Annotated in this window: 113 protein-coding genes, 8 tRNA genes and 2 pseudogenes (1 of these 123 running past the window's edge); 62 read left to right on the top strand and 61 right to left on the bottom strand. The window is 52.4% G+C overall.

Annotated elements, in window-relative coordinates; all coding sequences use genetic code 11:
• From ABD035_RS12580 to nagE, 4 genes are all read right to left on the bottom strand, one after another.
• Nucleotides 1-45, bottom strand: partial view of a family 20 glycosylhydrolase gene (locus tag ABD035_RS12580; RefSeq protein WP_343870618.1) — the beginning only. The gene continues 2613 nt to the left of window position 1, outside the view; the window shows 45 of its 2658 coding nt (coding positions 1-45); it begins with the start codon at nt 43-45; its stop codon lies off the left edge, out of view.
• 247 nt (nt 46-292) lie between these two features.
• Entirely contained in the window at nt 293-1687 is a 1395-nt protein-coding gene (locus ABD035_RS12575) for an OprD family outer membrane porin (RefSeq protein ID WP_343870617.1), read from the bottom strand.
• Between the two features lie 317 nt (nt 1688-2004).
• Entirely contained in the window at nt 2005-3672 is a 1668-nt protein-coding gene (gene glnS, locus ABD035_RS12570) for a glutamine--tRNA ligase (protein WP_343870616.1), read from the bottom strand.
• A 151-nt stretch (nt 3673-3823) separates the two neighbouring features.
• Nucleotides 3824-5860, bottom strand: a complete 2037-nt coding sequence (gene nagE / locus ABD035_RS12565) for an N-acetylglucosamine-specific PTS transporter subunit IIBC (protein ID WP_343870690.1) — start codon at nt 5858-5860, stop codon at nt 3824-3826.
• 335 nt (nt 5861-6195) lie between these two features.
• Between nagE and nagB the strand changes: the two genes are divergently transcribed.
• From nagB to ABD035_RS12505, 12 genes are all read left to right on the top strand, one after another.
• Nucleotides 6196-6996 (top strand): glucosamine-6-phosphate deaminase, encoded by an 801-nt coding sequence (nagB, locus tag ABD035_RS12560; protein WP_343870615.1) that lies wholly within the window; start codon nt 6196-6198, stop codon nt 6994-6996.
• Between the two features lie 57 nt (nt 6997-7053).
• The gene (nagA, locus tag ABD035_RS12555; RefSeq protein WP_343870614.1) at nt 7054-8202 is read left to right on the top strand and encodes an N-acetylglucosamine-6-phosphate deacetylase; all 1149 of its coding nucleotides are present in this window, start codon (nt 7054-7056) and stop codon (nt 8200-8202) included.
• A 7-nt stretch (nt 8203-8209) separates the two neighbouring features.
• Nucleotides 8210-9430: a DNA-binding transcriptional regulator NagC gene (gene nagC, locus ABD035_RS12550; RefSeq protein WP_343870612.1), complete on the top strand. Its 1221-nt coding sequence runs from the start codon at nt 8210-8212 to the stop codon at nt 9428-9430.
• Nucleotides 9431-9464: 34 nt separating this feature from the next.
• On the top strand, nt 9465-10217 hold the full coding sequence (locus ABD035_RS12545) for an HAD-IIA family hydrolase (protein WP_212714875.1): 753 nt from the start codon (nt 9465-9467) through the stop codon (nt 10215-10217).
• A gap of 352 nt (nt 10218-10569) precedes the next feature.
• Complete coding sequence (gene asnB, locus ABD035_RS12540; RefSeq protein WP_343870611.1) at nt 10570-12234, top strand: asparagine synthase B; 1665 nt, start codon at nt 10570-10572, stop codon at nt 12232-12234.
• Nucleotides 12235-12565: 331 nt separating this feature from the next.
• Nucleotides 12566-12642 (top strand) — tRNA-Met (locus ABD035_RS12535).
• A 6-nt stretch (nt 12643-12648) separates the two neighbouring features.
• Nucleotides 12649-12733 (top strand) — tRNA-Leu (locus ABD035_RS12530).
• Nucleotides 12734-12760: 27 nt separating this feature from the next.
• Nucleotides 12761-12835 (top strand) — tRNA-Gln (locus ABD035_RS12525).
• Between the two features lie 22 nt (nt 12836-12857).
• A tRNA-Gln gene (locus ABD035_RS12520) sits at nt 12858-12932 on the top strand.
• An 18-nt stretch (nt 12933-12950) separates the two neighbouring features.
• Nucleotides 12951-13027 (top strand) — tRNA-Met (locus ABD035_RS12515).
• Between the two features lie 7 nt (nt 13028-13034).
• A tRNA-Gln gene (locus ABD035_RS12510) sits at nt 13035-13109 on the top strand.
• Between the two features lie 35 nt (nt 13110-13144).
• Nucleotides 13145-13219: transfer RNA gene (locus ABD035_RS12505), tRNA-Gln, on the top strand.
• Between the two features lie 388 nt (nt 13220-13607).
• Here ABD035_RS12505 and ubiF read toward each other — a convergent pair.
• Entirely contained in the window at nt 13608-14780 is a 1173-nt protein-coding gene (gene ubiF / locus ABD035_RS12500) for a 3-demethoxyubiquinol 3-hydroxylase (protein WP_343870609.1), read from the bottom strand.
• A 175-nt stretch (nt 14781-14955) separates the two neighbouring features.
• Here ubiF and miaB point away from each other — a divergent pair, with 175 nt between their 5' ends.
• From miaB to lipA, 18 genes are all read left to right on the top strand, one after another.
• On the top strand, nt 14956-16380 hold the full coding sequence (gene miaB, locus ABD035_RS12495) for a tRNA (N6-isopentenyl adenosine(37)-C2)-methylthiotransferase MiaB (protein WP_212714831.1): 1425 nt from the start codon (nt 14956-14958) through the stop codon (nt 16378-16380).
• Nucleotides 16381-16564: 184 nt separating this feature from the next.
• Nucleotides 16565-17617, top strand: coding sequence for a PhoH family protein (locus tag ABD035_RS12490; protein WP_025902151.1), 1053 nt, complete (start codon nt 16565-16567; stop codon nt 17615-17617).
• Entirely contained in the window at nt 17614-18096 is a 483-nt protein-coding gene (gene ybeY, locus ABD035_RS12485) for an rRNA maturation RNase YbeY (RefSeq protein WP_212714830.1), read from the top strand. Before ABD035_RS12490 ends, ybeY begins: the two co-directional genes overlap by 4 nt.
• Nucleotides 18097-18179: 83 nt before the next feature.
• Entirely contained in the window at nt 18180-19061 is an 882-nt protein-coding gene (gene corC / locus ABD035_RS12480; protein WP_212714829.1) for a CNNM family magnesium/cobalt transport protein CorC, read from the top strand.
• A 7-nt stretch (nt 19062-19068) separates the two neighbouring features.
• Complete coding sequence (gene lnt, locus ABD035_RS12475; protein WP_343870604.1) at nt 19069-20604, top strand: apolipoprotein N-acyltransferase; 1536 nt, start codon at nt 19069-19071, stop codon at nt 20602-20604.
• An 860-nt stretch (nt 20605-21464) separates the two neighbouring features.
• On the top strand, nt 21465-24047 hold the full coding sequence (gene leuS / locus ABD035_RS12470; RefSeq protein ID WP_343870602.1) for a leucine--tRNA ligase: 2583 nt from the start codon (nt 21465-21467) through the stop codon (nt 24045-24047).
• Nucleotides 24048-24061: 14 nt separating this feature from the next.
• Complete coding sequence (gene lptE, locus ABD035_RS12465) at nt 24062-24661, top strand: LPS assembly lipoprotein LptE (protein WP_343870599.1); 600 nt, start codon at nt 24062-24064, stop codon at nt 24659-24661.
• Nucleotides 24658-25689: a DNA polymerase III subunit delta gene (gene holA / locus ABD035_RS12460; protein WP_212714825.1), complete on the top strand. Its 1032-nt coding sequence runs from the start codon at nt 24658-24660 to the stop codon at nt 25687-25689. Before lptE ends, holA begins: the two co-directional genes overlap by 4 nt.
• Complete coding sequence (nadD, locus tag ABD035_RS12455) at nt 25682-26326, top strand: nicotinate-nucleotide adenylyltransferase (RefSeq protein WP_343870596.1); 645 nt, start codon at nt 25682-25684, stop codon at nt 26324-26326. Before holA ends, nadD begins: the two co-directional genes overlap by 8 nt.
• 93 nt (nt 26327-26419) lie before the next feature.
• A complete protein-coding gene (gene rsfS / locus ABD035_RS12450) occupies nt 26420-26737 on the top strand; it encodes a ribosome silencing factor (RefSeq protein WP_212714823.1) in 318 nt (105 codons plus the stop codon).
• A 3-nt stretch (nt 26738-26740) separates the two neighbouring features.
• Nucleotides 26741-27211, top strand: a complete 471-nt coding sequence (gene rlmH, locus ABD035_RS12445; protein WP_212714822.1) for a 23S rRNA (pseudouridine(1915)-N(3))-methyltransferase RlmH — start codon at nt 26741-26743, stop codon at nt 27209-27211.
• Between the two features lie 34 nt (nt 27212-27245).
• On the top strand, nt 27246-29150 hold the full coding sequence (gene mrdA, locus ABD035_RS12440) for a peptidoglycan DD-transpeptidase MrdA (RefSeq protein WP_212714821.1): 1905 nt from the start codon (nt 27246-27248) through the stop codon (nt 29148-29150).
• A 2-nt stretch (nt 29151-29152) separates the two neighbouring features.
• Nucleotides 29153-30271 (top strand): peptidoglycan glycosyltransferase MrdB, encoded by a 1119-nt coding sequence (gene mrdB / locus ABD035_RS12435; RefSeq protein ID WP_371813148.1) that lies wholly within the window; start codon nt 29153-29155, stop codon nt 30269-30271.
• Nucleotides 30272-30281: 10 nt separating this feature from the next.
• Nucleotides 30282-31475 (top strand): endolytic peptidoglycan transglycosylase RlpA, encoded by a 1194-nt coding sequence (gene rlpA / locus ABD035_RS12430; protein ID WP_343870592.1) that lies wholly within the window; start codon nt 30282-30284, stop codon nt 31473-31475.
• A 116-nt stretch (nt 31476-31591) separates the two neighbouring features.
• Nucleotides 31592-32800 carry a D-alanyl-D-alanine carboxypeptidase DacA gene (dacA, locus tag ABD035_RS12425; protein ID WP_343870590.1) on the top strand — a complete coding sequence of 403 codons (1209 nt, stop codon included), beginning with the start codon at nt 31592-31594 and terminating at the stop codon, nt 32798-32800.
• A 96-nt stretch (nt 32801-32896) separates the two neighbouring features.
• On the top strand, nt 32897-33160 hold the full coding sequence (gene ybeD, locus ABD035_RS12420) for a DUF493 family protein YbeD (protein ID WP_343870587.1): 264 nt from the start codon (nt 32897-32899) through the stop codon (nt 33158-33160).
• Between the two features lie 45 nt (nt 33161-33205).
• On the top strand, nt 33206-33871 hold the full coding sequence (gene lipB / locus ABD035_RS12415; RefSeq protein ID WP_425579724.1) for a lipoyl(octanoyl) transferase LipB: 666 nt from the start codon (nt 33206-33208) through the stop codon (nt 33869-33871).
• Between the two features lie 142 nt (nt 33872-34013).
• On the top strand, nt 34014-34979 hold the full coding sequence (gene lipA / locus ABD035_RS12410) for a lipoyl synthase (RefSeq protein WP_212714817.1): 966 nt from the start codon (nt 34014-34016) through the stop codon (nt 34977-34979).
• A gap of 158 nt (nt 34980-35137) precedes the next feature.
• Here lipA and tatE read toward each other — a convergent pair whose 3' ends face one another.
• The 9 genes from tatE to ABD035_RS12365 all read right to left on the bottom strand — a co-directional run bounded on the left by tatE (nt 35138) and on the right by ABD035_RS12365 (nt 42295).
• Nucleotides 35138-35341 (bottom strand): twin-arginine translocase subunit TatE, encoded by a 204-nt coding sequence (tatE, locus tag ABD035_RS12405; protein WP_212714816.1) that lies wholly within the window; start codon nt 35339-35341, stop codon nt 35138-35140.
• Nucleotides 35342-35551: 210 nt separating this feature from the next.
• On the bottom strand, nt 35552-35761 hold the full coding sequence (gene cspE, locus ABD035_RS12400; protein ID WP_006118399.1) for a transcription antiterminator/RNA stability regulator CspE: 210 nt from the start codon (nt 35759-35761) through the stop codon (nt 35552-35554).
• 150 nt (nt 35762-35911) lie between these two features.
• Entirely contained in the window at nt 35912-36448 is a 537-nt protein-coding gene (gene pagP, locus ABD035_RS12395; protein WP_343870689.1) for a lipid IV(A) palmitoyltransferase PagP, read from the bottom strand.
• A gap of 277 nt (nt 36449-36725) precedes the next feature.
• Nucleotides 36726-37826 (bottom strand): endonuclease/exonuclease/phosphatase family protein, encoded by a 1101-nt coding sequence (locus ABD035_RS12390; RefSeq protein ID WP_343870581.1) that lies wholly within the window; start codon nt 37824-37826, stop codon nt 36726-36728.
• A 256-nt stretch (nt 37827-38082) separates the two neighbouring features.
• Nucleotides 38083-38643 carry a YbhB/YbcL family Raf kinase inhibitor-like protein gene (locus tag ABD035_RS12385; RefSeq protein ID WP_343870579.1) on the bottom strand — a complete coding sequence of 187 codons (561 nt, stop codon included), beginning with the start codon at nt 38641-38643 and terminating at the stop codon, nt 38083-38085.
• Between the two features lie 164 nt (nt 38644-38807).
• Nucleotides 38808-39671, bottom strand: coding sequence for a phytanoyl-CoA dioxygenase family protein (locus tag ABD035_RS12380; protein ID WP_343870577.1), 864 nt, complete (start codon nt 39669-39671; stop codon nt 38808-38810).
• Nucleotides 39672-39783: 112 nt separating this feature from the next.
• The gene (locus ABD035_RS12375) at nt 39784-40620 is read right to left on the bottom strand and encodes an ABC transporter substrate-binding protein (RefSeq protein ID WP_385950584.1); all 837 of its coding nucleotides are present in this window, start codon (nt 40618-40620) and stop codon (nt 39784-39786) included.
• 434 nt (nt 40621-41054) lie between these two features.
• The gene (locus tag ABD035_RS12370) at nt 41055-41879 is read right to left on the bottom strand and encodes a shikimate dehydrogenase family protein (RefSeq protein WP_343870575.1); all 825 of its coding nucleotides are present in this window, start codon (nt 41877-41879) and stop codon (nt 41055-41057) included.
• Nucleotides 41880-41974: 95 nt separating this feature from the next.
• A complete protein-coding gene (locus tag ABD035_RS12365) occupies nt 41975-42295 on the bottom strand; it encodes a YnfA family protein (protein ID WP_212714834.1) in 321 nt (106 codons plus the stop codon).
• Between the two features lie 511 nt (nt 42296-42806).
• Here ABD035_RS12365 and ABD035_RS12360 point away from each other — a divergent pair.
• The gene (locus tag ABD035_RS12360; protein WP_343870573.1) at nt 42807-43226 is read left to right on the top strand and encodes a DoxX family protein; all 420 of its coding nucleotides are present in this window, start codon (nt 42807-42809) and stop codon (nt 43224-43226) included.
• Nucleotides 43227-43313: 87 nt separating this feature from the next.
• Here ABD035_RS12360 and ABD035_RS12355 read toward each other — a convergent pair whose 3' ends face one another.
• A complete protein-coding gene (locus ABD035_RS12355; protein WP_212714833.1) occupies nt 43314-43721 on the bottom strand; it encodes a winged helix-turn-helix transcriptional regulator in 408 nt (135 codons plus the stop codon).
• A 124-nt stretch (nt 43722-43845) separates the two neighbouring features.
• Here ABD035_RS12355 and ABD035_RS12350 point away from each other — a divergent pair, with 124 nt between their 5' ends.
• Nucleotides 43846-44910: an NAD(P)-dependent alcohol dehydrogenase gene (locus ABD035_RS12350; RefSeq protein WP_343870571.1), complete on the top strand. Its 1065-nt coding sequence runs from the start codon at nt 43846-43848 to the stop codon at nt 44908-44910.
• Between the two features lie 36 nt (nt 44911-44946).
• On the opposite strand, the gene ABD035_RS12345 is transcribed toward ABD035_RS12350, so the two are convergent.
• Nucleotides 44947-45981 (bottom strand): ABC transporter substrate-binding protein, encoded by a 1035-nt coding sequence (locus tag ABD035_RS12345; RefSeq protein WP_343870569.1) that lies wholly within the window; start codon nt 45979-45981, stop codon nt 44947-44949.
• Between the two features lie 293 nt (nt 45982-46274).
• Here ABD035_RS12345 and ABD035_RS12340 point away from each other — a divergent pair, with 293 nt between their 5' ends.
• Nucleotides 46275-46574, top strand: a complete 300-nt coding sequence (locus ABD035_RS12340) for a hypothetical protein (RefSeq protein WP_343870567.1) — start codon at nt 46275-46277, stop codon at nt 46572-46574.
• A 518-nt stretch (nt 46575-47092) separates the two neighbouring features.
• On the opposite strand, the gene ABD035_RS12335 is transcribed toward ABD035_RS12340, so the two are convergent.
• Together ABD035_RS12335 and ABD035_RS12330 are read right to left on the bottom strand one after the other, a co-directional pair.
• Nucleotides 47093-47518 (bottom strand): secondary thiamine-phosphate synthase enzyme YjbQ, encoded by a 426-nt coding sequence (locus tag ABD035_RS12335; protein WP_343870565.1) that lies wholly within the window; start codon nt 47516-47518, stop codon nt 47093-47095.
• Nucleotides 47519-47630: 112 nt separating this feature from the next.
• Nucleotides 47631-48443, bottom strand: a complete 813-nt coding sequence (locus tag ABD035_RS12330; protein WP_343870563.1) for a sugar phosphate isomerase/epimerase family protein — start codon at nt 48441-48443, stop codon at nt 47631-47633.
• A 237-nt stretch (nt 48444-48680) separates the two neighbouring features.
• Here ABD035_RS12330 and kdpF point away from each other — a divergent pair, with 237 nt between their 5' ends.
• The 6 genes from kdpF to kdpE are packed head-to-tail and all read left to right on the top strand — an operon-like array spanning nt 48681 to nt 56467.
• On the top strand, nt 48681-48770 hold the full coding sequence (kdpF, locus tag ABD035_RS12325) for a K(+)-transporting ATPase subunit F (RefSeq protein ID WP_212714803.1): 90 nt from the start codon (nt 48681-48683) through the stop codon (nt 48768-48770).
• A complete protein-coding gene (gene kdpA, locus ABD035_RS12320) occupies nt 48770-50449 on the top strand; it encodes a potassium-transporting ATPase subunit KdpA (RefSeq protein ID WP_343870557.1) in 1680 nt (559 codons plus the stop codon). Before kdpF ends, kdpA begins: the two co-directional genes overlap by 1 nt.
• Nucleotides 50450-50466: 17 nt before the next feature.
• Nucleotides 50467-52509, top strand: a complete 2043-nt coding sequence (kdpB, locus tag ABD035_RS12315; RefSeq protein WP_343870555.1) for a potassium-transporting ATPase subunit KdpB — start codon at nt 50467-50469, stop codon at nt 52507-52509.
• 10 nt (nt 52510-52519) lie between these two features.
• A complete protein-coding gene (gene kdpC / locus ABD035_RS12310) occupies nt 52520-53095 on the top strand; it encodes a potassium-transporting ATPase subunit KdpC (protein ID WP_343870553.1) in 576 nt (191 codons plus the stop codon).
• Nucleotides 53096-53104: 9 nt separating this feature from the next.
• Nucleotides 53105-55777 (top strand): two-component system sensor histidine kinase KdpD, encoded by a 2673-nt coding sequence (kdpD, locus tag ABD035_RS12305; protein ID WP_343870551.1) that lies wholly within the window; start codon nt 53105-53107, stop codon nt 55775-55777.
• 6 nt (nt 55778-55783) lie between these two features.
• Entirely contained in the window at nt 55784-56467 is a 684-nt protein-coding gene (gene kdpE / locus ABD035_RS12300) for a two-component system response regulator KdpE (protein ID WP_212714798.1), read from the top strand.
• A gap of 112 nt (nt 56468-56579) precedes the next feature.
• Here kdpE and ABD035_RS12295 read toward each other — a convergent pair whose 3' ends face one another.
• A complete protein-coding gene (locus ABD035_RS12295) occupies nt 56580-57128 on the bottom strand; it encodes a YagU family protein (protein WP_343870548.1) in 549 nt (182 codons plus the stop codon).
• A gap of 953 nt (nt 57129-58081) precedes the next feature.
• On the opposite strand from ABD035_RS12295, the gene ABD035_RS12290 reads away from it, so the two are divergent.
• A complete protein-coding gene (locus tag ABD035_RS12290; RefSeq protein ID WP_343870546.1) occupies nt 58082-58510 on the top strand; it encodes a GFA family protein in 429 nt (142 codons plus the stop codon).
• 39 nt (nt 58511-58549) lie between these two features.
• On the opposite strand, the gene ABD035_RS12285 is transcribed toward ABD035_RS12290, so the two are convergent.
• Nucleotides 58550-59566 carry a GlxA family transcriptional regulator gene (locus tag ABD035_RS12285; protein ID WP_343870544.1) on the bottom strand — a complete coding sequence of 339 codons (1017 nt, stop codon included), beginning with the start codon at nt 59564-59566 and terminating at the stop codon, nt 58550-58552.
• A 16-nt stretch (nt 59567-59582) separates the two neighbouring features.
• Entirely contained in the window at nt 59583-60188 is a 606-nt protein-coding gene (locus tag ABD035_RS12280) for a LysE family translocator (RefSeq protein ID WP_343870542.1), read from the bottom strand.
• Between the two features lie 392 nt (nt 60189-60580).
• Between ABD035_RS12280 and ABD035_RS12275 the strand changes: the two genes are divergently transcribed.
• Both ABD035_RS12275 and ABD035_RS12270 read left to right on the top strand, forming a co-directional pair.
• Nucleotides 60581-60943, top strand: coding sequence for a hypothetical protein (locus ABD035_RS12275; protein ID WP_343870540.1), 363 nt, complete (start codon nt 60581-60583; stop codon nt 60941-60943).
• A 1-nt stretch (nt 60944) separates the two neighbouring features.
• Nucleotides 60945-61511 carry a hypothetical protein gene (locus ABD035_RS12270; protein ID WP_343870538.1) on the top strand — a complete coding sequence of 189 codons (567 nt, stop codon included), beginning with the start codon at nt 60945-60947 and terminating at the stop codon, nt 61509-61511.
• 116 nt (nt 61512-61627) lie between these two features.
• On the opposite strand, the gene ABD035_RS12265 is transcribed toward ABD035_RS12270, so the two are convergent.
• The 6 genes and pseudogenes from ABD035_RS12265 to ABD035_RS12240 form a co-directional block, all read right to left on the bottom strand.
• The gene (locus ABD035_RS12265) at nt 61628-61975 is read right to left on the bottom strand and encodes a putative T6SS immunity periplasmic lipoprotein (protein WP_343870536.1); all 348 of its coding nucleotides are present in this window, start codon (nt 61973-61975) and stop codon (nt 61628-61630) included.
• 376 nt (nt 61976-62351) lie between these two features.
• A complete protein-coding gene (locus ABD035_RS12260) occupies nt 62352-62969 on the bottom strand; it encodes a histidine phosphatase family protein (RefSeq protein WP_343870534.1) in 618 nt (205 codons plus the stop codon).
• 222 nt (nt 62970-63191) lie between these two features.
• Nucleotides 63192-63821, bottom strand: a complete 630-nt coding sequence (locus ABD035_RS12255; RefSeq protein WP_212714791.1) for a DUF421 domain-containing protein — start codon at nt 63819-63821, stop codon at nt 63192-63194.
• A gap of 12 nt (nt 63822-63833) precedes the next feature.
• A complete protein-coding gene (locus ABD035_RS12250; protein WP_343870531.1) occupies nt 63834-64277 on the bottom strand; it encodes a DUF3290 domain-containing protein in 444 nt (147 codons plus the stop codon).
• A gap of 989 nt (nt 64278-65266) precedes the next feature.
• Nucleotides 65267-65956 carry a hypothetical protein gene (locus ABD035_RS12245; protein ID WP_343870529.1) on the bottom strand — a complete coding sequence of 230 codons (690 nt, stop codon included), beginning with the start codon at nt 65954-65956 and terminating at the stop codon, nt 65267-65269.
• Between the two features lie 445 nt (nt 65957-66401).
• Nucleotides 66402-66597, bottom strand: a pseudogene (locus ABD035_RS12240) (Arm DNA-binding domain-containing protein); the annotation flags it as partial.
• A 388-nt stretch (nt 66598-66985) separates the two neighbouring features.
• Here ABD035_RS12240 and ABD035_RS12235 point away from each other — a divergent pair.
• Nucleotides 66986-67342: a hypothetical protein gene (locus ABD035_RS12235; RefSeq protein WP_343870527.1), complete on the top strand. Its 357-nt coding sequence runs from the start codon at nt 66986-66988 to the stop codon at nt 67340-67342.
• 62 nt (nt 67343-67404) lie between these two features.
• Here ABD035_RS12235 and ABD035_RS12230 read toward each other — a convergent pair whose 3' ends face one another.
• On the bottom strand, nt 67405-68124 hold the full coding sequence (locus ABD035_RS12230; protein WP_343870525.1) for a hypothetical protein: 720 nt from the start codon (nt 68122-68124) through the stop codon (nt 67405-67407).
• Nucleotides 68125-68402: 278 nt separating this feature from the next.
• On the opposite strand from ABD035_RS12230, the gene ABD035_RS12225 reads away from it, so the two are divergent.
• Entirely contained in the window at nt 68403-68831 is a 429-nt protein-coding gene (locus ABD035_RS12225) for a hypothetical protein (RefSeq protein WP_343870523.1), read from the top strand.
• An 18-nt stretch (nt 68832-68849) separates the two neighbouring features.
• On the opposite strand, the gene ABD035_RS12220 is transcribed toward ABD035_RS12225, so the two are convergent.
• The 14 genes and pseudogenes from ABD035_RS12220 to ABD035_RS12155 all read right to left on the bottom strand — a co-directional run bounded on the left by ABD035_RS12220 (nt 68850) and on the right by ABD035_RS12155 (nt 77150).
• On the bottom strand, nt 68850-69038 hold the full coding sequence (locus tag ABD035_RS12220) for a hypothetical protein (RefSeq protein ID WP_343870521.1): 189 nt from the start codon (nt 69036-69038) through the stop codon (nt 68850-68852).
• Between the two features lie 12 nt (nt 69039-69050).
• Nucleotides 69051-69278, bottom strand: a complete 228-nt coding sequence (locus tag ABD035_RS12215; protein ID WP_343870519.1) for a ribbon-helix-helix domain-containing protein — start codon at nt 69276-69278, stop codon at nt 69051-69053.
• 158 nt (nt 69279-69436) lie between these two features.
• On the bottom strand, nt 69437-69679 hold the full coding sequence (locus ABD035_RS12210) for a hypothetical protein (protein WP_343870517.1): 243 nt from the start codon (nt 69677-69679) through the stop codon (nt 69437-69439).
• Entirely contained in the window at nt 69676-69903 is a 228-nt protein-coding gene (locus tag ABD035_RS12205; RefSeq protein WP_343870515.1) for a hypothetical protein, read from the bottom strand. Before ABD035_RS12205 ends, ABD035_RS12210 begins: the two co-directional genes overlap by 4 nt.
• Nucleotides 69890-70330 (bottom strand): hypothetical protein, encoded by a 441-nt coding sequence (locus ABD035_RS12200; RefSeq protein WP_343870513.1) that lies wholly within the window; start codon nt 70328-70330, stop codon nt 69890-69892. The genes ABD035_RS12205 and ABD035_RS12200 overlap by 14 nt, the downstream gene beginning before the upstream one ends.
• Nucleotides 70323-70499, bottom strand: a complete 177-nt coding sequence (locus ABD035_RS12195; RefSeq protein ID WP_343870511.1) for a hypothetical protein — start codon at nt 70497-70499, stop codon at nt 70323-70325. Before ABD035_RS12195 ends, ABD035_RS12200 begins: the two co-directional genes overlap by 8 nt.
• A 177-nt stretch (nt 70500-70676) precedes the next feature.
• Nucleotides 70677-71810, bottom strand: a complete 1134-nt coding sequence (locus ABD035_RS12190; protein ID WP_343870509.1) for a PIN domain-containing protein — start codon at nt 71808-71810, stop codon at nt 70677-70679.
• A gap of 81 nt (nt 71811-71891) precedes the next feature.
• Nucleotides 71892-72056 (bottom strand): annotated as a pseudogene (locus ABD035_RS12185) (single-stranded DNA-binding protein); the annotation flags it as partial.
• 330 nt (nt 72057-72386) lie between these two features.
• A complete protein-coding gene (locus ABD035_RS12180; RefSeq protein ID WP_343870507.1) occupies nt 72387-75143 on the bottom strand; it encodes a DUF927 domain-containing protein in 2757 nt (918 codons plus the stop codon).
• A gap of 12 nt (nt 75144-75155) precedes the next feature.
• Nucleotides 75156-75755 carry a hypothetical protein gene (locus ABD035_RS12175; protein ID WP_343870505.1) on the bottom strand — a complete coding sequence of 200 codons (600 nt, stop codon included), beginning with the start codon at nt 75753-75755 and terminating at the stop codon, nt 75156-75158.
• Between the two features lie 190 nt (nt 75756-75945).
• Entirely contained in the window at nt 75946-76113 is a 168-nt protein-coding gene (locus tag ABD035_RS12170) for a hypothetical protein (RefSeq protein WP_343870503.1), read from the bottom strand.
• Entirely contained in the window at nt 76113-76751 is a 639-nt protein-coding gene (locus ABD035_RS12165; RefSeq protein ID WP_343870501.1) for an ORF6N domain-containing protein, read from the bottom strand. The genes ABD035_RS12170 and ABD035_RS12165 overlap by 1 nt, the downstream gene beginning before the upstream one ends.
• Nucleotides 76748-76927, bottom strand: a complete 180-nt coding sequence (locus ABD035_RS12160) for a hypothetical protein (protein ID WP_343870499.1) — start codon at nt 76925-76927, stop codon at nt 76748-76750. Before ABD035_RS12160 ends, ABD035_RS12165 begins: the two co-directional genes overlap by 4 nt.
• Nucleotides 76920-77150, bottom strand: coding sequence for a host cell division inhibitor Icd-like protein (locus tag ABD035_RS12155; RefSeq protein WP_343870497.1), 231 nt, complete (start codon nt 77148-77150; stop codon nt 76920-76922). Before ABD035_RS12155 ends, ABD035_RS12160 begins: the two co-directional genes overlap by 8 nt.
• 151 nt (nt 77151-77301) lie before the next feature.
• Between ABD035_RS12155 and ABD035_RS12150 the strand changes: the two genes are divergently transcribed.
• Nucleotides 77302-77472, top strand: coding sequence for a hypothetical protein (locus ABD035_RS12150; protein WP_343870496.1), 171 nt, complete (start codon nt 77302-77304; stop codon nt 77470-77472).
• 300 nt (nt 77473-77772) lie between these two features.
• Here ABD035_RS12150 and ABD035_RS12145 read toward each other — a convergent pair whose 3' ends face one another.
• The 7 genes from ABD035_RS12145 to ABD035_RS12115 all read right to left on the bottom strand — a co-directional run bounded on the left by ABD035_RS12145 (nt 77773) and on the right by ABD035_RS12115 (nt 82079).
• Entirely contained in the window at nt 77773-77955 is a 183-nt protein-coding gene (locus ABD035_RS12145; RefSeq protein WP_343870494.1) for a DUF4222 domain-containing protein, read from the bottom strand.
• Nucleotides 77955-78536: a BRO-N domain-containing protein gene (locus tag ABD035_RS12140; RefSeq protein ID WP_343870492.1), complete on the bottom strand. Its 582-nt coding sequence runs from the start codon at nt 78534-78536 to the stop codon at nt 77955-77957. Before ABD035_RS12140 ends, ABD035_RS12145 begins: the two co-directional genes overlap by 1 nt.
• 13 nt (nt 78537-78549) lie before the next feature.
• Nucleotides 78550-79017, bottom strand: a complete 468-nt coding sequence (locus tag ABD035_RS12135; RefSeq protein ID WP_343870490.1) for a hypothetical protein — start codon at nt 79015-79017, stop codon at nt 78550-78552.
• Nucleotides 79017-79217, bottom strand: coding sequence for a helix-turn-helix transcriptional regulator (locus ABD035_RS12130; protein WP_343870488.1), 201 nt, complete (start codon nt 79215-79217; stop codon nt 79017-79019). The genes ABD035_RS12135 and ABD035_RS12130 overlap by 1 nt, the downstream gene beginning before the upstream one ends.
• 209 nt (nt 79218-79426) lie before the next feature.
• Entirely contained in the window at nt 79427-80110 is a 684-nt protein-coding gene (locus ABD035_RS12125) for a hypothetical protein (RefSeq protein ID WP_343870486.1), read from the bottom strand.
• A gap of 515 nt (nt 80111-80625) precedes the next feature.
• Nucleotides 80626-81837, bottom strand: a complete 1212-nt coding sequence (locus tag ABD035_RS12120; protein ID WP_343870484.1) for a tyrosine-type recombinase/integrase — start codon at nt 81835-81837, stop codon at nt 80626-80628.
• Between the two features lie 165 nt (nt 81838-82002).
• A tRNA-Arg gene (locus tag ABD035_RS12115) sits at nt 82003-82079 on the bottom strand.
• Between the two features lie 178 nt (nt 82080-82257).
• On the opposite strand from ABD035_RS12115, the gene folD reads away from it, so the two are divergent.
• Together folD and ybcJ are read left to right on the top strand one after the other, a co-directional pair.
• On the top strand, nt 82258-83124 hold the full coding sequence (folD, locus tag ABD035_RS12110) for a bifunctional methylenetetrahydrofolate dehydrogenase/methenyltetrahydrofolate cyclohydrolase FolD (RefSeq protein WP_343870482.1): 867 nt from the start codon (nt 82258-82260) through the stop codon (nt 83122-83124).
• The gene (ybcJ, locus tag ABD035_RS12105) at nt 83124-83336 is read left to right on the top strand and encodes a ribosome-associated protein YbcJ (RefSeq protein WP_212714787.1); all 213 of its coding nucleotides are present in this window, start codon (nt 83124-83126) and stop codon (nt 83334-83336) included. The genes folD and ybcJ overlap by 1 nt, the downstream gene beginning before the upstream one ends.
• Nucleotides 83337-84113: 777 nt before the next feature.
• Here the strand turns inward: ybcJ and cysS are convergent.
• The gene (cysS, locus tag ABD035_RS12100) at nt 84114-85499 is read right to left on the bottom strand and encodes a cysteine--tRNA ligase (RefSeq protein ID WP_343870479.1); all 1386 of its coding nucleotides are present in this window, start codon (nt 85497-85499) and stop codon (nt 84114-84116) included.
• A gap of 222 nt (nt 85500-85721) precedes the next feature.
• Between cysS and ppiB the strand changes: the two genes are divergently transcribed.
• The 6 genes from ppiB (at nt 85722) to ABD035_RS12070 (ending at nt 90515) form a co-directional block, all read left to right on the top strand.
• The gene (gene ppiB, locus ABD035_RS12095) at nt 85722-86216 is read left to right on the top strand and encodes a peptidylprolyl isomerase B (protein WP_212714333.1); all 495 of its coding nucleotides are present in this window, start codon (nt 85722-85724) and stop codon (nt 86214-86216) included.
• Nucleotides 86216-86932 (top strand): UDP-2,3-diacylglucosamine diphosphatase, encoded by a 717-nt coding sequence (lpxH, locus tag ABD035_RS12090; RefSeq protein ID WP_212714332.1) that lies wholly within the window; start codon nt 86216-86218, stop codon nt 86930-86932. The genes ppiB and lpxH overlap by 1 nt, the downstream gene beginning before the upstream one ends.
• Nucleotides 86933-87067: 135 nt before the next feature.
• Nucleotides 87068-87580, top strand: coding sequence for a 5-(carboxyamino)imidazole ribonucleotide mutase (gene purE, locus ABD035_RS12085; RefSeq protein ID WP_343870476.1), 513 nt, complete (start codon nt 87068-87070; stop codon nt 87578-87580).
• On the top strand, nt 87577-88641 hold the full coding sequence (gene purK, locus ABD035_RS12080) for a 5-(carboxyamino)imidazole ribonucleotide synthase (protein WP_343870474.1): 1065 nt from the start codon (nt 87577-87579) through the stop codon (nt 88639-88641). Before purE ends, purK begins: the two co-directional genes overlap by 4 nt.
• 151 nt (nt 88642-88792) lie before the next feature.
• The gene (locus ABD035_RS12075; RefSeq protein WP_343870472.1) at nt 88793-89581 is read left to right on the top strand and encodes an SDR family oxidoreductase; all 789 of its coding nucleotides are present in this window, start codon (nt 88793-88795) and stop codon (nt 89579-89581) included.
• A gap of 76 nt (nt 89582-89657) precedes the next feature.
• On the top strand, nt 89658-90515 hold the full coding sequence (locus ABD035_RS12070) for a co-chaperone YbbN (RefSeq protein WP_212714328.1): 858 nt from the start codon (nt 89658-89660) through the stop codon (nt 90513-90515).
• On the opposite strand, the gene cueR is transcribed toward ABD035_RS12070, so the two are convergent.
• Nucleotides 90509-90934: a Cu(I)-responsive transcriptional regulator gene (gene cueR / locus ABD035_RS12065; RefSeq protein WP_212714327.1), complete on the bottom strand. Its 426-nt coding sequence runs from the start codon at nt 90932-90934 to the stop codon at nt 90509-90511. The two genes, ABD035_RS12070 and cueR, sit on opposite strands and share 7 nt — an antisense overlap.
• Before the next feature lie 118 nt (nt 90935-91052).
• Between cueR and ABD035_RS12060 the strand changes: the two genes are divergently transcribed.
• The 3 genes from ABD035_RS12060 (at nt 91053) to ybaK (ending at nt 94980) form a co-directional block, all read left to right on the top strand.
• Nucleotides 91053-93599, top strand: a complete 2547-nt coding sequence (locus ABD035_RS12060; protein WP_343870469.1) for a copper-translocating P-type ATPase — start codon at nt 91053-91055, stop codon at nt 93597-93599.
• Nucleotides 93600-93635: 36 nt separating this feature from the next.
• Complete coding sequence (locus ABD035_RS12055) at nt 93636-94439, top strand: TraB/GumN family protein (protein WP_343870467.1); 804 nt, start codon at nt 93636-93638, stop codon at nt 94437-94439.
• Nucleotides 94440-94500: 61 nt separating this feature from the next.
• Nucleotides 94501-94980 carry a Cys-tRNA(Pro)/Cys-tRNA(Cys) deacylase YbaK gene (ybaK, locus tag ABD035_RS12050; protein ID WP_343870465.1) on the top strand — a complete coding sequence of 160 codons (480 nt, stop codon included), beginning with the start codon at nt 94501-94503 and terminating at the stop codon, nt 94978-94980.
• On the opposite strand, the gene ABD035_RS12045 is transcribed toward ybaK, so the two are convergent.
• A complete protein-coding gene (locus tag ABD035_RS12045; protein ID WP_343870463.1) occupies nt 94977-95843 on the bottom strand; it encodes a LysR family transcriptional regulator in 867 nt (288 codons plus the stop codon). The two genes, ybaK and ABD035_RS12045, sit on opposite strands and share 4 nt — an antisense overlap.
• A gap of 92 nt (nt 95844-95935) precedes the next feature.
• Between ABD035_RS12045 and ABD035_RS12040 the strand changes: the two genes are divergently transcribed.
• Together ABD035_RS12040 and ybaL are read left to right on the top strand one after the other, a co-directional pair.
• On the top strand, nt 95936-96370 hold the full coding sequence (locus tag ABD035_RS12040) for a PACE efflux transporter (RefSeq protein WP_343870461.1): 435 nt from the start codon (nt 95936-95938) through the stop codon (nt 96368-96370).
• A 931-nt stretch (nt 96371-97301) separates the two neighbouring features.
• Complete coding sequence (gene ybaL, locus ABD035_RS12035; RefSeq protein ID WP_343870457.1) at nt 97302-98981, top strand: YbaL family putative K(+) efflux transporter; 1680 nt, start codon at nt 97302-97304, stop codon at nt 98979-98981.
• Nucleotides 98982-99027: 46 nt separating this feature from the next.
• Here the strand turns inward: ybaL and ABD035_RS12030 are convergent, their stop codons facing one another.
• The 8 genes from ABD035_RS12030 to apt form a co-directional block, all read right to left on the bottom strand.
• Nucleotides 99028-100329, bottom strand: coding sequence for an inosine/guanosine kinase (locus ABD035_RS12030; RefSeq protein ID WP_343870455.1), 1302 nt, complete (start codon nt 100327-100329; stop codon nt 99028-99030).
• Nucleotides 100330-100394: 65 nt separating this feature from the next.
• Entirely contained in the window at nt 100395-101354 is a 960-nt protein-coding gene (gene hemH / locus ABD035_RS12025; RefSeq protein WP_343870453.1) for a ferrochelatase, read from the bottom strand.
• Nucleotides 101355-101466: 112 nt separating this feature from the next.
• Nucleotides 101467-102111, bottom strand: coding sequence for an adenylate kinase (gene adk, locus ABD035_RS12020; protein WP_212714319.1), 645 nt, complete (start codon nt 102109-102111; stop codon nt 101467-101469).
• 268 nt (nt 102112-102379) lie between these two features.
• Complete coding sequence (gene htpG / locus ABD035_RS12015; RefSeq protein ID WP_343870450.1) at nt 102380-104248, bottom strand: molecular chaperone HtpG; 1869 nt, start codon at nt 104246-104248, stop codon at nt 102380-102382.
• Nucleotides 104249-104354: 106 nt separating this feature from the next.
• Nucleotides 104355-104960 (bottom strand): recombination mediator RecR, encoded by a 606-nt coding sequence (gene recR, locus ABD035_RS12010; RefSeq protein WP_212714317.1) that lies wholly within the window; start codon nt 104958-104960, stop codon nt 104355-104357.
• Nucleotides 104960-105289 carry a YbaB/EbfC family nucleoid-associated protein gene (locus ABD035_RS12005; protein WP_212714316.1) on the bottom strand — a complete coding sequence of 110 codons (330 nt, stop codon included), beginning with the start codon at nt 105287-105289 and terminating at the stop codon, nt 104960-104962. Before ABD035_RS12005 ends, recR begins: the two co-directional genes overlap by 1 nt.
• A gap of 54 nt (nt 105290-105343) precedes the next feature.
• The gene (dnaX, locus tag ABD035_RS12000; RefSeq protein WP_343870447.1) at nt 105344-107278 is read right to left on the bottom strand and encodes a DNA polymerase III subunit gamma/tau; all 1935 of its coding nucleotides are present in this window, start codon (nt 107276-107278) and stop codon (nt 105344-105346) included.
• Nucleotides 107279-107469: 191 nt separating this feature from the next.
• Nucleotides 107470-108021, bottom strand: coding sequence for an adenine phosphoribosyltransferase (apt, locus tag ABD035_RS11995; protein WP_343870445.1), 552 nt, complete (start codon nt 108019-108021; stop codon nt 107470-107472).
• 349 nt (nt 108022-108370) lie between these two features.
• Between apt and priC the strand changes: the two genes are divergently transcribed.
• Entirely contained in the window at nt 108371-108889 is a 519-nt protein-coding gene (priC, locus tag ABD035_RS11990) for a primosomal replication protein PriC (RefSeq protein WP_343870443.1), read from the top strand.
• A 177-nt stretch (nt 108890-109066) separates the two neighbouring features.
• Complete coding sequence (gene rsmS / locus ABD035_RS11985) at nt 109067-109234, top strand: pleiotropic regulatory protein RsmS (RefSeq protein ID WP_343870441.1); 168 nt, start codon at nt 109067-109069, stop codon at nt 109232-109234.
• 22 nt (nt 109235-109256) lie between these two features.
• Here rsmS and acrR read toward each other — a convergent pair whose 3' ends face one another.
• Nucleotides 109257-109889 (bottom strand): multidrug efflux transporter transcriptional repressor AcrR, encoded by a 633-nt coding sequence (gene acrR, locus ABD035_RS11980; RefSeq protein ID WP_343870439.1) that lies wholly within the window; start codon nt 109887-109889, stop codon nt 109257-109259.
• A 170-nt stretch (nt 109890-110059) separates the two neighbouring features.
• On the opposite strand from acrR, the gene ABD035_RS11975 reads away from it, so the two are divergent.
• Complete coding sequence (locus ABD035_RS11975; protein WP_343870437.1) at nt 110060-111229, top strand: efflux RND transporter periplasmic adaptor subunit; 1170 nt, start codon at nt 110060-110062, stop codon at nt 111227-111229.
• 40 nt (nt 111230-111269) lie between these two features.
• Nucleotides 111270-114416: an efflux RND transporter permease subunit gene (locus tag ABD035_RS11970; RefSeq protein WP_212714309.1), complete on the top strand. Its 3147-nt coding sequence runs from the start codon at nt 111270-111272 to the stop codon at nt 114414-114416.
• Nucleotides 114417-114521 lie beyond the last annotated feature (105 nt).

Here is a 114521-nt window from a genome sequence, read left to right as displayed (position 1 = left end):
TATCGTGGTGATAACTGCGGATAAAACACATTTACGGGTTAACATCACTGATTATCCTTAATCGTTAACTGATAACACCGGGAGAGTCGGGTGAAAGTCCCGCGGAAGGCTTGCGTTCTCTTGTTGCCACCCCACCCGCGGGCTTACGGCCGGAACAGGCGCGCTATTCTCCGGCAGAGTGTCGCCTGCACTGACTGAAAACTGCCTGCCTCAGCCGTTGAAATAAATCCCTTTACTCTCATAATGATAGAAAACAGATACCCTCCTGAGCCGGTACATTCTCACCCCTTCACTATTTCAGTGTAAAAGGCACACCCATCAGAAATTTAATGTCTTTTTCATCCTGGAATATATTTCCGTAGCCTCCGGCCCCGGTGGGAATATCGGAATGATTGTGATAACGGGTAAAATGTAATTTAAAGAACGTGCCTTTTGCCCGTCCTTCCTGCACGGTATACATTCCGTCAAGACTCCACGCCGATTCCCGCAGGCGATTGCCGGCACGATACCAGCGGTCAGGCGAGTCATTGACCGAAGATGGTCTGGCATCCCAGCCATAGACGAAAGAGGCACCGACAGTCAGGCCGGGTAACTTAAGGTGCGCTAAATCATACATTCCGCTAATGAACACCGCTTTCTCACCGTGAGCATTAAAATCAGAACGGTTATCCCACCAGATATCCAGCCGGCCATTCGATGACGCATAAGTGGGTGTCATTCGCTGTAAGAAATAACCCTGCCGTCCCGCTGCACTGACCTGTGTCGCTTCAACCCGCCAGCTAACCGGCCCGCAGCGATACGCCAGGGTGATCGCCTGCAACCAGGCCATTCCCTGATACAACGGGTTAGCGGCATCCTGCGAATGCTGATGTTTTGCCCCGTAAAACTGGTAGGAAGCTGTCAGTTGTGACCCCGCCAGATCGACCGTATAACGGGTTTTAGCCATGTACTGATTAAGATAATCTTTTGCCTGTCCCATCGCGCTTTCAACGACCAGGCCATTGCTGAAATCATACTCCGCTCCCAGAGAGTGCAGATAAGCAATACGGCTATTCCTGTCATTTTTGTAAAAACGATCCATTTTCAGATGCCAGGGCGCCTTATAACGGTCCGTCCACATGTAGGATAATTTCAGAATCCCTGCCCCGGTATTCTGCGAAGAAAACAGGACCTCTGCCCCCCGGTAAGTACCAGGCAGCAGACTCCAGTGAGGGGCCAGTAAGCTTTGTCCTTGCGGCTGAAGGTAGCCTGCATGCAGCGTAAACGGACGATATTGCAGGGTGGCGAAAGCCTTATACAGGCTGATACCGCTTTTATCCCCTGCCCATGCTTCAGAATACGCCCGGTCAGAGGAGGAAAATGCAATTTCATTGGGATGTGCGCTGGCGGAGGATTCCAGCATTTCTATGGCCGTGAATGCCGCGATATCTGCGCTGAAAATCCCGGCCACCGTGCCGGAAGAAAAATTGAGCTGCCCGTTCCAGGTACCGTGCGAGAGGTTAGTCTGATAATGACCTTGCCCCGGTGCTTTACGGTCCCTTTCCCGTTGCCAGTAATAAATATCACCAGTCAGCGCGCTGTCTTCAAAAAAACCTCCGGCATAACTTTCCGGAGAGAGTGAAATAAAACTGCAGGACAGCAAAATACATAACCTGCGCGCCCTGTCACCCGGATATCCTTTATCCATAGGAGGGGTTCCTTCCTGATAATCACGTCCGTTTTATTATCTGATGCGTCTGCGGAACAGCAGCAATAATCTCAGCGTCTGCTGATCATTATTACTTCGGCGTCAATGCAGAGTATTTTTCGCGACGAAAATTATCAACAATTTTTAAAAGCAGAACAGTGTTCTATGATTAGCTTCACAAAAAGAAATTCAGGGAAGGAGTGGCGATAAACGGCAGGACCGGCAGATGATGCCAAAGCGGGATGCCGGAGGATGCGGTCTTATTTTCAGATAAAAAAAAACGCCACCGGGGTGGCGTTTTCCTGCGTGATGGCGACTCAGACCCCGGCTTTTTCCCAGGTATCCCGCAGCCCGACGGTGCGGTTGAAAACCAGCTTCTCCGGACCGGAATAAACGCTGTCGGCACAGAAGTAACCTTCACGTTCAAACTGATACGGGAAAGAGGCCTCTGCATTTTGCAGGCTCTGTTCCACGTAACCGTGACGGATATTCAGTGAGTCCGGGTTGATTGTCGACAGAAAATCCTCTTCGGCCCCCGGGTTAGGCACGCTGAACAGACGATCGTACAGACGGAATTCCGCCGGTAAACCGGCACTGACAGAGACCCAATGGATAACACCTTTTACTTTACGGCCATCGGCAGGGTCTTTGCTCAGCGTGTCTGTATCACACTGACAATAGATAGTGGTGATGTTACCGTCTTCGTCTTTCTCTGCACGTTCGGCTTTAATCACATACGCATTACGCAGACGTACTTCCTTACCGGTCACCAGACGTTTGTAGTGTTTATTCGCTTCTTCGCGGAAGTCAGCACGATCGATCCACACTTCACGGCTGAAGGTCACCTCACGGGTGCCCATTTCCGGACGGTTAGGATGATTCGGCATGGTAATGACTTCACTGTGACCTTCCGGCAGGTTCTCAATCACTACGCGGACCGGATCCAGCACCGCCATGGCACGCGGCGCATTTTCGTTCAGGTCATCACGAATACAGGATTCCAGTGAGGCCATCTCCACGATATTGTCCTGTTTGGTAACCCCGATACGACGGCAGAACTCACGAACAGACGCGGCCGTGTAACCCCGACGACGCAGACCTGACACGGTCAGCATACGCGGGTCATCCCAGCTTTCGACGATATTTTCTGCCACCAGCTGTGTCAGTTTACGCTTGGACATCACCGCGTATTCCAGATTCAGACGCGAGAACTCGTACTGACGCGGGTGGACCTCAATGGAAATATTATCCAGCACCCAGTCGTACAAACGACGGTTGTCCTGGAATTCCAGTGTACAGAGTGAATGCGTGATCCCTTCCAGCGCATCGGAAATGCAGTGAGTAAAGTCGTACATCGGGTAGATGCACCACTGATTACCGGTCTGATGGTGTTCGGCAAATTTGATCCGATACAGTACCGGGTCACGCATTACCATAAAGCTGGACGCCATATCGATTTTCGCACGCAGGCAGGCGGTGCCTTCGGCAAATCCGCCGTCACGCATTTTCCGGAACAGCGCCAGGTTTTCTTCCGGGCTGCGGTCACGGTATGGGCTGTTTTTACCCGCAGAAGTCAGCGAACCCCGATATTCACGGATTTGTTCCGGGGTCAGCTCATCAACGTAAGCCAGTCCCTTCTGAATCAGTTCAACGGCATACTGATACAGTTGTTCAAAATAATCTGACGAATAATGGATCTGGTCATCCCACTGGTATCCCAGCCATTGCACATCACGTTTGATTGACTCGACAAATTCAACATCTTCTTTGACCGGGTTAGTATCATCAAAACGTAAATTGCACTTTCCCTGATAATCCTGCGCGATGCCGAAATTCAGGCAGATAGATTTCGCATGGCCAATATGCAGGTAGCCGTTCGGCTCAGGTGGAAAACGCGTATGCACAGTGTTGTGCTTACCGCTCGCCAGGTCTTCGTCAATAATCTGACGAATAAAGTTAGTTGGGCGGGCTTCTGCCTCACTCATCTCAATATCCTCAGTACGTATATCAGGGCAGGTCACCCGTTAAGTTACCGGATATGATCCACAAAGCAGCGTCGGGAAACAACCGTTTGTTGATAAACAACAACAAAAAAAGGCAGGAATCACTTCCTGCCTTCGGTCTCCGGGAACGGGATTACCCTTTTATTTCATACAGCGGTGTTTCACCCGCCACCACCTGACCTGTCGCCAGGAGGTTCAGGCCCTGGTAATCCTCACTATTACTGACCACCACCGGGCTTATCATCGAACGGGCATGCTGTCGCAGATAGTCAATATCCATCTTCAATACCGGCTGACCGGCAGTGACCACATCGCCCTCATTGACCAACGCGGTAAATCCTTCGCCCTGCAACGACACCGTATCCAGCCCCATATGGACGATGATTTCCGCGCCTTCGGCAGATTCGAGGCAGAAAGCATGACGGGTTGCAAAAATTTTCACCAGAGTACCGGCCAGCGGAGCCACGACCGTGTCGCCGGTAGGATGAATCGCCACGCCCTCCCCGACCGTTCCGGAGGCAAATGCCTCATCCGGCACCGCGTCGAGCGCAATCACTTCACCGCTGACCGGAGCGACCAGTCTCGCTACCACAGAGGCGGCGGGTTTGTCCGTATTGCGTACCGCCATTTCCGGCCCGGCCACCTTAACGCGACGGCCGGGAGTCGCAGCCGCCGGTACCGGCCCTTTCGCCAGCACGGTTTTCATCGCACTGGCGATGCTTTCCGCACGGGTACCGACCACTATCTGAATGCTCTGCTTATTCAGACGGATGACCCCTGCCGCACCGAGTTGTTTTGCCAGTTGATCATTCACTTTACCGGCATCCCCGACCCCAAGGCGCAGGCGGGTAATACAGGCATCAATATTGGTCAGGTTCTCTGAGCCGCCGGCCGCACCGATATAGCGACGGGCCAGGGTCTGCGTTTCTGACTCATCGCCGGCAGAGAGATTAACATCCTCATCATAGCCGTCGGACTCATCACCGCTAACGGCCAGTTCCCGGCCGGGCGTTTTCAGGTCAAACTTCAGAATAGTGAACCGGAAGACCAGATAGTAAATAACAAAGAACACCAGCCCCTGCGGGATCAGCATATACCAGTGAGTGGCCAGCGGGTTACGGGTCGATAACACCAGGTCAACCAGCCCGGCACTGAAACCAAACCCGGCTATCCAGTGCATATGTGCCGCGATAAACACAGAGAGACCGGTTAATACCGCATGAATAACAAATAAGACCGGCGCCACGAACATAAAGGAGAATTCCAGCGGCTCCGTGATCCCGGTAAAGAACGCCGCAAAGGCTGCTGCCAGCATAATGCCGCCGACTTTGGCGCGGTTTTCCGGCCGGGCGCAACGCCATATTGCCAGTGCGGCTCCCGGCAGACCAAACATCATGACCGGGAAGAACCCGGCCTGGTAACGACCGGTGATGCCGACAATGCCGGTACCATCGGCGATAGACTGAGCGCCGCCGAGGAAGTTAGGGATATCGTTGATACCGGCAACATCAAACCAGAATACCGAATTCAGGGCATGATGCAGACCGACCGGAATCAACAGGCGGTTAAAGAAGGCATAAATCCCCGCCCCCACCGCGCCCATTTTCTGTATATGTTCGCCAAAGGAGACCAGGCCGCCAAAGATCACCGGCCAGACATACATCAGTATAAAAGCGACCAGAATCATCAGAAAAGAGACGAGGATCGGCACCAGTCGTCGGCCACTGAAGAAAGAAAGGGCCTTCGGGAGTTCCACATGGCTGAAGCGGTTATACACTTCGGCGGAAAGCACACCGACCAGAATACCGACGAACTGGTTGTTGATCTTGCCGAAGGCCGCGGGAACACTGGCGACCGGGATTTTCTGAATCAGCGCCACGGCCGCCGGTGAACACAGGGTCGTTACCACCAGGAAACCGACAAAACCGGTTAATGCGGCGGCCCCGTCTTTGTCTTTCGACATACCGTAGGCGACCCCGATCGCGAACAATACCGACATATTATCGATGATCGCCGAACCGGATTTTATCAGTAACGCCGCCAGGGCATTGCCGGCACCCCAGGCTTCAGGATCCAGCCAGTAACCCACCCCCATCAGGATGGCGGCCGCCGGGAGTGTCGCGACCGGCACCATCAGTGCCCGTCCCACCCGTTGCATATAACTTAATATATTCACTACTTCCCCCTAATAAACCGGCTGTTTATGTCGTATGCCTGCAGAGCGCACCGCCTGAACAGGCAGAAAAACATTCGCTCCGGGACCTGCAACTGAGTGTATGAAGATTTTAATTCGCTTCGCAAATTAATTCCTGGCAAAGCATGATACAAGTCAACATAAATTACTTTGCAATCGCCGTGCCACTGGCAGCCTGACGCGACTTATTTTATTATCCGAATTATCGTTACAGCCAGAGCGACCCGGTGCTATTGTGTCAGATGTTTGTCATCTCTTAACCGGCACCCGCGTATTGTTAACTGATTTCACTCACTTCATTGAGGCCATGCATGAGACTTATCCCGCTGGACACGTCTGCCGGAGTCGCACTCTGGGCAGCACGTTATATTACCCAAAGAATTAATGACTTTCAGCCGGACGCAGATCGCCCGTTTGTACTGGGGCTACCCACCGGAGGCACCCCCTTACAAACGTACAAGGCATTGATTGAAATGCACCAGCGCGGGGAGGTCAGTTTTAAGCATGTGGTCACCTTTAATATGGACGAATATGTCGGATTAGCCAGGCAACATCCGGAAAGTTATCATAGTTTTATGCACCGTAACTTCTTCGACCATATCGATATCCCGGCGGAAAACATCCATTTACTGGACGGTAATGCCCCCGATACTGAGGCAGAATGCCGCCGTTATGAAGAAAAAATCCGTCAGTACGGAAAAATACATCTCTTTATGGGCGGGGTCGGTAATGACGGGCATATTGCGTTTAACGAACCCGCCTCCTCTCTGGCGTCACGGACCCGTATCAAAACCCTGACCCTGGAAACCCGGATGGCGAATTCCCGCTTTTTTAATAATGATGTCAGCCAGGTCCCTAAATATGCCCTGACGGTAGGCGTCGGCACATTACTGGATGCGGAAGAGATCATGATTCTGGTCACCGGTCAGGTGAAAGCCTTAGCGCTGCAGGCCGCCGTAGAGGGGAATGTTAATCATCTCTGGACCATCAGTTGCCTGCAGTTACATGAAAGAGCCATCATCGTATGCGATGCTCCGTCCACGCAGGAACTGAAAGTGAAGACACTGAATTACTTCCGTGAAATGGAAGCCGAAAATATTCATAATATTTAACCTGATTTGTAACACAGGTAGCGCCGGAAGCGGTGGCGTTATCCCGGGAGACCTTGAATGTATGCTTTAGTGAACGGCCGGATTTATACCGGATTTCAGGTACTGGACAACCATGCCCTGGTGGTGAGCAACGGACGGATTGAACAGATCTGCCCGGCAGATGCCCTGCCCGATCATATCCCGCAAACCGATGTGGCGGGCGCGAATATTTCAGCCGGCTTTATCGATTTGCAACTGAATGGTTGCGGGGGAGTGCAGTTCAATGATCAGCTGTCGGCCCTGAGCCTCAGCACACTGGAAACGATGCAACGGGCAAATGAAAAATCCGGGTGTACCAGTTTTTTACCGACGCTTATCACCAGCAGCGATGAGATGATATTCAAAGCCGTCGACACCCTGAGAGAGTGGCTTTCACACCATCAGCATCAGGCCCTGGGGCTGCATATTGAAGGTCCGTGGCTCAATCCGGTGAAGAAAGGCACCCATGACGCCGCGCTGGTTCGCCCCTGTTCAGCCTCATTGCTGAAGTTTATCTGTGATAATGCCGACGTTATCTCACAGGTGACCCTGGCCCCGGAAAAAGTCAGTGCCGAAGATATTCAGGCATTATGTGAGGCCGGGATTGTCGTCTCTGCCGGCCATTCGGATGCCACCTATGACGAGGCGATGGCCGGCTTCGACGCGGGCATCAGCAGTGCTACCCACCTGTATAATGCCATGCCGGCGTTTTCCGGCCGCGGCCCCGGGCTTATCGGGGCAATTTTCGACTCACCGGAAATCTGGTGCGGTGTGATAGCCGATGGCCTGCATGTTCATTATGCCAATATCCGTAATGCGAAAAAAATAAAAGGCGAAAAACTGATCCTGGTGACGGATGCCACCGCACCGGCGGGGGCAGAGATCGAACAGTTCATTTTTGCCGGTAAAACAATATACTATCGTGACGGCTTATGTGTGGATGAAAACGGCACCCTGAGTGGGTCATCACTGACCATGATCGAAGCTGTGCGCAACAGTGTTGAGCACCTCGGGATTTCACTGGAGGAAACCCTGCGTATGGCAACACTTTATCCCGCCAGAGCGATAGGCGTCGAAAAGCAACTGGGATCACTGCAGCGAGGTAAAGTCGCTAATCTGACGGTTTTCACGCGTGACTTTAACATATTAAAAACTTACGTTAATGGTAACGAGGTTTTCAGCGGGTAAGCATTAAATGGGCACGGACAGACAGACGCAAATTGGCAATATTGATCTGGTAAAACAGTTAAACAGCGCGGCGGTTTACCGCCTGATCGATCAGGAGGGACCCATTTCCCGCATACAGATTGCGGAAATCAGTCAGCTTGCGCCTGCCAGTGTCACTAAAATCACCCGGCAACTGATTGAGCGCGGCCTGATCAAAGAAGTTGAACAACAGGCCTCCACCGGCGGACGCCGCGCCATCTCGATCGTGACCGAGAATCACGGTTTCCATACCATCGCTATCCGTCTTGGGCGCAAAGATACCACGCTGGCATTGTTCGACCTGGGCGGGACCCTGCTGACCGAAAAACATTACCCTATCCCCGATGACAGCGTTCCGGCGCTGGAACAGGCCCTGTTTGCTGTGACAGAGACCTTTATTGCGGAATGTGCGCCGGTTTTACAGGAACTGATTGCCATCTCTGTCATTTTACCCGGGCTGGTGGATCCGGTGCAGGGTATCGTCCGTTTTATGCCACACCTCGGTGATACCGCCTGGCCGCTGGTCAGAAACCTGAAGGCGCGTTTTAATACCGCCTGTTTTGTCGGCCATGATATCCGCAGCCTGGCCCTGGCTGAGCACTATTTTGGTGCAAGCCGCGACTGTGCGGACTCTGTTCTGGTGCGTATTCATCGCGGCACCGGGGCCGGGATCATCGTCAATGGCAGTATCTTCCTTGGCAGTAACGGTAACGTAGGTGAAATCGGCCACGTTCAGGTAGATCCGTTAGGGGACCGCTGTTATTGCGGTAATTTCGGTTGCCTGGAAACGATCGCGTCCAACACCGCTATCATTCAACGGGCAAAATCGTTACTGGCACAAGGCTATCAGAGTGAATTAACCGCCAGTACGTGCACGATAACGGAGATCTGCACTGCCGCTAACCAGGGCGACCTGCTGGCACAGCATCTGATAAAAGACGTCGGCTACCATCTGGGTAAAGCGCTGGCGATGATGATCAACTTATTTAATCCGCAAAAAATAGTGCTGGCCGGTGAAATAACCGCAGCAGAAAACATCCTGTTTCCGGTCATCCAGCGCTGTATTGATACGCAGGTATTAAATGATTTTCGCCGTAATTTACCTGTTGTACGATCACAACTGGACAATCGTTCCGCCATCGGTGCTTTTGCTCTGGCTAAACGCGCAATGCTGAACGGCCTTTTACTTCAGCACCTGCTGGGCGAGTGACCCGATTTTATTTTCATTGACCCGGACTGACCTGATGACCCTTAAAAATGTAATCTGCGATATTGATGGGGTATTGATGCACGATAATACCCCTGTCAAAGGTGCCAAAGAGTTTTTACATGGCCTGCTGGAAAAAGACGTACCGCTGGTGGTCCTGACCAACTATCCGTCCCAGACAGAGCAGGACCTGGCCAACCGCTTTTCGTCCGCTGGCATTACCCTGCCGGATTCGGTCTTTTATACCTCCGCCATGGCAACAGCCGATTTCCTGCGCCGGCAGGAAGGTAAGAAAGCCTATGTGATTGGCGAAGGTGCGCTGATCCATGAACTTTATAAAGCCGGTTTCACCATTACCGATATTAATCCTGACTTTGTTATCGTCGGGGAGACCCGCTCGTTCAACTGGGAGATGATGCATAAAGCGGCATTCTTTGTGGCTAACGGGGCCCGTTTTATCGCGACCAACCCGGACTCTCACGCCCGTGGCTATGTCCCGGCCTGCGGGGCTTTGTGTGCCGGCATTGAGAAGATCACCTCCCGGCGCCCGTTTGTGGTCGGCAAGCCAAGCCCTTACATTATGCGGGCGGCGCTGAATAAGATGCATGCCCATTCCGAAGAAACGGTCATCATCGGTGATAACCTGCGCACCGATATCCTGGCAGGCTTCCAGGCCGGTCTGAAAACCATCCTGGTACTTTCCGGCGTTTCCAGTGCCGATGATGTCGATGTGATGCCTTTCCGGCCTGACTGGATTTATCCGTCTGTCGCTGATATCGATCTCTTCTGACTCCGATCTTTTTCTGATGTTTCCGCCCGGCAGTGACGGGCAGAGGTGACTCCCCCTGCCCTTGCTGCTGCGGTGATCTGATGATTTCAGCCCGCCTTTTACCGCCTGCCGGAATGTCTTAAAAATAACCGGAAATGCAAATTCATTGAATATCATCTAAAATAATGCCTATTTTTTTAGATTATATTTAATATCTGAGCCTCAGAATCAACTATTTCCCCTTCAGGTACTAAATGACTTGCCAACAGGCTGTGAAATAGCGCATTTTCTTATACATCGCGCCGGAACAGGCTGCACTCAGATAATAAGTTTGTGTCAATAACATTACCGTATATGGACTCAGGAGTAGATTATGTGTTCGATTTTTGGTGTTCTGGATCTGAAAACGGATCCCGTTGAATTGCGTAAGAAAGCGCTGGAATTATCCCGTCTGATGCGTCACCGTGGTCCGGACTGGTCCGGAGTTTACGCCGACGATCATGCGATCCTGGCACACGAACGCTTATCAATTGTCGACGTCAATAACGGAGCACAGCCGCTGTACAATGCCGACAAAACTCACGTACTGGCGGTCAACGGTGAAATCTATAACCACCAGCAACTGCGCGAAGAATTAAGCGATCGTTACGCGTTCCAGACCGGTTCTGACTGTGAAGTGATCCTTGCGCTTTATCAGGAAAAAGGCGTGGATTTCCTGGATGACCTGCAGGGGATGTTTGCTTTTATTCTCTACGATAAAGAGAAGAACAACTGGCTGATTGGCCGTGACCATATCGGGATTATTCCTTTATATATCGGTTATGACGAACACGGTAACCTGTTTGCCGCCTCAGAGATGAAAGCACTGGTGCCGGTCTGCCGTACCATCAGCGAATTCCCGCCGGGCAGCTATATGTCCAGCCTCGACGGTGAAATCCGTCAGTATTACCAGCGCGACTGGATGGAATATGACAATGTTGCCGCTAACGTCACCGATGCCACAGCCCTGAAAGATGCGCTGGAAGAGTCCGTGAAAAGCCACCTGATGTCAGATGTCCCTTACGGGGTTCTGCTCTCCGGCGGTCTGGATTCCTCTGTTATCTCGGCAATCACTAAACGTTTTGCCGCGAAACGTATTGAAGATAAAGATAAAAGTGATGCCTGGTGGCCACAGCTGCACTCCTTTGCAGTCGGCCTGAAAGGTGCGCCGGACCTGAAAGCCGCAAAAGAAGTGGCTGACGCTCTCGGCACCGTGCACCACGAAATTAACTTTACGGTTCAGGAAGGTCTGGATGCTATCCGCGATGTGATTTATCACATCGAAACCTATGATGTCACCACTATCCGTGCCTCGACCCCGATGTATCTGATGTCCCGTAAAATTAAAGCGATGGGCATTAAAATGGTGCTGTCAGGCGAAGGCGCTGACGAAGTCTTTGGCGGATACCTGTATTTCCATAAAGCGCCAAACGCGAAAGAATTTCATGAAGAAAACGTGCGTAAGCTCGCCGCACTGCATATGTATGACTGCGCAAGGGCCAACAAAGCCATGTCAGCCTGGGGTGTGGAAGCACGCGTACCCTTCCTGGACAAAAAGTTCCTGGATGTAGCGATGCGTATCAACCCGGAAGATAAAATGTGTGGCAGCAACGGTAAAATGGAAAAACACATCCTGCGTGAATGTTTCTCCTCTTACCTGCCTCACAGTGTTGCATGGCGTCAGAAAGAGCAATTCTCTGACGGCGTCGGTTACAGCTGGATCGATAGTCTGAAAGAGGTGGCGGCGGCTCAGGTCACCGATCAGCAACTGGAAATGGCGCACTTCCGTTTCCCGCACAATACGCCGACCTCGAAAGAAGCGTATCTGTACCGTGAGATCTTTGAAGAGTTGTTCCCGGTACCGACCGCTGCCGAATGCGTTCCCGGTGGCCCGTCTGTTGCCTGTTCTTCAGCAAAAGCCATTGAATGGGATGAAGCTTTCAAAAGTATGGATGACCCGTCAGGCCGTGCCGTAGGCGTCCATCAGTCTGCCTATTAAGTTATCCCTCGTCCCCCTGAAAAAAGACCGTTTATTAACGGTCTTTTTTTTATCCGTGCATGTGTTTTTTTGCACTGTTCAGTGCTGCACGCTCTCCGTTGACTGGCTGCAACATATTGAATCATGGTGACGTTCCGGCCCGTACTGCTGTGCCGCCGGCCCTGATTGCATAAAGCGGCACCACAAAACGAACAACTATTAACCATAATGGTTATTCACCAGACAAACGGCCCTTTCACGGCAAAAAACGTCAAAAAATTTGTTGACGATCAGGGGCCAACTCCGCATAATGCGCCCCGCAACGCCGTTGAAGGTCACGCGAAAAAAACATGGCTACGTAGCTCAGTTGGTTAGAGCACATCACTCATAATGATGGGGTCACAGGTTCGAATCCCGTCGTAGCCACCATGTTTTGCGGGAGTGGCGAAATTGGTAGACGCACCAGATTTAGGTTCTGGCGCCGCAAGGTGTGCGAGTTCAAGTCTCGCCTCCCGCACCATTTCACGTTATCTTTAAGGCAGGCAACTGGGATATCGCCAAGCGGTAAGGCACCGGTTTTTGATACCGGCATTCCCTGGTTCGAATCCAGGTATCCCAGCCAATTTCAGTGTGCTCCCCGGAGATGGGATATCGCCAAGCGGTAAGGCACCGGTTTTTGATACCGGCATTCCCTGGTTCGAATCCAGGTATCCCAGCCACATTGAAAGCAGTACTCAGGCTACGTAGCTCAGTTGGTTAGAGCACATCACTCATAATGATGGGGTCACAGGTTCGAATCCCGTCGTAGCCACCAAACAAATTGGGGTGTCGCCAAGCGGTAAGGCACTGGTTTCTGATACCAGCATTCCGGGGTTCGAATCCCTGCACCCCAGCCAATTTGAAGAAGTTTTATAATTAAAAAAGCACCAATTGGGGTGTCGCCAAGCGGTAAGGCACTGGTTTCTGATACCAGCATTCCGGGGTTCGAATCCCTGCACCCCAGCCAATTTTGAAAGCTCACTTCGGTGGGCTTTTTTCTTTTCTGTATCCCGTTGCCCCTTCCTGATAGCGTCCTGACTCGTCCATGATCTTATTTCGCAGAACCTGATAACGGCCGGGTGTCAATACCGCCAACGGGGTCATCCCCTGTCCTTTCCGGTCGCGGGGGGTTGAGCCAGCTGAATAAGGCGCACTGACCGATGCGCATGCTCAGCAACGAAACCCTATGGCTGCCGGGGACGTATCAACGTTCTGGTCTGGTTGCGTCACTACGACCGGCCTGACCGGGACGCCGGTCTTTCAGAGAGAAGACTGCCCGGGTCTGTGCCCTATACCGATCATCCGTGCACAAAAAAACGACCCGCAGGTCGTTTAGTAGTCGCCGTCTGAGCCGGTTACAAACCCAGTGCGTAACTCAGTGCTTTTTTCTTCAGCCAGCCACCCCGTTGTGCGGCCATCAGCCCCAGATTGCGGATCACGGTCAACGGGCCGTTCCGGTTGCTGAATGCCAGATAAAACAGATCCATGCCATTCTGCATCAGCAAATTGTCCCGGTAGCGTTGATGCTGATATTTATTCAGGGTGGCGAGCTGCCACCAGTCGTGTCCTTCACGACGGGCTTCCGCCAGCACATCGATCAGCACATCCACGTCGCGGTAGCCCAGGTTAACGCCCTGCCCCGCCAGCGGATTAATCGTGTGGGCAGCATCCCCGACCAGAACCAATCCCGGACGCACATAACGGCTGGCATGACGACGGACCAGCGGGAACGAACCGGCGGTCAGCGCGCGAACCTTACCGCACCTGACCGGGAAATGGGTCGCAATTTCCTGTTCCAGCTGCGTCATGGAAAGTGCAGACAGCTGGCGGATACGGGCTGCGCTGTCGTACCAGACCAGAGAGGCATAGTGACCAAACAGAGGCAGAAAAGCGCGCGGGCCTTGAGGTGTAAATTGCTGCCAGGTGCTGTCTCCCGGAAGCTGCTCACACTCGACAGAGATCAGCATGCAGGACTGCGCGTATTCCCAGCCACTGACACCGATACCCGCCAGCCGGCGGACCTGCGAATTCGCACCATCGGCACCGGTCAGTAGCCGGGTCTCTATTTTTCGGCCATCATCCAGGGTCAGAGACCAGCCTCCGGGTTCGGGCTCAGCCGCCGCTAAGGTGGCGGGACAGAGCAGTGTCACACCCTGCGCCTGCATCTGCTCCCACAGCGCACGCTGCAGGACGCTGTTTTCCACCATATAGCCCAGCTCGGGTAATCCCAGGGAGGCCGCATCAAAAACGGCATGCGCATTTTCCCATTCCCAGGTTTCCAGCTGACGGTAAGGCGCGCAACGCATCGCCTGTACCCGCTCCCAGACCTCAAGTTCTTTCAGTAATGCCACTGACGATGCACCGATCGCCGAGATCCGCACATCGGGCTGGCTCTGCGGGGTAAATTCAGGAGCCGCCTGATGCTCGATCACGGCCACCCTGAAATGATGCCGGGCAAGGCCGCAAGCCAATGCCGCACCGACCATACCCCCGCCGGTAATCACCACATCAAATTGATCTTCCTGCATGCTATCATCCTTACCAACACTCAACTGCCCGTAAGATTTCGGGTTAATGTTAACTTGCGACAGTGTACCGGAAAATTCCGTCACAATCAGAAAAGCCGCTACACTGGTCACAACAGCAGCAAAGCATTACAATATGCCGCCTGCACATCCTTGCACTGAATCAATGGCCAGTTCGATGACGAAAAAATTACATATTAAAACCTGGGGCTGTCAGATGAACGAATATGATTCATCTAAAATGTCAGACCTGTTAAACAGTACTCATGGCTATACGCTGACCGAAAATGCCGAAGAGGCCGATGTACTGTTACTGAATACCTGTTCTATCCGGGAAAAAGCCCAGGAGAAGGTTTTCCACCAACTGGGGCGCTGGAAAAATCTCAAAGATAAGAATCCGGAACTGATTATCGGCGTCGGCGGCTGTGTCGCCTCTCAGGAAGGTGATCATATCCGTCAGAGGGCGCACTATGTGGATATCGTCTTCGGACCACAGACCCTGCATCGCCTGCCGGAAATGATCAATAGCGTCCGTGGTAACAAAAGCCCGGTCGTGGATATCAGTTTCCCGGAGATCGAAAAATTTGACCGTCTGCCGGAACCCCGTGCAGAAGGCCCGACCGCCTTTGTTTCTATCATGGAAGGCTGTAACAAGTACTGCACCTTCTGTGTTGTGCCCTATACCCGCGGTGAAGAAGTCAGCCGCCCAAGCGACGATATTCTGTTTGAAATCGCACAACTGGCAGCCCAGGGCGTCCGTGAGGTTAACCTGCTGGGTCAGAACGTTAACGCCTATCGTGGCGAGAACTATGACGGTTCGGTCTGCACCTTTGCCGATCTGCTGCGTCTGGTCGCCGCCATCGACGGTATTGACCGTATCCGTTTTACCACCAGCCATCCGATTGAATTTACCGATGACATTATTGATGTCTACCGTGATACGCCGGAACTGGTGAGCTTCCTGCACTTACCGGTGCAAAGTGGTGCCGACCGTATTCTGACACTGATGAAGCGTGCGCACACTGCCCTGGAATTCAAAGCCATTATCCGCAAATTGCGTGAAGCGCGTCCGGACATTCAGATAAGCTCGGACTTTATCATTGGCTTCCCGGGCGAAACTCAGGAAGACTTTGAAAAGACCATGAAACTGATTGCTGACGTTAACTTCGATATGAGCTTCAGCTTCATCTATTCCGCCCGTCCGGGAACACCGGCGGCAGACTTACCGGATGATGTGAGTGAAGAAGAGAAGAAACAGCGTCTTTACATCCTGCAGGAACGCATCAGCCAGCAGGCGATGGCCTGGAGCCGCCGGATGCACGGCACCGTTCAGCGTGTGCTGGTCGAAGGCACGTCGCGTAAAAATATCATGGAACTCTCCGGTCGTACCGAAAATAACCGTGTGGTGAATTTCGAAGGTCATCCGGAGATGATTGGAAAATTCGTTGACGTTGAAATCGTTGATGTCTATCCAAACTCACTGCGTGGTCGCGTCGTCCGTACCGAAAAAGATATGGGTCTGCGCGTAACAGAATCCCCCGCCTCCGTCATCGCCCGTACCCGGAAAGAAAATGAGTCCGGCGTCGGTCTCTGGCAGCCCTGATAGCGCTTAATCGTGGTGACAGATACTGACTGTCACCGCTTTGCTAAGCTAAAGGGGTGGAATTTACGAATTCCGCCCCGATATCCCTACAGATAACCCCGTTCTGTGACGACAGTCCCCGTGATTGTGATCGCCAGAATGATCTCTGCTGTACAACCGGCCCTTAGCGACCTGGAGGATGAGTTTGAATATCGAAACCCGTGAAATTGCACTGGAACCTGCAGATAACCAACGTTTGCTGAGTCTGACCGGCCCGTTTGACGATAATCTGAAGCACCTTGAGCGCCGGCTCGGCATTGAAATTAACCGGATCGATAATCGCTTTACCCTGACGGGAAAGGCGTTATGTGTGGATGCGGCCGAAAAAATCCTGAAAGATCTTTACGTGGATACCGCCCCGCTGCGCGGACAGAGTAAAGATATCGACCCTGAGGATATTCATCTGGCCATTAAAGAGAGCCGGGTGCTGGAGCAAACGGCGGAGAGTGTCCCTGATTATGGTAAAGCGGTGAATATCCAGACCCGCCGGGGCGTCATTAAACCCCGCACGCCAAATCAGGCCAGCTATATCGCCCATATTCTTGACCATGATATTACCTTCGGTATCGGCCCGGCCGGGACCGGGAAGACCTATCTGGCCGTGGCCGCGGCCGTTGATGCGCTGGAACGCCAGGAAGTTCGCCGTATACTGCTGACCCGTCCGGCGGTGGAAGCCGGTGAGAAACTGGGTTTTCTGCCAGGCGACCTGAGCCAGAAAGTCGACCCGTACCTGCGTCCGTTATATGACGCCCTGTTTGAAATGCTGGGCTTTGAACGGGTTGAAAAACTGATTGAACGTAACGTGATCGAAGTTGCCCCGCTGGCCTATATGCGCGGACGTACATTGAATGATGCGTTTATTATCCTGGATGAAAGTCAGAACACCACCATCGAACAGATGAAAATGTTTCTGACCCGTATCGGTTTTAACTCTAAAGCCGTGATCACCGGGGATATCACGCAGATAGACTTACCGCGCAATGCACGCTCAGGCCTGAAACATGCCATCGAAGTGCTTTCTGATGTCAGTGAACTGAGCTTTAACTTCTTCCATAGCGAAGACGTGGTGCGTCATCCGGTGGTTGCACGGATCGTCATCGCCTATGAAGCCTGGGAAGAAGCCGACCAAAAACGCCGGGCCGAGGTCGCGGAAGAGCGTAAACGCGCCGCCCTTGCTGCCGGCCAGGAGAATGTATGAGCAGTACCGTAATTCTGGATTTACAGAATGCCTGTGAAAATCCGCAAGGGCTTCCGGAAGAAGCCCTGTTTCTGCGCTGGTTAACGGCCGCGGTCGAACCTTTTCAGCCCGAAAGTGAAGTCACCATCCGCCTGGTGGACGAAGCCGAGAGCCACGAGCTGAACCTGGCGTATCGCGGCAAAGACAAACCGACCAACGTCCTGTCTTTTCCGTTTGAAGCGCCGCCCGGCATTGAAGACTTACCGCTGCTCGGGGACCTGATCATCTGTCGCCAGGTGGTCGAGCAGGAAGCCGCCGACCAGGGCAAGCCCGTCGACGCCCACTGGGCACATATGGTGGTCCACGGCACGCTTCATTTATTAGGCTATGATCATATTCAGGATGACGAAGCCGAAGAGATGGAAGGCATCGAAACTGAGATAATGCTTGCTATGGGTTATGCTGACCCGTACATTTCAGAGAAAGACGCCGCCGGATAACCGGCGCCTGTTATTTATTCCGCTGCCAGTGACCTGACCTGGCAGTTTTATTTCCCTGCAAGAGAGAACAAAAAAAAAACGCCATGAGCGATGACCATTCACAAAACAGCGATAACCCCGGCAGTAAAAAGGGATTCTTTTCCTTACTGATCAACCAGCTTTTCCACGGTGAGCCTCAGAACCGTGATGAATTACTGGAACTCATCCGTGATTCAGAACAGAAAGAACTGATTGATCAGGACACCCGTGACATGATGGAAGGCGTGATGGAAATCGCCGAACAACGGGTCCGGGATATTATGATCCCGCGTTCTCAAATGATCACCCTGAAACAGAACCAGAACCTCGAAGAGTGCCTCGATGTCATCATCGAGTCGGCCCACTCCCGTTTTCCGGTGATCAGCGAAGACAAAGATCATGTGGAAGGTATTCTGATGGCGAAAGATTTGCTGCCCTTTATGCGCAGTGATTCGGCCCCGTTCAGTATTGCTGATGTGCTTCGCCCTGTGGTGGTGGTTCCTGAAAGTAAGCGTGTCGACCGCATGCTGAAAGAGTTCCGCTCTCAGCGTTATCATATGGCGATTGTCATTGACGAGTTCGGCGGTGTTTCCGGACTGGTGACTATCGAAGATATTCTTGAACTTATCGTCGGGGAAATCGAAGACGAGTATGACGAAGAAGACAGCAGCGATATCCGCCAGCTTAGCCGTCATTCTTACTCGTTGCGGGCGCTGACGCCGATCGAAGATTTCAACGAAATGTTCGGCACCCGATTCAGCGATGAAGAAGTCGATACTATCGGGGGTCTGGTGATGCAAGGTTTCGGGCATCTGCCTGCCAGAGGTGAAAGTATCACTATCGATGGTTATCTGTTTAAGGTCGCGATGGCCGACAGACGTCGTATTCTGCAGGTCCATGTAAAAATACCGGATGATGCGGTTGCTCCTCAACTTGAAGACGAATAATGAGCCTATGACGGCACTGAACACTCTATTCCGGCAGCAGCGCATCCGCCTGTTGCTGGCTCTGCTGACGGGTGCCGTGGGCACCCTCGCCTTCTCTCCTTTCGATTTCTGGCCGGCCGCTCTGATTTCTCTGACCGGCTTGCAGGCTCTGACCCTGAACCGTAGCACCCGCCAGGCGACCGCCATCGGTTTTGTCTGGGGGATGGGGCTGTTTGGGTCCGGGGTTAACTGGGTCTATGTGAGTATCGCCACCTTCGGAGGGATGCCTGGTCCGGTCAATGTCATGCTGGTCGTGATGCTGGCGGCGTGGCTGTCGCTGTTCCCGATGCTGTTTTCGGGGTTGCTGAACCGTTTCTGGCCACGGGCGACGCTGCCGCGTCTGCTGCTGGCTGCTCCTGCACTCTGGCAGTTTACTGAGTTCCTGCGCGGCTGGATCCTGACCGGATTTCCGTGGTTACAGTTCGGCTATAGCCAGATTAACGGCCCGCTGAAAGGCATCGCACCGGTCGCCGGTGTGGAAACCATCACCTTTGTCCTGATGATGATCTCCGGGCTGATAAGCTATGCCCTGATACAGAGAAGCCTCCGGCCACTGCTGGCTGCCCTGGCTGTGATGGTCATCGCCTGGCCACTGCGTTACGTACACTGGTACCGGACCGAGTCCGGCCGCAGTGTGTCCGTTGCGCTGGTGCAGGGTAATATCGCTCAGTCGATGAAGTGGGACCCTGAGCAATTACAAAATACCTTAAATACCTACCTGCGGCTGACCCGCCCGGTGCTGGGTAAAGCAGGGATCATTATCTGGCCGGAGTCGGCCATCACCGACCTGGAAAGTAATGAACAGCCCTTTCTGACCGAACTGGATCGTATCCTGCGTGAGAATGGTAGTACTCTGGCAACCGGGATTGTCGATTCCCGACTGGAAGAAGATAACCATTATCATGACTACAACACGGTCGTGGTACTGGGGGGGCAGACCCCTTACAGCTATCTGAGCCGCAACCGTTATCAGAAAAACCACCTGGTGCCTTTCGGGGAGTTTGTCCCGATGGCCGACCTGTTGCGCCCGCTGGCACCGTTCTTCGATTTACCGATGTCAGCCTTCAGCCGGGGTCCCTATATTCAGCCTCCGCTGCAACTGGATGGTTATCGTCTGACGACGGCTATCTGTTATGAAATTGTGCTGGGTGAACATGTCCGGGATAACTTCCGCCCGGAGACTGATTTCCTGCTGACGGTATCGAATGATGCCTGGTTTGGTCATTCGATCGGCCCCTGGCAGCATCTGCAGATGGCCAGGATGCGGGCGCTGGAACTGGGCAGGCCGCTATTACGCGACACCAATAACGGAGTCACTGCGGTGGTGAATGCCAACGGCGATATCGAACAGCAACTTCCGCAGTTCCGTGAAGGGGTGCTGAGTGCCACACTGAGTCCGACCCGCGGGATGACACCTTATGCTCATACCGGTAATCTGACAGTGTGGATCCTTTCAGCATTGGCGGCGGTGGTATCAGTCATCCGGCGCCGGCGTCCTCAGTGAGCGTGACCGGGGCCTGACGGCTCCGGTCTCTTCCTCCTGACCATTAGCCCCCCCCTGCCGGGGGTTGTCGGCATAAAATACCCTCTGCCGTCAGGGCACATCTCCCGCTGTTTACGACTATTACGGGTCTGATCAGCACACGTTTACTCTGTCTCAGACGGCGGGTACTGTGCAGGTATTACGGCCAGGCCGTGATCGCTAGCCCCCCTGCCGGGGGTTGTCGGCATAAAATACCCTCTGCCGTCAGGGCACATCTCCCTCTGTTTGCGACTCTTACGGATGCTGATCAGCACACGTCTACTCTTTCTCAGACGGCGGGTACTGTGCAGGTATTACGGCCAGGCCGTGATCGCTGGCCCCCCCTGCCGGAGGTTGTCGGCATAAAATACCCTCTGCCGTCAGGGCACGTCTCCCGCTGTTTACGACTCTTACGGGTCTGATCAGCACACGTCTACTCTGTCTCAGACGGCGGGTACTGTGCAGGTATAACAGACTGACGCTGATCGTTAGTCCTGTCTGGCCGCCGTGATTTCAGTGAACACGACCCGATCTCAGGCCGCCTGACGTTTCTCCCCCCTTTAACCTGCGAAGCGCCGTATCAGACAGCTCTCTGCCGCTATCGGCACCGGCCATCCCGTCGGGAGTCAGGGGGCGTTAGCTGACGAAGAGCCTCTGCGGGAAGTGCCCTCCGCGTGGCCCGGAGAGAGAAAATCCATTCGCCACCACAGAGTTTCCGCCAGAAATCCTGCCACAGGGTGTTGCGGGAGTTGTTGCGCGCCAGGCTTATGGGTATGCTATGCGGATCATAGAAAAAACACTGCAGTATGCTTCGCGAAATTCAACAAGGACCACAGGCTGCCATGCAAGAGCAATATCGCCCGGAAGAGATAGAATCTAAAGTCCAGAAACACTGGCACGATCAGGATACTTTTAAAGTGACAGAGCAGGAAGGCAAAGAGAAATACTATTGCCTCTCAATGCTCCCCTATCCTTCTGGTCGCCTGCATATGGGCCATGTCCGTAACTATACCATCGGCGATGTGATCGCCCGTTACCAGCGACTGCAGGGTAAAAACGTTCTGCAGCCGATTGGCTGGGATGCGTTTGGTCTGCCGGCAGAAGGAGCAGCGGTTAAAAATAATACCGCGCCCGCGCCATGGACCTATGAAAATATCGATTACATGAAGAACCAGCTGAAACTGCTGGGCTTCGGGTATGACTGGAGCCGGGAACTGGCGACCTGTCAGCCTGAATATTACCGCTGGGAACAATGGTTCTTCACTCAGCTGTTCGAAAAAGGCCTGGTCTACAAAAAGACCTCGGCGGTGAACTGGTGCCCGAATGACCAGACAGTACTGGCGAATGAACAGGTCATCGAAGGCTGTTGCTGGCGTTGTGATACCAAAGTTGAACGGAAAGAGATCCCGCAGTGGTTTATCAAAATCACCGACTATGCCGAAGAACTGCTCAATGACCTGGATACCCTGGAAGGCTGGCCTGAACAGGTTAAGACCATGCAGCGTAACTGGATCGGTCGTTCTGAAGGGGTGGAAATCACCTTTAATGTCGCAGACAGCGATGACACGCTGACCGTCTACACGACCCGCCCTGATACCTTTATGGGGGCCACCTATGTGGCTGTCGCAGCCGGACACCCACTGGCACAGGAAGCTGCGGCCGGTAACCCGTCACTGCAGGCCTTTATCGAGGAGTGCCGTAACACCAAAGTGGCTGAAGCGGATATGGCAACCATGGAGAAAAAAGGCCAGCCCACCGGCCGTTTTGTGATCCATCCGCTGACCGGTGAACAGTTACCGGTCTGGGTCGCTAACTTTGTCCTGATGGAATACGGCACCGGTGCGGTGATGGCCGTACCTGCTCATGACCAGCGTGACCACGAATTCGCTCAGAAATATCAGTTACCGGTAAAAGCGGTGATCCTGAACGATGACGGGACCGCACCGGATGTCAGCGAAAATGCGATGACGGTGAAAGGCACCCTGTTCAATTCCGGCGCATTCGATGGCTTATCGCATCAGGACGGCTTTAATGCCATTGCGGATGCACTGACCGAAAAAGGCGTCGGTAAGCGTAAAGTTAATTATCGTCTGCGTGACTGGGGCGTTTCCCGTCAGCGTTACTGGGGTGCGCCGATCCCGATGGTGACTCTGGAAGACGGCAGCGTTATCCCGACGCCGGAAGACCAGTTACCGGTGATCCTGCCTGAAGATGTGGAAATGAACGGCATCACCAGCCCGCTGAAAGCGGATCCTGAGTGGGCGAAAACCACGGTTAACGGCCAGCCTGCGCTGCGTGAAACAGATACCTTTGACACCTTTATGGAGTCCTCCTGGTACTACGCACGTTATACCTGTGCGGACTACGATAAAGGTATGCTGGATCCGGCGGCGGCGAACTATTGGTTACCGGTCGATCAGTATGTGGGCGGTATCGAACACGCCATTATGCACCTGATGTACTTCCGTTTCTTCCACAAGCTGTTGCGCGATGCAGGGCTGGTCAATTCCGACGAACCGGCGAAACGTCTGCTGTGTCAGGGAATGGTACTTGCCGATGCGTTCTATTACACCGGCGTGAACGGCGAACGTAACTGGGTTTCTCCGGTGGATGTTTCTGTTGAGCGTGATGAGAAAGGACGCATTGTTAAAGCGACCGACAAAGATGGCCGTGAGGTTATCTATGCCGGGATGAGCAAGATGTCTAAGTCCAAAAATAACGGTATTGACCCGCAGCTGATGGTTGAACGTTATGGTGCGGATACCGTCCGTCTGTTTATGATGTTTGCCTCTCCGGCCGAAATGACGCTGGAATGGCAGGAATCCGGCGTTGAAGGGGCTAACCGCTTCCTGAAACGTGTCTGGAAACTGGTTTACGACCACAGCAGCAAAGGGCCGACTGACGCACTGAATGCCGATGCGCTGAATGATCCTCAGAAGGCGCTGCGCCGTGATGTGCATAAAACCATCGCGAAAGTGTCTGATGATATCGGTCGCCGCCAGACCTTCAATACCGCGATCGCGGCTATCATGGAACTGATGAACAAGTTGCAGAAAGCGCCGCAGGAAAGTGCTGAAGATCGTGCGCTGATGCAGGAAGCCTTAGACGCCGTGGTCCGCTTACTGTATCCGTTTACCCCGCATGCCTGTTTTGAACTGTGGCAGGCGCTGGGACACAGCGGATCGGTGGACGAAGCCGAATGGCCGGTGGCCGATGAGCGTGCTATGGTCGAAGAATCTGTGCTGGTTGTGGTACAGGTTAACGGCAAAGTGCGCGGGAAAATCACCGTCCCTGCGGACGCCACGCAGGAACAAGTCCGGACCCTGGCTGCTCAGGAACACCTGGTAGCAAAATATCTGGAAGGTGTCACTGTACGCAAAGTGATTTACGTTCCGGGCAAGCTGCTTAACCTGGTTGTAGGTTAAGTTCAGGAGGTAATGTGCGACACATTTTTTCAACCCTGATAGTTGCCGTGGCCGTTCTGGCCACGGCAGGTTGTGGTTTTCATCTGCGCGGGACGACTCAGATCCCGAAAGAGATGCGTACCATGATCTTAACCAGCGATGACCCCTACGGCCCGCTGGCCCGGACTGTACGCCAGCAATTGCGGTTAAATAATATCTCACTGGTTGAGGATAATGCCGACCAACGTAATACGGTTCCGACGCTTCGTCTGGAAAATGAACGTTCTGGTCGTGATACTGCGTCGATATTCCCTGACGGGACGGCGGCTGAATATCAGTTGCACCTCATCGTCACCGCACAGATCCTGATCCCCGGAAAAGGGATTTATCCGCTGAGCACCACGGTATACCGGACCTTCTTTGATAACTCAGGCGTTCCGCTGGCTAAAGACTCGGAACAGAGCATGATTTATCAGGAAATGCGGATCCGTGCCTCAGAGCAACTCGTTCGCCAGTTACTGGCGGTTCATGCGGCTCAGTTAAACAGTGGTGAAACGTTACCGGCCCCGGAAACCATCACCACCGGCTCAGGGCAGCAAAGTGACACCGCAGGTTTATCGACAAGTCACGAATGATACGGATATACCCTGAACAACTCGCCGCACAGCTCACCGAAGGGCTGCGCGGCAGTTACTTTTTATCCGGCAACGATCCGCTGCTGCGTCAGGAAAGCCACACGGCGATTATTGCGGTGGCCAGACAGCAGCAGTTTCTGGAACATCTGAGTGTCACTGTCGACAACCATACCGACTGGGACGCCTTATTCACTGCCTGCCAGTCGCTGAGCCTGTTTACCCAACGCCAGACCCTGACCTTACAGATGCCGGAAAATGGCCCTGCCGCACCGATAGCGGCCCGCCTGACCGAGCTTGCGACCCTGTTACATGAGGATCTGTTGCTGATCGTTCACTCAGGGAAACTTACCAAAGCGCAGGAAAACAGTCAGTGGTTTAAGGCGTTATCGGGCAAAGGCGTCATGGTTCCCTGCATCACGCCGGAACATGAACAACTGCCGCGCTGGGTCACTCAGCGTTGTAAAACCCTGCGGATTGCCATCGACCCGCAGGCGGTACAGTTATTATGTTACTGCTATGAAGGGAATTTACTGGCTCTGTCTCAGGCCCTGGAGCGTTTGTCGCTCCTATGGCCGGAAGGCACGCTCACCCTCCCCCGGGTCGAACAGGCCGTCAATGATGCGGCACACTTTACGCCTTATCACTGGGTCGATGCCTTGCTGGCCGGTAAAAGCAAACGGGCAATACATATTCTGCAGCAGCTTAATAAAGAAGCCGCCGAACCGGTCATTTTATTGCGTACCGTACAGCGTGAACTGATGACGTTGCTGCGGTTACAGCGATGCCGGGATCCACAGTCCGTGCGTCAGTTAATGGATAAATTACGGGTGTGGCAGAACCGGCGACCGCTATTCACCGCGGCGCTGCAGCGGCTTAATGCGCAGCGCCTCCGGCAGGCGATACATCAGCTGGCGGAGATTGAGCTGAGCGTGAAAAAAGAGTACGGCACCGACATCTGGCCGATGCTGTCATCGTTCAGTCTGCAACTGACGCTGGAACACTTTCCGGCAGGGCTGAATAATGTCTGAGTTACAGGCCATTTTCGGCGGCACCTTTGACCCAGTCCATTATGGTCACCTGCGTACCGTGGAGGCACTGGCCGCCCTGACGGGACTACAGAAAGTGACGTTGCTCCCGAACAATGTGCCCCCTCACCGGCCGCAGCCGGTGGCTTCCCCCCGGCAACGGCTGGAGATGTTGCGCTGTGCTATCGCCGGCGCTCCGCTGTTTGATATTGATGATCGGGAGCTGCATCGCGATGCCCCCTCCTGGACGGTCACTACGCTGGAGTCTCTGCGTGCGGAGCGGGGCCCGGATCAACCGCTGGCATTTATCATCGGCCAGGATTCCCTGCTGTCACTGAATAAATGGTATCGCTGGGAAGAACTGCTGTCTCTGTCTCATCTGCTGGTCTGTCGCCGCCCGGGGTATCCCGAACAACCGGCATCGGCAGAACTGCTCCGCTGGATAGAAACCCATACCGCGCGGGAAAGCCGGCAATTGCATCAGCAACCCAGCGGACTCATCTTTCAGGCAGAAACGCCCCTCAGCCCGGTTTCTGCGACGGCTATCCGCCACCGGCTGCAGCAGAATCTTTCCTGCGAAGGGCTGCTCCCGCCATCGGTGATCGATTACATCACCCGGTCAGGCTTATATCGCGACTGACAACAGCATGATATACTTCGCCGCTCAAAATTTTGGCTATCGCTCTCAGCGGCAGCCTGATCGTTGTTTCAAGCAAATCTGAAGGGGAACCTTTTGCAAGGCCAGACACTCCAATCCTTTGTTATCGACAAAGTCGATGACCTGAAAGCACAAAATATTATTGCTATCGACGTCCGTGGCAAATCCAGCATCACGGATTGCATGGTCATCTGTACCGGCACCTCTAACCGCCATGTGATCTCGATCGCCGATCACCTGGTGCAGGAATCCCGTGCAGCAGGTATGCTCCCTCTCGGTACTGACGGCAAAGATGCCGGCGAGTGGGTCGTGGTTGACCTGGGTGAAGTCATTGTTCATGTCATGCAGGAAGAAGCGCGTGAATTATATGAGCTGGAAAAACTCTGGGGCTGACCGGTGAAACTGCAACTTGTTGCCGTCGGCACAAAAATGCCGGACTGGGTCCAGACCGGGTTTATGGATTATCTGCGCCGCTTCCCGCGGGATATGCCGTTTGAACTGGTGGAGGTTCCGGCCGGTAAACGTGGCAAAAATGCGGATATCAAACGTATTCTTGAAAAAGAAGGCGAGGCCATGCTGGCTGCGGCAGGTAAAGGTAACCGTATTGTCACCCTGGATATTCCCGGCCAACCCTGGGAGACCCCCCAGCTGGCAAACCAGCTTGAACGCTGGAAGCAGGATGGTCGTGACGTCAGTCTGTTAATCGGCGGGCCTGAAGGCCTGGCCCCGGCCTGTAAGGCCGCGGCGGAACAGAGCTGGTCTTTATCCGCCCTTACGCTGCCTCATCCGCTGGTTCGTGTTCTGGTGGCGGAAAGCCTTTACCGGGCATGGAGCATAACTACCAATCATCCTTATCATCGCGAATAGCCGATAAGGTCTTTTGCAGGCTGACAGATAGCGGATGAAACTTACCAGTAGCGCATTCCGGGATTACAGTGCTGAGCAAAAATTGTTCGTCCGACGGGCACTGATTGCTTTTACCTCTATTTTTTTAGTCAGCGGTATTCTGGTATTTAACCTCTGCAATCTGCAAATCTTCCGGTTTGATGATTACAGCACCCGATCGAACCAGAATCGCATCAAACTTGTGCCGGTCGCGCCCAGCCGGGGAATGATTTATGACCGGAATAACATTCCCCTGGCGGTGAACCGTACCATCTATCAGGCCGAACTGGTGCCGGAGAAAGTGCCCAATCTGTCGCAGACGCTGGCAGAACTGCAGCCGGTGCTGGACCTGACCAGCGATGACCTGGATGCGTTTCGTAAAGAACGTAAACGGGCGCATCGTTTTACGTCTATTCCGTTGAAAACAAACCTCAATGAATTACAGATTGCCCGCTTTTCAGTTAACCAGTATCGCTATCCCGGGGTAGAAATTAAAGGCTATCAGCGCCGGTTCTATCCGTATGGCCCTTCGATGACCCATGTGGTGGGTTATGTGTCAAAAATCAATGATCGCGATGTCAGCCGGCTGGAAAGTGAAGGGAAAACCGGTAACTACGCCGCGACCCACGACATCGGCAAACTGGGTATTGAGAGTTATTACGAGGATATCCTGCACGGTAAAACCGGTTATGAAGAAGTCGAGGTTAACAACCGCGGGCGGGTGATCCGTCAGTTACAGCAGGTCTCCCCCCAGGCCGGCCACGACATTTACCTGACTATCGACCTGAAACTGCAGCAATATATTGAATCTCTGTTGCAGGGAAGCCGGGCCGCGGTGGTGGTCACCGACCCGCGTAACGGCGATATTCTGGCCATGGTCTCGACCCCGGGCTACGATGCTAACCTGTTTGTTAACGGTATCTCTTCGGCTGATTATAAAGTGCTGCTGACCGACCCTGACCGCCCGCTGTATAACCGGGCGATTCAGGCAGCTTACCCTCCGGCCTCCACCGTCAAACCGTATGTTGCAGTTTCGGCATTAACTGAAGGTGTGATTAATCGTAACACTTCGTTAGTCGATCCTGGCTGGTGGCAGTTGCCGGGGTCAGAGAAACGCTACCGTGACTGGAAGAAATGGGGACACGGACGGCTGAATGTCACGAAATCTCTTGAAGAATCTGCAGATACTTTTTTCTATCAGGTCGCTTATGATATGGGCATTGACCGGTTATCAGAGTGGATGGAGAAATTTGGCTACGGTTCCCGGACCGGGGTGGATTTACCGCAGGAAAGCGCCGGCAATATGCCCACCCGTGACTGGAAAATGCGGCGCTTCAAGAAGCCCTGGTACCAGGGAGATACCATCCCGGTCGGCATCGGGCAGGGCTACTGGACCGCCACGCCGCTGCAAATGAATAAAGCGTTAATGACCCTGATTAATGATGGCGTGGTGAAAGTGCCGCATTTTCTGATGGCCGAAAGCCATGGCAGTGAGACGGTGCTTTATCAGCCGCCACCCGCAGGCACGGTAGGTAATGTTCATTCCGGCTATTGGGAAATTGCGAAAGACGGTATGTACGGTGTAGCTAATCGCCCTAACGGTACGGCCAGGAAAAGCTTTGACAGTGCACCTTACAAGATCGCTGCAAAATCGGGTACGGCTCAGGTCTATGGCCTGAAAGAGAACGAGACCTATAACGCCCATCGGATCGCCGAGCGACTGAGGGACCATAAACTGATGACAGCCTTCGCCCCTTATGATAATCCGCGGGTGGCTGTCACTATGATTTTAGAAAATGGCGGTGCAGGTGCGGCAGTCGGTACCATAATGCGGCAGATCCTCGACCACATTATGCTGGGAGATAATAATACCTCTCTGCCGGGTGCCGCCCCGCTTCCTCCAGGCTATGAAGGTGAGTAAATATGCCCCTGAGTAATAGTCCGCAAAAGCGATCCTTCTGGACCAAAATCCATATCGATCCTATTTTTGTGTTGATCATTTTGGCCCTGCTAACCTACAGCGGGTTTGTTATCTGGAGTGCCAGCGGTCAGGATCCTGGCATGATGGAACGTAAGATTGGTCAGATAGCGATGGGTATTACGCTGATGATGGTGCTGGCCCAGGTTCCACCCAGAGTCTATGAAAGCTGGGCCCCCTATCTGTATATTCTGAGTGTCACCCTGCTGGTTGCCGTCGATGCCTTCGGACATGTCAGTAAAGGAGCACAGCGCTGGCTGGATTTAGGTTTTGTCCGTTTTCAGCCCTCGGAGATCGCCAAGATTGCCGTGCCATTAATGGTGGCGCGCTTTATCAACCGCGATGTGTGCCCGCCGACGCTGAAAAATACCGCTATCGCATTGATCCTGATCTTTCTGCCCACCTTGCTGGTGGCCGCACAGCCGGACCTGGGAACCGCCATTCTGATTGCAACGTCCGGGTTGTTTGTGTTGTTCCTTTCCGGAATGAGCTGGAAACTGATTGCGGTAGCCGCCGTACTGGTTGCGGCTTTTATTCCTATCCTCTGGTTCTTTCTGATGCACGATTATCAGCGGGATCGCGTCATCATGCTGCTGAACCCGGAAAAGGACCCGCTGGGTGCCGGCTACCATATTATTCAGTCGAAGATAGCTATCGGGTCCGGAGGCTTACACGGTAAAGGCTGGCTGCATGGCACACAATCACAGCTGGAGTTTTTACCGGAACGTCAGACCGACTTTATTTTTGCGGTACTGGCTGAAGAGCTGGGCCTTATCGGGGTACTGGCGCTACTGGCACTCTATTTGCTATTAATTATGCGTGGCCTGGTGATTGCCGCAAAAGCACAGACCACCTTTGGCCGGGTGCTTGCCGGCGGCATCATGCTGATTTTATTTGTTTACGTCTTCGTAAATATCGGTATGGTCAGTGGTATTTTACCGGTGGTTGGGGTCCCGCTGCCGTTAATCAGTTATGGCGGCTCAGCGCTGATCGTCTTAATGGCCGGATTTGGCATCGTGATGTCGATCCATACTCATCGAAAAATGTTATCAAAAAGCGTTTAAGGGGCAATACATGCGTAAGGAGTGGCTGATTGGTATTGGACTGGCATCCCTGATACTGGCGGGATGTTCTACTGATGAAACACAGCAGAACACCGCCCCGGCACAACCGGTGTGGAACGGTCCGGTCAAAGAGATCCCGGGGGTTCAGCCCAAATATGAATCCCTGATCCCTTCCGCCAACCAGGACTATTCAGTCAGCGGTAAACGTTACCGCATCGTCACGGATACCTCACGGTTCAGCCAGGTCGGTCTGGCCAGTTTCTATGGTCAGGAATCGGCGGGGAATACCACGGCTTCCGGGGAGAAATTTGACCCGAATGCCTATACGGCCGCTCACCCGACACTGCCTATCCCGAGCTATGTGCGCGTGACGAATCTGGCCAATGGACGCCAGCTGGTGGTTCGTATCAACGATCGTGGCCCGTTCGTGCCGGGACGTATCATCGATCTCTCTGCCGCAGCGGCTAACCGTCTGAATATCTCTGATAATACGCAGGTGCGGGTCGATGCCATCACGGTGGCTCCTGACGGAACCCTGTCCGGTCCCGGCACTGTCGGGACCAAAGTCGCTATCCAGAGTTATGATCTCCCTGCCCGTCCTGACCTGGGGGGGCCGGCAGGCATGACCTCCCCGGCGGCGGAGACGAGCGATGCGTCAGCGGATACGACCAGTACTGCCCTGCCGGCCACATCCGGCAATAGCAGTTCGAATGTGATGCCGATTGCTAACAGTACCTTGCAGAACGGCAGTAACAACCTGGGCGCTCCGGTGCAGAGCAGCGGATTACTGGGGGCTCCACAGCCGTTAGCCGCCGGTGTACTGGAGTCAGATACGCCTGCCGCCAGCACCGCCCCTGCACAGACTCAGACTCAGACTCAGACTCAGACTCAGGATGATGCTCCTGCCGCTGCGACCGTCAGTGCACCGGCGGCTCCCCGTCAGACAGAAAAGGCCCCGGTCGCCGCGACAGCACACAGCTCCGGCTATGTGGTACAGGTAGCGGCGGTCAATAACGCGCAACGGGCAAAAGAACTGCAACAGAAGCTGAGTCATCAGTTTGGCGTGGCCGGCCATGTCGAAGCCGTTGATGGCAATATTTATCGGGTACAACTGGGCGGTTACAGCAATCGTCACGACGCTGTAACACTGCAACAGCGTTTAGCCGGCGAAAAAATCACCTCTTTTATTACCACGGCTAAATAACCCTTTTTTTCGGCCCTAAATCATAAAATTAGGTAAAGCAGGATGCCGCCTCTGGTGGCATCCTGTTATAGTTCGTGGCAAATACCTCTGATTCCACGGATGAAATTACCCCAAAAATGAAAAAATTTTCTCTTGCCACATTTCTGACAAAAATGACCGCTGGTTCTGTGATTGTCCTCTTCAGTTACTCCGCCCTGGCGGATAACGTCGATTTAAAAACCATGATCCCGGGTGTGCCGGATATCGATGCAGAAGCCTATATTCTGATTGATTATAATTCCGGGACTGTGCTGGCAGAAAAAAATGCCGATGCCCGTCGTGACCCCGCCAGCCTGACAAAAATGATGACCAGTTATGTGATTGGTCAGGCTATCCGCACCGGAAAGATCCATCAGGACGATATGGTGACCGTCGGGCAGGATGCCTGGGCCACCGGTAATCCGGTGTTCAAAGGTTCTTCCCTGATGTTCCTGAAACCGGGCGATCGTGTGCCCGTTTCGCAACTGACCCGCGGTATCGTGCTGCAGTCAGGCAATGATGCCTGTGTCGCGATGGCAGATTATGTTGCCGGCAGCCAGGAAGCCTTTGTCGGCCTGATGAATAATTACGTCAACGCACTGGGATTGAAAAACACGCATTTCGGGACTGTCCACGGCCTGGACGCCGACGGCCAGTACAGTTCTGCACGTGATATGGCGCTGATTGGCCGGGCCCTGATCCACGATGTGCCGGAAGAATATGCGGTGTATAAAGAGAAGGAGTTCACCTTCAATAATATCCGCCAGATGAACCGTAACGGGTTATTGTGGGATACCTCGCTGAATGTCGATGGTATTAAAACCGGTCATACCAATGCCGCCGGATATAACCTGGTCGCCTCTGCGACCGAAGGCCAGACACGTCTGATTTCTGCGGTATTGGGCGGTCGTACTTATAAAGGCCGCGAAACCGAAAGCAAGAAGTTACTGACCTGGGGTTTCCGCTTTTACGAAACTGTTTCTCCACTGAAAGCGGGCAAAGACTTTGTGTCCGAGCCGGTCTGGTTTGGTAACACCGACCGTGTGCAGCTGGGCGTGGATAAAAATGTCTACCTGACTATCCCGCGCGGACGTGCCAAAGATCTGAAAGCCAGCTATGTACTGCAGGATACCGAATTACATGCACCGCTGAAGAAAGATCAGGTGATAGGTACGATTAATTTCCAGCTGGATGGCAAAGTCATCGCGCAACGTCCGCTGGTGATTCTGCAGGATGTCCCGAAAGGGGGTTTCTTTAGCCGGATTATCGATTATATTAAACTTACCTTTCATCACTGGATGGGCTAATCCGCAGGGTTGATATTTCCCCTTTTGTCCCCATATCCTGAATATATCTTACATGCCCCCACACATCCGGGGGCATTTTCTGGTTCCGGAGTCACTATGAAAACCAAACTGAATGAATTGCTCGAATTTCCAACCCCGTTCACTTATAAAGTTATGGGACTGGCACAACCAGAGCTGGTGGATCAGGTGATTGAAGTGGTACAACGTCATGCGCCGGGGGATTATTTCCCGGAAGTTAAACCCAGCAGCAAAGGTAACTACCACTCTGTATCCATTACTATCAATGCCACCCATATCGAACAGGTAGAAAGCCTCTACCAGGAATTGGGTGATATCGATATCGTCCGTATGGTGCTGTAATGGGTCGCGCCGGGTCTCCCGGCGCACTTTCTCTGTTATTACCGGATGACTCTCGTGTCCCTTCAACCGCTTATTATCCGCAGGCTGGGCGTGCTCCCCTGGAAGACCGTCTCCGATGCCATGCACCACTTCACCGATACCCGTACAGAGACCACTGCCGACGAAGTGTGGCTGGTCGAACATCCGCCGGTGTTTACTCAGGGTCAGGCCGGTAAAGCCGAACATCTGCTGGCACCGGGCGATATCCCTGTCGTACAAAGCGACCGGGGAGGTCAGGTCACCTATCATGCTCCCGGGCAGCAAATCGTTTATGTCCTGCTGGATCTTCGTCGTCTGAAAACCGGTGTCCGCCAGCTGGTCACCCTGCTGGAACAGACTGTGATCGAGACGCTGGCTGATTTCGGGATCACCGCCTGCGCCAGACCGGACGCGCCGGGCGTCTACGTTAACGGTAAAAAGATCTGTTCTTTGGGGCTGCGCATCCGTAAGGGGTGTTCTTTCCATGGACTGGCACTGAATACAGCGATGGATCTCTCGCCGTTTCTGCGCATTAATCCCTGCGGTTATGCCGGACTGGAAATGACACAGATAGCAGACCTGGTACCGGGCATATCGATTTCACAGACCGCAGAAACGCTGGTTCGCCATTTTCTTAACCATCTCCCCTACCCGCAATCGGAATACCGTCAGGGCCTCCCGCAGCCCGAGTAGAATGTCTTGCCGGGACAGATGTTATCTTTCGTACCCCGGGGAAGCTGTCCTGCGGCAGACAAAATGATATACTTTTTGCATTGTTACAAACATGTTGAATGCAGAGCCTACTGCAGACAATCAGCTACCGGAATCCGCAGATATGAGTAAACCAGTTCAGATAGAGCGCGGCGTCAAATACCGTGATGCAGACAAAATGGCGCTGATCCCTGTCAAAACCGTTGTCAGTGAACGCCAGGAGTTATTGCGAAAGCCGGAATGGATGCGGATTAAACTTCCTGCCGATTCCACCCGTATTCAGGACATCAAAGCCGCGATGCGTAAAAATGGCCTGCATTCCGTCTGTGAAGAAGCCTCCTGCCCTAATCTGGCGGAATGCTTTAACCACGGGACAGCCACCTTTATGATCCTCGGCGCTATCTGTACACGTCGCTGTCCGTTCTGTGACGTAGCCCATGGCCGGCCACTGACACCGGATGCCGGTGAACCCGCGAAACTGGCTCAGACCATCGCCGACATGGCACTGCGCTATGTGGTGATCACCTCGGTTGACCGTGATGACCTGCGGGACGGTGGCGCGCAACACTTTGCCGATTGTATTACGGCTATCCGGGAAAAAAGCCCGTCGATAAAAATCGAGACACTGGTCCCCGACTTCCGCGGCCGTATGGATCGGGCATTAGAGATCCTGACACAGTCCCCGCCGGATGTGTTTAACCACAATCTGGAAAACGTCCCGCGCATTTATCGGCAGGTAAGACCGGGCGCAGATTATCAGTGGTCACTGACCCTGCTGGAAAGATTTAAGCAGCTGCACCCGGAGATCCCGACGAAGTCAGGTCTGATGGTAGGGCTGGGGGAAACTAATGAAGAAATCATCGAGGTGATGCGTGATCTGCGTCGTCACGGGGTGACTATGCTGACCTTAGGGCAGTATCTGCAGCCCAGCCGTCATCACCTGCCGGTTCAGCGATATGTCAGCCCGGCCGAATTTGATGAAATGAAAGCCGAAGCGATGGCTATGGGCTTTACCCATGCGGCCTGTGGTCCCTTTGTCCGTTCTTCTTATCATGCAGATATGCAGGCTCAGGGTATAGAGATCAAATAATATCCTGCAGGCGGCTGTACGGTATTTCAGTCGGCCGCCGCGGCGATAGCGTCCCGGTGAGCGTGCAGCCGCGGATGACAGCCAATAAAAAACCAGACAGCAGGCTATCTGGTTTTTACAGACAATACATCCGGGGATCTACTGCCGGGATCAGAGAATTAGTCTTTGTGACTGACACGTTCAGCAGGAACCTCTTCTGCTTCACTTTTTGCCACGGTCGTGTCATCTTCTTTCATGGCTTTCTTGAAGCCTTTAATTGCGCTACCCAGGTCACCGCCCAGTGAACGTAATTTATTCGTGCCGAAAAGCAATACGATGAGAGCACCGATAATCAGCAGCTTTGCAATACTGATACCTTCCATAATATACCTTTGAACCTCAGCGAAAAACGTTACACCTACATTAAGACGCAAAGCCGATTATAACACAATACATTTCTGTAACAGACTACTAATCGCACTTTTTGGCCGCGCCGCCCGGGCTGAACACCCCGCCAGACTACCAGAGCCGGTGCCGGAAAACAGGCAATAAAAAACCCGCCATTGGCGGGTTTTAGAGATTCTGACTGAAAATTACAGGCTGATAACGTTAGCAGCAGATGGGCCTTTAGCACCGTCAGTAATTTCAAACTCTACGCGCTGACCTTCAGCCAGAGTTTTGAAGCCATTGCTCTGGATTGCAGAGAAGTGTACGAATACATCTTTGCTGCCATCTTCAGGAGTAATGAAACCGAATCCTTTAGATTCATTAAACCACTTAACGTTACCTTTAATCTTGGACATCTATATTACCTTTACATGAAAAATGGACACTAAACTGTGTCGTCACGTAGTACATCAATTGCGGTGCAATTTGTCCAGTCCCATTTGATGAAAAAGTGATAAATGTCCTGATTTTTTGCTGACAGAGCATTTTTTGCACAATATCAGACCCTAAAACTGGAACCGGAACCATGCGAAGTAAACGTTTCCATTATTATGGGTCCCGGGGATATAGGTCATCTGGAAGGTTGCTGGTCCGTAACCTATCGATGCCAGCGGTAACACCAGTGGTATCGGGATATAATTCCAGTTATCCCGCATCGTCACACCGGCGGTATAACCTGCCCCCAGATGGAAACGCTGATCATTCAACGGGCGCCATGTCGCTTCCCAGCCATAGCCACCGATGGGCTCCCATTTATTAAAGGAGTCTTTAAACACCATCAGGTAAATACCCTGCCAGTTACCTTTCTCATCATAACGAGAGATCCCTCCCCCTGCCCCCCAGGGTCTTTCGTTATAACGGTCAATATGCTCACGGTCATAGGTCATCCGGTTATGCCAGGTGATGGCCGGCACATACAGATCCACATTCGGTGAAGACGTCCACGTCGTTGCCACATTATTGCTGAAAGTATTCCAGGCACCGGAAATATCCTGTCCTGTGGTGGCGGCATGCGTTAAAGGTACGCTGCACAACCCGGCCATAAAAATAGCTAACTTACTGTATTTATTAAATTTCACTGCAATTCCTGCCACATAATCATTACGATGTGCCGGCCCGTAGCCAGCAATCATGGTGTTTGTCGGGCGAGTGCTTATCAACCGCCCCCATAATTCTCTGGCTTTTGCAGAGGATAAATCGTGAGTGTCCCAAGATAATCATCACTCTCCGGAAATGCCACCCTCCCGGAGTGCAGAAATATTCTTACCCCCGGACTATGGGCTGTTTATCAATCACTGCGTCAGACTGCAAGAGAATTTCTCAATGAAACCCGCCGTCATTCTCACCCGGCGTATGTACCGGAAACGTCAATGACGCATTTTTTTGTAAAATCTCGCGGGCAAATTGTTCATCCTCTGCCTCTTTCAGCAGGCTTTCCTGCTGTTGTCCCTGCGGCGGAACATACAGCAAATGGGCCAGGAACGGATAATGATCCGACCCGATGTCTTCCAGACGGCGCAGTGACCCGAGAATAAACTCCTGGCTGTGAAAGATATGGTCGAGCGGCCAGCGCAACAGGGGGTATCTGGCGTTAAACGTGCAGTACATTCCCCGGCCCCGACGCGGGTCCAGCAAGCCACTGATTTTCAGAAATAGCCGTGTGGTCCGCGACCAGGCGACATCATTCAGGTCCCCGGTGACGATCACCGGCAGCGTTGCCTGAGCGACGCTTTTACCTACCAGCACAAGTTCCGCGTCCCTGTCCCGGGATTCGTCATTTTCGGTCGGACTGGGTGGCATCGGATGCACGCAATGCAGACGCACGTCAATCCCCTGCGGCAAGGTCACCAGCATGTGCATTGACGGGATCTGCGGGTCGACCAGATACTGTATTTCCGCATCACGTAACGGTAACCGGGACCAGACATGCATCCCGTACAAATTATCTTTAGGGCACCTCACACTGTAGGGATAGTCCTGGTCCAGGACGCTCAGTTGTTGCTCCCACCAGCTATCCGTTTCTACCGCCACCAGCACGTCCGGAGATTCAATACGGATCTGTTTCAGCAACTTAGCCGCCTGACGATTAGGTGTCAGGACATTGGAGGCCAGAATCCGGATGCCGGGATGCGCGGTATACCCTTCAGCATCCCGGACCTGTTTTTTTTGCAAACGGGTATACGGGAAGATCCACCAGCACTGGTAACCGCAACAGATCAGACTGATCAGCAGTACGGCAGCGGCCAGCCACGTTACTCGTGTCAACAGGAAAAACTGCAGAATACCCAGCAGTGCGGAAATGATCAGCAATTGTAGTCTGGGGAAATCCCAGACCCTGACCCACCAGCCAGGATGGCGGGACAGCGGTAACAGCGTGACCAGCAGCAGCAATAACGTGATACAGATATCAAAGGTAACCACCCGACACTCCTTTCCCTGTCCTCGCTGAGCGGTTTCAGTACCGTCAGTCTACTGCTGATAATAGTACAGGGGCCGTCTGAGTGCGGAAAGATTCTGTCTGACAGGGAATAAATATCGGAGACGGGGGAATGGGTGAAGACGGGGAGCCCCGGTGCCACTGAGGCAGGCTGTCAGCGTCTGTGAGCTGTCGGGCATCCGGGTCCCGGGGTGACACGGGGAATGGGGGCTTCCCCCGCGAGACGCGTCTACAGGCTCTTTATTCACGCCCGCCAAACGTTCCGGCCATTCCGGCAGAAGCCAGTGCATGTCCTTCCAGTTTTGCCATCAGGCCGGCAGTGTCCAGACCGGCAGGTAAACTGTCGGCAGGCAGATCGGTGGCTATCAGGGTGAAGGTATAAAAATGCCGATCACTGTTGGCCGGAGGACAGGGACCGTCGTAGACCTCACGGCCGAAGCTGTTTTTCCCGCCCGTGAAGCCCTGCCCGTTCGCCAGCGCGGTACGTTCAAAGTGCTGAACTGAGGACGGGATACCATAAGCCAGCAAATGAGTAACGCCGAGACCGTTCCGCCCCTGGGCATCCTGGATAATCAGCGCAAAACTGCGGGTCGCCGCCGGAGCGTTCTGCCAGCTGAGTGACGGGGAGATGTTCTCCCCGTGGCAACTTTTTACCTGCGGCAGATGGCCGCCCATCGCCACCGGCATAGGGTGACCGGAGGTAAAATCAGGGGAAGTGAGGGTAAATGTGGCTGCCATTGCCGCCAGTGGTGATATGGCAGTCAGAGACACAACTAACAGACTTCTAAAGATATTCTTCATCGCCTTTCTCATCGGTAGTGGCTTTTATCAGGGAAACCATGACGTTTATCACAGACAAACGCGCGGATAAACCATGAACCCTGATCGCAGAAAAGGCAAGGCAAAGTCAGCAGCAGTCCCGGACGGCCACACAGGCTATACCTGCACTTTCGCTGTTCCGATGATCAACCCGCTCTATCGCCCGCCTGTTGCTCAAAGAATGAGGCACCTTTCGGCATTTCAGGTAGCGCAAACGAGTTGCTGACACAACGGACCTGGCCACTCTCTTCGCCCGCCACGATACGGCGTTCATGCACCGAAGGCAGCGGGTTCCCGGCCAGAGGCCAGGCATCTTCCGCGGCATAGACGGTAATAAATAACGTCCGGGGCCGCGGACTCTGGTTGGCCGCTGAGGCATGTAATAACCGCGTATGCATAAAGCAGACACTTCCTGCCGTTCCCTGGCAACTGACCGGAGACTGGCGCTGCTCCGCAAGGTGTCGTTCCTCGATCGCACCACGAAACCGGCCGTCCTGCCAGTGTGAGTATAACGGGCCGCGATGGCTGCCCGGGATAACCTGTAACGGCCCGTTATCGGCCGTCACGTCACTGACCATCAGTAATGCGGTGACCAGGTCATCATTACTGTGCGGAGTGAACAGGAAGTCCTGATGCCATTTCACTTCGGTTCGGGTTCCCGGTAATTTGGAATTGATTTTACTGTGATGAAAGCGCAGCCCCGGACCAACCAGCCGGGCCGCTATCCCGGTCATCCGGGAGTGGCAGGCCGCCTGATAATAGCCTGATGAAATCTCCGTGGGTGAAGCGACCCGCCGCAGGGAAGGATGCGCTGCCGAATGATCACTGTCGAGATCGAAACGGTGACGGCCATCCAGTGTTTCACCATAGGCTTCAGCATGCTCGCGGCTTTCATCCACCCAGCCATCAAATACCGATTGCAGTTCTGCGATTTCATCGGCAGAAAAAACGTCATTAACGATCAGAAAGCCCTGTTCACGGAACAGTTCTTCCTGCCATGGTTCGATCATCTGAATCTCCTGCTGAATATGAGGGTAAGGTCGTAATATCTGACGGCAGATAACCGCAGGCGTTAACGCCTGCGGTCTGCGGGTATGGCGGTGCCCCGGGGATGGCGCAAACTCAGCCGGCACTGAGCTGGCGGATATCGTCAGCCGTTGGCGGAGTAAAGTGGTATTTGCTGAACAGCGCTTTATATTGCGGTGTCTGGCTGAATTTTTTTAATCCCGCTTCTATGGTCTGTTTAACATGAGGATCATCTTTGCGGACACCAAAGCCGACCAGTACCGGGTACAGCAGTTTATCGGAGGTGATCACCACCCGGCCTTTCAGGCGGTCAACGACACTCTGGGCGACGGCCACATCGGTGATCTGGGCCTCAACGGCTTTCGACAACAGTGCCTGGGTGGCCTGCGGATCGGTCGGATATTCACTGATACTAATGGCAGGTTTACCTTTCGCTACACAGGATTGCTGTGAAAAGGTCATCAGCCCCTGTAAGAAGGAGGTGCCTGCCATGGTGCCGATTTTGTGTCCGCACAGTTCGTCAGGGATCCCGGGTTTATACGAGCTGTCTTTTAAGGTCACAATTTTTTCCCCGGTCTTCAGATAGGGGATCATATCAATGACTTTCAGTCGGTCCGGCGTGATATACATCGACGAGTTGGTGATATCAAAACGCTTACCTTGCAGACCCGGGATCAGGTTCGGAAAACGCGTGTCCACATTAACGGCTTTCATGCCCACCGCTTTTGCAATCCCGTTCAGCATCTCGATGTCGAATCCTGCGGGTTTATCGTTTTGCATGTATTCATAAGGTGAAAACGTGATATCAGAGCCGGCGGTGATAATGCCCGGTTTGATAAAATCTGCCTTCGCGGAGACAGCGATAGCGCACAAACTCATACCCAGCAGTACCGGGGCTTTTCGGGTGAAACGTAGAAATCTGGCAGACTGCATAAATAACCTCCGGCTGGAATAAAATTGCGACCGGGACCGTCCCGGAAAATGACCGTGATACCCTGAGCCCGGCCGATCCTGTGAGTCGCGGTGTGACTGTGCTTACTTTCAACGAAATCAGGCGGGTCTGGAAAGTACGAAATTTATTGTCAGAACCACGAAAAAAACTCTGACGGTTATCCAGAGGAAAAAGTGATGATCCACAGTGATACGCAGAAGAGAGCCTGGCGGGGAAGAGAACAAGAAATAAACGGATTATTTTTCAGTAAACTACCACTGACGGGCAGATGATCTCCCCGCCCTGTCTGATACGAAAACCCGGGGTTGCTCAGGGTGTCTGTGCTTTTTGTCCCCGTCACGGGGGACAAACAGAGTCAGTGCCGGTGACACTTTTTCGGGGAAGTGCCGTTTTTTAGCAGGTAACAGCAGATAACTTACTGATCATCGCTGTTCAGCGGGTCCAGCATATAAGAGATCATCAGTGCTAACTGCGCCATTAACGTATATTCACCATGATGCGTCTGCATCCCTGCCCCTTCGGCGGCCTGTAATAATGGGGTCATCTGCGGGTAGATCACCGTATCGCATACCAGCGTACCGGCGGCCAGTCCTGCCAGTGAAAATGCCTGCTGGCTGTCGTCCCCTTTACCTGCCGGCGTCGCATTGATCGCAATATCGCAATGTGCCGGCGCTTCGGTGCCGTGGATCACAACCAGCCCGGGATGGTTTCTGGACAGGCTTTCGGCCAGTTGTACCTCTTTTTCCCCGGTACGGTTGTAAAGGATAAGCTCTGTCACCCCCTGTCCGGCCAGAGCATGGGCAATCGCACTGGCCGAAAACCCCGCCCCGGCCAGATAGACACGCTTTCCGGCCACATCGATCCCCTGCCGCCGCAGTCCGGCAATAAATCCATCGCCCTCCAGCAACGTGCCGCTGAGGGTGCCTTCCGGGGAACGGCGGATAACATTACAGGTTCCTGTCATTTGTACGGCCGGACTGACATTGTCCAGCCATTGGTACACCGACTGCTGGTGCGGCTGAGCGATGATCGCTCCGGCAAAATTCTGACAATGTCTAAGTCCGGCCAGCAGGTCCGGTAAGCCATGTGCGGTGACATGCATGGGGATCATCAGTACATTTTCACGTTGCTGTTGTTCCAGCATCCGGTTAACCAGACCAGGAGAACGGACACGGGCTATCGGATCTCCGATAACAGACGTCAGTCGTGTTAAGCCGCAGACTGATTCAATTGACTGCATAGAGGATCTCCGAAAAAAGGTGGTGCCCGGCAGAATGCGATCTCTACGCCGGACGAGAGGGCGATACCTGCCCGAAGGTAAGATTCAATGGGTCGTCAGGATGGCTGGCAGACAATAATGAGCATTCCCGCCAGCGCCACACACGCACCGGCCATATCCCAGCGGGTTAATGCGACCCCTTCTGCAATCCTGAGCCACGCCAGAGCAACACAAATATACACCCCGCCATAGGCAGCATAGGTCCGCCCGGCAGCGGCCGGATGGAAAGTCAGTAACCAGGCGAAGATCACCAGGCTGACCGCTCCGGGGACCAGCAGCCAGTGACTTTTATGCTCACGCAGGACCAGATAAGGCAAATAGCAGCCCACTATTTCAGCGATGGCAGTGAATACAAATAACAATGCTGTTTTCAGCATCACAACATGTTCCTTATGTTTACAGAATGACCCGGGGGACGGATAACCCGCCCTGGCCGGGATGCGTCGGTATGGTCCGGGACACGTCGGCTTTCCAGCTTCACACCGCCGCCTGTTTCCCTTAGTAAGTTTAGCTCAATGATAAACCTTCTTGTCTTTCTACGTTAAAAAATCAGCCGCAGCCCTCCGTCAGCCGTGAAGGCATAACGCCGCCGTGTTACCTCAGCGCTTGCGCTGGCCTGTTTTGCTGGCATTGCCAGCGGGTCATCTCCGGGCCGCTCGCCGTGTAGCGGCCTGCCTGACAGTAAAACAGGCACCACGGTGAAAGGATCGTCACCCCCCTGTATTTTTTTCAGCGAACGTGCCCTGTTACCACCAACAGAACTCCCGGCAGCGCCGGGGGATACCGGGAGCCCCGGGTCACTCTAATTTTTTGATGCTGTCTTTCAAAAAAACCAGGTGATGTTTTAATAGCAGTTCGGGTAATTTATCTTTTTTTTTAGGGGGTCTTATGAATAAATTAATTGATAGTTTCGATAACGCGGTTAACCATCCCGATTTTGCAAAATTACTGCTGCGACTGGTTTTTGGTATCCTGATGCTTTTTCACGGGGTGTTTAAACTGGAACACGGGGTCGACTGGATTAAGCCGATGCTGGCAGCACACGGGTTGCCGGGCTTTGTCGCCTACGGGGCGTACATCGGTGAAGTGATTGCTCCGGTGCTGATCATTCTGGGTGTCTGGACCCGTCTGGCGGGTCTGGTCTATGCCATCAACCTGGTCTTTGCCGTGGTTCTGGTCGCGGGCGGAAATTTCTTCGACACCACAAATGTCGGTGCCTGGGCACTGGAAACAGAAGCTCTGTACTTCTTTGGTGGCCTGTTCATTATGCTGCTGGGTGCCGGTAAGTACAGCCTTTCACGCCGCTGATCCCCGCCGGTCCGGCTCTTATCCGGCCAGGCTGATGCACTCACTGCCCATTGAAAGCGGGCAGTGAGTCGTTGCTTCTGATACGGTTTATCGCAAATCCCCGGACGCGCTGGCCTCCGTGTGCTTTCGTCTATTCTCTGACATCTCATCCAAAGCCTGCCGGTGCTCCAGTCCCCACTGATAGAGTTGCTCAATCGGCCCTGCAAGGGTTTTCCCCAGCGGGGTGAGTGAATACTCCACTTTAGGCGGGATCACCTGAAAAACCTGGCGATGGATCAGTCCGCGGATTTCCAGCTCTTTGAGCGTCTGCAATAACATTTTCTTCGAAATTCCCTGCAGACTGCGTTGCAGCTCTCCTGGCCGGGCTCGTCCTTCCGGCCAATGCCAGAGTGCATGCAACACCATACTGCTCCATTTTACAGAGAACAAATCCATCAGCCGGCGCGGCCCTGAATCTGCATAAAAATAGACTTTTCCGTCCACCCAATCCGGCATTTTAACCTCATCGTTTTTTATGGTCACCATATGGTAACTGCTATCCATACAGAAACCTTCTATTTATAGTGTGCCCCCTCTTTTAGTGACTGCTCTGCTTGTCAGAGCCTGACAAAGGTCTGTTATGCAAATAAACGCTATTATCGCCCGAAATCCGCAAGCCCCTCTGGAGTGTGGAACCTCTTCACTACGTCCTCTGCAGAAAGGCGATGTCCGTATTGATATTCTGTATTGCGGTGTTTGCCATTCAGATTTACATATGGCCAGGAATGAATGGGGAGCCAGTCATTATCCGCTGGTGCCCGGGCATGAAATCGTCGGCCGGGTACTGGAAACAGGTTCGGCGGTCACCGGCCACCGGCCCGGAGATATCGTCGGTGTGGGTGTGATGGTAGATGCCTGCGGGCACTGCCATTTCTGCCATCAGCAGGAAGAACAATATTGTGAACAGGGATTTACTCCGACCTACAACGGCATAGATCGCTATACCGGAGAGCTCACCCGTGGCGGATATGCTGAACAGATTATTGTCGATCAGCATTTTGTGGTGCCCGTCCCGGAAAATCTGCCGCTTCATGCCGTGGCTCCCCTGCTTTGCGCCGGGGTTACCGTCTGGTCGCCACTGAAACACTTCAATCTGCAACCAGGACAGAAAGTCGGCGTCGTGGGGCTGGGTGGACTCGGACACATGGCGATCAAACTTGCCAGTGCTATGGGCGCTGAAGTGACATTATTCACCACCTCTCCGGCAAAAGGTGAAGATGCACGACGTCTCGGTGCCTGCAATGTCGTCATCTCCGGTGATCCGCAACAAATGGCCGGCTGCGCGCAACAGTTGGACCTGATACTGGACTGTGTGGCCGCACCCCATTCTCTGGACCCTTATCTCCGGACACTGAAAACCAATGGTCAACTGGTACTGGTGGGAATTCCGGATACACCGCACCCGGGGCCGGAAATCACCCCGATGGTTTTCCGCCGGTTAAGTATTTCCGGCACCTCGATTGGCAGCATTGCAGAGACCCGCGATATGCTGGCGTTTTGTGGCCAACACGGGATCACCGCAGAGGTAGAAGTTATCACCGGTGAAGCGATAGAAGAGGCTTTTCGCCGGATGCTGGCCGGGGAGATTAAATACCGGTTTGTCGTCGATATCAAAGCGACGCGCTGGACGACCCCGCTGGCATGAGCATGAACTGCTCCGCAGAACCGGAGCCGTCACCGGTCAGCCCGGAGGCTGAGCATAGAGGATCCGTTTCGCCTGCGACTCCGTCAGCGGATAATTGAAGAACTGCCGGTAGAAATCCTGAGTCTGACGGATCATATTGATCTCAGGAAACAGATCCGGGTGGAACAATCTCGCCGCCCACGGGATCTGCAGGGCGACCTCCGTCCCGTAACGATCCCAGGGAAAGACCCCGGAAGGGTTACGGACGACGTGATTCAGTTTTACCGCCCGTAACTGACTGAACAGATCCCGGTAAGGTGACTGCGCAAGGGTGCCAGCACCGGCATCGAGAATAATATAATCCGGTTGCCATGCCAGCACCTGTTCCGGCGTGATCTCTTTCATATTACCATCGACGCTTTCTGCGACATTGCGTCCGCCGGCCAATGTGATCCAGGTATTGATCAGTGTATTTCTGCCATCCACCTTCAACGGGTGCAGGGACTGAATATGTAAAACTGTCGGCCGTTGCTGCGCGGTCAGCGTGCGGGTTCTTTGACCAATGACCGCGATCTGTTGGTTAAGGTAGCGGTTATATTCTGCCGCTCTTTGAAGCGCCAGCGGCGTACCCACGACTTCGGCAGTCGTCTGCAGTGAACGTTCCATTGATGGAAAATCTGTAAAACCCATCATCACAACAGGAATACCCGCCTGCCGGTAACTGTTGGCGGCCGGGTCATTCTCCGGCACGAAGACCACATCCACATGGCGCAAAACCAGCGCCTCGCTGGAAAACGCATGTCCGGGGGTCTGTAATGCCTGATTCAGTGACGGCTGTATTTTAAACATCCAGGGCCGATCCCGGGGATGATTGACTGTCGCGACAATACGATCCCCTGCTCCCAGCGTCATCAGTAAGGAATGGTGTGCGAACCAGCCATCCGCAATACGGTTGGCGGTATCAGGTATCTCCACCCGGTGGCCGGCATCATCGGTGACCGTCTTTGCCGGTAATGCCGGAGAAAGCACTGAGAGCGACAGGATCAGGGCCGTGAGGGGAAATCCGCTGCGTAAAAGTGTCTGCTTTTTCAAAATAGTACCTGTTATGGCGTCCCGGCAGGGAGAGTTATCGGCTTACACGGGTAAGACTCTCTGTATAACAACTCCAGAGACTCCGGGCAAGTGACGGATGTGCCTGCAGGATGACGCTGAAACTGTGCGGTCCGGACACTTTTATTGTATTTCTGTCTCTGAGTGTGTCAGAAAACCGTGTTTCAGCAATAACTGTCTGGATAATGAAAATTGCGTAAACGTCCCGCAAATGTGATTGAGACGCGGGGAATAATTCACGATGCTGTCTGTGAATTTACACTCAGGAGTTGATTATGAAACAGTTCGCGATTTATCTTTCAGCCCCCCTGCTTCTGGTTTCTGCGCTGGCATCCGCTGCTCCGCAAGGTCAGGCAGATCCGCACCCGGACGCCTTCGGTCCGCACAAGCATGGCATGATGCCACCGCGTCCGATGCCACTGTACGCTGCCACTGAAACCACCACGACTCCGGCAGAAACCCTGAAAAACCTGGTCGCTCAGGTGCCTCAGACCGCAGCTGGAAACTATCAGGTCAAAGTGGAGGTATTACCTCTGCCTGAAAAACCTGCCCACCCTGCCCCGGCGGATCATTAAGTTATTTCCGGGGATAGCGGTAATCTGCTCTCCCCGTTCCGCCATCGGTCGGCTTATTCACCGGCCAGCGCCCCTGAAAATCATCTCCGCTAAAAAATAACTCACCGCTACCCTGTCTGATTTCCCTGAACGCTATCTGTGGAACAATGCGAAGACGCTCTGCGCCCCCGTGAATGGCATCGCTTACCGACAGCGTGACTGCCCGCTACACCTTTTGATTTCCCTCCCGGTTAACCGCAAACCCGCACGAAGGCAGGCGCTGTTGCCCCGTTAATGGCATCGTTTACCACAGCGCGACTATTCGCTATACCTTTTGATTTCCCTGAACGTTAACTAAGGAACAGTACGAAGACACTCTTCGCCCCGTGAATGGCATCATTTACCGGCAGCGCGACTGCCCGCTACACTGTCTGATTTCCCTGAGTGTTAACTGCGGAGCAGTACGAAGACAGGCGCTGTCGCCCCGTTAATGGTAGTCACCCACAGAAAGGCTGCGGGGAAAGAGACGCCCCGGGAGATCAGTCGTCCGAACCCTGTAATGTCAGCACCAGTGTCCGGCTGCCACCATGATCACGATGCTCACACAGATAGATCCCCTGCCAGGTTCCCAGGTTCAGCTGTCTGCCGGACACCGGGACCGTCAGTTCAGCGCCCAGCAGGCTGCTTTTCAGATGAGCCGGCATATCATCGCTGCCTTCATAGGTATGCTGATAAAACGGAGCATTTTCCGGCACGGCATGATTGAAAAAACGTTCAAAATCGCCCCGCACGGTAGGGTCCGCATTTTCATTAATGGTCAGTGATGCCGAAGTATGTTTAATAAACAGATGCAGCAGACCGACCGCTGGCCAGCGGATGTCGCTCAATGCATTTTCGATTTCATGAGTGATCAAATGAAAACCGCGCTGGCGCGGCTTCAGCCTGATTTCTTTCTGTATCCACATCACAACCCCCTTCTCCGGTATTTACTTCAGTCAGTGTGACGTGCTGATTTCTGCACGGGCTGATGACCGTTTTAACACGGATCAGGTCTGCCAGGGAAACAGGGGCGACGCCTCAGACAATCAGGCGGCGTAATGCGGCCATCGCCTGCCGGGCCACATCCGCCGGCGGTTGTTTCTTAAGTTCGTCATTAAACACTTCCAGCCCCAGAGGGCCCTGATACTGCTTTTCCCGCAGACAGGCCAGCAGTTGCTGTAACGGGAAGACCCCGTCACCGGGCAGTAAGCGTTGATGCCTTGCAATATCAATCAGTTGCTGTTTATCCGGAATATCACTGACATCTGATAACTGCACCAGAAATATTTTTTCTGCCGGAATCTCCGCCAGGTCAGCCACCGTACGCTGCAGAGCAAAAATATGAAAAGCATCGATCACTAAGCCTAATGCCGGGGAGTCGACCTCATTAATAATCTTCAGAGCTTCAGGGGTGGTATTAACACAGGTGCTCCAGCACATCGCCTCATAAGCAATACGCAGATTTCTCCCGACAGCCTGCTCAGTGAGCCATTGCAGGTCACTGACTATTTTGTCCGGCAAACATCCGCGTTCGGTATTGGCTGGCACCAGTACCGTATCTGCCCCCACTTTGACGGCGGTATCGAGGATTTCCAGCGCCTGCTGACGTTTAATTTCCCGATGTACATCCGCAGCACCATCAAAATCCAGCAGTACCTGGTAATCCGTCAATGAGATACCCAGCGAACTGAGGTGGTGCCGGATCCCTTCCGTATCCCCCCCGGTCTCCTGCACATCCTGCTGCCACAGTTCTGCTTGCGCAAAACCCGCATCAGCCACCGCCTCTAACTTTTGCGCCGTCGTCCCCCCCAGCAGGATGGTATTAAGAAATAGTGCATTGCGATTAAGCATACTGCCGTTCTCCTTATTCGGTCAGGTCACCTGGTGTTCAGGCCTCAGATAGAGTCTCGCCCTCAGTGATGATTTAATCCTGGCAGATAAACAGAATAAGTCAGCTAATTGACTGTTTTTTCGACTCCCGGGGGCGGTTTTTATCTTTTTTTTACACCTTTACCCGTGCTTTTTTACCCTATTTTTTCACCGGAATCCCTAGACTCTCCGCCGATCACTCATTCACGGAGAAAGTCGATGAATAGCGCTGTTATCGCCGGCATCGTGCTGGTTGTTGGTTTGCTGGGATACCTGGTGTATGCCTTGCTGAATGCGGAGGAGTTTTAATGACCACATCCGCATTTTTTCTGCTGGCCTCTCTGCTTATTGTGCTGATGGTGCTGGCCAGACCGCTGGGCGGATTTATCGCTTGTCTGGTGGAAAACCGTTTACCCGGGCCGGTTATCACGGTGGAAAGTTATCTGTGGAAACTCGCCGGGGTGAGCAATAGTGAGATGAGCTGGCGGAACTATCTGCTGGCTATCCTTACTCTGACACTTGCCGGCACAGGCCTGCTGACAGCGATCCTGATGTTGCAGACGTATCTGCCGCTGAATCCGCAGCATTTTCCGGGGCTCTCCCTCGATCTGGCCCTGAATACCGCCATCAGCTTTGTGACTAACACCAACTGGCAGGCCTATGCCGGTGAAAGTACCCTGAGCTACTTTAGCCAGATGGCGGGGTTGACCGTGCAGAACTTTCTTTCTGCCGCGACCGGCATCGCCGTGGCCTTTGCTTTAATGCGGGCATTTTCCCGTCAGGGCGTCGGAACGCTGGGCAACGCCTGGCAGGATATCACCCGAATCACTGTGTATCTGTTAGTCCCCCTCTCGCTGATTTTCGCCCTGTTTCTGATCTGGCAAGGCGTCATCCAGAACCTTGCCCCCTACCGGCAGTTTACCTCTCTGGAAGGCATCAGACAGTGGATGCCGATGGGGCCGGTAGCCTCACAGGAAGCCATCAAATTACTCGGCACCAACGGAGGGGGCTTTTTCAACGCCAGTTCAGCACATCCGTTTGAAAACCCTACCGCTTTAACTAATTTTGTCCAGATGTTGTCGATGCTGCTTATTCCGGCAGCGCTCTGCTTTACCTTTGGTAAGGTGGTCGGTGATCTTCGCCAGGGCAAAACGCTGCTGCAGGCAATGACCGTGATCTTCGTACTTTGTGCTGTCGTGGTGATACGGGCGGAAGGGTCGGGTAACCCGGAACTGCTCTCTCACGGAGCCGCTCTGGCAAGCAATATGGAAGGCAAAGAGAGTCGCTTTGGTATTCTCAGCAGCAGCCTGTTTGCCGTGATAACCACAGCAACCTCCAGCGGAGCGGTAAATGCCATGCTGGATTCCTTCACTGCCCTCGGCGGGATGATCCCTCTGTGGCTGATACAGACGGGGGAAGTTATTTTCGGTGGTGCCGGTTCGGGGCTGTACGGCATGTTGTTGTTTGTTCTGCTGGCGGTCTTCGTCGCCGGATTGATGATCGGCCGCACCCCGGAATATCTGGGTAAAAAAATAGAAAGTTCAGAAATGAAAATGATTGTGCTGGCCCTGCTGGTCAGTCCGGTGGTAGCCCTGTCCGGGACGGCACTGGTACTGCTGAGCGGCGAGGGGCAGGCCGCGATACTGAACCCGGGTCCCCACGGGTTCAGTGAGATCCTGTATGCCTTTTCCTCCGTCGCTAACAATAACGGCAGTGCATTCTCCGGGCTGAACGCCACGACGCCTTTCTGGAACACGCTTCTGGGGGTGTGCATGTTTATCGGCCGTTTCGCGACCCTCGCGCCGGTGATGGCTATCGCCGGTTCTTTGGTCTGTAAAAAAAGGCAGGCCACCGGCCCCGGAACCCTGGCATCCCACGGCCCGTTGTTTACCGGCTTGCTTATCGGAACCCTGTTACTGATGGCAGCCCTGACGTTTATCCCTGCACTGGCTCTGGGGCCGGTTGCTGAACATTTGTCCTTACACTGAGTCAGGCGGAGAGTCTAATGAGTACAAAATCGGTCATTTTTTCTGAACCCGGGCTGCTGCGTCAGGCAGTGATCTCAGCGTTTCTGAAACTTAGCCCGCACATTCAGTGGCGTAATCCGGTGATGTTTATCGTCTGGGTCGGCAGCATGATCACCACCGCGATGGCTGCGGGTATGTTATCCGGTAAGCTTGCCGGTAATGGCGACTTTCCGGCCATGCTTGCCGGCTGGCTGTGGCTGACCCTGCTGTTTGCTAACTTTGCCGAGGCTCTGGCGGAAGGAAGAAGTCAGGCTCAGGCGAAAGCGTTGCGCGGTACACGAAAAAGTGTCACCGCGAGGAAACTGGCACAACCACACTACGGGAGTGCTGCGGTCGAACTGTCAGCCCCGGACCTGCGTAAAGGCGATGTTGTGCTGGCCAGAGCCGGTGAGGTGATCCCCTGTGACGGGGAGGTGATTGAGGGGGGGGCCTCTGTCGATGAAAGTGCTATTACCGGTGAGTCTGCACCGGTCATCCGCGAGTCCGGGGGGGATTTCGCTTCTGTCACCGGCGGCACCCGTATCCTTTCTGACTGGCTGGTGATCCGCTGTACCGCAAACCCCGGCGAAACTTTTCTGGACCGGATGATTGGCATGGTGGAAAACGCCAAACGCCGCAAAACGCCGAATGAAGTTGCCCTGACCCTGCTGCTGACCGCGCTCAGTATTATCTTTCTGATGGTTACCGCGACTCTCTGGCCATTTTCTGCCTATAGCGGCCATGCCGTCTCCTTGCCGGTTCTGATAGCGTTGCTGGTCTGCCTGATCCCGACGACCATTGGCGGATTACTTTCCGCGATTGGGGTGGCAGGGATGAGCCGGATGCTTGAGGCCAATGTTATCGCCACCAGCGGCAGGGCCGTAGAAGCCGCCGGGGATGTGGATGTACTGCTGCTGGATAAAACCGGCACCATCACCCTGGGTAACCGTCAGGCCTCTGAATTTATCCCTGTCAGTGGAATTGATGAGCAACAGCTGGCCGATGCCGCGCAGTTATCTTCCCTGGCGGATGAAACCCCGGAAGGACGCAGTATTGTGGTGCTGGCAAAGCAGCGTTTTAACCTGCGTGAACGGGATATCAGTGAGGCGACTTTTGTTCCGTTTTCTGCCCGCAACCGGATGAGTGGCATAAATACCGGTGAACGTATCATCCGTAAAGGCTCCGCAGACGCGATTCGCCGGTATGTCGAAGCCGCAGGAGATGTCTTTACCGGAGAGGTCACCCGGATAGTGGAAGATATCGCCAGGCGGGGAGAAACACCATTAGTGGTCGCGGAAGGCACCCGGGTACTGGGCGTCGTCGCACTGAAGGATATTGTTAAAGGCGGTATCCGCCAACGCTTTGCGACCCTGCGGGCCATGGGGATCCGCACAGTGATGATCACCGGGGATAACCGGCTGACCGCAGCCGCCATTGCCGCAGAAGCCGGGGTGGATGATTTTCTTGCCGAAGCGACACCGGAAGCCAAGCTGGCCTTAATCCGCCAGTATCAGAATGAAGGACGACTGGTCGCTATGACCGGTGACGGGACAAATGATGCGCCGGCGCTGGCCCAGGCTGACGTCGCCGTCGCCATGAATTCCGGCACCAGTGCGGCAAAAGAAGCCGGCAACATGGTCGACCTGGACTCCAATCCCACCAAACTGATTGAAGTTGTGCACATCGGTAAGCAGATGCTGATGACCCGGGGGTCACTGACGACCTTCAGTGTCGCCAACGATATGGCGAAATATTTTGCCATTATCCCTGCCGCTTTTGCGGCCAGTTACCCGCAACTGAACGCACTGAATATTATGCACCTGCATTCACCGGACTCCGCGATCCTGAGCGCAGTGATCTTTAATGCCGTGGTTATCCCGGGGCTGATCCCGCTGGCGCTGAAAGGGGTGCCCTACCGGCCGATGGGGGCCGAGGCCATGCTCCGACGCAATCTGTGGATTTATGGCCTCGGGGGGCTACTGGTTCCCTTCGCCGGCATCAAAATTATCGATTTATTATTAACTTCTGCGCATCTTCTGTGAGGAACTCCCGATGTCACAACTACGGCCCGCACTGGTTTTACTCGCTTTTCTCACCCTGCTTACCGGAGGGGCTTACCCTCTGTTGACCACATTGATAGGACAATGGTGGTTCCCCTGGCAGGCCGGAGGGTCGCTGTTAACGCTGAACGGCGAAACACGGGGCTCTGCGCTGCTGGGCCAGGCTTTTACCGGAAGGGATTATTTCCATTCCCGTCCTTCAGCCACCGCCGGTACTCCTTATAATGCACTGGCTTCCGGTGGCAGTAATCTGTCGGTAGCCAGTCCGGCCCTGACCGCTCAGATAGCAGCCCGTGCCAGGGCACTGCAGGCGCAGGACCCCCATGCTGCCGGGCCGGTCCCTGTCGACCTGTTAACCGCTTCGGCGAGCGGGCTGGATAATGGCGTCTCCCCCGCCGCCATTGCCTGGCAACTGCCGGACGTTGCCAGGGCCCGGGGACTCACTGAACAGCAACTGCAGACACTGGTCGAGCGGAATACCGTCCATCCCTGGCCTGAGTTTCTCGGGCCAACCTATGTTAATGTCACACAACTGAATATGGCCTTGAGCACCCTGCCCCGCCGATAAAGGACACTTATGCCTGAACCTCTTCGTCCGGACCCGGACCAGTTGCTGCGGCAACCGGAATTAAAACGTCGCGGGAAACTGAAAATTTTCTTCGGCGCCTGTGCCGGGACAGGTAAAACCTTTGCCATGCTGGAAGAGGCTCAGCGCCTTTACCACGACGGGCTGGACGTGCTCTGTGGTGTGGTGGAAACACACGGCCGTCAGGAGACGGCCGGATTACTGGAGAGCCTGCCGCAGTTGCCCCCGGCCCGGCATATCCATCGCGGAAAGGTCCTGACCGGCTTTGATCCTGATGCTGCGCTGGCCAGACATCCGGCGCTGATACTGATGGATGAGCTGGCCTGCAGTAATCCTCCCGGCAGCCGTCATCCTAAACGGTGGCAGGATGTGAACGAGTTGCTTGAGGCAGGTATCGATGTTCTGACCACGCTCAATGTTCAGCATCTGGAAAGCCTGAACGATGTGGTCTCTGCGATCACCGGTATCCGGGTGCGCGAAACCCTGCCTGATCCCGTGTTTGATACGGCCGACGAAATCGTGCTGGTGGATCTGACGGTCGGCGATCTCCTGCAACGTTTACGCGATGGAAAGGTGTATATTCCGGCGCAGGCCGAACGAGCCATCGAACATTTTTTCCGCGAAGGGAATCTGATTGCTCTGCGTGAACTGGCATTGCGCCGGGCGGCGGATCGGGTTGATGAGCAAAAACGTCTGCTGCAGGAAGCTGCCGCTGACGGCAATGATCTCTATCCCCAGGACGGTATTTTGCTCTGTCTGGATGCCGGGAAAGGCAGCGAAAAACTGATCCGTACGGCCGCCAGACTGGCGGCCAGACTGGGTTGTCGCTGGCATACCATCTATACCGAATCCACCGGGTTTGCTAAACAGGCAGAACATCAGCGCCGGAAAATGGTTAATGCTTTACGGCTGGCAAGCCAGCTGGGGGCCGGTACGGCGACCCTGTCAGATCCGCAACGCTGTCAGGCGATAATCCGTTACGCCCACGAACACCGGCTGGGCAAAGTGATACTTGGCCGGCGACAGGGGCGCTGGCTGCCCTTTCCGACGCTGGCCGATACACTGATAAAGCATGCACCGGAGCTTGAGGTTATCCTTATTCCCCGCGGGACGCCGTTCGCCGAAGCGCCTAAACCGACGGCCCCCGATCGGGACACCGCGCAGCGCTGGCAACATCCCCTCCGCGGCTGCCTGCTGGCACTGATACTCTGTCTGTGTACGTCTTTTATCGCCACACGCTGGTTACCGGCATTTGACGATGCCAATCTGGCGATGCTGTATCTGCTCAACGTGGTGATTGTGGCGCTCTTTTACGGACGAAGGCCGGCAGTGGTCGCCAGCCTGCTGAATGTCATCAGTTTTGACCTGTTTTTTATCGCCCCCCGCGGGTCTCTGGCGGTTTCCAATATCCAGTATCTGCTGACGTTTGGCGTGATGCTGACCGTCGGCCTGCTGATTGGTCATCTGACCGCAGGCGTACGTTATCAGGCCAAAATTGCCCGCTACCGGGAACAACGCACCCGGCAGTTGTACGAGATGTCCAGAGCACTGGCGGACGGGCGGGATGTTACGGCGCTGGTCCGGTGCAGTGAGACCTATATCCGCTCCACTTTTAATGCGGCCTGCCAGATACTGATGCCCGATGAAAACGGTCAACTCACCGCCCTTACTCCTCCGGCGGCGATGACGCCGGTAGATACCGCGATTGCCCGCTGGAGTTTTGAACATGCCCTCCCGGCCGGTGCGGGCACCGATACCCTGCCCGGGGTACCCTACCGGATCCTGCCGCTGGTCAGCAGTGGTAACGTTTTGGGGCTGTTAGTGATTGAACCCCTCCGGCTCCGGCAGATTACGCTGCCGGAACAACAACGATTACTCGATACTTTTCTTATGCTGATTGCCGGTGCCATGGAACGGCACGCATTATTGCAAAGTGAACAACAGACTCGTATCCGCAATGAACGGGAACAGTTACGAAATACTTTCCTTGCCGCACTGTCTCATGATCTTCGCACTCCGCTGACGGTTTTATTCGCTCAGGCAGAGATCCTGGCCCTGGATCTGAATCATGAAAAATCTGCGCACACAGAACAGGCTATCCGCATACGACGGCAGATTATCAGCACTATCCGGCTGGTCAATAATCTGCTGGATATGGCACGGTATCAGTCCGGCGGCTCCACCCTGAATCAGGAGTGGATGACATTACAGGAGCTGGCGGGCAGTATACTGAACGCCTTTGATTCTGAGGGGAATACCGGGCGAGTGACGCTGGACATTAAAGAACCGATGGCACTGGTTTTTCTTGATGCCGCCTTAACGGAACGGATATTCATTAATCTGCTGGAGAATGCGGTGAAGTATGCCGGCGAACAGGCCTCCATTACCCTGCGGGCCCGGGTCACCCCCGGTCAGTTAGTTTTTCATGTGCTGGACAATGGACCCGGGATCCCGGCCGGGCAGGAAACGCTTATTTTTGAGAAATTCGCCCGCGGTACCAAAGAGTCCGCCATTCCCGGCATCGGGCTGGGACTCGCCATTTGCCAGGCCATCGTCACTCTGCATCAGGGGACGATTCAGGCGAGTAATCAGCCGCAGGGCGGTGCCGACGTTTGTATTGTGCTGCCACAACCCGCACCGCCACAACTGGAAGACCTGGAGTAGACTACCGTGATGAATGTCCTGATCATTGAAGATGAAAAAGAGATCCGTCGCTTTCTGCGACTGGCGCTGGAAGCAGAGTCCTTTCGTGTCTTTGACGCAGAAACCCTGCAACGCGGGCTGATCGAGGCTGCGACCCGGAAGCCTGACCTGGTGATCCTCGACCTGGGGCTACCGGACGGTGATGGTATTGGTTTTATTCGCGAGTTCCGCCAGTGGAGCATTGCCCCTGTCCTGGTCCTGTCTGCCCGCAGTGAGGAACAGGATAAAATTACCGCGCTGGATAACGGCGCGGATGATTACCTGTGTAAGCCCTTTGGTATGGGGGAGTTTCTGGCGCGGCTACGGGTACTGCAGCGCCGGATGTGTCAGTCCACGCCGGTGAATGCGGTGTTTGCGTTTTCTCAGGTAACGGTCGACCTGGCTGCCAGAGTGGTCAAAAAACAGGGAGAACATATTCATCTCACCCCCATTGAGTTTCGTTTACTGGCCGTGCTGCTGAACAATCAGGGGAAGGTTCTGACCCGCTACCAGTTACTCAGCCAGGTTTGGGGGCCGAACGCTGTAGAAAGCAATCACTACCTGCGAATTTATATGGGCCATCTGCGCCAGAAACTGGAAGCCGACCCTGCCCGTCCCCGTCATTTACTGACGGAAAGTGGTATCGGTTACCGGTTTATATTACAGGATTAGCCGCCATTTCCCCGCAGGGACCAGGGACTGCCCTCATAGAACTGCTGAACATCATTACTATTGCCGGCCACGGATCCCCTGCGATCGCCGGCAGGGGATCTGGCGGAAAGACTTATTTTACCCAGTTCCCTTTTAAAGGCCGGGATAGCTGAGCGAGCACAACGATCAGACACAGTTCGATAGAAACTGACCAGTAAATATGACCGAGAACTTCACTCCATAATTCATAGCCATTCAGATTCCATAACCACCCTTTTGCGCCGGAGGCGTACACCGGGTAGCGAAAACCCAGTAACGGGATCAGAAAACCGTGCATGACCACCGTGATAACAATGCCGTAGAGCGCGCCATACCACAGGCGGATTTTCGGGGACAGGGCCGAGATGGCTACATAGACAAAGGCAAAAATAAAGCTGAACAACCAGTGATACAGCGTCACCGCTCCCGACACCATAGTGCCCTGATAAAGATAATCCAGCGAATGCGAATTGATCCCCGCCCAGCCCAGCCAGCTATCGATATTCGCGGCCGGGGGAGAAATTTCACCGGCCACCCGGGGAGGCATATTCACCTCAGAACCCCATTTCACTAATGAACTGATAAACCCGCCGAGCAACGTCGTGCGAAGGATAACCTGACGATTACTTTTGATTTCCAACATACGCTTGTCCTTTTTCCACAGAAGTACCAGGGAGTAAAAGTGCCGGAACGTCACACCTCCTGCTCCCGATGATAAACCCTGAAGGGTTGACGGTGACGGCTCCTCTTTACTTCCCCGCAGAAAACCGGGAATGGGAACTCGTCGTATTGTCTGCAACAACCGAACAATACAATTGAGTTTATATCTCAAATATATCTACTGTTTATTGATCCCGATAGTCATGATGCGCATCCATATCAGATTTTTTCAGTCCGGTATCCCGGTACACGGCGGTCTGCGTTCTTTCAGCCTCCCGGTCTGCCCTTTCCCTGCCGGTATCCCGGCGAACTCAGTCGGGCCTGGAATCGGTCGCTTCAACGGAGTAAACAGAAACCACCAACGGCTCCCCCTGCGATGGAGGCCCTGACGCCCTCCTGCTGGTGACGGTTTTTGATTGCAGCTCCGGGACTTCTGCCGGGCTTAGAATGAGCCGCTACACCGGAGTAAACAGAAGCCACCAACGGCTCCCCCTGCGATGGAGGCCCTGACGCCCTCCTGCTGGTGACGGTTTTTGATTGCAACTCCGGGACTTCTGCCGGGGTTAGAATGAGTCGCTTAACCGGAGAAAGCAGAGGCCACCAACGGCTCCCCCTGCGATGGAGGCCTAACGCCCTTCTGCTGGTGACGGTTTTTGATTGCAGCTCCGGGCCTTCTGCCGGGCTTAGAATAAGCCGCTTAACCGGAGAAAGCAGAGGCCACCGGCGAATCCCCCCTGCGATGGAATCCTGGATGTCCTTCTGCCGGTGACTGTTTTTGATTGCAGCTCCGGGACTTCTGCAGGGCTTAGAATGAGTCGCTTAACCGGAGAAAGCAGAGGCCACAGGCGAATCCCCTTGCGATTGAAGCCCTTCTGCTTTCTGCTTTCCGGGCAATGTGGTACACCCCTTATAAAATAAAATGTACAGGAGGAAATCATGGTTAAAGGATCCTGCCTTTGTGGCACGGTACGCTTCACCCTGCAAACTGCACCCAAAAACTTTTATCGTTGTCACTGTTCGTTATGCCGTAAACAGACCGGTGTGGGCCATAATCTGGCGACCTTAATTCCTGCGTCGGAGTTTGTCCTGGAGGGCGGGGAAGAGAATATTGTCGCCTGGCAAAAGACGACCGGTTACCGTAACGATTTCTGTTCGTTATGCGGCTCAACCGTGCCTAATGCCCTGCGGGATGTTCCTTATGTCTGGGTACCGATCAGCCTGATTGAAAATGATCTTGCACTGCAGTGCCTGGGGGATTACTGCACGGAGGATGCCATGTCCTGGGATTGTCTTCGAAGTGACAAGAATTCACCCGGACCGGTCCAATCCTTAGATGAACTATTGCCTCAGACATCTATCGACTGATACCGCCCGGGGACGGGGTTACCGCGCCCGGGCGGGTTATCACCTCTTGCGGTGACTCTCTCTGATCTTTGCCCGCCACTGCCCGGGGGGCATCCCGGCCTGACGTGAAAACAGACGACTTAATTGTCCGCGGTCACTGAAACCGGAATCACGGGCAACCCTCTCCAGCGGAAGCGCGGTATTTTCCAGCAGCCAGCGAGCGAGTGCCAGCTTCATGTCCCGGTAGCTGATCGCTACACTTTTACCGACATGCCGGATAAAAAGCCGGTCAAGATGACGGCGGGAAATACCGGCTTTGCCGGCGATATCTTCTGCCGCTAACCGGTCGGCAATATGCTGACGCATAACGACTATCGCGTTGATGATCTCCTCCGGATACGCATTCAGCTCAGAACGCGACCAGTTACTGTCCTCAGGTGATGGAAACCCACTGACCAACATATCGGATAGGCCTTTTATCGCCTGTAAATGGGTGAGCTTGCGTTCAAGTAATACGGCGGCCAGCTCAATCGTTGCGCTTCCGCCCGGACAACAAGTCACTTTATCATCTCGCAAAACATGGCAATGAGTATCCAGCGGAATTGCCGGAAATAACTCCCTGAACTCATGGGCATGACGCCAGTGAACGACCATCTTTTTCCCGGTAACTCCTGCCGCGGCAAACAAAAACGCGGCGTTATCGATACTGACCATCGTGATTTTCCGGCGGGAGTAACGACGGATCAGAGGAATATAATGAGGCGCCTCAGCCATCACCCTGGCCGGCGCGCAGCCCCCGAAAATCAACAGATAATCACAGTTTATGGGGCTCGGGTCAAATTCCTGCAGGCTGATATCAGGCGTGATCCTGACTCCGCAACTTGCCGTCACCGGTTCCCCTTTCAGAGTGGTCAGATGCCAGTGACAATAATTTTTCTTATCAAAGGTCTCCGGCTCACCGGAAAAGCGTAACTTATCCAGAAAGCCACCGAGGGAAAGTAACGAAAAGCCGGGCATCAGTAATAAGATAAAGTTCACAGGGTGAACCATGGTGGGCTCCGTCGTGGTCTTCAGCATGAGGTGGAGATCTCCCTTACGGATGTAACATCACAATCACCCCGATAACGGCGAACAGACTACCGCACACGTAACTGAATTGTCTGCCGGAACGTTGAATAAAGTGACGCATACGGGAGGCAATAAGACAGACGGTCATTTCACCCATAAATTCGGCCAGTACAAAGGTGGCCGCCATCAGCACAAACTGCAGCAGAATACTCTTATCCGGGTTCAGGAACCGGGAAAGAAAAGCCCCAAAAAACAGAAAGACCTTCGGGTTCGAGCCTGCTGAGAAAAAACCCTGTAAAAAGAGTATGCGCCTTCCCGTGGACGGCCCCTGTAGCGTTGCTTCCTCGATCCGGACAGAAGGTGATCGCCACTGCCGGATCCCAAGGTAAATAAGGTATAACCCGCCGGCGTATCGGATATAAGAAAGCAGAGAGGGCCAGACCTTCAGTAACGCACCGATACCAAAAACGGACACAGCCATCAGGCCGGTAAATGCCAGACAGCCCCCGGCAATAGTATATAAAGTCCGGCCGGGACCAAAGCGGACACTGTGGGACATAACCAATAGTGCATTAGGTCCGGGTGTTGCCGCCAGACCAAGACACGCCGACGCAAAATAAAACCAGGTCATCAATTCCATAGGTATCATCAACAGTGAAAAACATGATGTCTTTATAACAAACCGTCCGGACACCACACAGAGCAAATCCGGACAGAAAGAGTGATATTTTGGACATGCTGGCAAGACTGGATGACAGCTACTTTCATTCGGAGCGAATCATTTAACCTATTAAAATTTATTAATAATAACCAACACCCTGACAGGGTTGTGTTTACATAATGAGCGAATCAATATAGATTCATAAAAATAGATCTGGCGTTGCAGAGGATAACGGTTACGGGAATGGCGTCGGGTTGGTTGATTTTATCATGGAGGATAAAATGACAACATAATCGTTCAGGTTCACGACACCTGGCTATCTGGCCCTGGAAGGGGTCGGTGCTTTACATGCATCTTATACATTGCTTTTGAATGTCACTGAAAACGATAGTAAAGAAGAAAGAGTTATATTTTTATCCGCATCAATGTTATGTAATGCAGCCAGGGCATATGGTTCAGGTGTAATTAATCCCTGGTGCACAGTCGAAAATAATATCGATAATAAAAAATATGTTTTGGATGCCAGAGAGAGGTGTTTTGCTCTCACACAGGATGAAATTCTTATCGGGGGAGCCCGTTTTACTTTAAAAACAAGTAAAAACATCCAGCCAGTTTTAAAAATAGAAAACGGATACGTTTTAAATACAGGGTATACGGGTTCAGTTATTCCGGTTCCTAAGAAAGCAACGCACTATATTTCACTGAATAAATTCAGGAAGTTATAGTATGAAAAAAATATTATTCCTTCTCCGGGCAGTGACACTTTTTTTCTTTCTGTCCGGCTATACAAGTTCTTACCCCGAACCTGTTTCTATCGAAGATAACCCTGTAAACGAGGTAGCCTCTTTAGTTGGAAAGTTAGCGATGTCGGGCCCCGCCCGGAGTAAAAAAATCCTTTCAGAAATTAACGCAATCCGTAAAAAACACCCCGAAAACATAGTAATTCTTTTAATGTATACAAACAGTCTGATAGGAGAAAATCACTATAAAGAAGGCATTGAATTTCTTAAGGAGCTCTATAGTAAAAAACCTGTCCGAACCTATTTACTGACAGAATGTATGTTAATACAACGAACAGGAGACAAGGAAACGGGTTGCTACCAGGAGGTTGTACGGCTTTCTGAACAACAGAATTTGATGGATTCAGATTATGTCACAGCCCTCTTCTTCACCGACACAAAAAAGTTCAGTTTATTGAAACAACAACTGATCAAAAATAACACCTTCAAAGAGAGTGATTTTTTAATATTTACGCTGGGTGAAGAAAAAATGCTGCATACGTTTTTCCTATAAATTATAACCCGGGCATCGCACTGATCAGTCTCAAGGTTATTTTCACCCCGATGATGTTAAGTGGTCTGCTTTCCCGTTACAGATTTAGCGTGGGAAATACCTGATAACTTTGTTATTTATCCTTTTTTTATTTTTTTGTCATCGCCGATACTAAAATCAAAGTGATAATTTATACCATTCAACGTGTAGATTAATTCATAATCTGCCTTTTTTTTCAGACTGACAGGGATACAGGTGTCAGGGTATTTTTTAGGCACACCTTTCATCATATAAGCTAAAGGCACTGTATACCTATCTGCAGATGAACTTAACAGGTAATACTCCAGAATATCTCCGGGGAAAGATTTTATGCAGATATAATTTTCAGTTACCGCAGCATCGCCTTCATTGTGAAAATCGATTCTGTCACCAACACAACCAGAAAGAAGGAACAAAAAAGCACACATCAATATATTTTTCATCATTGCGGAAAACTCCCGACAATCTGTTTATATCTATCAATTAAATTTACAGGCACCTCTTTAATACCAGAACCTTTAAATTTAACAATATCAGAATATTTTTCAAAGCCAAAATTAACCAGCAACCAATAATAGTCCACAACGATTTTAAAAAACTGTGCTATCGGATCCAAATATTACAGAAAACATCATATTAATCGCCTTCTGTTTTTCCCCATTGCTCCAACTCACTCCCCTCCTAATGCAAGCAATATTACCTATGCCATTGCCTTCCATCACCAGCTAAAAAAGTAACTATCGATAACTCTGTGATGTTCCTTTATTATTGCCTGGGGAAAACTTCATATCATATTTAATATATTTATTTCATTTACTTTAACTATTTTAAGTGACGTAAATGTGTAGCAATACCCCATCTGATGGTTTCACATCTCCCGTTTTTTATATCGAAAACTGAGTAACTCGCGTTAGGGTGTGCGTATCTGGCGAATTGGTCAATGTTACCATCGCATAGACTTGCAAGAACACCCTGACTGACGTGCCCATGAGACACAATACATACAGCGTTATAATGGCCAGATTTTTCGAGATTAATTAAAAAATCAATAATTCTCCTGCTGGCCTGTGTAAGAGATTCCCCGCCCGGAGGACAATACTCAGCATCAAGTTCAAATAACGCATTGGCTTCATCCTGGTGATTTTTTTTAAATTGTTCTGCTGACATGCCTTCAAGCTGACCAAACGCTTGTTCTTTCAGGGTTGCTTCAGCCACCAGAGAACAACGAAAATGCTCAGCCAATACTTGTCCCATATTCCAGGTGCGGCCGAGCGGAGATGCGTAAACACTCTCTGCCTCGTAACCATTTTCTGCAAATGCTTGCAATAATGCTGCCGTTTGGCACTGACCATGTTTGGTCAACGCACTATCTTCCCGTCCCTGAATAATCCCCCTGGTATTCCACTCCGTTTCCGCGTGCCGAACTAATATCACTTTCATTATTTACATGCCTGCCTTCGGAATAACAATCAGTCGCTTTTAGTCAAAGAAAGTGCCAGGTGAAGATAAAACAAAGACTATTACATCAACGTTATGTTAGTAGTGTTCAAGGACTGCCGGAATAAAGACCAGTCATCTCTCCGGCAGATAAATATCCAGACCATGAAGAGTATTTTTATCAATGATATTCTTTATCAGACCGTTCACTCTCCGACCTACCGACTACCTGTTATAACCATAGAGCTTAATCCTGCCGGACAAATACTCACCTAAGTAAACCTCACTAATTTTATTGAACCCTTGCTCCAGAACTTTTTCTTCCAGCCAGTTTTCATCCTTATTAATCACTTCAAGTAAATCATAGTTTGCCAGGCCGTCAACTATTATCGGATATCTGATATTTTCATCGCCATTTTGTATAATGGTTAATTGCCCATTTTGCTCAAGTACAACACGTTTTAACTGCTCGACCTCATAAACGCCATTCGCTCTTAATTTAAACATTAAGTCATGAGCAGAAACACCATTCCGAAGACACTCTTTTACATCGACCTTGCCATTATGTACCAAATTAATGGGTTTCCCATCAATTATACGCTTCACCAGTCGATTGTTTTCTTTCAGAAATTTAAGGATAAAAACAAGGAGTGTCCAGATCACTAACACTAAAACAAACTGTAAGACTGAGATCGATTCATTGTAAATAACCCCGCCAATTATGCCACCCAGGACATAATTTTGAATCTGATCAGTGGCAGAAGAGGGTGCCAGATTCCCCTTCCCCATCAGGTTTATTTGCAGAACAAGGCATAAAATACCTAGCCCTAATTTTATTATAATTGGCGTGTACATTTCTTATCCTTGTTATTTCTTAATGGTGATGTTTGGGTTTATAAGTCCGACACTTACTAATCTGTAAGTATTCTGGTCCGGGCTTAAGTTCACTACGTAGTAGTTATCTTTTATTTTAACCACTACCCCGTCTGTTAACTGTATTGAGCTTGAAAAAACATCATTTTCGTTGACATTATTTTCTTTTGCCAATTGCTTAACAAAACTGACCATTTGTGAGGATGCCGAGTGTAAATTTTGACTATTTGAGTAGTCCTCATACTGAACACCGGAAATAAAAATAAGAAATAAAAATACAATAATAGTTAAATCACGATATTTCGTCTGTAAACGATGGTGCATATACAAAATGAAAAATATAATCAACAAAGACAACGCACTAAAGATTACAATATACTTCAGGTAATCATTAATACCGGACTGTACTTGCAAATATTCTATTCCATAGAAAGTCATACAGAGAAACCTCTTATCGCCATACTGTCTTTTTTATAGTTATATCAGTGGGTTGTCAATTAAATTCAGGCATTATGATTCTGATGACAGCGCCCCATTAATCCCCCTTTCGGGTGAGTTCTCTGAACTGCCTGAACTACTCAAATCTTACGGAAAGACGAGCAACCGCATGATTGTGGTACTTAAATGCGGTCAGTGTCACGAGCCATCTTCTCTACTATAGCCCGCCTGACGAACTCTGCTCGTTTCCTTTGGCACCGCTGGCATATCTTTCCGTAACGGCGAGCACCCGTCAGGTCATCTGCATGTGCTACCCTCCACCTCTCCACCTCTCCACCGGCACGATTAAACGTAACGTTACCTTTTTAAAATAACGCTTGGTTTTCATAGGGTCGCTGACTGGCATGAATTTTATAAAAAAAAAAATCAGAAACATAGTTCTTAAGGGAGTAAGGTAAGCGATCCACCGTAAAAGCTGATTGTGTTACTGATTTTTCGTGCCTTATAAGTCACAGATCGTATGTGTGGCAGCCCATCGTGTTTATGGTATAACGATTCATACACTGTCAAGTTGCAGGGGGCGATTCCGGGGGGTTGTCAGAGGGTAAGGCTGCGAGTTTATGACGGAAACTCCGGAGTCGTCCGGGCGTTTTAGCGGTCACGCAAAGCAAATTAATAGCATTTCAGGGGCTAACGTTACAAATACGATACAGGGAGTAAATCAGGCAGGCTTTAGGTTGCGTAAGTTATTGAAAGTAAATGGCGCACCCTACAAGATTCGATAATAATCAATAATAACATGAAATCAATCAATAAATTCAAGTTCAATAACCATAAGCGCCCCCTATTATGCCCCAAAAAATTTTGTTATACACTTCTGTTTAATGATATGAAAAATGGCAGAAAATAAATAAAAAATAATATTATTTTCTTATATGAACAGGGAGATTTTAAAACACACACTCCCTGTTCAAAGGCAACATACAAAGCTATTTTAAACCCTCTTTATATTTTTTAAAAATCTCTTCAGAATTGTACCCTCTCAATTTTTTTGCAAATGAGGTGGCTTGATATACAGACGATAACTCTGTGAGCATTGTAAGGGTCATTACTACGAATAGAATCTCAGAAAGGATATATATTACCAACTGGATGACAGATGCAACATCCGGTGATTTATGTAGCGTTTCAATTAACGCTTTAATTCCTATAATAAACCCACCAATTGATATAATCATGAGCATTGATAACATAAATACAGTTATACTCATTCCTTTCTTTGAAAGATGTGGGTTATTACTCCCATCAATGAAAAATACTTTGTGATATTTTAAGAAATCATTAGCCCTGGAGCTTACAGAAAGCAACCTTTCAGAATGTAAGTAGTCGAACATCACTCTTAATGTTAGGATGGGATAGTGTAGGCCATACTCTGCAAGCTTTAATTCATTAATATAGCGTATAGATTTATCCTTAACTTCACCTTCATAAATAATGCGCATGGCTTCCGCCTTATCTTTAACCGGTAAAGATACGTATTTATTAACTGATATAATATCAATCATTTTAAATGGTACTTTTATTAATTTAAACATCAAGCTAGCAAGTGTAATAAAAATTGGCACTGCTGCTATAGCTTGTGGTATTGTCAACCCTAAGCTTGCGAAAACATCCTTCATTGATAAAAAACCTCACTTCCAATAATTTATAAAACTTAACAAGTTTATCATAATGTTAAAAAACAATTAATATCAGATAGTTATAAACCAAACACACATTACCCACATGAAATAATAAAAAATAAATTTCATTGCCGTAGATTCAGTTTTGTAACTTCGCTGTCAATGACAGCCACCAATGTTTCGTGCATTGAGTAAATGCCAATGATCTGAGAGAAACGCCTTCGGGTGATCACTAAAATTGCTATAGCCTGGCTGGAAGGCAAAGCTCATTAGAGCGGAACATTTTCTCGCCCTTGGAAGCAAATATCGTCAATAAAACCGCTCCTACTGCGTGACGATGAGGGTACATTAAACAAACGAACATCTTAACAAGGTGCTTCGACATCGAAATCATTCCTAAATTGGAATATTTTGATTGTTAACTAAGCTGTCAGCAATTTGCTGCCAGTATCTTTTTGGCCTCTTCGCGCTTACTCCTCGCCTCCGCAAGAGATATGGCGGGATAAAGCCCGAACACAACGCGCTTTTCTTTTGCTGCCGCTGGGGAAAATTTCGAGATATAAACCAGCTCCATCAGCCAGTTTATAGGCTTTCTCTTTCGGCTTAGCAAAGTCGATTTGACGGGCATTTAGCTTCATGTGGGGGCATCGTAATTGATTGAACGGGACAATGCCCCCAATCGAGTGTAGCTTTCAATAGACAAACAGATACAACGCTGGATGTAGTAACCAATACTGGCAAGGGATCAGGAGGTATTCGTAGACTTTAGGAGACACTAGCAGAAGAAAAGATGGCCCCTATAGGATTCAATAAAAACAGTTAAATAACTGTATATAATGAACTTAATAAGTTTCATAAACACCAGATACCCCCAAATATACCCCCAAATAATTTTCCGTGCCCTTTTTGTGGTGGATGTTTCACGAAATAAGCAGGCTAAGCGCCCTCCTCAATCTCTGGTCATACTCATATCATCAGCACTCTTATTGTATGATACTGGTTACCTACAATAAGGAATCCCCCACTATGCGAATGACTGCCCGTAAAAAAGAGATACTCAGTTACTGTGATCAGGATTACCGTGAGTGGGTAACTCGTGAGATAGGGCCGCCGCCGTTTGATGTTACCGGTCTGGCTTATCTGCTTCATGAATACTCTACCAGTGATAACCGCCATCAGATTGAATCCACCCGCCGGACGTTGGAATCAATGGTCAGAGATGGACTGTTAGAAAAGGTCGCCAGCTACGAACAGCGGGAATACAGGACGGCAGGTAAAACCTGGTGCGTTTGCTCCCGCTATGGCCTGCCGGGAATGACTCAGGTTACACCGGACACTGGTGGCAAGCTCGATGCCATAGGCGGTGAATTTACCCGACTGTAACAGGTCGCCTTCATTTCAAGGTCACTGGCTTTGTGCTGGGAGTCTCACAGGAAATGAAGGGCTCAGTTGTTTTTATCGAGACCATCACCAGCAAATGTACGCATCAAATAAAAATGGTAGGTTGATATATACTCAGCAACCTCAGAGAGCAGACTCATTGCCTCCTCCGTGAATGAATCGTCGTGAATAAAAATCTGTGTATCCTGGCCAGGCGCAAGCATTGCTTTGATTGTTTTCATTGGTTCGTTATTTTTTTTTGCTAACGCCATAACTGCTTCAACCGAGGTCTCTTTAAATGCAGACTTTTCATTCTCAAAAGTAGTGATCTTATTGGTTGGATATCTGAAGTAAGAACTAAGTGGGTCTATTTCCGTTAATCGTTTGATTTTTGAGTCAATATCATCATCGAACTCCCAGGAAGACTCCGTTACCTCAAAAATTTCTGCTTTTTTTTCAAGGACAAGCCTAGATAAATATTTATATAACGTATTTATGTCATGGATGGCATAGATTGACTTAAGCTTCTTGCCGTCAGATATCTTCGGCTCACTTGTGCAGGGTTCTTCTCCATAAGATATCCTCAACCCCTGATGCACAATGATGATTGCCCCCTTCAAAAATAGTTCAATGGAGTGCCGGAAAAGATAGCAGATTGGAAGATGGCCATTAAGATTCCCACGATTATGCTGATTTTTCAATACAGTAGCAGCATCTTGAAAACTATCCCCCATAGCACCAAAACCTTTGTCGTAGTGCCTTTCCAGTGGCGCGAATAAGTACATTGTTTTCTCCCTCACATAAGTGTTTAGTAAACCTCATATGAGTTTTACTTTAACTAGCAGACACAGCCAATGGTTTTTTACAATGCAATATGCTTAAAGTAGGCAATCTTCCTAGCATAGCTAGCTTTATGTTTTTCATGCATTACGAGAATATAGTTCACTCATTACGAACATATGTTGCAGATAGGAATACAGATGCACACTTATTGTCTTACACTGTCTTACACTGTCTTACAGTGCTAAAGTATCGTTCTGTCTCCCTCATGCTGGTGGTCATAATGAGCAAGTCCCTGTCTGTAACCTTCCGTATTCCTGCCGAATTAGTTGAGTCCTTCACCTCCGCCGTGAGTGAATCCGGCACTGACAAAACAGCATGGCTGATAGACGCTGTGCGGCAGAAGTTAGGCCGGCCAGAAAGTAATCCCGATCACCGGATTCTGTCATTGGTTGAGCGCATGGAAACAGCGGCTGCTGCTCTGGCGGGCGGTAAACAGGGCATACCTCCTCGCCTGTACAATGAAGCTGCCGTGATTCAGATAGTGGCTGCCACGATACAGGAAGGATTCGACAACGGGCGCATTATCGCTGAACGGCTCAATGAAGCAGGTTATCAGACGAAAGCGGGCAAGGCGTGGGATAAGGATATTTACAGCGCCTGGAAACGTCAGAAGGGAACCGCTACGAAAATAGCGGCGGTCTTGAGGTAGGGTTTGGGATCCTCCTCCTTATCGAGGCGGGCGCGGTTTCTTCCACTGGTAGGGCGGTGCTGCCATTGTCCGGTGGTAGCGTTCTTTTGCTGCCAGAGCGTTTCTAATCTCATTCCTGACGGTGTACAGCGTGTGCCTGTCCAGTTTTTCGCCCTGTATACGGGCCATTTGTAGTACGGTCATTTCCAGTGATTCGCTGTCTAACATATTGGCCTCCTGTCATTTTCTGCTATCGGTGGTGCTGTCGCGCGCCAGCTTCTCGGCTATGGCCTGTCTGACGAACTCGGCGCGGTTCCTGCGGCAGGGGTGTGATATATCGCCATAACGGTGAGTCCCTATCAAGTCATCAACCTGTGCCACCAGCCCGCTTTCAACGGTCACAATTAAACGTGTAGTTTCTACACCATTAAAATACCGGTTCGTGTTCTTTTTCTCGCTGGCTGGCATGGTTGCCCCTTTTATGGACTCAATTAATCATCAAAGGCAGGATTCTGCCTATGACCGGAATGGGTAACCTGTTGATTTTGTTCCAAGGCATTTTTTAGAGCTTTGCTGCCTCGCGCCCGCGCGCGTACTGGTGCCTTAATCATCAAAGGCAGTTACCGCTAACGTGCCGCCAAATCATCAGATACCGTATCGAGTGCGTTTCTCAGTGCCTGGCTGTGTGGGAATGTATAACCGGTGCGCCGGTGCTGTCTGGCCTCGATAGCCGCCGCTGTTCCGTCTGATCTGTCTCCGGCGATTTCATCCATCAGGGCAGAGATAACAGCAACGTCTGTCCGTGAGTCGTCATTGTGCTGGTTGGCTAACTGCGCCCGTAACCGGGATAGTGCGAATTTGATTGTCACTGGCCTTTCTCCCATTTTACGCGGCGCGGATCACCTATAGGGTATTCTTCCTGCCAGGCTTCGCCACCATGCTTTCCGAACGGGATATGCTGCCTGCTCACAATAACAATCTGGCCGTCAGAGTCTTTTTCTACGCCTACCAGCTCAAGTCCGCTGATCCTCTCTTCCGGTGAAAGGTTACTTAACTTCGATTTCAGGTCATCCAGCGCTTTACGGATTGTCATTCATCATATCCTCGACCTGCTGCTGTAGTTCTGCCAGTTCACGGCGCATCTGGTCAATCTCAGCGACACGAGCAGCACTGGCGGCGGCATTAATGATTTGAGTGCCAATATCAGGGGTAACCTCACCCTTACTGATTGCGGCCAGTACAGACATGCTGAAGTGGGTTAAATCCGTGGTGTCTGCCATAAACTCGACTGTTGGCAGTGTAGTTTTGCTCACCGGGTCGCAACGGTCTGCCCATATCTTCAGGCAGGCTGTATCACCGGCTTTAATTCCGGCTGTTATCGACTCCATAGCCTCAGGCGTTAACTCCATCAGTTGCCGCCGTATTTCCGCGCCTTTTCCCGGCCTACCGTTCGGGTTACCTGACTTCCCTTTCTGCCAGCGAGTCGGGTGTTTTCCCTGTTCTTTCCTGCTATCAGGCATTATTCACCTGTAACTGCTTCAGAGCGTTATCCATCAACTGACGGGCAATAACGTGGATTGTTGGCGCGATGTTCAGCGGGGATTTGCTGCGCTCCTGTTCCTGGATTTTTCGAAGTGCGGCCATTTGTTCATTGTTGAGTAATACCGGCTTCAGGCTTGCTGTACTCATGGTTATTTTTCCAGTTGGTCATTTATACAGATATTATAGTTTCAATATTTGCAATGGTTAATATATTTGTACCGATTTATGAAACGATTGTGAGATCGGTCAGATCAACGTTGTTTATCGTCAGGCCGAAAAAACGGAGTTAACCGTTTTTCCTATGCCGTCTCGAGATAAGAATAACTAATAGTCCTCTTCATCACCTGAATAATCTGGCTCCACAAAACCAAAATCGATGTTGGTTAATTTACTAACTACTTCAACCTCTGAAACTTTAGCTATAATTTTTTCAAAATCATCTTCTTGAAAATTACCAGTAATAGTTATAAATACATCTGCGTCGTATGATTGTTGAACATTTTCAAGGCTACTACCAATTAATACATCGTCATGGTCAATAGTATCAGTCACATAAAAATCAAACACGGCCTCAGCATCGATTGTTATCTCACATGATATTTTTATCGTAACAGATTTTTCCTCGGCCCTAACTATTTCAAATTCAACTAATGACTCATCATCTTGATGGAAGTCAACATCGTAAAAATTAACAGATAGGTCATTATAATCATAAAAAAATGGTGATTCAGCATCGATATGAAAACTTGAATAATTCACGCTGGATTGTACTTCTCCCTCGATAAATATTAAGTCAACTACATCTTTGATTAATAATAATCTAATTATATCTGTCATATCTTTCTTTTGGATTAGGGAAAGAGCGTCTGACAGGTTACGAACGACAGTTATCCAAGTACTTGTCTTTGAATAATTAATCCACCCGTTATCATTGCTAACTGCTAATACATACGTATCATTTTCCTTAGCCCACCCCTCTAGAGTTAGCAATGCAAAAACATCAGGGAACTCATTTTTCTTGTCTGCTCTTTTTTCAAACGGGGGTTTGTTTGAGAAATAGAGATTCATTACATCTTCTACTTTCACTAAGTCATTTGCTTTTATTAGTATAGCCCCAGTTTTATCGTAGAATAAATTTATTATTTCAATGGCCTTTTCATGTGCCGGGGTTTCATTTGACAGTATTTTATTAATTTCATTTTCACCTTCATTGGTCAGGCATGAGTTTAACTTTATTTCTCGAAGGGCTGTATTTATTGAACTGTAACTTTTATTGAGATTTTCTGATATGTGTTTTATTGCTTCATTATGAACAATATCGGTTTGTAAAAGTTTTATATCATTATTTTTAAACTGACTCAACTGGCCGAGAACACCATTATTAAATCTATATCTCGATGACTTGAAAATACAATTATCTATAGATATAGCACCATACTTTATCGGGTTTTCACACATAAATAACACTCCAATTAATAAAAGAAATCTACCTATCTAAGTCTTTCCGATCTATCGTCACACCAGAATTATAGCCTAATCGCCGAAAGCGACTACGCCCAGCCAGTAGGTAGCCTCATTGTTCTGTGCTGTGTGACAGGGAAGTGCTACCGCCAGTCGTGCCATTGCCATGTTTTTACCGTTTGCTGTAGTGCGGGTCTGTGGATCTGCCACCAGCCGTCCGTATGCTGAAATCTGAGCAGTCATAATTTGCTCACCTCATTTTTTTCTATAAATAACCGAAAGTATGTTGGTTCAGTCGGTTCAGTTGGTTCACGGGCTTGCAGGCCGCGCCATTACTGGGTTTTAGTGAACCAACATTTTTAATTTCGTGTTGGTTCAGTGGGGGTGATTGTTGGTTCAGTGCCGGCCAGCGATAAATCGTCCTGTCGTCTGTGTTGGTTCAAAATAGCCAATTGTTGGTTCAGTGTTGGTTCAAAATATGATGTAAAAACCTTATTAATCAATACACTTTACAAATTGAACCGACTGAACCAACTGAACCAACACTAAAATCTCGCATGTGAGAAAAAGTATTTACTCTGGCTGGTCGCTTTCCTCCGGCATGAAGCTCAGGACAAATACGTTAATCTGCCGCCCCTCGATTCTCGGCGATTTACGCTGATAACCTCGGCCACTGGCTGGTGGGGTCAACATTCCGCTTTGCTTCAGCACCTCAGCAAATAGTTTCGGGTTAAAACCAGTGGCAATCTCCTTTTCAAACGTAGCCGGGAACGTATAAAACACTACCGGGTCGCTTTCGTGGCTTCCTTTCTGCCGGTAGCCTGCCAGGTTGCTGATCGGCAAGTCTCGCGGCTCATACGGCAGTGGAGCAAACCGGCTCAGTCCGTAAGCATTAAGAAAAGCCTCGGTCTGCTGGATTATCTGCTGGTGTTCTTTATTACCCGTCCCGAATTCCTTCACCCAGGCGTTATAGCTGTGCTGTATCGCATCACGGCATGTCTGCTCGTTCCATCCGGTGATCACCCGACCTGCCAGTAGTGCGGCTTCCAGAATGGCGAATCGTGACGCTACCCTGTGAACCTGTTCGCCGTAATCAGCCGGGATTATGCCGCGCCAGCGTTCTTCACACTCCCGGACGATTTCAACGGCTTCCCCCTGGTTGTCTGCAAGCCATTTTATCCAGGCCCGGCCCGCTGCTCCATGGTTAATCTGCCAGGCATCCTTCAGGGCGTCAGCGTGGTGCTTGCCGTTGCCGTTCCCGTGAAAGTTAACAGCCTTAGTTAGCGGGATATTCAACAGGCGCACAAGCTGCCCGGCCTTGGTATTTCTGCCACTGGTAGCAATGAAGGTTTCCATGTCCATCTCACCGGTACTGATCGCCACGGTGCGCCAGCGTTTCAGATCCCGGTTTCCTCCTTCCTTAGCACCTTGCAGTTTCCCCACGCCGTTAAACAGGGCATAGGCAGACTGTGAGACGCTCACCGGGTCGGCTCCTTGTCCGACTTCATCCAACGACATTAATCCGTCATTATGCGCGGCAGCTTCATTGGCTAACCCCAGCGCGGTGCCATACCAGGTCAGTTTCAGTAGACCAGGATCACCATATAAACTCGCGGCGGCGTTTGCCGTGGTGGTCTTTCCTGCGCTGGATTGCTGGTAAAAGTGAATGCCGAACCCGTCAGCCCCGGATAACCCGATAAGTGGTGCCGCCAGTGCTGCGGCGATCCCGGTCATCATGGAATAGTTACCATCAGCAAGCTTGGCCACGGAACCCCGCCAGCTATCGGCTGTGCCTGTCACTTTGTAGCCGGATGCGGCGCTACTGCGGCCGCTGAATAATACGGGGCGCTCAGGTGATCCAATGATGTCGCCATCAGGCATGATGTAGGCCCCACACTGCCAGCCAGTCGCGTGACTCACCCGCCATATTTCGCGGTTGCCGCTCATTTGCAGCCAATCGGCCAGAATTGCCCGTAGCCCGCTTTTGGTAGTGATATTCACGCCGCCCGCTTTTAACGTGCGCCATCCTTCGCGTTCCCCCACATCAGCCAGTGGTAGCGGCGCGGTCACCGGTGACGTTTCACCATAGGGAACCCAGCGTAATATCAGGTACTGGTCTTTATCATCGCGGCCAGTGCCGATCACATCTAACGGGGAGGATAGCCAGCTTTCCTTGCTGATAATCTCGCCGGTATCTTTGTCAGTCTTTGGCTCAATCCAATAAATACCATCCTTCCGGCTTTTAACGTGCGGTTTTAGCGGGTCGCTTTGCTGGCCGCCTTTGCAGCCGTCAGTCACCTGTAGCGTTGCGGTCATCGCTTCCCCCTGTGGTTGGTACAATCCTTCGTTAAATACTGCTGTAGACGCCTCTAGGCCGTACTGCTGCCGGTAGTCGTCCCAATCGGCCTTGTGGTCAGTCGGTGGGCTTGTGACAAAACCAGCCACGGCAAAGGCGGCTGACTCTGCGGCGGTGATCCCCGTGTTCGCGCTTCCGTGCTGCTGGTGGTCGTTATCGGCGGCAATGATGATTTGTACCTGTGGGTATTTCCCGCGCATCACCTTAGCCACCGGTAACAGGTTGCCTGCGTCAATGGCTGCTACTATCAGCGCCTCTGGGCGCATCTGGGACACGCTCAACGCTGTGGCGTAACCTTCGGCAAGGATAATGGCCTGCGGCTGCTTTGGTGCGTTGATAGTGTGATATGCGCCTTTCTTCGCGGAGCCGGCCACCAGCTTTTTACTGCCTATCTTTGAGATAGTCTGTGCGGCGGTGATATTCCCTTCTGCGTCCGTCAATGGCAGGAGAATTGATCCATCGGGCAGACAGCGGGTTATCACTCCTGACAGCCCCTTAGTGACCAGGTATTCACTTTCGCTGTCCGTTATTGTTTTCTCCAGCCGCTGATACCTGGCATCAAATTGTGCCCGCCGTTCTGCCTCTGCTTCGTCCTGACGCTGCCGGTACTCCTCAGCCTGGCTTTGGCGCCGCTGCTCCAGTTGGTCACGTCTCTGGTCGGCTGATTTTTGGTCTGTTTCGGCTGTCCGGTAATCAATACCCAGCACATCAGCCACCAGCTTTGCCGCCTCAGTGGTGTCGCACTGGTGAACTTTGCGGATCAGGTCGAGGCCATCACCCGCACCGCACTGGTTACAGATAAAGCTGCCGCGCCCGTTGTCATCGAACCGGAATCGGTCATTACCCCCGCAGTGGGGGCAAGGCGCATGTTTTCGCGGGTTATCAGGCACGGCGATATTGAGGCTCTGCATAATGTAAGGCCAGTGTCCTGCGGCGGCGGTGGTCACTTCCCGGATAAGGTCAATGTTACGCATCGTCATCCCTCCTTAGTGCCATACCGGGGCAGCAGGAAGCCCCTTGGTGTTGATTTGCTCAATAAAGCTGTCATGAAGGATTGCCATACACTCACGGCCCCAGTCAGACAGAGCATAGGCTCCGCTGTCTGTAGTCAGCATTTGCTGGTATATGAGGACAGCCTTTTGCTCCGGAGCTTCGTGGGTGTGTACCTCACAGGCCAGTGATTCCACGTTATTAGCCAGGGCCACGCGCTCAGTGACAGGGTAAACAGATATGCCGCCGTGTTTGCCAAAGTACTGGGCAAACGTTTGTGTCGTGCCGTCCTCCAGTTCCACTTCGCCAGCGCCGTTCTGCTCCAATTGCTCGATGATAAACAGAGCCGCCACAATCCAACGCCACAGCATCACCTGTTGCCCGTCAGTCGGGGTGAAATAGCCCAGTGCCTCTGCTTCAAATACTGCCGCTACCAGGCGTAGGCCATTCGGTAGGTCATCGTCATAAGCGCCATCATCCAGCGTCCTGATAGCGGTCTTATAACCGATTAACTTCTGGTGCTGGTGGCTACCATCGGTGCGGCGAGTCATGAAAATAACGCCATCTGCGGATGCTTCTATCAGTTGGATTGTCATTGCCCGCGCTCCTTCTCTGCCAATTCATCGCCTAGCCATGCTGCAACATTCCCAGATAAACGCTTTACCAACGCTGCTAGTGCTGAGTGATCGCAGTCAGCCAGGCGGTGTGGGTGATCCTCCCACATCTTGCAAACTATCTCGGCCTGATGCGCCATTTCTGCGACTTGCTCTAAGGTATGGTCACGGCTCACTTACATTCCTCCAGTACACGGACGGCAACGGTCTTGGCGATATTCAGTAGTTCAAGCTGTAGTTCTGTTTCTTCCTGGCTGGACGTCAGCCACTGCGCCGCCGATAACAGACTTTGAATTTTGCTCAGGGCGTCAATGGCCTTTATGCCTTTGTTGAGGGTCATCACTTCGTTGTCTCCAGGCCGGGAATAGTTAACTGAATAAGAGCGGTAATGCGTTTGATGGCTGGGCGTAATACCTTCAACTCGCGTTTGCGCTGGCTCATTTCTGCGCTGCCGTGCTTCCCGTGTCGCCAGTGGGATTTATGCTCGGCTGCTGCCAGTACGTCCTGCGCCTCCTGTAGCGGCATCGCTTCCAGTTCCTGAATGCTCGGAATGAGTACGGGCCGAATGTCTGAGAAGTGCGGGTTTGCTCGGAAGTAACTGTTAACTAGCTCACGCTGTACCTGCCAGGAAAGATCGTCTTTAAATGGCTTAACAATCATCAGATAGCCAGACTCAAAAATTAGCGTCACATCCTCGGTAATTTTTTCTGCCGCTTTTTTGCGCGTGTCTTTTATAGTCGCGCAAAATTTGTGCGTATCTTTTGCCTGCTGTGTATTTAGCAGTAAACGATATTCGTCTGCGGAAACCTTCACAAAGTCCGTATCAGCAATAAAGTGCTTCTGGTGGCGGCTAAACGCCTGCCGCGCCGTACCGTCCGGGCGCTGGTGGGCGTGGTCAATCATGGCAAAGGTCACAACGCGCTGGCCTTTGTACTCCACCAGCGGCAGGTTGTTATTACTCAGAGTAATGGCTCTCATACCCGCACCTCCCGCGTGTAGTTAATGCGGATATGGGTAAACCCTTCGGCCTGTGCCCGGCTCATTGCGTGGGCCGTAGCGTGCTTCACGTCAGAGGAAACGATTTGGTAGGCGATCCCGACGGTCAGTCCACGCTTATTGACGGCATAGCCGTGCACATCAAAGTGATTACGCATGATTAACCCCCTGGCGAATACGACCGGCAAAGAAGCAGACGTGATCTTTTGCTAACGTCAGGCGGGCTTCGCGCTCTGTAGCGGCGGCGATATGGTGAATTGTGGCCTTAACGGTCGGGCAGTCACGGCGAACTGCGGCGATAATCCAGACGAATGACGGCGGTTCATTGCCTGAATTTTGGGTGAGTGAATGCCGCCCTTGCGGGTGTGTGGTATTCTGCATTACAGCTTCCTCGTTACTGATGATAACGGTGGTTGTCAGACGCCTCGCTACTGCTCCAACAGTGCGGGGCGTTGCTTTATTTGATTGCAAACAACATGGCATTACGTTGTAATTACAATCTGTGATTGATGATATGAGATTTGTAATTACAATGTCAACTGACAAACCTAAGACTGACCAGTACCAGTTACGATTGGCGCATGACTTCCGATCACAGCTTGAGGATGAAATGCGTAAAGACGGTGATTCATCTCTGGCAACATGGATTAAGCGTGTTCTCCGTAAAGAGTTGCAATCGCGCGGTATTGAACCAAAGGGCTGATACTCATTGGCTGTAGTCGAAAGGGCGGCATTCGCAGTGCTGTCCTTTTTTTTGGCCACAACAAAGTTATCCCTTCGCGTGGTGATGTCAGAAAAACCTTCCCCCTGAAACCCACCAGCTACGGAAAACCTTTCCCCATATCGCGGTATTGCTGCCTGAATACCCTCGCGCGCGGGCGCGTATTGGTTGCGAAAGTCCGGCAGGTGATGGATCACCGAACAAATATTTGGCTGATGAATGTCAGGTTTTGTTAGGTTCTCAACGTCAACATTTGTCAACAGGCCAGCCAGTGACGGGGCGTTACTCTGGACGGCGATCATCTGTCACCTCCGCATACTCAGCTTTGAACTTCTCCAGCGGCTGCTGGCATGGGTGCGGGTAATCTTCACGCATGAATACAACGCATCTACCACTCATGCCCAACACGGTGACGGTGCGCCCGTGTGGACTTTTAAAGCGGCGCTTTGGCTTCTGTGGGGACATCAGTGAACCTCCGGCAGTTGAGGCTGATATTTGCGCCATAATTCTGCTTCTTCGGCGATTAACCGGGCTTTCTCACCCTTGCAGGCTTGCAGGTCTTTACCGCGCTTACTGGCCTTATTGTCATAGGCTGCCTGGCGTTTGCTGTGGTCATTCAGGAATGCGAACGGGACTCCGTAAGAGCCTGTCTTACGAATTGACGGGATAACCTCTCGGAATACCCAATTAGTAAACCCGTGGGCGAATGTGCCGGGAATAGTTGCCTTGCGACTGCGGGATATGAGTTTATAGAAACCTGACTCCTGAACAGTACGCATGTACTGGTTACCGCCAGGGGTAGGTATTAAATACTCCCCCTTTTCATCGTCATCCAGACGGCGTAAAGCGACTAAGTGATCTGCCATTTCCAGCGCATCACAAATATCCTTAGCAATAAACCACGGCTCACCGCTGATATTCACAATTCGAATGGTATTCCCTTCGAATCTGATGACTGAAATATGGTCTTCACTGGCAGGATTAATATCGCTAAATCCATGTTCAGGCTGAGGGGCGGCCTCAGAAGTTAATCTGATATTTTTCATTTTTAAGACTCCGTTATTTCAGGTCGGCAGTGTCCGGGAACTGGTTAATAAGCTGCTGTGAATATTCAGACGGCAGGTGACATTCTCCACGCTCTGTACGCCAGCGATTGACCAGTACAACGGCGCGGGCTGCGGCCTTGCGGTCAGCAATCCGGTAGCTGGTAAAAGTGGTGCTGTAGCCGTGGCGGGAAACGTATTTGACCGGCTCCCCGGACACGTCAATGCCATATTGATTACGGAGTTTGGCGATATCAGTGTGTAAACATGTGGTGTAAAACTGCTTGCCAGTGCCGTTCTTATCAAAATCAGCAAACGTGCGGGCGTTAGTATTAAGTGCGGTGATCCCGTTAGGATGTGTCAGCATATAGAGGCCGAATGTTTCGGCTTTATATGGCGGCTTGATATTCAGTGGTGCGGGTGTAGAATCAATCCCCCGAATGTCTGAATCAGCCACCTGTGCCGGGTGGTTTTTTTTCGCCATTAGTTAGCCCCCACGCCATCACGTTCTGCAATGCGCTCGTTAATCCACGCATCAATTTCACCTTCGACAAAAGCGATTGAACGAGCACCTATTTTTACAGGTTTCGGGAACCGATTACCGCTCAGCATTTTATAAATCCACGCCTTGCTATATCCGGTTCGTTTCTGAACTTCTGAAAGTCTGATTAATCTTTTATTCATATTTACCTCGTGACGTCCATTGCGGTTTACGAGATTAATTTAATCAGAATCAATCTATCCAGTGTGGAAATTTCACTAATAAATATGGAAGGGGGTAATTAAGTTAAGCCACAGAAAAAAGGATTATTATCGTAACATTGGAAATGGAGGGAATGCATGTGCGGGACTTTAGAAGTATTGGCCCGCATCGAAGTTACGTTTAGAAGTGACTAGTCCTCACTATCAGGAAATGTGATTTCTAAAGCTTCTTTAATCAGGTTAGTCATTTGCTTCTCTGTTACAACCATCCCCTGATAGCCAAATGTTGCTAGATTTTGAGCTACAGCTCTTGCTATAGCGAGCTTGTTTAACCGCTCACCATTCCGAAAGGATTTACTCGATTTTTCTAGCGAAATAGCCATGCCAGCAATCATCATAAGCGCTGTATTTTTACCTGGAAATTCTCCCCACTGGTCAAGGTATGCCTGATTGGTATTTTCGATCAACTGAGATTGTTGTATAGGTAAAGGCCAATTAAACTCATGCTCCGAAACCCATTTTTCGACTTCACTACGAACAAGCACACAGTCTCGCCGATCTTGATCCATATTATCGTAGCGGGTAATATCCCTTGCGCTTAGTTTACCATTATCAATGGCATCCCATAACGATTCTTTATAAGCTTCACATTCATTATATTGCTCATTTTTTAAGGCCAATCTAGGATTGGCACCAATAATAAAACAAGCAGCATCACTTAACAGAATGTTATCACGTGAAAGATAAGGCACCAGCCAGCTATCTAAATTCCTTTTCAAACCAACATTATATTCTAATAGATTATCGTGGAGGTTTAGACCTAAAGTCTTTTCTATCTCCGAGCGATTGAAACCTAAAAAATCAAATGAATTCATAACATCACCTCAAAATGGAATTTCATCATCAAAGTTAAGGTCGGTAGTGCTTTGCTCCTGCCCTCTCCTCGTCATACATGGTGTCCACCCTTCGTATGGTGGGTTATCCATATTGGGACTCGCCATGACCCGACTTAACAACTCATATGCACTGAAAGATGGATCGCTAGAGGAAGGCCTTCTAGTTATTCCACGGGCATCTTGTATTAGCAGGCTAGGAGCATATTCCTGCTCGTCATCTAGCCGGATAATTATCCAGTTCGCTATCTGATCCCTTGTCATATCGGGATATTTAGACTCGACTCGAATAATTAGCTCTCTTATGCTTATGAATTGCTGCTTTTTAGCTTTTAGCTCTATCGCTGGATTAAGCAAACGCCACCTCACGCCCTCATTTATTAGGAACCATGCCAGCTCGTCGAGGTGTACGAGTTTTCGGGGATCAGCCTAGGCACGGTTTAATCTTGATTCTCTCTAAGTCTACTGCGGTCTACTATCACTGTCTATCCGTACAGTTAAGCAGTTCTAAACTTCCCATGTACCACGTTCGCCCCACTCTCTAGCCCGTCCAGATAGTCAGCATAGTCCTGTAGCATTTCTCTACGGCCTTCCAGATATTGAGCATGGTTGTAAGTGCCCCGGATAGAGTTTTTATCGACATGCGCCAATTGGGTTTCTATCCAAGCAGAGTTATAGCCCTGTTCGTGAAGTATGGTACTCAGTGTATGCCGGAACCCGTGGCCAGTGGCTTTACCATCATAGCCAATACGCTTGATCACCTGATTAATGCTGGCCTCGCTCATTGGCTTACCAGCGTCATTCCGCCCATGAAAGACATATCTGCCCCGTCCGGTTAGCTGGTGGATTTCTTCCAGTAGCTCACGGGTCTGTGCCGATAGTGGGACTATATGCGGACGGCGCATCTTCATACGCTCGGCGGGTATCTGCCAGATGCCTTTTTCAAAGTCGATGTCTGACCATTCTGACGTTCTCAGCTCGATGGTTCTCAGGCCGGTAATCATCAATAGCTTTGTGGCAATACGGGTAATCATGCTTCCGGAGTAATCATTCAAGGCATTTAGGAAGCCAGGTATATGTTCAACGCTTAGATGTGGGAAGTGTTTTTGCTTGGGTGCTTTCAGGGCGCCAGCTAGATCTGTGACTGGGTTACTCTCTGCTCTGCCGGTGATCACTGCGTGGGTAAATATCTGGCGGCAAGCCTGGCGAGTCTTTTTGAGTTTATCCAAAACGCCGCGCTGCTCCATTTTCCGCAACACCGCCAGCATCTCAGCAGGCTTAATCTCGTTAATCGCTCTTTTACCGATAAACGGGAAAATATCTTTTGTCAGATACTCAAGAATGTCCTCAGCATAGCCCTGTGACCAATTCGGCTTTTTGTGTTCGTGCCACTCGATAGCCACCGACTCAAAGTTATTTTTGACCGCCAGCGCCTTTGCCTGCTTCTCTGCCTGTTTTTCCTGCCCTGGATCACCACCAGCAGCCAGAACCCTTTTGGCATCTTCGCGCCGGTTGCGGGCATCAGATAACGTCACATCAGGATATACCCCCACGGACAGCAGCTTTTCTTTACCGCTTACACGGTACTTTAACCGCCAGTAACGTGAACCATTGAGATTAACCAATAGATACAGGCCACCGCCGTCAGATAACTTATACGGCTTTTCCTTCGGCTTTGCAGTCTCTACCTGGCGGGCGTTGAGTTTCATTTTGGGGGTATGTTTTCCATTGAACCTGCGAATACCCCCAAATATACCCCCACTTGATCGTGGATTACAATGGATTTAGATGGACGTTAGTAGACGTAGGAATAGCTTTGAAGTACGTATTTACTGGGATTAGTTGACGTTACAGGACTGTAGTGGAAGGGGAAATGGTACGCCCTATAGGATTCGAACCTATGACCTACGGCTTAGAAGGCCGGTGCTCTATCCAACTGAGCTAAGGGCGCCCTGACTTTGCGGGGAATTATACGGTCACTCACCTATGAGTCAATGTTTTTACGCCGCTTTCGGTTTTACTGCTGAAGGTTTGAACAAAGCCCGGCATTCTTTGCCTGACAGCACGCGTCGCTTCTGACAAAATAGGCGCCTTCACCCTAAGATTTCAACTCCGTGGATTTTTCTCTGATGTCAGCACAGATTATTGATGGTAAAACGATTGCGCAGCAGGTCCGGCTGGAAGTTGCGGAAAAAGTTAAACAGCGTCTTGCCGCGGGTAAACGTGCCCCGGGACTGGCGGTCATATTGGTCGGAGAAAACCCGGCATCTCAAATCTATGTCAGCAGTAAGCGTAAGGCCTGTGAAGAAGTGGGCTTTATCTCCCGCTCTTACGACTTACCCGGCACCACCTGCGAAGAAGAGCTGCTGGCCCTGATTGATAAGCTGAACGATGATGCAGAGATCGATGGTATTCTGGTTCAGCTGCCGCTGCCGGAAGGCATCGATAATGTCAAAGTGCTGGAACGGATCGCCGCCGATAAAGATGTCGATGGTTTTCATCCGTACAACGTGGGTCGTCTGTGCCAGCGCGCTCCCCTGCTTCGTCCGTGCACGCCGCGCGGTATTATGACGCTGCTGGAACGGTACAACATTGATACCTTCGGTCTGAACGCGGTCGTGATTGGTGCTTCCAATATCGTGGGTCGTCCGATGAGCCTGGAGTTATTACTGGGCGGTTGTACCACTACGGTGACTCATCGTTTCACCCGTAATCTGCGTCAGCATGTCGAAAATGCGGATCTGCTGGTAGTTGCGGTCGGAAAACCAGGATTTATTCCCGGTGAGTGGATCAAACCCGGTGCGGTGGTGATCGATGTCGGTATTAACCGTCTGGACGATGGCCGTGTGGTCGGTGATGTGGAGTTTGCTGTCGCCGCCGAGCGTGCAGCATGGATCACCCCGGTCCCCGGTGGCGTGGGTCCGATGACCGTCGCAACACTTATTCAAAATACTTTACAGGCCTGTGAAGAATATCACGATGGAGCAGCAGAATAATGGCAACTTTTTCACTCGGTAAATTCCCTCACGTCGAACTGTGTGACCTGTTAAAGCTGGAAGGCTGGTCAGAGAGCGGCGCTCAGGCGAAAGCCTTTATCGCCGGGGGGCTGGTGACTGTCGATGGTCAGGTAGAAACGCGGAAGCGCTGCAAAATCGTCAGCGGCCAGAAGGTCACTTTTGGTGGCCAGAGCATCACCGTTACCGAATAAACGGTGGCAATAAAAAGGGCGTCCTGCGGGACGCCTTTTTTTATCTCTGTGACCCGTCCTGAATGACGCTGACACATTTTACTCACGCACTGAGGAAAATGTGATGAACCAGTATGTTAAACGTACACAACGCAGTGATCCTTTATCCTGACCCGTTCTGAATCACGTTGACCGGTTCCTGATCTCACTGCGGATCACGTGATGATGGCAGAGCGCATAACAGCTAACGGGATTCGTCCCCGTCTGAATCGCGTTAATACCGTTGACTCACCTACTCAGGAAATCAGGAAAGGTGATCACTCAGCGGTGAAGTACACAACGCAGTGATCCTTTATCCTGACCCGTTCTGAATCGCGTTGACCGGTTCCTGATCTCACTGCGGATCACGTGATGATGGCAGAGCGCATAACAGCCAACGGGATTCGTCCCCGTCTGAATCGCGTTAATACCGTTGACTCACCTACTCAGGAAATCAGGAAAGGTGATCACTCAGCGGTGAAGTACACAACGCAGTGATCCTTTATCCTGACCCGTTCTGAATCACGTTGACCGGTTCCTGATCTCACTGCGGATCACGTGATGATGGCAGAGCGCATAACAGCTAACGGGATTTGTCCCAGTCTGAATCGCGTTAATACCGTTGACTCACCTACTCAGGAAATCAGGAAATCAGGAAAGGTGATCACTCAGCGGTGAAGTACACACCCTGCGATGGAACCTCACCCTGCATCCTGCTGTGACCGGCTGTTACCGTTCAGACTGCCCGGCCCCCGTCAGTTATTTACGCCGCCAGGTCGTTCCCTGCGGGCCATCTTCAACGATGATCCCCAGCTCATTCAGTTTGTCACGGGCAATGTCCGCCTGAGCCCAGTTTTTGGTTTCACGTGCTTCTTTACGCATTACAATCAGTGCCTCGATTTCAGCAACCTCATCATCATTGCTGCCGGCCGCGCTCTGCAGAAAGACTTCCGGATCCTGCTGTAACAGCCCCAGCACACCGGATAACTGACGTAATTTCGCCGCCACACCTTCCGCCGCGGCCGGGTCTTCGGCTTTCAGCCGGTTCACTTCGCGCGCCATATCAAACAGCACCGAATAGGCTTCCGGCGTATTAAAGTCGTCGTCCATCGCCTCGCGGAAACGCTGCTCAAACTCCGCCCCTTCCGCCGGCACTGCCGACGGGTCGGTGTTACGTAATGCGGTATACAGACGTTCCAGCGCCGAACGGGCCTGCTTCAGGTTATCTTCGCCATAGTTTAACTGGCTGCGATAATGTCCGGACATCAGAAAATAGCGTACCGTTTCGGCATCATAGTGGGCCAGCACATCACGCACGGTGAAAAAGTTACCCAGCGATTTGGACATTTTCTCGCGGTCCACCATGACCATTCCGGAATGCATCCAGTAATTAACGTATTCTCCGCCATGAGCACAGGTCGATTGCGCAATTTCATTTTCATGGTGCGGGAACATCAGGTCAGAGCCCCCGCCGTGGATATCAAAATGCTCACCCAGTTGTTTGCAGTTCATGGCCGAACATTCGATATGCCAGCCCGGACGCCCCTCACCCCACGGAGATGCCCAGCCTGGTTCATCGGCTTTCGACATTTTCCACAGCACAAAGTCCATCGGATTTTTCTTCACATCCGCCACTTCCACGCGGGCGCCGGCCTGCAACTGCTCCAGATCCTGGCGGGAAAGTTCGCCATAATGGCTGTCGCTCATCACATCGAACATCACATCGCCATTACCGGCAACATACGCATGTCCGCGTTGCAGCAGTTTTTCCACCAGCCCGATAATTTCCGGGATATGGCGGGTAGCCCGGGGCTCTGCGTCCGGCGGCAGGATATTCAGCGCAGCAAAATCACGGTGCATTTCGGCAATCATCCGGTCGGTCAGTTCACCGATGGTTTCACCTTTCTCGTTCGCGCGTTTAATGATTTTGTCATCAATATCGGTAATATTTCTTACGTAATTCAGGTCATAGCCCAGGTAGCGTAAGTAGCGGGAAACCACATCAAAGGCGACAAATGTCCGTCCGTGCCCGATATGGCACAGGTCATAAACGGTAATACCGCACACGTACATGCCAATTTTCCCGGCATGAATAGGTTTAAATTCCTCTTTTTGTCTGCTCTGAGTGTTATAGATTTTTAGCATTTAACTCTTCCGTTTCTGCGTGTGTTCTGCGTGTGCGATAACTCGGGTTATTGTGCCGTATTTTTCACGGGACTGCGACGTAAAGCAAGCCCGGTAACCGGAGGCCCACTTCCCCTACTGCCGTATACCTCAAATTTATGGTATAAGGTGCCATCGTCAATGCCCTTTCTGAATCACAGAAAAGGCTGAAATACTGCACAACAACCATGACAGGATGAAATTATGGTCACTTTCCAGACTAATTTTGGTGATATCGTCATTAAAACCTTCGATGATAAAGCCCCGGCTACCGTAGAAAACTTTCTGACCTACTGCCGTGAAGGGTTTTATGACAACACCATTTTCCATCGCGTCATCAATGGCTTCATGATCCAGGGGGGCGGTTTTGAGCCAGGGATGAAGCAGAAATCAACCAACGCTGAAATCCGTAACGAAGCCAGCAATGGTCTGAAGAACACCCGCGGTACACTGGCAATGGCACGTACTTCTGCACCGCACTCTGCCACAGCACAGTTCTTCATCAACGTTGCAGATAATGACTTCCTGAACTTCCGTGATGAAAGCGTTCAGGGCTGGGGCTACTGTGTCTTCGCCGAAGTGGTCGAAGGTATGGATGTGGTTGAGAAAATCAAAGCAGTTTCTACCGGCCGTAGCGGTATGCACCAGGACGTCCCTAAAGAAGACGTTGTCATTCAGAAAGTGACCATCAGCGAGTAATGTCGCGGACACTTTTTATTGCAGATTTGCATCTGTGTCAGCAGGAACCGGCAATTACTGCCGGTTTTCTGCGTTTTTTACAGCGTGAAGCCACAGCCTGTGAAGCCCTGTATATCCTGGGCGATCTGTTTGAAAGCTGGATCGGCGATGATGACCCGAACCCGCTGCACCAACAGGTCGCTGAGGCGCTCTCTGCCCTGACGATCCCGGTCTGGTTTATCCACGGTAACCGCGACTTCTTACTGGGGAAAAAGTTTGCTGCCCGCTGCGGTATGCAGTTACTCCCCGAAGAACAGTTACTGGAACTCTATGGTCACCGCGTTCTGATTATGCATGGTGATACCCTCTGCACCGATGATGCCGGTTACCTGCGCTTTCGCGAGAAAGTTCATCAGCCCTGGCTGCAGCGCCTGTTTCTGAGGCTGCCGTTGTGGCTGCGCCAGAAAGTCGCCGTCCGGTTGCGTAATGACAGTCAGCAGGCCAATCAGACCAAAAGCCAGCAAATCATGGATGTGAATCAACAGGCCGTCGAAGCCGTGATGGAACGTTACCAGGCCTCACTATTGATCCATGGTCATACCCACCGTCCGGCCATTCATCGTCTCACTGTCAGTGATCACCCCGCAGAGCGGGCCGTCCTCGGTGCCTGGCATCAGGAAGGTTCTATGATCCAGCTGGATGCAGACGGGGTCAGCCTCATCGCTTTCCCCTGGTAAATCAGGCTATTTTGTCCGGTTGTGTCACGACGCAACCGTTTTCCTTCTTCCCGACTCATGCTATTCTCACGCCCTTCTCAAGGTGTAATACCTGTCCGCCTTCAGGTTTTTTATCTACTCACAGGAGTTGACCGCATGTCGTCGAATACTGCCCCGGCCCGTATCGCTATCATTATGGGTTCTAAAAGTGACTGGGCTACGATGCAGTATGCTGCAGAAATTCTTAACGAACTGGATCTTGCGCACCACGTGGAAGTGGTGTCTGCACACCGCACCCCGGATAAATTGTTCAGCTTTGCTGAGAATGCACAGCAGCAGGGCTTTCATGTGATTATTGCCGGTGCCGGCGGTGCAGCACACCTGCCAGGTATGCTGGCGGCCAAAACTCTGGTGCCGGTACTGGGGGTCCCGGTACAGAGCGCAGCGCTCAGCGGTGTCGATAGCCTGTATTCTATCGTGCAGATGCCGCGCGGGATCCCGGTCGGGACGCTGGCGATCGGTAAAGCCGGTGCCGCCAACGCCGCTCTGCTGGCCGCGCAAATTCTGGCCGTTAACGATGCCGGACTGACGCAGCGTCTGTCCGACTGGCGGACGCAGCAAAGTGAAGCGGTGCTGAACCATCCGGACCCACGGGAGGAAGACGCATGAAACCGGTTTGCGTATTAGGTAACGGACAACTGGGACGGATGCTACGCCAGGCCGGGGAGCCGCTGGGAATTGCTGTCTACCCTGTCGGTATTGATGCAGAACCGGAAAGCCTGCCTATCCGCGAGAGCGTGATCACCGCCGAAATCGAACGCTGGCCGGAAACCCCGCTGACACAGGCCCTGGCCAGTCATCCGGCGTTTGTTAACCGGGATATTTTTCCGCGACTGGCCGACCGTCTGACCCAGAAGCAACTGCTCGATCAGTTAGGCCTGGCGACGGCCCCGTGGCAACTGCTGAGCGATGCAGCACAGTGGCCGGAGGTTTTTCAGCGCCTGGGTGACCTGGCCATCGTGAAACGCCGGACCGGGGGCTATGATGGCCGCGGCCAGTGGCGACTGCGGGAGAGCGATTGTCAGACGCTGCCGGAAGAGTGCTATGGCGAATGTATCGTGGAACAGGGCATAGATTTTTCCGGTGAGGTTTCCCTGGTCGGTGCCCGTGGTCATGACGGCACGCTGGTCTTTTATCCCCTGACCCATAACCTGCACCATAACGGTATTCTGATGTGTAGTGTTGCCCTGCCTGAGCCGGATGCCGCACAGCAGCGCCAGGCCGAGTCGATGCTGACAGCGATTATGCAGGAACTGGACTATGTCGGTGTGATGGCGATGGAATGTTTTATTACTCCTGAAGGCCTGTTAATTAACGAACTGGCCCCGCGGGTTCATAACAGCGGTCACTGGACACAGAACGGTGCTTCGATCAGCCAGTTTGCGTTACATCTGCGGGCAATCACCGGTCTGCCCCTGCCCGAACCGGTGGTCTTCGCGCCGTCGGTGATGGTTAACCTGATAGGTTGCGAACTGGATACCCGGTGGCTGTCACATCCTCTGGTCCATCTGCACTGGTACGACAAAGAGGTTCGTCCGGGCCGTAAGCTGGGCCACCTGAACCTGACCGACACTCATCCCGACCGCTTGCAACAGGAATTACAGGCACTGGTCTGCCAGCTCCCGGCGGAATACGCCGCTGCCATCCACTGGGCTTGCGAAAAACTCTGAACACTTTACCGCAGCAGCCTCCGGGCGCTGCGGTCATCTTCCCTTGCCCTGCCTGCTCCGCGATTGGTACTCTGCCGGTTTTGTGTGTAATACTTTACCGGACCGGGCGCCTGAGGCTGAGGCGCATCCATTCCTCTTCTGATGTGATGTTATGCAAAAAAATATTCTGATTACCGGCTGCTCAAGCGGCATCGGTGCCGTTGCCGCCAGCGATTTACTGAACCGTGGCTATCGTGTGATTGCCGCCTGCAGAAAACCGGACGATGTGCGCCGTATGGAGCAACTGGGATATTGCGGTATTCTGCTGGATCTGGACGATGCAGAGAGCGTCAGCAACGCAGCACACGAGGTGATTACGCTGTGTGATGGCCGGCTGCACGGGCTGTTCAATAATGCCGGCTTTGGCGTGTATGGTGCCTTACCCGCCCTGTCCCGTGAGCAGATGGAAAAACAGTTTTCCGCCAATTTCTTTGCGGTACACCAGCTGACGATGCTGCTGTTGCCCGCGCTGAGAGCGGCCGGGAATGCCCGTATCATCAACACCAGTTCGGTGATGGGGTTAATCTCCACCCCCGGCCGGGGAGCCTATGCCGCCAGTAAATATGCTCTGGAGGCCTGGTCAGATGCACTGCGCATGGAGCTGAAACCGGAAGGTATTCATGTCAGTCTGATCGAACCCGGCCCCATCTCCACGGGGTTCAGTGATAATGTCGTGCAGGGTGTCGCCGATCAACCGGTCACCAATCCCGGCATTGCCGCCCGCTTTACCCTGCCGCCGGAAGCTGTCCTGCCGAAATTGCGGCATGCGCTGGAGAGCCGTTTCCCGAAACAACGTTATCCGGTGACCGTGGTCGCCCATGTAATGTCTGTCGCACGCCGTCTGTTACCCGGGAGAATTCTGGATCGGATTTTAAGCAATCATTCCGCCAGAGAGAAATAACCGGTTGAAGTCCGGGAAAAGATCCCCCATATCCTGCGGATAACGGTAACTATTTTCAGACCAAGGAATACAGCTTATGTTACAGCAAGCCCCGATCACTGACGTTAATGAATCCAATCTGCAGCAGGTGCTTGAGCAGTCCATGCAGGTACCGGTGCTGTTTTATTTCTGGTCTGCCCGCAGCCAGCATTGTCAGGAACTGACCCCGGTGCTGGAAAAACTGGCCGGTGAATATCAGGGACAGTTTGTGCTGGCAAAACTGGATTGTGATGAACAGCAGATGGTCGCTTCACAGTTTGGTCTGAGGGCCATCCCTACCGTCTATCTGTTTAAGGACGGTCAGCCGGTCGATGGTTTCCAGGGCCCGCAACCGGAAGAAGCCATCCGCGCACTGCTACAGAAAGTATTGCCGCGTGAAGATGAAATTAAGCTTCAGCAGGCCACCGCCTTACTGGCCGAAGAGAAACCCCTTGAGGCACTGCCGTTACTGAAAGAGGCATGGCAGCTCAGCCAGCAATCCAGTGAGACCGGCTTCCTGCTGGCAGAAACGCTGATCACCCTGAACCGCAGCGACGAAGCGGAAGAAGTGCTGAAGCATGTTCCGTTGCAGGATCAGGATAGCCGTTACCAGGGGCTGATTGCACAGATCGATCTGCTGCGCCAGGCCGCCGATACCCCGGAAATTCAGCAGTTACAGAACGAGCTGGCAGCCGACCCGGCCAACGCGGCGCTTGCCGCAAAACTGGCCGTACAGTTCCATCAGGTCGGTCGTAACGAAGAAGCACTGGAGCTGTTGTTCAGCTTTCTGAAAAGCGATCTCGCCGCCGGTGGCGGTGAACTGCGTAAAACCTTTCAGGAGATCCTGGCCGCACTGGGTACCGGTGATGCGTTAGCCGGTAAATTCCGCCGTCAGCTCTATTCCCTGCTTTACTGATCGACGGATTTCGGGTTCGCGGTCTGATGACAGCACCCGGCCAGAGAATCGATAATCGGACAGGCTGCCCCGTCATCTCCGGGGCAGCTTTCTGCAAGCGTTAATAATCGCTGTCGCATCTGTTGCAACTCCGCCATCTGCCTGTCCAGTTCCTGTACCTTCCTGAGCGTTCTGGCCTTGATATCCGCACTGTGACGCTGCGGGTCGTTAAACATGCCCACCAGCTCACGACACTCCTCCAGACTGAACCCGACCTGCCGTGCCTGACGCAACAGTGTCAGTTCTTCAATATGGTGCCCGACATAATGCCGGTAGCCATTGGCCGACCGTTCCGGCGGGGTAATTATGCCCTTCTCTTCATAAAACCGTATCGCTTTACCGGATAAACCGGTTTTACGTGCAATATCACTGATGTTCATCGGGCTTCTCCGTGGTTGCCGGGGCCGGGACGGCTTTTTCTGTTGACCTTTACCTTACCGGAAGGTTTAGACTTTTAATATCGTGACGCTCCACGTTCTGTAATAGAAGGAAAAAACTATGTCTGATACTACACAACTGAAACTGGATGGTCTTTCCTGCGGTCACTGTATCCGGCGGGTCAAAGAAGTGCTGGAACAGCGCAGTGATGTGACGGCTGCAGAGGTCACCCTGGAACAGGCTCAGGTCACAGGCACCGCACGGGCAGCAGACCTGATCGCCGACATCGAAAAGGCCGGTTACCATGCCAGCCAGCAGACCGGTGAAAGCCACCCAAAGTCTGAACCGCTGACAGCAACAGATCCCGTGCCGGACGGGCTGCCAGCGGACACCGTTCCGGCCTCCCCGCTGAATGAGGACGATCAGGCCGTCCAGCTGCTGATTGAAGGTATGAGCTGCGCGAGCTGTGTCAGCCGGGTTGAAAAAGCACTCAGTCAGGTCTCCGGTGTCCGTCAGGCGCGGGTCAACCTGGCCGATCGCAGTGCGTTGGTTTCGGGACAACCTCAGCCTGACGCCCTGCTGGCCGCGGTCAGCGCCGCCGGGTACCACGCACTGCTGATCAGCGATGATAACGAACGCCGTGAAACACAGAAGAAAACGTCACGGCAACGTTTTATCCGTTTTAGCTGGCAGGCAGCGCTGGCTCTGCTGACCGGTATCCCGGTGATGATTTGGGGGATGACCGGCCAGCATATGATGCTGAGCGCGGAGAATCATAATCTGTGGCTCAGCATCGGGGTGATCACTCTGCTGGTCATGATCCTTTCCGGTGCCCATTTCTATCGCAGTGCGTGGAAAAGTCTGCGTAACCGGACAGCGACCATGGATACGCTGGTCGCGCTGGGCACGGCTGTCGCCTGGCTGTATTCTGCCGCGGTGGTGTTATTCCCGGGCCACTTTCCGGAGGCCGCACGCCATCTCTACTTTGAAGCCTGTACCATGATAATCGGGCTGATTAACCTCGGCCATGCGCTGGAACAGCGCGCACGACAGCATTCCTCACAGGCACTGGAAAAATTAATCGCCCTCGCCCCGGCAGAAGCTACGGTCGTCAACGGTAAAGAGGAAAGGCGTGTGCCGGTCAGTGCCATCGAAACCGGTATGCGGATCCGCCTGCGGACCGGGGATCGGATCCCGGTGGATGGCGTGATCAGTGACGGGGAAGGCCGTGTCGACGAATCGATGCTGACCGGCGAAGCCTGGCCACAGAAAAAACAGGCCGGTGATCTCCTGCATGCCGGGACTCTGGTCAGTGACGGTTCACTGATCTTCCGGGCAACGGCCACCGGGAAAAATACGGCCCTGGCCAGGATCATCTCGCTGGTCAGAAATGCCCAAAGCAGTAAACCCCGCATCGGCCAGCTGGCGGATCGTATTTCTGCTGTCTTTGTACCGGCAGTGATTGCCATTGCGCTGCTCAGCGGGGTTATCTGGTATCTGGCCGGACCGGCCCCGCAGCTTGCCTACAGCATGGTCGTGATCACCACCGTATTGATCATTGCCTGCCCTTGTGCCCTGGGACTGGCGACCCCGATGTCGGTGATTGCCGGGGTGGGCCGGGCCGCCGTCGCCGGTGTACTGGTCAAAGATGCCGATGCGCTGCAACAGGCGAGCAGCGCGGATACGGTAGTGTTCGACAAAACCGGGACACTGACCACCGGGCATCCTTCGGTGACCGGTATCACGCTGTTTAACGATGCCGGTGAGGATGACGTTCTGTCGCTGGCCGCCGCGATGGAGCAACACTCGTCACACCCGCTGGCCAAAGCCATTCTGGCACAGGCCGCCGGCAGGGTATTACCTGATATCGCGAATGTGCAGACGGTCGCGGGCAAAGGGTTATCCGCACGTCATAACACACAGTCGCTGTTACTGGGTAATATGACATTGCTGACGGAAGCCGGGGTGGACCTGAGTATTGCAGAGGATGCCATCCGCCAGGCGGCAGAACGTGGCGAAACCCCGGTCTTGCTGGCGATCGACAACCGGCCTGCCGCCCTGATCACGGTCAGTGACCCGTTACGTCCGGAGACGCCCCGGGTGGTACGGCAGTTACAACAACTCGGCTATAACGTGGTGATGCTGACCGGCGACCAGCCCGAAGCGGCCGGCGTGATTGCCAAAGCCGCCGGGATCCCACAGGTGATTGCCGGGGTACTGCCTGATGAAAAGGCTTCGACTATCCGTGGGTTACAGAAAAAAGGGCACCGCGTGGCGATGGTCGGTGACGGGATCAACGATGCCCCTGCCCTGGCGCAGGCAGATACCGGGATTGCTATCCGTGGGGGTAGCGATGTGGCTGTGGAAACGGCTACCCTGGCATTAATGCGCAACGATCTTCAGGCCGTTGCCGACGGACTGCTGATTGCCAGGGCGACCCTGCGCAATATGAAACAAAATCTGCTGGGCGCGTTTGTCTACAACTGCATCGGGATCCCGGTGGCGGCCGGAGTACTTTATCCGCTGACCGGCACCTTGCTAAACCCGGTCATTGCCGGTGCCGCGATGGCGCTGTCATCCATTACTGTGGTCACCAATGCTAACCGTTTATTACGCTATCGGTTGCCGGTACAGAATAAGCTATCCCCGGAACACGGAAATGACTAGCATAGACGCATCCTCTGAACGACGGTATCTCAGGTAATGACACTCCTCTGGCAGCGACTGGAAAAACTATGGCGCTATCTCCACCCGGTCAGTTATCCCTGGCCGGCGGTTGATCTGCGGGTGAATGACTGCCGGATACATCTGACCGGCAGTATCCATATGGGTACGCGGGATATGTACCCGCTGTCTGAGCCTCTGCTAAAGCAGTTACGGGCCGCCGACGCGCTGATTGTTGAAGCCGACATCCTGTCATCGCCCTCTCTGCCACCGCCAGCCGATGCACGACCGCCATTACAGGAACGATTTAGTGCAACGCTGAACGCAGAACTTGAAAAGCGGTGTGCGGAGTGTGAGTTGCCAGTCTCAACGCTGGATACTCTGCCGGCCTGGCAGATAGCGCTGATCTTACAGAGCCGGCAGGCTCAGCGGTTAGGGCTGCGTCCGGAGTATGGCATTGATTATCAGCTACTGCAGGCCGCAAAAACCCTGAATAAACCCGTGATTGAGCTGGAGGGGGCCGGAACACAGCTGGAGATGCTGACCCGCTTACCGGAAGACGGCATCGATCTGCTGACGGACTCCCTGCAGCACTGGCATACCAATGCCCGGTTACTGCAAACGATGATCAGCTGGTGGATCGAAGGCCCGCCACGCGGAGGGCTGACCAATGGCCTGCTGCCTTCTTCATTTGGTCATTCCCTGAACGATGTTCTGATCAAAAAACGTAATGCCGAATGGCAGCAGAAACTGATCCGCCTGCCTCCCGGCCGCTACCTGATGGCGGTAGGGGCACTCCATCTTTATGGTGACGATAATCTGCCTGCGATGTTTGGCCGGTGACCCTCTGCGCGTCAGAGGATCGGAAAAGTATATATGTTCGCTAGTTTAAAAGGATCTCTTTATGACGCCAGCCATTAATCTGCTGGAAAAGCAGAAGATTAACTTCCTGACCCATCAATATGATCATGACAGCAATGAGACAAATTTTGGTGATGAAGTGGTACGCAAACTTCAGCTGGACGCTGCTCAGGTGTTTAAAACCTTGCTGGTGGCCCTGAATGGTGACAGTAAACATCTGGCCGTGGCAGTCACGCCGGTGGCGACACAGCTTGATCTGAAAAAAGTCGCTAAAGCCCTGGGGGCCAAAAAAGCTGAAATGGCCGACCCGCAATTAGCTCAGCGGGTGACCGGCTATCTGGTTGGCGGGATCAGTCCGTTAGGGCAAAAGAAACGCCTGCCGACCGTGATTGATGCCAGCGCCGCCTCCCTGCCGGAAATGTATATCTCCGGGGGAAAACGCGGGCTGGATATTTCACTGGCGCCGGCCGATCTGGCGGCTCTGCTGACGGCCCCTTTTGCGGATATCGCCCGCCACGACTAATCCTTCTGCTGGCAAAGCTGGTCAATCATCCAGTACCCCGCCGGTCCCGGAGGATGGCGGGTTGACCAGATGACATCCATTCTGCTTTGTTGCTGCCCGCCGGCTAACGTCAGCGGGTGTAATACCCCCCGACCGAATTGTCTGACCAGCCAGCAAGGTAACGTTGTCCAGCCAAATCCCTGTTCTGCCATATCCAGTAGTAACAGATAGGAAGAGGCTGACCACGAATGCCCCTCACTTTTATTGTCGGGAGGCCGCATCCAGGTATTCAGCCGCAATTGCCGGACCTCCCGGAGCTGCGCCCCGCTCACCTGTTCGTAACCCGCCAGAGGATGCTGGTGATGAATATAGAGCCCCATTCTGACCAGCACCTGCAGGCGGCGGGCGACCAGGTCCGGCGATAATGCAGGTTGCTCACGCACGACACCCAGATGGGCCCGGCCGGTTTGCAGAAGGTCAAGTACGTCATCATCTTCCGCGACCATGCATTCGAATTCGATATCCTGATACCGTTCTGCAAAACGGTGTAACAGGATTTCATGATGTTCGGCGGGCCAGACATCGGAGACTGCCAGTGTCAGCCTCGGCTCGGTACCGCGGGATAGACCTATCGCTAAATCATCCAGACGACGGCTGGCGGCCAGGATCTCTTTGACTCTGGCCAGCGCGCGACGCCCCTCTTCCGTCAGTACCGGCTGCCTTCCGCGCCGGTCAAATAACAGAAACCCCATATCATCTTCCAGCCGGGCTACTGCGGCACTGATGGTGGACTGGCTTTTTCCCAGATAACGGGCAGCGGCAGAAAATGAACCGCAGGCATCGGTCTGAACAAAGGCTTCGAGTGACTCCGGGGAATAACGCATAACTCACCTATCGGTTTTTACGATACCTGTTCATTTTACCAGCCATCCTGTTGCAGGGAAAATAGCGTTCAGAAAAATAAGGAGTCATGATCATGCGTACCCGTTCTGCTTACGAGCGCCTGTTACATACACTGGGCTATGAATTTTTTGCTTTACTGATCACTATTCCCGGTGCTGCCTGGGTCACGGGGCAGCCGATCACCGGGATGGGTATCACTGCGGTGGTCCTCTCTTTACTGGCGATGGTCTGGAACCTGTTCTTTAATCTGGGCTTTGATCACTTCTGCCCGCCGGGCGTTCCCCGCTCCGCGGGTGTCCGCCTGTTACATGCCGTGGGGTTTGAAGGGGGATTTGTGCTGTTTGCCGTCCCTGTGACGGCGGCAATGTTAACTATCAGCCTGACCGGGGCTCTGCTGCTGGATATCGGTTTCCTTCTGTTCTACCTGCCCTACACTTATGTCTTCAACCTGGGCTGGGATAAACTGATGGCCCTGCTGCTGTGGAAGACGACAGCCGCACCGCGCTAACCGGCTGCCGGGCAGCTGAGTGATACCGGCGACATTATATGATGTCAGCGTCACAAGGCTCCCGGGTCGTCTTCCGTAAAGACTCAGCGTTCAGTGCCGTCCGGCCCCTGTATGCTTCGGCTCCGTCCGCGACTGACCGGCAAAAACTTTTATCCGCCCTCAGTCATCTTCCGGCGCGGCAACCCGGTCGTAAAGCCTGAGCGAGCCGGCTCGTCAGACGTCGGATCCCCCGTCCGGTCTCTGTATGCTCAGGCTCCATCCGGGACTGCACGGCAGAAACGTTTTATCCGCCCGCAGCAGTCTTCCGGCACGGCAACCTGATCGTAAAACCTGAGCGAGCCGGCTCGTCAGGCGTCGGGTCCCCCATCCGGCCCCTGTATGCTTCGGCTCCGTCCACGACTGACCGGCAGAAACGTTTTATCCGCCCTCAGTCATCTTCCGGCACGGCAGCCTGGTCGTAAAGCCTGAGCGAGCCTGCTCGTCAGGCGTCGGTGTGTTTCTTCGTCAGGCCTCATCTGAATGCGGGTTTTATCCGGCGGCCCGGGCTGGCGGGTGCCGGAGTGCGGCGCTGCCTGACGCGATAAACCCTCGGGATTCTGTCCGGCCGGCGGGGATTTATGAATATCAGGGATATTAATGAGTCGATAAATCCGGGGTTTTGTCAGGAAAAATAAAAAAATGGTGTCTGTCTCTCAACTTTCAGCGGCACCGTTTGTGTCATTCTGCTGTTTTACTTATTCTTTATTTAAGGGTTTACTCCGTGAATTCAGGCTGAAAGACAGAATTCAGGTTATTTTTGCCCTTATGCCTTTTTTACTGACTGAGTAACGGATTTTTAACGTTTTTGTCGCGACTGTCCGTCCTGCGGACTGCGTAATTTTCCTCTCACCCCTGGCAGTGAAAACGGTCGCCCGGCTTTAAAGGAGAGACAATGCATCATACCACCCCCCTGATCACCACTATCGTCAGCGCCCTCGTTCTGGCCTTTTTGCTGGGTATGCTGGCGAATAAATTACGATTCTCCCCGCTGGTCGGCTATTTACTTGCCGGTGTGCTGGTCGGGCCTTTTACCCCGGGCTTTGTGGCGGATACCAATCTGGCACCGGAACTGGCCGAACTGGGCGTTATTCTGCTGATGTTCGGTGTCGGACTGCATTTCTCCCTGAAAGACCTGATGACCGTTAAAGCCATTGCTATCCCCGGGGCCATCGCACAGATTTTTGTGGCGACATTACTCGGGGTCGCTCTCTCGGCTATCCTGGGATGGAGCATGATGACCGGGCTGGTGTTCGGCCTTTGCCTCTCGACCGCCAGTACGGTCGTCCTGCTCAGAGCCCTGGAAGAACGGCAACTGGTTGACAGTCAGCGCGGGCGTATCGCCATTGGCTGGCTGATTGTCGAAGACCTGGTGATGGTACTGACCCTGGTTCTGTTACCCGCCATTGCCGGGATGATGGAACAGGGCAATGCCAGTATCGGGCTGCTGTTCCGCGACCTGCTGATCACCATCGGTAAAGTGGTCGCCTTTATGGTGATTATGGTGGTTTTTGGCCGCCGGGTCGTCCCGTGGATCCTGGCGAAAAGTGCCGCCACCGGGTCGCGGGAGTTATTCACGCTGGCGGTTCTGGCTCTGGCGCTCGGGATTGCATTTGGGGCCGTGGAATTTTTTGATGTGTCATTCGCGCTGGGGGCTTTTTTTGCCGGGATGGTGCTGAATGAATCTGAACTCAGCCACCGGGCAGCCCATGATACGCTGCCGCTACGCGATGCCTTTGCGGTGCTGTTTTTTGTCTCCGTCGGTATGCTGTTTGACCCGCATATTCTGATTGAACGCCCCCTGGCGGTACTCGGCGCACTGGCCATTGTTCTGGTCGGTAAATCGCTGGCGGCCTGGTTGCTGGTTACCTGGCTTGGCCATACACGGCGTACCGCCTTAACCATCTCCGTCAGCCTTGCCCAGATTGGTGAATTTGCCTTTATTCTGGCCGGTCTGGGGGTCTCACTGGGATTACTGAACGATGACGGTCGTAATCTGGTACTGGCCGCCGCCATTCTTTCGATTATGGTGAACCCGGTGATGTTCAGCCTGGCAGAACGCTATCTGGCAACGACCGGGCCTTCCGGAGAAACGACGCCTGCCGGCGACGCTGACGAGCCGGAAGAACTCCCCGTGCCACTGACTCTCTGTCACCATGCCATTGTGGTCGGTTACGGACGGGTCGGTAGCCTGCTTTGTGAGAAACTCCGTCAGCGGCAGGTCCCGGTAGTGGTGGTGGAAACCAGCCGTACCCGTGTGGAGATTATCCGCGAACAGGGGTTTGCAGCTGTCGCGGGTAACGCCGCGCGCACCGATATCATGGACATTGCCCGGCTGGACTGCGCACGCTGGCTGTTTTTAACCATCCCCAATGGTTATGAGTCCGGAGAGGTGGCAGCAGCGGCCCGCGGGAGTCGCCAGGATATCGCCATCATTGCCCGCGCTCATTATGACGATGAAGTCACCTATCTCACCGAACACGGGGCGGATAACGTTATTATGGGGGAACGGGAAATCGCAGAGAGTATGGCCAATATTCTGGCCGCGGAGAGTTCAGCGCCGTATGCGGTATAGCGGCCGGAGCACGCGCCCGTGAAGAATGCCACGGGCGCGGTCTGTTTTACCTGTCCCAGTAGGCCTCTTCCAGGCTGTCTTCACGTTCGGGCAGCCCGCGACTCAGACGCGGTGAATGCTGGTTCAGTACCTGGTAACTGACACGGTTTGCATACTTACAGACCTGAGCCAGCGAAGAGTAGGTCAGGAATGACTGAGAGTGTTTGGCCGAGTTCGGCACCTTCTGCCGGTGATAGTTATTGGCGGAAATATCGTGTAATACCGCGGCCAGTGCACCATCTCCCGCGCCATTAGTATTCATGATTTTTTCCGGCCCGCCCATGTAAGGGGCAATATGGGAGAAGACTTTCACCGGACGGTTACAATCCTGATAGCGCATGGCACGACTGAATTCATACTGGTTAAATTCAGCGATGGCCCCGGGTAATAATGGCAGATTCGTGCGGCGTAATACCTCTTCGTCACTGTAACCCGCCATATACAGTCCCGCCGGCCCGGCGGTGCACAGCACTAGGTCGACCCATTGTAAGGCCATATCTGCGGCCAGCAACGGGTCCGACTCCCCGGTCAGCTCACAGGCTTCGTCTTCGTTCATGGCGACGATCGAAATATGCTGCTGCAGGAACTCACGCCAGAATGCCGGGTTTTCGGCAATGACATGACGGGTCCCCAGGGTCAGAACCACCGGAACCTGGTGTTTTTTAGCATATTCGATGGCTTTCATGGTGGCCTGCGGCATGGGTTCCCCCTCTTTCGCACGCACCAGGTAAGAGGTCAGCACCAGAGCCGAGGCTTCAGCAATGACGGCTTCCGGAATATTATCCGGATGCAGCTGATTCATGGCCCCCGGGCTTATGGCAAAGGTACGTTCGCCATTGTCACCAATCAGAGTGTAACAACGGCCAATCGAACCGTTGACGCCCTGCAGGCAGTTCAGGTCAACTTTGCTCGAGGTATTACAGAGGTAGCGATACGCATAATCACCGACCGTGATATTGCCGCACATCACCCCCAGCAGGACCGAGCGGTCATCTGCCAGCACCGAGTAGTTATGCAGAGTATTGCCGATAGTGCCACCGGCAAACTGATCACTGATAAGCTTCTTCTGTACTAATTCCTGATACAGTGCTTCTGCAACATCATCTTCGATAACCAGTGAATGCCCGCGGCTGAGGCCATAACGTTCAATAAAAGCATCATCGACTTTTGCTTCTATATCCACCATCGTCTGATCAATACCGACCACCGGGGATGTGGTGAGAGACTCTGCAGGGTCAGCCTGCAGTAACGGGTCACGGGCACTGACCGGAAAGTAATGTTTGGATTTGCGCTGACCAGGAAATTTCATAATATTAAGTTAATCGCAGGAATAAAGCGTGGATCTTACCATATTCCCGACGATTAACCGGGGTTTCATCGCTCAGAATTTACCAGCTGTAACATCATGCGGATATGTAACTCATCATCGTTCAATGCCGGGATATATTCGAACTTCTCCCCCCCCGCATGCAGGAAGAACTCACGGTTTTGTTCGTTGATCTCTTCCAGTGTTTCCAGACAGTCGGCAGAGAAACCGGGACTCATGACCTGGATATGACGAATGCCTTTTTCCGGCAGAGACTTCACGGTTTCATCCGTATAAGGCATCAGCCAGGGTTCGCGACCAAACCGCGACTGGAAAGTCATGATTAATTCGTCTTCGTTCATCCCCAGGGCCTCACGCAGGCATGCCGTGGTATGTTCACAACGAATCGGATAATCATCGCCCTGATTGGCGAAACGTTGCGGGATCCCGTGATAGGACAGTAACAGCACATCCGGCTTTCCATGCTGCGCAAATGAACGCTCTACCGAGTCCTTCAATGCGGCGATATAACCGGGATGGGTGGCATAATCGCGGATCAGCTGAATATCCGGTAAGGTCCGCCGGCTCCGGAAAATGTCATGGAGTCCGTCCCAGACCGCCGAGACTGTCGATGATGAGAATTGGGGATATAACGGTAAAACGATCAGGCGGGTGACCCCCTGCTCCAGCAGTTCATCCACACCACTCAGCAGTGACGGATTGCCGTAAGACATGCCTAAGGCGACCGGCATATCGGTGAGCTTCGCCAGCGCGTCCCGCTGACGCTTGCTGTAGACCAGCAGCGGCGAGCCCTCATCCATCCATACCGATGCATAAAGCTTTGCTACGCGCGGAGAACGCAATGGCAGGATAGCGCCACGCAATACCGGCCACCAGATAATACGCGGCACATCGACGACGCGCTTATCACTCAGAAATTGCTTCAGATAACGCTTTACTGCCGCAGGTGTGGGGGCATCGGGTGTGCCCAGATTGACCAGCAGAACACCTGGCTTATCTTGCCTCATAATTATTCCTTATTCACAGGCTTTGCAGGGAAGGCTAATTGTAGCGAATATTGGCGAAGGGAACAGCGGCAGAAACAGAACGGACCGGATAAATCCGGTCCGTTACAGGGGATTACCCCAGAATGGTCGCCAGCTGCTGGCTGACTTCGCTGACCGGACGGGTACCGTCAATTTTCTGGTAACGGGTCTGTCCGGCAGCCGCGTCTTTGCTGTAATAAGCAATCAGCGGAGCCGTCATCTGATGGTATTCCACCAGACGTTTACGAACGGTTTCTTCCTGGTCATCTTTACGCGTGGTCAGCGGTTCGCCGGTCACATCATCCAGCCCTTCCTGCTTCGGCGGATTATAGTCGACATGATACACACGACCTGACGGCGCATGGACACGACGGCCGATAATACGGTCGACAATCACTTCGTCCGGGACGGCGAATTCCAGCACATAATCGACATTAATGCCGGCTTCTTTCATCGCATCGGCCTGCGGGATTGTCCGCGGGAAACCATCCAGCAGGAAACCTGCTTTGCAATCGTCCTGCGCAATACGCTCTTTAACCAGTGCAATAACCAGTTCATCTGTCACCAGTTTGCCTGCATCCATAATGGCTTTGGCCTGTTGACCCAGTTCAGTGCCCGCTTTAACCGCTGCGCGTAACATATCACCGGTAGAGATTTGCGGAATCCCGTATTTCTCCATGATGAACTGAGCCTGAGTTCCTTTACCTGCGCCCGGAGCACCGAGCAAAATAATACGCATTGCGTAGTACCTCTTGCGAATCGCGTTTAATAATCCTGAGAAGTGCAAAAACATACCATTATGTCCGGCGCTCCACAAGGAAAGGCCAGCCTTAATCGCTGTAAATGCCCGACAGGCACCGAAAGAGAGCCGGTAAGCCTGTTATTAAGTTTATGGAACGGACAACGACGTATCGCCGCGGAGATCACCGCCCCCTCAGATGATACAGACAGATAAAAAAGGCCCGCAAATGCGGGCCCCGTTAACATGCTGCACTCACCTGCGGCGATTACGCCAGTAATAGCTGGTTCATGCGGCGGATAAACTGGTTAGGATCTTCCAGTGTTCCGCGCTCAGCAAACAGCGCCTGATCAAGTAACAGTTCAACCCAGTCAGCAAACTGGCTGTCATCGGTCGCCTCAGCGGCTTTTTTCACCAGTGTATGTTCCGGGTTGATTTCGAAGATATATTTCACTTCCGGCGCTTCCTGACCGGCAGCGGCAAACAGCTTCGCCATCTGGGTACTCATTTCATCGGCATCGGTCACCACGATGGCCGGGGTATCAGTCAGACGATGTGTCAGACGGACATCCTTCACGCGCTCACCCAGCAGGGTTTTTACACGATCAACAAACGGCTCAAGGGCTTTTTCGCTTTCTTTCTGTTCCGCGGTTTCTTCATCGGCCAGCTTATCCAGCGAATCGTCTGCTTTGCTGACGGACTGGAACGATTTGCCATCGAACTCTGTCAGATAGCTCATCATCCATTCATCGATACGGTCAGACAGTAACAGTACTTCGATGCCTTTCTTACGGAACAGTTCCAGATGCGGGCTGTTCTTTGCCGCGGCATAGCTATCCGCCGTGATGTAATAGATCTTTTCCTGACCTTCGGCCATACGACTGATGTACTCTTCCAGCGTTACCGTCTGTTCAGAGCTGTCATTATGGGTGGAAGCAAAGCGCAGTAATTTGGCGATCGCCTGAACGTTACCCGCATCTTCCGCCGGTCCTTCTTTCAGGGCCAGACCGAATGCTTTCCAGAACTGCAGGTATTTCGCTGCATCCTCTTTCGCCAGTTTATCCAGCATTTGCAGCGTACGTTTGGTCAGCGCACCGCGCAGACTTTGCGTGATACGGCTGTCCTGCAGAATTTCACGCGAAACGTTCAGTGGCAGATCATTCGAATCGATCAGTCCGCGAACAAAACGCAGATAATTCGGCATAAACTGCTCAGCGTCATCCATGATAAAGACACGCTGCACATACAGTTTCAGACCATGTTTATGATCACGGTTCCACATATCCCACGGGGCCTGCGCCGGGATATACAGCAGGCTGGTGTATTCCTGCTTACCTTCAACGCGGTTATGGCTCCAGATCAACGGGTCAGTGAAGTCATGGGCGATATGCTTATAGAAATCGTTATATTCTTCGTCGGTGATTTCTGACTTATTACGTGTCCACAGTGCCTGGGCTTTGTTCACTTTTTCCCAGTGGGTGGTTTCACTGTCTTCGTCTTTGGTTTCAATTTCCACCGGCAAGGCGATATGGTCAGAATACTTGCTGACGATGTTACGGACGCGCCAGGTATCGAGGAACTCATCTTCCCCTTCACGCATGTGCAGGGTAATTTCGGTGCCACGCTCAGCTTTGTCGATGTCCGCCAGGGTATATTCACCTTCACCGGCCGACTCCCAGAACACCCCTTCACTTTCCGGAGCGCCTGCAGCACGGGTACGTACGGTCACTTTATCCGCAACAATAAAAGCTGAATAGAATCCGACACCAAACTGGCCGATCAACTGGCTGTCTTTAACCTGGTCAGATCCCATAGATTCCAGAAACGCTTTGGTCCCGGATTTTGCGATGGTACCAAGGTTTTCAATAACTTCCTCACGGCTCATACCGATGCCGTTATCACTCAGAGTCAGAGTGCGTTGCTCTTTATTCACCGACAGGCGAACGCGTAATTCACCGTCGCCTTCATACAGGCCGGAATCAGATAACGCACGGAAACGGAGTTTATCTGCGGCGTCGGACGCATTCGAGATAAGCTCACGTAAAAAGATCTCTTTATTTGAGTAGAGTGAATGGATCATCAGTTGCAAAAGTTGTTTCACTTCTGACTGGAAACCACGTGTCTCTTGTCCTTTCATCGTCATTGATACCTCAAGAAAATCAGTATTAATTCATGTCGATACAGGAGATGGGGGTGAAAGGAAAGTTTTCAAGCTGATGTTCAGAAAAAACATCAGCAGGGGATTAATATTTGAACTTCTGCCGTCCGGCCAGAGAATGGGATAACGTGGTACCGTCCACCATTTCCAGCTCTCCGCCCACCGGCACACCGTGAGCAATCCGGCTGGCGTCGACACCATACTGACGGCATAAATCGGCAATATAGTTGGCGGTTGCCTCGCCTTCGATCGTCGGATTGGTCGCCAGAATCACTTCACGGATCGTTTCATCCTGCAGGCGATGTTCCAGCGTATCCAGCCCGATATCTGCCGGTCCTATTCCGTCCAGAGGAGAAAGGTGCCCCATCAATACGAAATAGCGACCGGCAAACTGCCCGGTTTGTTCAACAGCGTGGATATCCGCAGGGCTTTCGACAACACAAATGATGCCATTTTGCTGACGGCGGGGATTGGCACAGATAGTACAGATCTCCTGCTCGGTGAAGGTCCGGCAGTGAGAACAGTGGCCGATCTCCGACATCGCGCGGGTCAGCGCCTGTGCCAGGCGCATACCGCCGCTGCGATCACGCTGTAGTAAGTGGAAAGCCATGCGCTGCGCTGATTTCGGCCCGACTCCGGGCAAACAACGCAGTGATTCCATCAGGGCTTCCAGCAACGGGCTTGTCTGCATCAGAAAGGCATCTTAAAGCCAGGAGGCAGCTGCATGCCGGAAGAAACTGAAGCCATCTTCTCTTTCTGCGCTTCGTCAATACGACGGGCAGCGTCATTAAAAGCGGCGGCCACCAGGTCTTCCAGCATATCTTTATCGTCTTCCATCAGGCCCGGGTCGATTTCCACACGGCGGCAGTTGTGAGCACCGTTAATGGTCACTTTCACCAGACCGGCACCGGATTCACCGGTCACTTCCATTGCCGCGATCTCTTCCTGAACCTGAGACATTTTGTCCTGCATTTGCTGGGCTTGCTTCATTAAGTTGCCCAGACCACCTTTACCAAACATAGTTTTCTCTCTCTGCTTAGGCCACAGCCATCCCGATGATGACCTGCAGCATGTTTAAACGGGTCGTATGCTCTCTTCATCCAGAGAGGCATCAAATAACTTCTGTACTGCCCGGATATGCGGATCATCGACGATTGACTGGCGCGCCTGCTCCAGTTTTTCTTCATAAATCGCCTGCCGCCATTCCAGCGGTGTCAGCACTGCGGGATTATCGTCTGCCTCAATGGTCAGTTCAACTGTTTCACCTGCCGCCGCCGATAAAACCTCCGTCAGTACCTGCCTTGCGGACGCGGAATTCAGATGTTTCTGCGCCGAACGTAAATGCAGGTGAACCCGTGTTCCCTCCTGCTGCTTCCAGGCATTCAGCGCCAGCTGCTGTACCAGTTTCGGTAAATTCAGCTGCGCTATTTCGTTCGCCCAGGCATCCCTGAGTTTCGCTTCTTCCGCGAGTCTGGCGGCAAGCTCTGGTGTTTTTTCATATTCCAGCGCCGTACGCAGTGCTTTCGGGGTCGCCACCGGTTCGGCTTCTGTCGTTTCCGGCTGCCGGGTTTTCCAGCGATAACGTTCCTGTCGGGTGGCATTCCCTGCGTCCGGATCACTCTCTTTCGACGTTTTCCTGACGACTTTTTCTGTTACTGAGGCCAGTCGCTGCAGGGCACTCTGCGCCGGCTGCGCGGTGGGCACCGCCGGCTCAGTCTTTTTTGAGGCTGAGGCCCCCCGCCGTAATAACTCTGTACGGGCCTGCAATAACTGACTGGTGGAACCGGCTACCGCACTGTTATCCGCAGGCTGAGGCGCTGGCCGGGCAGTCGGGGCTGCCGGTGCCGGTGCGCTCTGTGGCTTCGCGATCGGGTCGGCCGCCGGTTGCGGCAAACTGCCGGTCACCGGCTCTTTAATGTCAGCCAGCGGATGAAAAGCCAGCGCACGCAGTAAGGTCATCTCAACCCCCATTCGAGGGTCCGGTGCATAAGCAAGCTCTTTTCTGCCGACCAGCAACGTCTGGTAGTAAAGCTGGATCTCTTCAGGCGGCAGTTTTCTCGCCAGTTCACGTAACTGTTGTTCGTGCGTCAGGAATTCTTCATCCAGGGTAGACGGCAATAACTGCAACATGGCGATGCAATGCAGTAAACGTAGCATCTCAACCAGTAAGGCTTCCCATTCTACGCCACGGCTGGCGGCCTGTTGCAGTAAGGACATCACCGAATCACCCTCACCGGTGGCCAGGGCCTCTATCAGTGCCAGCGGCTGGTCGTTGTCCAGGGTGCCCAGCATGGCAGACACCGTGTCGGCCGTCACTGCCCCCTGCCCCATCGCAATGGCCTGATCGGTCAGACTTAATGCATCACGCAGGCTGCCTTCCGCTGCACGGGCTAACAGCTGCACGGCCCTGGGTTCAGCGTCTATCTGCTCTTCGCCCAGAATATGGGTCAGTTGCTGACTGATCTGCGGGACATCCAGCGCTTTCAGATGAAATTGCAGACAGCGGGACAGAATGGTGACCGGTAGTTTTTGCGGATCGGTCGTGGCCAGTAAAAATTTGACGTGTTCGGGAGGTTCTTCCAGCGTCTTCAGTAACGCATTGAAGCTGTGACGCGAAAGCATATGGACTTCATCGATAAGATAGACTTTGAAACGCCCACGGGCCGGCGCGTATTGCACGTTATCCAGCAGGTCACGGGTATCTTCGACTTTAGTCCGGGAGGCGGCATCGATCTCTATCAGATCAACAAAACGTCCCTGCTCGATTTCACGGCAATTTTCGCACTGACCACAGGGTGTGGCCGTGATCCCCTGCTCACAATTCAGGCCTTTAGCCAGTAGCCGGGCGATAGTGGTTTTACCCACACCCCGCGTGCCTGAAAAAAGGTAAGCATGGTGAAGTCTGCCCAATGACAAACCATTGGCCAGCGCGGTGAGAACATGTTGCTGGCCGACAACATCAGCAAAAACCTGTGGTCGCCATTTTCGCGCGAGAACCTGATAACTCATGGAAATTTAGTCACTGGATTGGGGTTAAAACATCATACAGCGCATCTGATATGCGTCTCTGCATCCCGGTGCGTTTGTCGCAACCTATTGATACAAAAAGGGCCAACAAACACAGGGTTCAGTGTATCAGCCGCCTGACCTGTTGCCTATCTATTTAGATGAGGTGGCGGGTCAGGCGGGAACGGCCTGTTTTAGTGGCCCGGGAAGTTAACGACGCTGAAACATTCCAGTCCCAGAGCCTTCAGACGGGCTTCGCCTTCGAGGTCGAATAAATTGATCACAAACGCGGCATCATGTACTTCTGCCCCGGCACGACGAATAAGCTTCACTGTTGCTTCGATGGTGCCACCGGTCGCTAACAGATCATCAACCACCAGCACCACATCGCCTGGTTTCACCGCATCGGTGTGCATTTCCAGAACATCGGTGCCGTATTCCAGACTGAAGGCTTCGCTGAAGGTTTCACGAGGTAATTTACCTGGCTTACGAACCGGAACAAATCCAACGCCCAGCCCTAATGCCACCGGCGCCCCGAATAAAAATCCACGGGCTTCCGTCCCGACAACCTTGGTAATGCCTTTATTACGATAACGTTCGACCAGTATCTCAATGGTCGCTGAATATGCTTTTGCATCTTCCAGCAGTCCGGTAACATCACGGAAAAGGATCCCGGGTTTCGGATAATCGGGAACACTTTTGATGCTATTCTTAATGGATTCAAGCTGTTGCTCAGTTACGCTCATAATGGTATGCCTGGTAAATTCTTAGTAACACGCAGCCCGCTGCCGGCCCGGAACCTCTGTGGAGGATGACAGCCGACAGGAAAACGGATAGGAACTGCGTAGGAAAACCGACAAATCTAAGCAAACTACAAAATAATTGCAACCTCAGACCCCGACTTCTGCCTTTTTATTCTGTCTGTCAGGGGTTGATTCACTCAGAACAGCACTCAGTCTGCCCTGCAAAACCGTTTATCTGACGGTTGCCGCAGGGTATGCCGGGGGAAGTTCAGGCACTATGAGCGCCCTTCGGCAGGCGGCCACGTTATCACTACCGTATTACTCATACCGTACTATCAATACAGGTTCTGCAATGAACAGAGATAAAATTATCCGCCAGTTTGCAATGTTAATTGCGCAATTAAAGCAGCAAATCGCCCGGGCGGGTGATCCGGCATGCAGGGAGAAACGATTCGATAATACACTTTTTCCGGTCTCCGGCCCGACACTGACCGGCTATCTGCAGCAGACAGAGCAGTCGCTCGATAAACTGCATCAGTTTGAATCGGCATCCTCTCCGGCATTTCTCTGGCTGACGGAAAAAATGGCAGCCCAGTGTCAGGCCCTGCAGCGGGAACTGGCGACGGCAGGCAGACGCCGGGCCCTGCCTGAGGGGACGGCAGGCTACTGGCGGCACCTTTATCAGCAGCAACTGGGTTATGAAGCGCGATTGAATGAGATGCTGCTGCAACACGAACAGCAATTAACCACGGCCGGGACATTGCAGCAACAGCAGGAGATTGGTGAAAAACTGCGGATCCTTGAACAGCGTCTGGCGCGCTGTCGGCTGGCGCTGAAAGAGACGCACTGGCAAACCACTCTGCACAATTAACCAGGCCCCGGTAAGATCAGCGGGTGAATTAATGCGGCGCCCGCTCCCTAACCTTCGGAAATTCCCGTTTTTTCTTGCAGGCCAACGGCAGTCAATGTTATCTCTGGTTTAATGCGGTCAGCCTGGCGCTGACCGCACATACAGGTAAATCACTTTTTGGCAGAACAGGTTAACGTTATGTCGCTGGACACCGCACCTGAAGAGGTTAAACTCGCTGTTGATTTAATTATGCTTTTAGAACAAAACCAGCTTTCTCCGCGGGTGGTACTGGAAGCGCTGGAAATTGTCAGAAAGGACTATATTGCCAAACTGAAAAATGAACAGCCTCTTTCTGCTGCTGACTAATTACTGTCTTATTCAGACGGTATTATTTCCGCAGTACCGGGCTTAAGCGCAACATATCCATAAAAGCATCAACCAGTGGCCCGGCATCATTTTCTAAATCAAAACCAGTGGGTGTAAATAACCAGTTCTCCATCAGGCCACTGATATAACTGCGCATCATAATCGCGGCCTGTCGGGTATTAAGTTTTTCGGGGAGCTGACCGGCAGCAATGCATTTATTTAATGTACTTTCGACCTTCGGATAACATTCTAATAACATGTCTTGCTGGATTTTTTGGAATGTTTCCATTTCTCCGACAAACTCGCATTTATGGAATATAATTTCCATTAATGCTCTTCGGGAACTGTCTCTCACCGTCGACTGCAGCAGTGACACAAGTAAGGCACGGATTTGTGCCATGGGGTCATCCGGATATTGGTTCTGATATTCCAGTTCGAGCTTATCCAGACACTCATCACTCTGCAGCCAGATTTCATTAAGAATGTCTATTTTATTTTTAAAGTGCCAATAAATAGCACCTCGTGTCACACCCGCCCGGATTGCAATATCTGACAACGAGGTTGAAGAAACACCCCGGGTAGAAAAGCAGTGGATCGCAGCATCGAGTATCTGTTGACGGGTTTCAAGTGCCTGCTGTTTGGTTTTTCGTGCCATATAAATGGTTCTTAGTCAGATCACGGGTCATACGCCGTTGTACAGGCGATATAAGGATTTACATACATTCATGTATATATGTATCATATCATGGCTTGTGTAATTACACAGCCACTGCCCCTTTTTTAAGAACAGTGGCCAGATAAATTCCGGATATTAGAGGTTTATTTATGAAAAAAAACAGAGGATTGTCACCTCTGGCGGCCATCCTGATGTTTTCCGGGAGCGTCGCACTCACCGGATGTGATAACAATAAAACGCAGCAATCGGGCCAGCAGCAGCCCCCCGAAGTAGGCGTCGTCACATTAAAAGCTCAGCCGCTGGCTATGACGACTGAGCTTCCCGGCCGTACCCTGGCATACCGGGTGGCTGAAGTTCGCCCCCAGGTCTCCGGCATCATCCTGAAACGTAATTTTGCAGAAGGCAGTGATGTCCGGGCGGGACAATCGTTATATCAGATTGACCCGGCCACCTATCAGGCCGCTTACGACAGTGCGCTGGGTGATTTAGCTAAAGCTCAGGCAAACGCGCGTATTGCCGATTTAACGGTTCGTCGTTATAAACCTCTGCTCGGAACCCGCTATATCAGCGAACAGGAATATGATACTGCCGTCGCCACTGCCGCGCAGAACAATGCCGCCGTTCAGTCAGCGAAAGCCAGTGTCGAAACTGCCCGCATCAATCTGGCCTACACCAAAGTGACTTCCCCGATTTCCGGCCGGATTGGCAAATCGGCGGTGACCGAAGGTGCGCTGGTCCAGAATGCTCAGACCACTGCGCTGGCAACGGTTCAGCAGCTGGACCCGATGTATGTCGATGTCACTCAGTCGAGCGATCAGTTCCTGCGTCTGCGTTCCGAGCTGGCTTCCGGTCAGTTAAAACAGACTCAGGGCAAAGCCAAAGTCACGCTGATTATGGATAACGGGCAACCGTTCAATCAGACCGGGACACTGGAGTTTTCCGACGTCACCGTGGACCAGACCACCGGCTCCATTACCCTGCGTGCCATTATTCCTAATCCGGACCATAGCCTGTTACCGGGCATGTTTGTTCGCGCAAAACTGGATGAAGGGACCAACCCGGATGCACTGCTGGTGCCTCAGCAGGCGATCACCCGGACGCCGACAGGTCAGGCGACAGCGTTGGTGGTCGGCAGCGATAATAAAGTTGAGTTACGCCAGGTGGATGCTTCTCAGGCAATCGGTAATCAATGGCTGGTGACAAGCGGACTTAAATCCGGTGATCGGGTCATTACTGTCGGTCTGCAGCGTGCCCAGCCGGGTGCCAGCGTGACGCCGGAAGAGGTTACTCCTGATTCCGGTAGCAGCAATGCGCAATAACTGTCCGCAAAATTATCGTTTTAACAGGAGCCAGTGATCCATGGCTAAGTTCTTTATCGAACGCCCGATTTTTGCATGGGTACTCGCCATCATTGTCATGCTGGCGGGCGCGTTGTCGATTCTGAAACTTCCGATCGAGCAATATCCTGACGTTGCTCCTCCGGCAGTACAGATCCAGGCAAGCTACCCGGGCGCAGATGCAAAAACCCTGCAGGATTCCGTTACCCAGGTCATAGAACAAAATATGAACGGGATTGACGGTTTGCTGTATATGTCATCCAGCAGTGATTCCAGCGGTACATTGCAGCTTACGCTGACCTTTGCCGCCGGGACTGATCCGGATATTGCGCAGGTTCAGGTGCAGAACAAGTTGCAGCTTGCAACCCCGCTTCTGCCACAGGAAGTCCAGCAGCAAGGGATCAGTGTCGAAAAATCCTCCAGCAGTTTTCTGATGGTTGCAGGCTTTGTCAGCGATGACGGCAGCATGGACCAGAATGATATTGCCGACTATGTGGCCTCCAACATTAAAGATCCTATCAGCCGTACCCCGGGGGTAGGTGATACTCAATTGTTTGGTGCACAGTATGCAATGCGTATCTGGATGGACCCAGCAAAACTGGATAACTATGGCCTGACGCCGGTCGATGTGATTACTGCGATTAAAGCGCAGAACAATCAGATCGCCGCCGGTCAGCTGGGCGGCAGTCCGCAGGTCAGTGACCAGGAGCTGAATGCTTCTATCATCGCTCAGACCCGTCTGACTTCAGTCGATGAGTTCCGTAAAATCCTGCTGAAAGTTAACACCGACGGTTCCAAAGTGACCCTGGGCGATGTCGCTAAAGTGGCACTGGGCGGCGAAAACTATGATGTTATCGCGCGCTTTAACGGAAAACCTGCAGCAGGCCTGGGGATTAAGCTGGCGACCGGTGCCAACGCACTGGATACCGCCACGGCGGTGAAAGCAGAGCTGGCTAAGCTCCAGCCGTTTTTCCCGCACGGACTGAAAGTTGTTTACCCGTATGACACCACGCCATTCGTTAAGATTTCTATTTTCGAAGTGGTCAAAACGCTGTTTGAAGCCATCGTGCTGGTGTTCCTGGTGATGTATCTGTTTATGCAGAGCCTGCGCGCGACACTGATACCGACCATTGCGGTACCGATTGTCTTGCTGGGTACGTTTGCCATTATCAATGCGCTGGGTTATTCGATAAACACGCTCACGATGTTCGGGCTGATACTCGCCATCGGATTGCTGGTCGATGATGCCATCGTGGTGGTGGAAAACGTTGAACGTGTGATGGCAGAAGAAAATCTGTCGCCGAAAGAAGCCACCAAACGGTCGATGGAGCAGATTCAGGGAGCCCTGGTCGGTATCGCTCTGGTCCTGTCTGCTGTCTTCATCCCGATGGCTTTCTTCGGCGGATCCACCGGGGTGATTTACCGCCAGTTCTCCGTCACCATCGTTTCTGCAATGGTACTCTCTGTGCTGGTGGCATTGATCCTGACTCCGGCATTGTGTTCGACCATTCTGAAACCGCTGAAGCCCGGCGATCACGGCAAAACTAAAGGCTTCTTCGGCTGGTTTAACCGTATCTTCGAAAAAAGCACCAATCACTATGTGACTTGTGTCAGCCACATCATCCGTCGTACCGGTCGCTATCTGGTGATCTATCTGGCGATTGTCGTGGCAATGGTCTTCCTGTTTGCCCGGCTACCGACCTCGTTCCTGCCGGATGAAGACCAGGGGCTGTTGTTAGCTCAGGCGCAATTACCCGCAGGGGCAACTCAGCAGCGTACCCAGAAAGTGCTGGATCAGGTGACGAATTACTTCCTGACCAAAGAGAAGGACAATGTCAATTCGGTCTTCACCGTGAATGGTTTCGGATTCTCCGGACGCGGTCAGAATACCGGTATTGCCTTCGTCAGTCTGAAACCCTGGGATGAACGTACCGGCAGTGCCAACAAGGTACCCGCGATTGCAGGGCGTGCTATGGCCGCACTGGGGCAGATTAAAGATGCCTTCGTCATTCCGTTCAACCTGCCGGCAATTATCGAATTAGGTAATGCGACAGGGTTCGACTTTGAACTGATAGACCAGGCAAACCTGGGACACGAGAAACTGACCGAGGCCAGAAACCAGCTTCTGGGAATGGCCGCGCAGCATCCTGATGTCCTGACCGGTGTCCGCCCTAACGGTCTGGAAGATACGCCGCAATACCGGTTGATTATCGATCAGGAAAAAGCGACGGCTCTGGGTGTGTCCATCTCTGATATCAACACCACACTGGGCGCCGCCTGGGGTGGCTCCTACGTCAATGACTTTATCGACCGGGGACGTGTGAAGAAGGTGTACGTGATGGGTGAAGCCGATGCCCGTATGCTGCCTTCGGATATCAATAAATGGTATGTGCGTAACAGTAACGATCAGATGGTGCCGTTCTCTGCCTTTACCACAGCGAAATGGCAATACGGTTCTCCACGTCTGGAGCGTTATAATGGTCTGCCATCTATGGAGATTCTGGGCCAGCCTGCCGCCGGTAAAAGCTCCGGGGAAGCCATGGCACTGATGGAACAACTGGCGTCGAAACTGCCGGCCGGAATTGGCTATCAGTGGACCGGGATGTCCTATCAGGAACAGATGTCCGGTAACCAGGCGCCGGCATTGTATGCCATTTCCCTGATTGTCGTGTTCCTGTGTCTGGCAGCACTGTATGAAAGCTGGTCGATACCGTTTGCGGTAATGCTGGTTGTTCCACTGGGTATTGTCGGTGCTCTGTTATTCACGACCCTGAGAGGACTGAGTAACGACGTCTACTTTGTGGTGGGCTTACTGACCACCATCGGTCTGTCGGCGAAAAACGCCATCCTGATTGTCGAGTTTGCGAAGGACCTGATGGATAAAGAAGGCAAAGGTCTGGTGGAAGCGACGCTTGAAGCGGTCCGTATGCGTCTGCGTCCGATTCTGATGACCTCGCTGGCCTTTATCCTGGGGGTTCTGCCACTGGCTATCAGTACCGGTGCCGGCTCCGGATCTCAGAATGCTGTAGGTACCGGCGTTATCGGTGGTATGGTGACGGCAACCTGTCTGGCTATCTTCCTCGTGCCTGTCTTCTTTGTGGTGGTTCGTCGCAGATTTGGTAAAGACAATAGCGCGACCCGTACCGGAGTCTCTGCGCAGGATAAATAATCCTCAGAAATTCCGTATGACTAAAGAGGCTGCCTGGCAGCCTAATGCCGGTCACTTAAGGTGACCGGCATTGTTTTTTAAGGGATATTTTGGCTTTTTGGGCCT

Source organism: Tatumella terrea, assembly GCF_039523755.1.
Lineage (GTDB): Bacteria > Pseudomonadota > Gammaproteobacteria > Enterobacterales > Enterobacteriaceae > Tatumella > Tatumella terrea.
This window is presented reverse-complemented; position numbering and strand designations above follow the sequence as displayed.

Excerpts from the sequence above, each read along its gene's own strand:
- ABD035_RS12160 (WP_343870499.1), bottom strand. The coding sequence starts at position 76,927 with ATGCGTAATCACTTTGATGTGCACGGCTATGCCGTCAATAAGCGTGGA.
- htpG (WP_343870450.1), bottom strand. The coding sequence starts at position 104,248 with ATGAAAGGACAAGAGACACGTGGTTTCCAGTCAGAAGTGAAACAACTT.
- ABD035_RS12215 (WP_343870519.1), bottom strand. The coding sequence starts at position 69,278 with ATGCCAGCCAGCGAGAAAAAGAACACGAACCGGTATTTTAATGGTGTA.
- ABD035_RS12075 (WP_343870472.1), top strand. The coding sequence starts at position 88,793 with ATGCAAAAAAATATTCTGATTACCGGCTGCTCAAGCGGCATCGGTGCC.
- ABD035_RS12360 (WP_343870573.1), top strand. The coding sequence starts at position 42,807 with ATGAATAAATTAATTGATAGTTTCGATAACGCGGTTAACCATCCCGAT.
- leuS (WP_343870602.1), top strand. The coding sequence starts at position 21,465 with ATGCAAGAGCAATATCGCCCGGAAGAGATAGAATCTAAAGTCCAGAAA.
- ABD035_RS12375 (WP_385950584.1), bottom strand. The coding sequence starts at position 40,620 with ATGCAGTCTGCCAGATTTCTACGTTTCACCCGAAAAGCCCCGGTACTG.
- cysS (WP_343870479.1), bottom strand. The coding sequence starts at position 85,499 with ATGCTAAAAATCTATAACACTCAGAGCAGACAAAAAGAGGAATTTAAA.
- ABD035_RS12330 (WP_343870563.1), bottom strand. The coding sequence starts at position 48,443 with ATGCTTAATCGCAATGCACTATTTCTTAATACCATCCTGCTGGGGGGG.
- apt (WP_343870445.1), bottom strand. The coding sequence starts at position 108,021 with ATGAGCGTAACTGAGCAACAGCTTGAATCCATTAAGAATAGCATCAAA.
- ABD035_RS12125 (WP_343870486.1), bottom strand. The coding sequence starts at position 80,110 with ATGAATTCATTTGATTTTTTAGGTTTCAATCGCTCGGAGATAGAAAAG.
- ABD035_RS12040 (WP_343870461.1), top strand. The coding sequence starts at position 95,936 with ATGCGTACCCGTTCTGCTTACGAGCGCCTGTTACATACACTGGGCTAT.
- ABD035_RS12180 (WP_343870507.1), bottom strand. The coding sequence starts at position 75,143 with ATGCGTAACATTGACCTTATCCGGGAAGTGACCACCGCCGCCGCAGGA.
- recR (WP_212714317.1), bottom strand. The coding sequence starts at position 104,960 with ATGCAGACAAGCCCGTTGCTGGAAGCCCTGATGGAATCACTGCGTTGT.
- holA (WP_212714825.1), top strand. The coding sequence starts at position 24,658 with ATGATACGGATATACCCTGAACAACTCGCCGCACAGCTCACCGAAGGG.
- ABD035_RS12270 (WP_343870538.1), top strand. The coding sequence starts at position 60,945 with ATGAAAAAAATATTATTCCTTCTCCGGGCAGTGACACTTTTTTTCTTT.
- ABD035_RS12205 (WP_343870515.1), bottom strand. The coding sequence starts at position 69,903 with ATGACAATCCGTAAAGCGCTGGATGACCTGAAATCGAAGTTAAGTAAC.
- nagB (WP_343870615.1), top strand. The coding sequence starts at position 6,196 with ATGAGACTTATCCCGCTGGACACGTCTGCCGGAGTCGCACTCTGGGCA.
- adk (WP_212714319.1), bottom strand. The coding sequence starts at position 102,111 with ATGCGTATTATTTTGCTCGGTGCTCCGGGCGCAGGTAAAGGAACTCAG.
- ybaK (WP_343870465.1), top strand. The coding sequence starts at position 94,501 with ATGACGCCAGCCATTAATCTGCTGGAAAAGCAGAAGATTAACTTCCTG.
- acrR (WP_343870439.1), bottom strand. The coding sequence starts at position 109,889 with ATGGCACGAAAAACCAAACAGCAGGCACTTGAAACCCGTCAACAGATA.
- asnB (WP_343870611.1), top strand. The coding sequence starts at position 10,570 with ATGTGTTCGATTTTTGGTGTTCTGGATCTGAAAACGGATCCCGTTGAA.
- ABD035_RS12365 (WP_212714834.1), bottom strand. The coding sequence starts at position 42,295 with ATGCTGAAAACAGCATTGTTATTTGTATTCACTGCCATCGCTGAAATA.
- mrdA (WP_212714821.1), top strand. The coding sequence starts at position 27,246 with ATGAAACTTACCAGTAGCGCATTCCGGGATTACAGTGCTGAGCAAAAA.
- tatE (WP_212714816.1), bottom strand. The coding sequence starts at position 35,341 with ATGGAAGGTATCAGTATTGCAAAGCTGCTGATTATCGGTGCTCTCATC.
- dnaX (WP_343870447.1), bottom strand. The coding sequence starts at position 107,278 with ATGAGTTATCAGGTTCTCGCGCGAAAATGGCGACCACAGGTTTTTGCT.
- ABD035_RS12120 (WP_343870484.1), bottom strand. The coding sequence starts at position 81,837 with ATGAAACTCAACGCCCGCCAGGTAGAGACTGCAAAGCCGAAGGAAAAG.
- ABD035_RS12005 (WP_212714316.1), bottom strand. The coding sequence starts at position 105,289 with ATGTTTGGTAAAGGTGGTCTGGGCAACTTAATGAAGCAAGCCCAGCAA.
- ABD035_RS12130 (WP_343870488.1), bottom strand. The coding sequence starts at position 79,217 with ATGAATAAAAGATTAATCAGACTTTCAGAAGTTCAGAAACGAACCGGA.
- kdpB (WP_343870555.1), top strand. The coding sequence starts at position 50,467 with ATGAGTACAAAATCGGTCATTTTTTCTGAACCCGGGCTGCTGCGTCAG.
- ABD035_RS12170 (WP_343870503.1), bottom strand. The coding sequence starts at position 76,113 with ATGACCCTCAACAAAGGCATAAAGGCCATTGACGCCCTGAGCAAAATT.
- ABD035_RS12145 (WP_343870494.1), bottom strand. The coding sequence starts at position 77,955 with ATGTCCCCACAGAAGCCAAAGCGCCGCTTTAAAAGTCCACACGGGCGC.
- glnS (WP_343870616.1), bottom strand. The coding sequence starts at position 3,672 with ATGAGTGAGGCAGAAGCCCGCCCAACTAACTTTATTCGTCAGATTATT.
- ABD035_RS12225 (WP_343870523.1), top strand. The coding sequence starts at position 68,403 with ATGAGCAAGTCCCTGTCTGTAACCTTCCGTATTCCTGCCGAATTAGTT.
- ABD035_RS12155 (WP_343870497.1), bottom strand. The coding sequence starts at position 77,150 with ATGCAGAATACCACACACCCGCAAGGGCGGCATTCACTCACCCAAAAT.
- ABD035_RS12295 (WP_343870548.1), bottom strand. The coding sequence starts at position 57,128 with ATGTTGGAAATCAAAAGTAATCGTCAGGTTATCCTTCGCACGACGTTG.
- ybeD (WP_343870587.1), top strand. The coding sequence starts at position 32,897 with ATGAAAACCAAACTGAATGAATTGCTCGAATTTCCAACCCCGTTCACT.
- kdpA (WP_343870557.1), top strand. The coding sequence starts at position 48,770 with ATGACCACATCCGCATTTTTTCTGCTGGCCTCTCTGCTTATTGTGCTG.
- lipA (WP_212714817.1), top strand. The coding sequence starts at position 34,014 with ATGAGTAAACCAGTTCAGATAGAGCGCGGCGTCAAATACCGTGATGCA.
- ABD035_RS12200 (WP_343870513.1), bottom strand. The coding sequence starts at position 70,330 with ATGCCTGATAGCAGGAAAGAACAGGGAAAACACCCGACTCGCTGGCAG.
- ABD035_RS12150 (WP_343870496.1), top strand. The coding sequence starts at position 77,302 with ATGTCAACTGACAAACCTAAGACTGACCAGTACCAGTTACGATTGGCG.
- mrdB (WP_371813148.1), top strand. The coding sequence starts at position 29,153 with ATGCCCCTGAGTAATAGTCCGCAAAAGCGATCCTTCTGGACCAAAATC.
- ABD035_RS12060 (WP_343870469.1), top strand. The coding sequence starts at position 91,053 with ATGTCTGATACTACACAACTGAAACTGGATGGTCTTTCCTGCGGTCAC.
- ABD035_RS12285 (WP_343870544.1), bottom strand. The coding sequence starts at position 59,566 with ATGCTGAAGACCACGACGGAGCCCACCATGGTTCACCCTGTGAACTTT.
- ABD035_RS12265 (WP_343870536.1), bottom strand. The coding sequence starts at position 61,975 with ATGATGAAAAATATATTGATGTGTGCTTTTTTGTTCCTTCTTTCTGGT.
- ABD035_RS12340 (WP_343870567.1), top strand. The coding sequence starts at position 46,275 with ATGAAACAGTTCGCGATTTATCTTTCAGCCCCCCTGCTTCTGGTTTCT.
- priC (WP_343870443.1), top strand. The coding sequence starts at position 108,371 with ATGAACAGAGATAAAATTATCCGCCAGTTTGCAATGTTAATTGCGCAA.
- ABD035_RS12280 (WP_343870542.1), bottom strand. The coding sequence starts at position 60,188 with ATGACCTGGTTTTATTTTGCGTCGGCGTGTCTTGGTCTGGCGGCAACA.
- rlpA (WP_343870592.1), top strand. The coding sequence starts at position 30,282 with ATGCGTAAGGAGTGGCTGATTGGTATTGGACTGGCATCCCTGATACTG.
- ABD035_RS12165 (WP_343870501.1), bottom strand. The coding sequence starts at position 76,751 with ATGAGAGCCATTACTCTGAGTAATAACAACCTGCCGCTGGTGGAGTAC.
- kdpD (WP_343870551.1), top strand. The coding sequence starts at position 53,105 with ATGCCTGAACCTCTTCGTCCGGACCCGGACCAGTTGCTGCGGCAACCG.
- ABD035_RS12335 (WP_343870565.1), bottom strand. The coding sequence starts at position 47,518 with ATGTGGATACAGAAAGAAATCAGGCTGAAGCCGCGCCAGCGCGGTTTT.
- kdpC (WP_343870553.1), top strand. The coding sequence starts at position 52,520 with ATGTCACAACTACGGCCCGCACTGGTTTTACTCGCTTTTCTCACCCTG.
- ABD035_RS12260 (WP_343870534.1), bottom strand. The coding sequence starts at position 62,969 with ATGAAAGTGATATTAGTTCGGCACGCGGAAACGGAGTGGAATACCAGG.
- ABD035_RS12140 (WP_343870492.1), bottom strand. The coding sequence starts at position 78,536 with ATGAAAAATATCAGATTAACTTCTGAGGCCGCCCCTCAGCCTGAACAT.
- pagP (WP_343870689.1), bottom strand. The coding sequence starts at position 36,448 with ATGGCCGGGTTGTGCAGCGTACCTTTAACGCATGCCGCCACCACAGGA.
- ABD035_RS12135 (WP_343870490.1), bottom strand. The coding sequence starts at position 79,017 with ATGGCGAAAAAAAACCACCCGGCACAGGTGGCTGATTCAGACATTCGG.
- ABD035_RS12250 (WP_343870531.1), bottom strand. The coding sequence starts at position 64,277 with ATGACTTTCTATGGAATAGAATATTTGCAAGTACAGTCCGGTATTAAT.
- ABD035_RS12355 (WP_212714833.1), bottom strand. The coding sequence starts at position 43,721 with ATGCCGGATTGGGTGGACGGAAAAGTCTATTTTTATGCAGATTCAGGG.
- ABD035_RS12030 (WP_343870455.1), bottom strand. The coding sequence starts at position 100,329 with ATGAAATTTCCTGGTCAGCGCAAATCCAAACATTACTTTCCGGTCAGT.
- folD (WP_343870482.1), top strand. The coding sequence starts at position 82,258 with ATGTCAGCACAGATTATTGATGGTAAAACGATTGCGCAGCAGGTCCGG.
- ABD035_RS12370 (WP_343870575.1), bottom strand. The coding sequence starts at position 41,879 with ATGCAGTCAATTGAATCAGTCTGCGGCTTAACACGACTGACGTCTGTT.
- ABD035_RS12350 (WP_343870571.1), top strand. The coding sequence starts at position 43,846 with ATGCAAATAAACGCTATTATCGCCCGAAATCCGCAAGCCCCTCTGGAG.
- nadD (WP_343870596.1), top strand. The coding sequence starts at position 25,682 with ATGTCTGAGTTACAGGCCATTTTCGGCGGCACCTTTGACCCAGTCCAT.
- ABD035_RS12235 (WP_343870527.1), top strand. The coding sequence starts at position 66,986 with ATGCGAATGACTGCCCGTAAAAAAGAGATACTCAGTTACTGTGATCAG.
- ybeY (WP_212714830.1), top strand. The coding sequence starts at position 17,614 with ATGAGCAGTACCGTAATTCTGGATTTACAGAATGCCTGTGAAAATCCG.
- ubiF (WP_343870609.1), bottom strand. The coding sequence starts at position 14,780 with ATGCAGGAAGATCAATTTGATGTGGTGATTACCGGCGGGGGTATGGTC.
- ABD035_RS12220 (WP_343870521.1), bottom strand. The coding sequence starts at position 69,038 with ATGTTAGACAGCGAATCACTGGAAATGACCGTACTACAAATGGCCCGT.
- ABD035_RS12545 (WP_212714875.1), top strand. The coding sequence starts at position 9,465 with ATGACCCTTAAAAATGTAATCTGCGATATTGATGGGGTATTGATGCAC.
- purK (WP_343870474.1), top strand. The coding sequence starts at position 87,577 with ATGAAACCGGTTTGCGTATTAGGTAACGGACAACTGGGACGGATGCTA.
- ybcJ (WP_212714787.1), top strand. The coding sequence starts at position 83,124 with ATGGCAACTTTTTCACTCGGTAAATTCCCTCACGTCGAACTGTGTGAC.
- nagC (WP_343870612.1), top strand. The coding sequence starts at position 8,210 with ATGGGCACGGACAGACAGACGCAAATTGGCAATATTGATCTGGTAAAA.
- ABD035_RS12245 (WP_343870529.1), bottom strand. The coding sequence starts at position 65,956 with ATGAAGGATGTTTTCGCAAGCTTAGGGTTGACAATACCACAAGCTATA.
- ABD035_RS11970 (WP_212714309.1), top strand. The coding sequence starts at position 111,270 with ATGGCTAAGTTCTTTATCGAACGCCCGATTTTTGCATGGGTACTCGCC.
- lipB (WP_425579724.1), top strand. The coding sequence starts at position 33,206 with ATGACTCTCGTGTCCCTTCAACCGCTTATTATCCGCAGGCTGGGCGTG.
- lnt (WP_343870604.1), top strand. The coding sequence starts at position 19,069 with ATGACGGCACTGAACACTCTATTCCGGCAGCAGCGCATCCGCCTGTTG.
- ABD035_RS12230 (WP_343870525.1), bottom strand. The coding sequence starts at position 68,124 with ATGTACTTATTCGCGCCACTGGAAAGGCACTACGACAAAGGTTTTGGT.
- miaB (WP_212714831.1), top strand. The coding sequence starts at position 14,956 with ATGACGAAAAAATTACATATTAAAACCTGGGGCTGTCAGATGAACGAA.
- kdpF (WP_212714803.1), top strand. The coding sequence starts at position 48,681 with ATGAATAGCGCTGTTATCGCCGGCATCGTGCTGGTTGTTGGTTTGCTG.
- ABD035_RS12045 (WP_343870463.1), bottom strand. The coding sequence starts at position 95,843 with ATGCGTTATTCCCCGGAGTCACTCGAAGCCTTTGTTCAGACCGATGCC.
- ABD035_RS12290 (WP_343870546.1), top strand. The coding sequence starts at position 58,082 with ATGGTTAAAGGATCCTGCCTTTGTGGCACGGTACGCTTCACCCTGCAA.
- ABD035_RS12380 (WP_343870577.1), bottom strand. The coding sequence starts at position 39,671 with ATGATCGAACCATGGCAGGAAGAACTGTTCCGTGAACAGGGCTTTCTG.
- ybaL (WP_343870457.1), top strand. The coding sequence starts at position 97,302 with ATGCATCATACCACCCCCCTGATCACCACTATCGTCAGCGCCCTCGTT.
- ABD035_RS12195 (WP_343870511.1), bottom strand. The coding sequence starts at position 70,499 with ATGAGTACAGCAAGCCTGAAGCCGGTATTACTCAACAATGAACAAATG.
- ABD035_RS12190 (WP_343870509.1), bottom strand. The coding sequence starts at position 71,810 with ATGTGTGAAAACCCGATAAAGTATGGTGCTATATCTATAGATAATTGT.
- ABD035_RS12175 (WP_343870505.1), bottom strand. The coding sequence starts at position 75,755 with ATGACAATCCAACTGATAGAAGCATCCGCAGATGGCGTTATTTTCATG.
- cspE (WP_006118399.1), bottom strand. The coding sequence starts at position 35,761 with ATGTCCAAGATTAAAGGTAACGTTAAGTGGTTTAATGAATCTAAAGGA.
- nagA (WP_343870614.1), top strand. The coding sequence starts at position 7,054 with ATGTATGCTTTAGTGAACGGCCGGATTTATACCGGATTTCAGGTACTG.
- ABD035_RS12055 (WP_343870467.1), top strand. The coding sequence starts at position 93,636 with ATGACACTCCTCTGGCAGCGACTGGAAAAACTATGGCGCTATCTCCAC.
- ABD035_RS12070 (WP_212714328.1), top strand. The coding sequence starts at position 89,658 with ATGTTACAGCAAGCCCCGATCACTGACGTTAATGAATCCAATCTGCAG.
- corC (WP_212714829.1), top strand. The coding sequence starts at position 18,180 with ATGAGCGATGACCATTCACAAAACAGCGATAACCCCGGCAGTAAAAAG.
- purE (WP_343870476.1), top strand. The coding sequence starts at position 87,068 with ATGTCGTCGAATACTGCCCCGGCCCGTATCGCTATCATTATGGGTTCT.
- dacA (WP_343870590.1), top strand. The coding sequence starts at position 31,592 with ATGAAAAAATTTTCTCTTGCCACATTTCTGACAAAAATGACCGCTGGT.
- ABD035_RS12255 (WP_212714791.1), bottom strand. The coding sequence starts at position 63,821 with ATGTACACGCCAATTATAATAAAATTAGGGCTAGGTATTTTATGCCTT.
- rsmS (WP_343870441.1), top strand. The coding sequence starts at position 109,067 with ATGTCGCTGGACACCGCACCTGAAGAGGTTAAACTCGCTGTTGATTTA.
- hemH (WP_343870453.1), bottom strand. The coding sequence starts at position 101,354 with ATGAGGCAAGATAAGCCAGGTGTTCTGCTGGTCAATCTGGGCACACCC.
- cueR (WP_212714327.1), bottom strand. The coding sequence starts at position 90,934 with ATGAACATCAGTGATATTGCACGTAAAACCGGTTTATCCGGTAAAGCG.
- ABD035_RS12575 (WP_343870617.1), bottom strand. The coding sequence starts at position 1,687 with ATGGATAAAGGATATCCGGGTGACAGGGCGCGCAGGTTATGTATTTTG.
- ABD035_RS11975 (WP_343870437.1), top strand. The coding sequence starts at position 110,060 with ATGAAAAAAAACAGAGGATTGTCACCTCTGGCGGCCATCCTGATGTTT.
- lpxH (WP_212714332.1), top strand. The coding sequence starts at position 86,216 with ATGTCGCGGACACTTTTTATTGCAGATTTGCATCTGTGTCAGCAGGAA.
- ppiB (WP_212714333.1), top strand. The coding sequence starts at position 85,722 with ATGGTCACTTTCCAGACTAATTTTGGTGATATCGTCATTAAAACCTTC.
- ABD035_RS12385 (WP_343870579.1), bottom strand. The coding sequence starts at position 38,643 with ATGAAGAATATCTTTAGAAGTCTGTTAGTTGTGTCTCTGACTGCCATA.